General features: G+C 73.0%; 106 protein-coding genes and 3 tRNA genes (1 of these 109 cut by a window edge). 50 read left to right on the top strand and 59 right to left on the bottom strand.

All coding sequences use genetic code 11. From position 1 onward, the window contains the following. On the top strand, nt 1-663 hold the 3' portion of the coding sequence (locus ACIQWA_RS18370) for an alpha/beta hydrolase (protein WP_402483686.1). It extends 549 nt beyond the left edge of the window; only the last 663 of its 1212 coding nucleotides appear in the window; the start codon falls outside the window, past its left edge; it ends in the stop codon at nt 661-663. A gap of 14 nt (nt 664-677) precedes the next feature. Here ACIQWA_RS18370 and ACIQWA_RS18365 read toward each other — a convergent pair whose 3' ends face one another. Further along, the gene (locus ACIQWA_RS18365; protein WP_360228517.1) at nt 678-1661 is read right to left on the bottom strand and encodes a WYL domain-containing protein; all 984 of its coding nucleotides are present in this window, start codon (nt 1659-1661) and stop codon (nt 678-680) included. 116 nt (nt 1662-1777) lie between these two features. On the opposite strand from ACIQWA_RS18365, the gene ACIQWA_RS18360 reads away from it, so the two are divergent. Further along, nucleotides 1778-2356 (top strand): TIGR03086 family metal-binding protein, encoded by a 579-nt coding sequence (locus ACIQWA_RS18360; RefSeq protein ID WP_402483684.1) that lies wholly within the window; start codon nt 1778-1780, stop codon nt 2354-2356. A 132-nt stretch (nt 2357-2488) separates the two neighbouring features. Here the strand turns inward: ACIQWA_RS18360 and ACIQWA_RS18355 are convergent, their stop codons facing one another. Both ACIQWA_RS18355 and ACIQWA_RS18350 read right to left on the bottom strand, forming a co-directional pair. Beyond that, nucleotides 2489-3502, bottom strand: a complete 1014-nt coding sequence (locus ACIQWA_RS18355; protein ID WP_402483682.1) for an aldo/keto reductase — start codon at nt 3500-3502, stop codon at nt 2489-2491. Continuing rightward, nucleotides 3499-4005, bottom strand: a complete 507-nt coding sequence (locus ACIQWA_RS18350; RefSeq protein WP_360228526.1) for a MerR family transcriptional regulator — start codon at nt 4003-4005, stop codon at nt 3499-3501. The genes ACIQWA_RS18355 and ACIQWA_RS18350 overlap by 4 nt, the downstream gene beginning before the upstream one ends. 115 nt (nt 4006-4120) lie before the next feature. On the opposite strand from ACIQWA_RS18350, the gene ACIQWA_RS18345 reads away from it, so the two are divergent. Then, nucleotides 4121-4954, top strand: a complete 834-nt coding sequence (locus ACIQWA_RS18345; protein WP_402483681.1) for a serine hydrolase domain-containing protein — start codon at nt 4121-4123, stop codon at nt 4952-4954. A gap of 2 nt (nt 4955-4956) precedes the next feature. Here ACIQWA_RS18345 and ACIQWA_RS18340 read toward each other — a convergent pair whose 3' ends face one another. Further along, on the bottom strand, nt 4957-5733 hold the full coding sequence (locus tag ACIQWA_RS18340; protein WP_402483679.1) for a pirin family protein: 777 nt from the start codon (nt 5731-5733) through the stop codon (nt 4957-4959). A 253-nt stretch (nt 5734-5986) separates the two neighbouring features. Here ACIQWA_RS18340 and ACIQWA_RS18335 point away from each other — a divergent pair, with 253 nt between their 5' ends. The 5 genes from ACIQWA_RS18335 to fabF all read left to right on the top strand — a co-directional run bounded on the left by ACIQWA_RS18335 (nt 5987) and on the right by fabF (nt 11048). Then, nucleotides 5987-7183 carry a helix-turn-helix domain-containing protein gene (locus ACIQWA_RS18335; RefSeq protein ID WP_360228970.1) on the top strand — a complete coding sequence of 399 codons (1197 nt, stop codon included), beginning with the start codon at nt 5987-5989 and terminating at the stop codon, nt 7181-7183. 91 nt (nt 7184-7274) lie between these two features. After that, nucleotides 7275-8243: an ACP S-malonyltransferase gene (locus ACIQWA_RS18330; RefSeq protein ID WP_360228535.1), complete on the top strand. Its 969-nt coding sequence runs from the start codon at nt 7275-7277 to the stop codon at nt 8241-8243. Then, nucleotides 8240-9277 (top strand): beta-ketoacyl-ACP synthase III, encoded by a 1038-nt coding sequence (locus tag ACIQWA_RS18325; RefSeq protein WP_402483676.1) that lies wholly within the window; start codon nt 8240-8242, stop codon nt 9275-9277. Before ACIQWA_RS18330 ends, ACIQWA_RS18325 begins: the two co-directional genes overlap by 4 nt. Nucleotides 9278-9357: 80 nt before the next feature. After that, nucleotides 9358-9603, top strand: coding sequence for an acyl carrier protein (locus ACIQWA_RS18320; RefSeq protein WP_360228541.1), 246 nt, complete (start codon nt 9358-9360; stop codon nt 9601-9603). A 182-nt stretch (nt 9604-9785) separates the two neighbouring features. Next, the gene (gene fabF, locus ACIQWA_RS18315; RefSeq protein ID WP_402483674.1) at nt 9786-11048 is read left to right on the top strand and encodes a beta-ketoacyl-ACP synthase II; all 1263 of its coding nucleotides are present in this window, start codon (nt 9786-9788) and stop codon (nt 11046-11048) included. A gap of 64 nt (nt 11049-11112) precedes the next feature. Here fabF and ACIQWA_RS18310 read toward each other — a convergent pair whose 3' ends face one another. Further along, nucleotides 11113-11607: a DUF3145 domain-containing protein gene (locus tag ACIQWA_RS18310; protein WP_360228547.1), complete on the bottom strand. Its 495-nt coding sequence runs from the start codon at nt 11605-11607 to the stop codon at nt 11113-11115. 364 nt (nt 11608-11971) lie between these two features. Then, nucleotides 11972-12997 (bottom strand): NADP-dependent oxidoreductase, encoded by a 1026-nt coding sequence (locus ACIQWA_RS18305; RefSeq protein WP_402483672.1) that lies wholly within the window; start codon nt 12995-12997, stop codon nt 11972-11974. A 104-nt stretch (nt 12998-13101) separates the two neighbouring features. Between ACIQWA_RS18305 and ACIQWA_RS18300 the strand changes: the two genes are divergently transcribed. Continuing rightward, on the top strand, nt 13102-13566 hold the full coding sequence (locus ACIQWA_RS18300; protein ID WP_402483670.1) for a MarR family winged helix-turn-helix transcriptional regulator: 465 nt from the start codon (nt 13102-13104) through the stop codon (nt 13564-13566). Between the two features lie 118 nt (nt 13567-13684). Next, nucleotides 13685-15208: an LCP family protein gene (locus ACIQWA_RS18295; RefSeq protein ID WP_402483669.1), complete on the top strand. Its 1524-nt coding sequence runs from the start codon at nt 13685-13687 to the stop codon at nt 15206-15208. Between the two features lie 31 nt (nt 15209-15239). Here ACIQWA_RS18295 and ACIQWA_RS18290 read toward each other — a convergent pair whose 3' ends face one another. The 5 genes from ACIQWA_RS18290 to ACIQWA_RS18270 all read right to left on the bottom strand — a co-directional run bounded on the left by ACIQWA_RS18290 (nt 15240) and on the right by ACIQWA_RS18270 (nt 18451). Continuing rightward, nucleotides 15240-16148 (bottom strand): 1-aminocyclopropane-1-carboxylate deaminase/D-cysteine desulfhydrase, encoded by a 909-nt coding sequence (locus ACIQWA_RS18290; protein ID WP_402483666.1) that lies wholly within the window; start codon nt 16146-16148, stop codon nt 15240-15242. 50 nt (nt 16149-16198) lie between these two features. Beyond that, complete coding sequence (locus tag ACIQWA_RS18285) at nt 16199-16828, bottom strand: GPP34 family phosphoprotein (RefSeq protein ID WP_402483663.1); 630 nt, start codon at nt 16826-16828, stop codon at nt 16199-16201. A 51-nt stretch (nt 16829-16879) separates the two neighbouring features. Next, nucleotides 16880-17107, bottom strand: a complete 228-nt coding sequence (locus tag ACIQWA_RS18280; RefSeq protein WP_402483661.1) for a hypothetical protein — start codon at nt 17105-17107, stop codon at nt 16880-16882. Nucleotides 17108-17117: 10 nt separating this feature from the next. Further along, nucleotides 17118-18065, bottom strand: a complete 948-nt coding sequence (locus tag ACIQWA_RS18275) for an SPFH domain-containing protein (protein ID WP_402483658.1) — start codon at nt 18063-18065, stop codon at nt 17118-17120. A 312-nt stretch (nt 18066-18377) separates the two neighbouring features. Further along, nucleotides 18378-18451 (bottom strand) — tRNA-Ile (locus tag ACIQWA_RS18270). Between the two features lie 190 nt (nt 18452-18641). Here ACIQWA_RS18270 and ACIQWA_RS18265 point away from each other — a divergent pair. Both ACIQWA_RS18265 and ACIQWA_RS18260 read left to right on the top strand, forming a co-directional pair. Then, on the top strand, nt 18642-19490 hold the full coding sequence (locus ACIQWA_RS18265) for a trypsin-like serine peptidase (RefSeq protein ID WP_402483655.1): 849 nt from the start codon (nt 18642-18644) through the stop codon (nt 19488-19490). A 161-nt stretch (nt 19491-19651) separates the two neighbouring features. Next, nucleotides 19652-20401 carry a trypsin-like serine peptidase gene (locus ACIQWA_RS18260; RefSeq protein WP_402483652.1) on the top strand — a complete coding sequence of 250 codons (750 nt, stop codon included), beginning with the start codon at nt 19652-19654 and terminating at the stop codon, nt 20399-20401. A gap of 174 nt (nt 20402-20575) precedes the next feature. Here the strand turns inward: ACIQWA_RS18260 and ACIQWA_RS18255 are convergent. Together ACIQWA_RS18255 and ACIQWA_RS18250 are read right to left on the bottom strand one after the other, a co-directional pair. Next, nucleotides 20576-20648, bottom strand: a tRNA-Asn gene (locus ACIQWA_RS18255). A 61-nt stretch (nt 20649-20709) separates the two neighbouring features. Beyond that, a tRNA-Asn gene (locus ACIQWA_RS18250) sits at nt 20710-20782 on the bottom strand. Between the two features lie 242 nt (nt 20783-21024). Between ACIQWA_RS18250 and ACIQWA_RS18245 the strand changes: the two genes are divergently transcribed. From ACIQWA_RS18245 to ACIQWA_RS18230, 4 genes are all read left to right on the top strand, one after another. Beyond that, the gene (locus tag ACIQWA_RS18245; protein ID WP_360228612.1) at nt 21025-21318 is read left to right on the top strand and encodes a hypothetical protein; all 294 of its coding nucleotides are present in this window, start codon (nt 21025-21027) and stop codon (nt 21316-21318) included. Between the two features lie 131 nt (nt 21319-21449). Then, entirely contained in the window at nt 21450-22895 is a 1446-nt protein-coding gene (locus ACIQWA_RS18240) for an FGGY family carbohydrate kinase (RefSeq protein ID WP_402483648.1), read from the top strand. Nucleotides 22896-23028: 133 nt separating this feature from the next. After that, complete coding sequence (locus ACIQWA_RS18235; RefSeq protein WP_402483645.1) at nt 23029-24432, top strand: glutamate decarboxylase; 1404 nt, start codon at nt 23029-23031, stop codon at nt 24430-24432. A gap of 411 nt (nt 24433-24843) precedes the next feature. After that, the gene (locus ACIQWA_RS18230) at nt 24844-26040 is read left to right on the top strand and encodes a DUF2690 domain-containing protein (protein WP_402483643.1); all 1197 of its coding nucleotides are present in this window, start codon (nt 24844-24846) and stop codon (nt 26038-26040) included. On the opposite strand, the gene ACIQWA_RS18225 is transcribed toward ACIQWA_RS18230, so the two are convergent. From ACIQWA_RS18225 to ACIQWA_RS18205, 5 genes are all read right to left on the bottom strand, one after another. After that, nucleotides 26028-27263 (bottom strand): RNA polymerase sigma factor, encoded by a 1236-nt coding sequence (locus ACIQWA_RS18225; RefSeq protein WP_402483640.1) that lies wholly within the window; start codon nt 27261-27263, stop codon nt 26028-26030. The two genes, ACIQWA_RS18230 and ACIQWA_RS18225, sit on opposite strands and share 13 nt — an antisense overlap. Nucleotides 27264-27408: 145 nt before the next feature. Then, nucleotides 27409-29319 carry a DNA primase gene (gene dnaG / locus ACIQWA_RS18220; protein WP_402483637.1) on the bottom strand — a complete coding sequence of 637 codons (1911 nt, stop codon included), beginning with the start codon at nt 29317-29319 and terminating at the stop codon, nt 27409-27411. A gap of 90 nt (nt 29320-29409) precedes the next feature. Continuing rightward, entirely contained in the window at nt 29410-30720 is a 1311-nt protein-coding gene (locus ACIQWA_RS18215; RefSeq protein WP_402483634.1) for a deoxyguanosinetriphosphate triphosphohydrolase, read from the bottom strand. A gap of 186 nt (nt 30721-30906) precedes the next feature. Continuing rightward, the gene (locus ACIQWA_RS18210; protein ID WP_402483631.1) at nt 30907-31926 is read right to left on the bottom strand and encodes an SGNH/GDSL hydrolase family protein; all 1020 of its coding nucleotides are present in this window, start codon (nt 31924-31926) and stop codon (nt 30907-30909) included. Between the two features lie 173 nt (nt 31927-32099). Continuing rightward, nucleotides 32100-33044: a PAC2 family protein gene (locus ACIQWA_RS18205; RefSeq protein WP_360228636.1), complete on the bottom strand. Its 945-nt coding sequence runs from the start codon at nt 33042-33044 to the stop codon at nt 32100-32102. Nucleotides 33045-33729: 685 nt separating this feature from the next. On the opposite strand from ACIQWA_RS18205, the gene ACIQWA_RS18200 reads away from it, so the two are divergent. Then, nucleotides 33730-34464, top strand: coding sequence for a GNAT family N-acetyltransferase (locus tag ACIQWA_RS18200; protein ID WP_402483627.1), 735 nt, complete (start codon nt 33730-33732; stop codon nt 34462-34464). A gap of 3 nt (nt 34465-34467) precedes the next feature. On the opposite strand, the gene ACIQWA_RS18195 is transcribed toward ACIQWA_RS18200, so the two are convergent. After that, nucleotides 34468-35709 (bottom strand): ADP-ribosylglycohydrolase family protein, encoded by a 1242-nt coding sequence (locus ACIQWA_RS18195; RefSeq protein ID WP_402483625.1) that lies wholly within the window; start codon nt 35707-35709, stop codon nt 34468-34470. 108 nt (nt 35710-35817) lie between these two features. Between ACIQWA_RS18195 and ACIQWA_RS18190 the strand changes: the two genes are divergently transcribed. Next, complete coding sequence (locus tag ACIQWA_RS18190) at nt 35818-36813, top strand: hypothetical protein (RefSeq protein ID WP_402483623.1); 996 nt, start codon at nt 35818-35820, stop codon at nt 36811-36813. Nucleotides 36814-36826: 13 nt separating this feature from the next. On the opposite strand, the gene ACIQWA_RS18185 is transcribed toward ACIQWA_RS18190, so the two are convergent. From ACIQWA_RS18185 to ACIQWA_RS18150, 8 genes are all read right to left on the bottom strand, one after another. Beyond that, nucleotides 36827-37138 (bottom strand): transcriptional regulator, encoded by a 312-nt coding sequence (locus ACIQWA_RS18185; RefSeq protein WP_402483620.1) that lies wholly within the window; start codon nt 37136-37138, stop codon nt 36827-36829. Then, entirely contained in the window at nt 37138-37614 is a 477-nt protein-coding gene (locus tag ACIQWA_RS18180; protein ID WP_402483617.1) for a hypothetical protein, read from the bottom strand. Before ACIQWA_RS18180 ends, ACIQWA_RS18185 begins: the two co-directional genes overlap by 1 nt. Before the next feature lie 81 nt (nt 37615-37695). Then, nucleotides 37696-38208: a ribonuclease gene (locus ACIQWA_RS18175; protein WP_360228654.1), complete on the bottom strand. Its 513-nt coding sequence runs from the start codon at nt 38206-38208 to the stop codon at nt 37696-37698. Nucleotides 38209-38428: 220 nt separating this feature from the next. Next, nucleotides 38429-41137, bottom strand: a complete 2709-nt coding sequence (gene ppdK / locus ACIQWA_RS18170) for a pyruvate, phosphate dikinase (protein WP_360228657.1) — start codon at nt 41135-41137, stop codon at nt 38429-38431. A gap of 564 nt (nt 41138-41701) precedes the next feature. Beyond that, nucleotides 41702-42871 (bottom strand): tRNA dihydrouridine synthase DusB, encoded by a 1170-nt coding sequence (dusB, locus tag ACIQWA_RS18165; protein WP_402483614.1) that lies wholly within the window; start codon nt 42869-42871, stop codon nt 41702-41704. Nucleotides 42872-42940: 69 nt separating this feature from the next. After that, nucleotides 42941-43726, bottom strand: coding sequence for a DUF4097 family beta strand repeat-containing protein (locus ACIQWA_RS18160; RefSeq protein WP_402483612.1), 786 nt, complete (start codon nt 43724-43726; stop codon nt 42941-42943). Beyond that, nucleotides 43723-44367, bottom strand: a complete 645-nt coding sequence (locus tag ACIQWA_RS18155; protein WP_402483609.1) for a response regulator — start codon at nt 44365-44367, stop codon at nt 43723-43725. The genes ACIQWA_RS18160 and ACIQWA_RS18155 overlap by 4 nt, the downstream gene beginning before the upstream one ends. Next, nucleotides 44355-45575 (bottom strand): histidine kinase, encoded by a 1221-nt coding sequence (locus ACIQWA_RS18150; protein WP_402483606.1) that lies wholly within the window; start codon nt 45573-45575, stop codon nt 44355-44357. The genes ACIQWA_RS18155 and ACIQWA_RS18150 overlap by 13 nt, the downstream gene beginning before the upstream one ends. A gap of 135 nt (nt 45576-45710) precedes the next feature. Here ACIQWA_RS18150 and ACIQWA_RS18145 point away from each other — a divergent pair, with 135 nt between their 5' ends. Both ACIQWA_RS18145 and ACIQWA_RS18140 read left to right on the top strand, forming a co-directional pair. Beyond that, entirely contained in the window at nt 45711-46241 is a 531-nt protein-coding gene (locus tag ACIQWA_RS18145) for a hypothetical protein (RefSeq protein WP_402483603.1), read from the top strand. Then, entirely contained in the window at nt 46238-46642 is a 405-nt protein-coding gene (locus ACIQWA_RS18140) for a hypothetical protein (RefSeq protein WP_402483600.1), read from the top strand. Before ACIQWA_RS18145 ends, ACIQWA_RS18140 begins: the two co-directional genes overlap by 4 nt. On the opposite strand, the gene ACIQWA_RS18135 is transcribed toward ACIQWA_RS18140, so the two are convergent. Continuing rightward, nucleotides 46639-47517: a helix-turn-helix transcriptional regulator gene (locus ACIQWA_RS18135; protein WP_402483856.1), complete on the bottom strand. Its 879-nt coding sequence runs from the start codon at nt 47515-47517 to the stop codon at nt 46639-46641. The genes ACIQWA_RS18140 and ACIQWA_RS18135 overlap by 4 nt on opposite strands. Nucleotides 47518-47628: 111 nt before the next feature. On the opposite strand from ACIQWA_RS18135, the gene ACIQWA_RS18130 reads away from it, so the two are divergent. Continuing rightward, nucleotides 47629-49110: an MFS transporter gene (locus ACIQWA_RS18130; protein WP_402483597.1), complete on the top strand. Its 1482-nt coding sequence runs from the start codon at nt 47629-47631 to the stop codon at nt 49108-49110. Between the two features lie 97 nt (nt 49111-49207). Here ACIQWA_RS18130 and ACIQWA_RS18125 read toward each other — a convergent pair whose 3' ends face one another. Next, the gene (locus ACIQWA_RS18125; protein ID WP_402483594.1) at nt 49208-49351 is read right to left on the bottom strand and encodes a hypothetical protein; all 144 of its coding nucleotides are present in this window, start codon (nt 49349-49351) and stop codon (nt 49208-49210) included. Here ACIQWA_RS18125 and ACIQWA_RS18120 point away from each other — a divergent pair. The 3 genes from ACIQWA_RS18120 to ACIQWA_RS18110 all read left to right on the top strand — a co-directional run bounded on the left by ACIQWA_RS18120 (nt 49329) and on the right by ACIQWA_RS18110 (nt 50688). Next, on the top strand, nt 49329-49895 hold the full coding sequence (locus ACIQWA_RS18120) for an MFS transporter (RefSeq protein ID WP_402483591.1): 567 nt from the start codon (nt 49329-49331) through the stop codon (nt 49893-49895). The two genes, ACIQWA_RS18125 and ACIQWA_RS18120, sit on opposite strands and share 23 nt — an antisense overlap. A gap of 68 nt (nt 49896-49963) precedes the next feature. Continuing rightward, nucleotides 49964-50257 (top strand): type II toxin-antitoxin system Phd/YefM family antitoxin, encoded by a 294-nt coding sequence (locus ACIQWA_RS18115; RefSeq protein ID WP_402483588.1) that lies wholly within the window; start codon nt 49964-49966, stop codon nt 50255-50257. Continuing rightward, nucleotides 50254-50688, top strand: a complete 435-nt coding sequence (locus tag ACIQWA_RS18110; protein ID WP_402483586.1) for a type II toxin-antitoxin system VapC family toxin — start codon at nt 50254-50256, stop codon at nt 50686-50688. Before ACIQWA_RS18115 ends, ACIQWA_RS18110 begins: the two co-directional genes overlap by 4 nt. Here the strand turns inward: ACIQWA_RS18110 and ACIQWA_RS18105 are convergent. Continuing rightward, on the bottom strand, nt 50685-51293 hold the full coding sequence (locus ACIQWA_RS18105) for an alpha/beta hydrolase (RefSeq protein WP_402483583.1): 609 nt from the start codon (nt 51291-51293) through the stop codon (nt 50685-50687). The two genes, ACIQWA_RS18110 and ACIQWA_RS18105, sit on opposite strands and share 4 nt — an antisense overlap. A gap of 158 nt (nt 51294-51451) precedes the next feature. On the opposite strand from ACIQWA_RS18105, the gene ACIQWA_RS18100 reads away from it, so the two are divergent. The 5 genes from ACIQWA_RS18100 (at nt 51452) to ACIQWA_RS18080 (ending at nt 55804) form a co-directional block, all read left to right on the top strand. After that, nucleotides 51452-51685, top strand: a complete 234-nt coding sequence (locus ACIQWA_RS18100) for a hypothetical protein (protein ID WP_402483581.1) — start codon at nt 51452-51454, stop codon at nt 51683-51685. Between the two features lie 102 nt (nt 51686-51787). After that, complete coding sequence (locus ACIQWA_RS18095; RefSeq protein ID WP_402483579.1) at nt 51788-52642, top strand: DUF3626 domain-containing protein; 855 nt, start codon at nt 51788-51790, stop codon at nt 52640-52642. A 45-nt stretch (nt 52643-52687) separates the two neighbouring features. Beyond that, the gene (locus ACIQWA_RS18090; RefSeq protein ID WP_402483577.1) at nt 52688-53800 is read left to right on the top strand and encodes a threonine aldolase family protein; all 1113 of its coding nucleotides are present in this window, start codon (nt 52688-52690) and stop codon (nt 53798-53800) included. Between the two features lie 121 nt (nt 53801-53921). After that, entirely contained in the window at nt 53922-54500 is a 579-nt protein-coding gene (locus ACIQWA_RS18085; RefSeq protein ID WP_402483575.1) for an NADAR family protein, read from the top strand. 200 nt (nt 54501-54700) lie between these two features. Further along, nucleotides 54701-55804, top strand: coding sequence for a hypothetical protein (locus ACIQWA_RS18080; RefSeq protein ID WP_402483572.1), 1104 nt, complete (start codon nt 54701-54703; stop codon nt 55802-55804). Between the two features lie 99 nt (nt 55805-55903). On the opposite strand, the gene ACIQWA_RS18075 is transcribed toward ACIQWA_RS18080, so the two are convergent. Beyond that, complete coding sequence (locus ACIQWA_RS18075) at nt 55904-57286, bottom strand: glycine--tRNA ligase (protein WP_402483569.1); 1383 nt, start codon at nt 57284-57286, stop codon at nt 55904-55906. A gap of 182 nt (nt 57287-57468) precedes the next feature. Here ACIQWA_RS18075 and ACIQWA_RS18070 point away from each other — a divergent pair, with 182 nt between their 5' ends. Genes ACIQWA_RS18070 through ACIQWA_RS18055 form a run of 4 tightly spaced genes read left to right on the top strand, consistent with a single transcriptional unit; the run spans nt 57469 to nt 60627 of the window. Further along, a complete protein-coding gene (locus tag ACIQWA_RS18070; protein ID WP_402483854.1) occupies nt 57469-58467 on the top strand; it encodes a metal ABC transporter substrate-binding protein in 999 nt (332 codons plus the stop codon). A gap of 14 nt (nt 58468-58481) precedes the next feature. Next, nucleotides 58482-59246 carry a metal ABC transporter ATP-binding protein gene (locus ACIQWA_RS18065; protein WP_360228717.1) on the top strand — a complete coding sequence of 255 codons (765 nt, stop codon included), beginning with the start codon at nt 58482-58484 and terminating at the stop codon, nt 59244-59246. Next, the gene (locus ACIQWA_RS18060; protein WP_402483566.1) at nt 59243-60181 is read left to right on the top strand and encodes a metal ABC transporter permease; all 939 of its coding nucleotides are present in this window, start codon (nt 59243-59245) and stop codon (nt 60179-60181) included. The genes ACIQWA_RS18065 and ACIQWA_RS18060 overlap by 4 nt, the downstream gene beginning before the upstream one ends. 35 nt (nt 60182-60216) lie before the next feature. Then, the gene (locus tag ACIQWA_RS18055) at nt 60217-60627 is read left to right on the top strand and encodes a Fur family transcriptional regulator (protein ID WP_360228723.1); all 411 of its coding nucleotides are present in this window, start codon (nt 60217-60219) and stop codon (nt 60625-60627) included. Nucleotides 60628-60743: 116 nt separating this feature from the next. On the opposite strand, the gene ACIQWA_RS18050 is transcribed toward ACIQWA_RS18055, so the two are convergent. The 4 genes from ACIQWA_RS18050 to leuA all read right to left on the bottom strand — a co-directional run bounded on the left by ACIQWA_RS18050 (nt 60744) and on the right by leuA (nt 65405). Beyond that, on the bottom strand, nt 60744-61583 hold the full coding sequence (locus ACIQWA_RS18050; protein WP_360228726.1) for an isoprenyl transferase: 840 nt from the start codon (nt 61581-61583) through the stop codon (nt 60744-60746). A gap of 4 nt (nt 61584-61587) precedes the next feature. Beyond that, nucleotides 61588-62334: a DNA repair protein RecO gene (gene recO, locus ACIQWA_RS18045; RefSeq protein ID WP_360228729.1), complete on the bottom strand. Its 747-nt coding sequence runs from the start codon at nt 62332-62334 to the stop codon at nt 61588-61590. 191 nt (nt 62335-62525) lie between these two features. Beyond that, nucleotides 62526-63197, bottom strand: a complete 672-nt coding sequence (locus ACIQWA_RS18040) for a TerB family tellurite resistance protein (protein ID WP_402483563.1) — start codon at nt 63195-63197, stop codon at nt 62526-62528. Nucleotides 63198-63608: 411 nt separating this feature from the next. Beyond that, nucleotides 63609-65405 carry a 2-isopropylmalate synthase gene (gene leuA, locus ACIQWA_RS18035; RefSeq protein ID WP_402483560.1) on the bottom strand — a complete coding sequence of 599 codons (1797 nt, stop codon included), beginning with the start codon at nt 65403-65405 and terminating at the stop codon, nt 63609-63611. 332 nt (nt 65406-65737) lie between these two features. On the opposite strand from leuA, the gene ACIQWA_RS18030 reads away from it, so the two are divergent. Both ACIQWA_RS18030 and ACIQWA_RS18025 read left to right on the top strand, forming a co-directional pair. Further along, nucleotides 65738-66760, top strand: a complete 1023-nt coding sequence (locus ACIQWA_RS18030; protein ID WP_402483558.1) for a M4 family metallopeptidase — start codon at nt 65738-65740, stop codon at nt 66758-66760. 131 nt (nt 66761-66891) lie between these two features. Beyond that, a complete protein-coding gene (locus ACIQWA_RS18025; RefSeq protein WP_360228741.1) occupies nt 66892-67158 on the top strand; it encodes a protealysin inhibitor emfourin in 267 nt (88 codons plus the stop codon). 119 nt (nt 67159-67277) lie between these two features. On the opposite strand, the gene ACIQWA_RS18020 is transcribed toward ACIQWA_RS18025, so the two are convergent. From ACIQWA_RS18020 to hrcA, 15 genes are all read right to left on the bottom strand, one after another. Further along, entirely contained in the window at nt 67278-68258 is a 981-nt protein-coding gene (locus ACIQWA_RS18020; RefSeq protein ID WP_402483554.1) for a GTPase Era, read from the bottom strand. A 60-nt stretch (nt 68259-68318) separates the two neighbouring features. Further along, nucleotides 68319-68477, bottom strand: coding sequence for a hypothetical protein (locus tag ACIQWA_RS18015; RefSeq protein WP_380401729.1), 159 nt, complete (start codon nt 68475-68477; stop codon nt 68319-68321). Between the two features lie 100 nt (nt 68478-68577). After that, nucleotides 68578-68931 carry a cytidine deaminase gene (locus ACIQWA_RS18010; RefSeq protein ID WP_360228748.1) on the bottom strand — a complete coding sequence of 118 codons (354 nt, stop codon included), beginning with the start codon at nt 68929-68931 and terminating at the stop codon, nt 68578-68580. Between the two features lie 56 nt (nt 68932-68987). Then, nucleotides 68988-69539: a DUF4383 domain-containing protein gene (locus ACIQWA_RS18005; protein ID WP_360228751.1), complete on the bottom strand. Its 552-nt coding sequence runs from the start codon at nt 69537-69539 to the stop codon at nt 68988-68990. Nucleotides 69540-69590: 51 nt separating this feature from the next. Beyond that, on the bottom strand, nt 69591-69827 hold the full coding sequence (locus ACIQWA_RS18000) for a hypothetical protein (protein WP_360228754.1): 237 nt from the start codon (nt 69825-69827) through the stop codon (nt 69591-69593). Between the two features lie 33 nt (nt 69828-69860). Then, nucleotides 69861-71183: a hemolysin family protein gene (locus ACIQWA_RS17995; RefSeq protein ID WP_402483550.1), complete on the bottom strand. Its 1323-nt coding sequence runs from the start codon at nt 71181-71183 to the stop codon at nt 69861-69863. A gap of 19 nt (nt 71184-71202) precedes the next feature. Further along, entirely contained in the window at nt 71203-71697 is a 495-nt protein-coding gene (ybeY, locus tag ACIQWA_RS17990; protein WP_030061268.1) for an rRNA maturation RNase YbeY, read from the bottom strand. A 14-nt stretch (nt 71698-71711) separates the two neighbouring features. Beyond that, nucleotides 71712-73817, bottom strand: coding sequence for a PhoH family protein (locus ACIQWA_RS17985; RefSeq protein ID WP_402483852.1), 2106 nt, complete (start codon nt 73815-73817; stop codon nt 71712-71714). A 301-nt stretch (nt 73818-74118) separates the two neighbouring features. Beyond that, a complete protein-coding gene (locus ACIQWA_RS17980; protein WP_402483547.1) occupies nt 74119-75042 on the bottom strand; it encodes a ribonuclease Z in 924 nt (307 codons plus the stop codon). A gap of 6 nt (nt 75043-75048) precedes the next feature. After that, on the bottom strand, nt 75049-75402 hold the full coding sequence (locus ACIQWA_RS17975; RefSeq protein ID WP_360228763.1) for a histidine triad nucleotide-binding protein: 354 nt from the start codon (nt 75400-75402) through the stop codon (nt 75049-75051). A 55-nt stretch (nt 75403-75457) separates the two neighbouring features. Continuing rightward, nucleotides 75458-76225 (bottom strand): RDD family protein, encoded by a 768-nt coding sequence (locus ACIQWA_RS17970; RefSeq protein WP_402483544.1) that lies wholly within the window; start codon nt 76223-76225, stop codon nt 75458-75460. 128 nt (nt 76226-76353) lie between these two features. Further along, nucleotides 76354-79602, bottom strand: a complete 3249-nt coding sequence (locus ACIQWA_RS17965) for a S41 family peptidase (RefSeq protein WP_402483541.1) — start codon at nt 79600-79602, stop codon at nt 76354-76356. A gap of 82 nt (nt 79603-79684) precedes the next feature. Beyond that, the gene (locus ACIQWA_RS17960) at nt 79685-80434 is read right to left on the bottom strand and encodes a 16S rRNA (uracil(1498)-N(3))-methyltransferase (protein ID WP_402483539.1); all 750 of its coding nucleotides are present in this window, start codon (nt 80432-80434) and stop codon (nt 79685-79687) included. Nucleotides 80435-80528: 94 nt separating this feature from the next. After that, nucleotides 80529-81671, bottom strand: a complete 1143-nt coding sequence (gene dnaJ, locus ACIQWA_RS17955; protein ID WP_360228775.1) for a molecular chaperone DnaJ — start codon at nt 81669-81671, stop codon at nt 80529-80531. 78 nt (nt 81672-81749) lie between these two features. Further along, entirely contained in the window at nt 81750-82784 is a 1035-nt protein-coding gene (hrcA, locus tag ACIQWA_RS17950) for a heat-inducible transcriptional repressor HrcA (protein ID WP_360228778.1), read from the bottom strand. Between the two features lie 267 nt (nt 82785-83051). Here hrcA and htpX point away from each other — a divergent pair, with 267 nt between their 5' ends. Genes htpX through ACIQWA_RS17935 form a run of 3 tightly spaced genes read left to right on the top strand, consistent with a single transcriptional unit; the run spans nt 83052 to nt 85459 of the window. Further along, complete coding sequence (gene htpX, locus ACIQWA_RS17945) at nt 83052-83972, top strand: zinc metalloprotease HtpX (RefSeq protein WP_360228781.1); 921 nt, start codon at nt 83052-83054, stop codon at nt 83970-83972. 45 nt (nt 83973-84017) lie between these two features. Further along, entirely contained in the window at nt 84018-84602 is a 585-nt protein-coding gene (locus ACIQWA_RS17940) for a hypothetical protein (protein WP_360228784.1), read from the top strand. A 23-nt stretch (nt 84603-84625) separates the two neighbouring features. After that, nucleotides 84626-85459: a DUF3097 domain-containing protein gene (locus ACIQWA_RS17935; RefSeq protein ID WP_402483536.1), complete on the top strand. Its 834-nt coding sequence runs from the start codon at nt 84626-84628 to the stop codon at nt 85457-85459. Here ACIQWA_RS17935 and ACIQWA_RS17930 read toward each other — a convergent pair. The 3 genes from ACIQWA_RS17930 to ACIQWA_RS17920 are packed head-to-tail and all read right to left on the bottom strand — an operon-like array spanning nt 85450 to nt 89241. Further along, nucleotides 85450-85995 carry a Uma2 family endonuclease gene (locus ACIQWA_RS17930; RefSeq protein WP_402483533.1) on the bottom strand — a complete coding sequence of 182 codons (546 nt, stop codon included), beginning with the start codon at nt 85993-85995 and terminating at the stop codon, nt 85450-85452. The two genes, ACIQWA_RS17935 and ACIQWA_RS17930, sit on opposite strands and share 10 nt — an antisense overlap. Nucleotides 85996-86016: 21 nt before the next feature. After that, the gene (gene hemW / locus ACIQWA_RS17925) at nt 86017-87246 is read right to left on the bottom strand and encodes a radical SAM family heme chaperone HemW (RefSeq protein WP_402483530.1); all 1230 of its coding nucleotides are present in this window, start codon (nt 87244-87246) and stop codon (nt 86017-86019) included. 57 nt (nt 87247-87303) lie between these two features. Then, on the bottom strand, nt 87304-89241 hold the full coding sequence (locus ACIQWA_RS17920; RefSeq protein WP_402483527.1) for an AMP-dependent synthetase/ligase: 1938 nt from the start codon (nt 89239-89241) through the stop codon (nt 87304-87306). 327 nt (nt 89242-89568) lie between these two features. Here ACIQWA_RS17920 and ACIQWA_RS17915 point away from each other — a divergent pair, with 327 nt between their 5' ends. After that, on the top strand, nt 89569-91302 hold the full coding sequence (locus ACIQWA_RS17915) for an ABC transporter ATP-binding protein (RefSeq protein ID WP_360228799.1): 1734 nt from the start codon (nt 89569-89571) through the stop codon (nt 91300-91302). A gap of 146 nt (nt 91303-91448) precedes the next feature. Then, entirely contained in the window at nt 91449-93347 is a 1899-nt protein-coding gene (locus ACIQWA_RS17910; protein ID WP_402483851.1) for an ABC transporter ATP-binding protein, read from the top strand. 166 nt (nt 93348-93513) lie between these two features. Here ACIQWA_RS17910 and lepA read toward each other — a convergent pair whose 3' ends face one another. Beyond that, complete coding sequence (gene lepA / locus ACIQWA_RS17905; RefSeq protein WP_360228802.1) at nt 93514-95382, bottom strand: translation elongation factor 4; 1869 nt, start codon at nt 95380-95382, stop codon at nt 93514-93516. 190 nt (nt 95383-95572) lie between these two features. Here lepA and ACIQWA_RS17900 point away from each other — a divergent pair, with 190 nt between their 5' ends. The 3 genes from ACIQWA_RS17900 (at nt 95573) to ACIQWA_RS17890 (ending at nt 97497) form a co-directional block, all read left to right on the top strand. Then, nucleotides 95573-95878 carry an antibiotic biosynthesis monooxygenase gene (locus ACIQWA_RS17900; protein WP_360228805.1) on the top strand — a complete coding sequence of 102 codons (306 nt, stop codon included), beginning with the start codon at nt 95573-95575 and terminating at the stop codon, nt 95876-95878. 209 nt (nt 95879-96087) lie between these two features. After that, nucleotides 96088-96357, top strand: coding sequence for a 30S ribosomal protein S20 (gene rpsT, locus ACIQWA_RS17895; RefSeq protein WP_063347533.1), 270 nt, complete (start codon nt 96088-96090; stop codon nt 96355-96357). 267 nt (nt 96358-96624) lie between these two features. Beyond that, nucleotides 96625-97497 carry a hypothetical protein gene (locus ACIQWA_RS17890; RefSeq protein ID WP_402483522.1) on the top strand — a complete coding sequence of 291 codons (873 nt, stop codon included), beginning with the start codon at nt 96625-96627 and terminating at the stop codon, nt 97495-97497. 64 nt (nt 97498-97561) lie between these two features. Here ACIQWA_RS17890 and holA read toward each other — a convergent pair whose 3' ends face one another. Next, nucleotides 97562-98560 carry a DNA polymerase III subunit delta gene (gene holA / locus ACIQWA_RS17885; protein WP_360228811.1) on the bottom strand — a complete coding sequence of 333 codons (999 nt, stop codon included), beginning with the start codon at nt 98558-98560 and terminating at the stop codon, nt 97562-97564. Nucleotides 98561-98785: 225 nt separating this feature from the next. Between holA and ACIQWA_RS17880 the strand changes: the two genes are divergently transcribed. Next, on the top strand, nt 98786-99079 hold the full coding sequence (locus ACIQWA_RS17880; RefSeq protein ID WP_402483519.1) for a hypothetical protein: 294 nt from the start codon (nt 98786-98788) through the stop codon (nt 99077-99079). A gap of 59 nt (nt 99080-99138) precedes the next feature. On the opposite strand, the gene ACIQWA_RS17875 is transcribed toward ACIQWA_RS17880, so the two are convergent. After that, nucleotides 99139-100074, bottom strand: a complete 936-nt coding sequence (locus ACIQWA_RS17875) for a LysR family transcriptional regulator (protein ID WP_360228817.1) — start codon at nt 100072-100074, stop codon at nt 99139-99141. Nucleotides 100075-100342: 268 nt separating this feature from the next. On the opposite strand from ACIQWA_RS17875, the gene ACIQWA_RS17870 reads away from it, so the two are divergent. The 3 genes from ACIQWA_RS17870 to ACIQWA_RS17860 all read left to right on the top strand — a co-directional run bounded on the left by ACIQWA_RS17870 (nt 100343) and on the right by ACIQWA_RS17860 (nt 103625). Beyond that, the gene (locus ACIQWA_RS17870) at nt 100343-101551 is read left to right on the top strand and encodes an MFS transporter (protein ID WP_402483849.1); all 1209 of its coding nucleotides are present in this window, start codon (nt 100343-100345) and stop codon (nt 101549-101551) included. A 91-nt stretch (nt 101552-101642) separates the two neighbouring features. Further along, complete coding sequence (locus ACIQWA_RS17865; RefSeq protein WP_402483517.1) at nt 101643-102248, top strand: cysteine hydrolase; 606 nt, start codon at nt 101643-101645, stop codon at nt 102246-102248. Between the two features lie 249 nt (nt 102249-102497). Beyond that, entirely contained in the window at nt 102498-103625 is a 1128-nt protein-coding gene (locus ACIQWA_RS17860; RefSeq protein ID WP_402483514.1) for a DUF4185 domain-containing protein, read from the top strand. A gap of 1089 nt (nt 103626-104714) precedes the next feature. On the opposite strand, the gene ACIQWA_RS17855 is transcribed toward ACIQWA_RS17860, so the two are convergent. The 3 genes from ACIQWA_RS17855 to asnB all read right to left on the bottom strand — a co-directional run bounded on the left by ACIQWA_RS17855 (nt 104715) and on the right by asnB (nt 108337). Further along, the gene (locus ACIQWA_RS17855) at nt 104715-106028 is read right to left on the bottom strand and encodes a UDP-glucose dehydrogenase family protein (RefSeq protein ID WP_402483512.1); all 1314 of its coding nucleotides are present in this window, start codon (nt 106026-106028) and stop codon (nt 104715-104717) included. 73 nt (nt 106029-106101) lie between these two features. Beyond that, nucleotides 106102-106542 (bottom strand): NUDIX domain-containing protein, encoded by a 441-nt coding sequence (locus tag ACIQWA_RS17850; protein ID WP_402483509.1) that lies wholly within the window; start codon nt 106540-106542, stop codon nt 106102-106104. A 28-nt stretch (nt 106543-106570) separates the two neighbouring features. After that, nucleotides 106571-108337 carry an asparagine synthase (glutamine-hydrolyzing) gene (gene asnB / locus ACIQWA_RS17845; protein WP_402483507.1) on the bottom strand — a complete coding sequence of 589 codons (1767 nt, stop codon included), beginning with the start codon at nt 108335-108337 and terminating at the stop codon, nt 106571-106573. Nucleotides 108338-108609: 272 nt separating this feature from the next. Here asnB and ACIQWA_RS17840 point away from each other — a divergent pair, with 272 nt between their 5' ends. The 3 genes from ACIQWA_RS17840 to ACIQWA_RS17830 all read left to right on the top strand — a co-directional run bounded on the left by ACIQWA_RS17840 (nt 108610) and on the right by ACIQWA_RS17830 (nt 111476). After that, on the top strand, nt 108610-110001 hold the full coding sequence (locus tag ACIQWA_RS17840) for a sporulation protein (RefSeq protein ID WP_402483505.1): 1392 nt from the start codon (nt 108610-108612) through the stop codon (nt 109999-110001). A gap of 237 nt (nt 110002-110238) precedes the next feature. After that, entirely contained in the window at nt 110239-111042 is an 804-nt protein-coding gene (locus ACIQWA_RS17835; RefSeq protein ID WP_402483503.1) for a hypothetical protein, read from the top strand. A 143-nt stretch (nt 111043-111185) separates the two neighbouring features. After that, nucleotides 111186-111476 carry a hypothetical protein gene (locus ACIQWA_RS17830; RefSeq protein WP_402483500.1) on the top strand — a complete coding sequence of 97 codons (291 nt, stop codon included), beginning with the start codon at nt 111186-111188 and terminating at the stop codon, nt 111474-111476. Nucleotides 111477-111627 lie beyond the last annotated feature (151 nt).

The raw sequence follows: 111627 nt of genomic DNA, 5'->3' as shown, positions 1-111627 counted from the left end.
GGCTCCGACGCCGACCTCGGCCACTTCGACCAGGCGGCCGAGCCGCTGCGCTCCCCGGCCGGCATGGCCCGCGCCCTGTACGCCGAGGAGCAGCGCCAGGCCCCGGGCACCCGCACCGCCGTGATCGCCTGGACGGGGTACGTCACCCCCTCGGGCCTCGGCCCGGACGCGGCCACCTCCCGGCTCGCCGACGTCGCCGCGCCCCGGCTGGAGCGACTGCTGGCCGGCCTCCGGGAGACCACCCGCCCGGACGCGCCCCCGGCGCTGCTCTGCCACTCGTACGGCTCGGTGGTCTGCGGCACCGCCGCCCCGAGGATCCCGCGGGCGGCCGCCTCGCCGTCCGACACCTCCGGCATCACCGACATGATGGTGTTCGGCAGCCCGGGCATGGGCGTGCAGTCGGCCGACGCGCTGGGCGCCGGCGTCCACGTGTGGGCCACCCGCAACCCCAACGACTGGATCGGCAACGTCCCGTTCCTGGAGGTCGGCAAGCTCGGCCACGGCGCCGACCCGACCGGCAGCGGCTTCGGCGCCGAGCAGATCTCCTCCGCCCGCGCGTCCGGCCACAACGGCTACTTCACGGACGGCACCGACAGCCTGCACAACTTCGCCGCGATCTCGCTCGGCGACTACCGCGACGTCGTCCGGCCCACCAACTCCTAGCCCCTGCAGGGGCGTTACTGCTCCTGGTACAGCCGCAGGGCCTCCGCCGCCGCCCGCGCCAGCTCGCGCCGGGCGGCCGGCGGGCCCAGCACCTCGACCTCGGCGCCGAAGGCCAGCAGCGCGCGGACGGCCGCCGCGGCCGGGAAGGCCATCGCCAGCTCGACCCACTCCTCGGTCGCCCCGCCGCCCGTCTCCGGCGGCACGGCCGTGACCCGGCCGCCGTGGATGCGCAGGAACATGTCCAGCCGCCCGCGCCGCACCCGCACCCGGACCGGCACGTCCTTCGGCAGCCGCTCCACCTGCTCGCGCAGCGCCGCCCACACCTCGCCGAGCGTCACCCCGGCCCGGCGGCGCACCGCCTCCTCGGCGGTCTCGGCGGCGAGCACCCGGTCGGCCCGGAACAGCCGCGGCTCACCGTGCAGATCGGCCACCAGGTACCAGACCGCGGCCTTGTTCACCAGGCCGTACGGGTCGACGGTGTACTCCACCGGCGCGGGCGTGCCGCTGTGCCGGTAGCGCAGCCGCAGCCGCCGGTCGGCGAACACCGCGTACTGCAGCTCGCCCAGGTCCGGCGGACTGCCGGTGCCCGCCTGCGGGTTCTGCATCCAGCGCGCCGGGTCGACCAGGATGCGCTCGCTGACCCGCTCGGCGGCCGGGCGGTGCGGGGCGGGCAGCGCGGCCATCACCTTGCGCAGCGCCGAGCCGAGCGCGCCGTCCAGCCCGAGGTCGCTGTGGGCGCCCTGGGCGGAGAGCACGAACAGGGCCCGCGCCTCGTCTGCGGTCAGCCCGGTGACGTCGGTGCGGTAGCCGGGCAGCAGGTTGATGCCGCCGTGCCGGCCGCGTTCGGTGAACACCGGCACCCCGGCGGCGGAGAGCGACTCGACGTCCCGGTAGATGGTGCGGACGGACACCTCCAGCCGTTCGGCCAGTTCGGTGGCGGGCACCCGGCCCCGGGTCTGGAGCAGCAGCAGGATCGAGAGCAGGCGGTCGGCCTTCATGGCTCCAGAATCCCAAGAATCCTGACGACACTTGTCAGGTTTTACTGGGAGATTGCGTTCCGAGCCCGAGCGATCACCCGAGCAAGGGCCGTACCGTGCAGAGGAGCCGACCGCAGATGAACGCCGTCCAGGACGCCCGCCCGCAGTACCTCGCCGCCCTCGACCAGCTGGCACAGCTGGTCGGCGCCGTCGCCCCCGCCGACCTCGACCGGCCCACCCCCTGCGAGGAGTACACGCTGCGTCAGCTGCTGAACCACGTGGTCGGCGGCGTCCACCGGTTCGCGTACATGGGCGAGGGCGGTCACGCCCAGGACGTCGTGGCCGCCGTCGAGGACCCGTCGGACGACGGCTGGGCGGCCGCGCTGGACCGGGCCCGCACCCGGGTGACCGCCGCCTGGTCCGACGACGCCAAGTTGGGCCGCCCGACCTTCGCGCCCTGGGGCGAGGTGCCCGGGGCGATCGCGGTCGGCGGCTACGTGATGGAGCTGGTCACCCACTCCTGGGACATCGCCACCGCCCTCGACAACGGCTTCGCGCTGGACGACGACCTGGCCCGCACCGCGCTGGCCGTCGCCGAGCTCGTCCTGCCGCCGGAGAGCCGGGTCGCGGGCACCCCGTTCGGCCCCGTGCAGCCGGTCGCCGACGACGCCGACGTGCACGCCCGGCTGGCCGCCTGGATGGGCCGCAAGGCCTGAGGCCCCCCGTTCCGTGACCCCCCGTTCCGTGACCCCCGGGGGCGTGACCCCCGGGGCCCGCGCCCCGGAACGGCCGTACGGGCCCGGAGGTCACCGACCCCCGGGCCCGTACGGCCGCTCTCCCGGTCCGGGCTACTCGCGCCCGACCGAGGTGTTGCTCATGTCCGCGTAGCGCTCGCCCGCCACCCGCCCGGCCAGCGGCTCCAGCAGCGCCAGCTCCTCCGCGCTCAGCCGCAGGGCGACCGCGCCGGTGTTCTCGACGAGCCGGCTGCGCTTGCGGGTCCCGGGGATCGGCACCACGGTCAGCCCGTGCACCTGGGCCCGCTGCTGGACCCAGGCCAGCGCGACCTGGGCGAGCGTCGCGTCGTGGGCCGCGGCGATCTCCCGCAGCGGGGTGAGCAGTTCGCCGTTGGCGACGGCGTTCTCACCGGTGTAGCGCGGGCTGCTGCGGCGGAAGTCGTCCGCCGTGAGGGCCGCGGCGTCCTGGAAGGCGCCGGTCAGGAAGCCCCGCCCGAGCGGCGAGTACGGCACGAAGGCGACGCCCAGCTCGGCTGCGGCCGGCACCGCGGAGCGCTCGACGTCCCGGGCGAACACCGACCACTCGGACTGCACCGCGGCGATCGGGTGGACGGCGTACGCCTCGCGCAGCTCGGCCCCGGTCACCTCGGACAGCCCCAGCTGCCGCACCTTGCCGGCCTTCACCAGCTCGGCCATCGCGCCGACCGACTCGGACAGCGGCACGGCCGGGTCACGGCGGTGCATGTAGTACAGGTCGATGGTCTCCACGCCGAGGCGGCGCAGCGAGCCCTCCACCGCGGTGCGGATGTACTCCGGGTCGTTGCGGATAGCCCGGCGGCTCGGGTCCTCCTCGCTGCGGTCGATGGCGAACTTGGTGGCGATGACCACCCGGTCGCGGTTGGCGCGGACGAAGGGGGCGAGGAACTCCTCGTTGCGGCCGTAACCGTACATGTCCGCGGTGTCGAACAGGGTGACGCCGACCTCCAGCGCGGCGTCCAGGGTGGCGCGCGCCTCGTCGGTGTCGGTCGGGCCGTAGAACTCGCTCATGCCCATGCAGCCGAGGCCCTGGACGCCCACCAGCGGGCCGTCGGTGCCGAGGGGGGCGGTGGGGAGGACGGGGTGAGTCATGCGCTCTGCTCTTCCTCTACTGCTCGGTGGTACTGGCATCGGACGGGGGCGCCGGCACTGTCGGCGATCCTCCCGGCATAGAGATCGATCTTGTGGTCGAGGACGGCCAGGGTGGCCTGGAGGTCGACGATCCGCTGCCGGACCTCCTCGCGCTGGGTCTCCAGCAGCTCCCGGCGCTCGACGTAGGTCTCGTCGCCACGGCGGGTCATGTCGACGTACTTGAGCATGTCCGCCACCGACATCCCGGTCAGCCGCAGCCGGCCCAGGAAGGCCAGCCGGTGCAGGTCGCCGTCGCAGTAGCGGCGCTGGCCGCCGGCCGCGCGGTCGACCGGGTCGAGCAGGCCGATCCGCTCGTACCAGCGGAGCGTGTGGGCGGTCAGCCCGCTGACCGCGGCGACCTCGCTGATGGTGTGCCGAGGGGTCCGGTCCGGCTCGCCGGCCGGGCCGTTGAAGACCTCGGCGCAGCTGCGCAGACCGGCCCGGGCCCGTACGGGTGTGGCCATGATCGATTCCCCCTGTCCTGTGACGACGACGCTACCGAGTTGGAGTGCACTCCAAGCAAGCCACCTACCCGGGTGCCCCCGCCACCCGGCTGGGCCGCACATTAGAGTCGACCGCATGGAGAGCTTGCGGATGATCGACAACTGGCCCGTGCCCCACGCCGCCGCCGCGGTGGTCCGGGGGTCGGACGGCGCGGTGCTGGGCGCCCACGGCCCGCAGCAGCACCTCTTCCCGCTGGCCTCGGTGACCAAGCTGCTGACCTCCTACGCGGCGCTGGTCGCCCTGGAGGAGGGCGTGTTCGAGCTGGACGACCCGGCCGGCCCGCCCGGCTCCACCGTCCGCCACCTGCTCGCCCACACCTCGGGCCTCGGCTTCGACGAGGACCGGCTGTTCGCCGAGCCGGGCAAGCGCCGGCTCTACTCCAACGCCGGTTTCGACGCGCTGGCCGCCACCCTGGCCGAGGCCGCCGGGATCGCCTTCCACCGGTACGTCGCCGAGGCGGTGTTCGAGCCGCTGGGCATGCACGACACCCTGATCAACACCGCGAGCAAGTCCCCGGCCGGCGCCGGCGGCCTGTCCACGGTGGCCGACCTGGCCCGGTTCGCCGCCGAGCTGCAGTCCCCGAAGCTGCTGGACCCGTCCACCGTCCACCGGGCCACCCGCGAGGTCGCCTTCCCCGGCACCAGCGGCGTGCTGCCCGGCTACGGCCACCGCCGCCCGAACGACTGGGGCCTCGGCTTCGAGATCCGCGACGGCAAGAGCCCGCACTGGACCGGCACCGCCAACTCCCCCGAGACCTTCGGCCACTTCGGCCAGTCCGGCACCTTCCTCTGGGTCGACCCGCAGGCCGGCGCGGCCTGCATCGCGCTCACCGACCGGGACTTCGGCCCCTGGGCCGTGGAGGCCTGGCCGCCGCTGTCCGACGCCGTCCTCGGCGAACTGGGGGGCTGACCTCAGCCGTACGAGACCGGCGAGTGCATCTCCCAGAGCAGGAGTTCGGCGCCGGTCTCCCCGGCCGAGGGGTCGGCGAAGGCCTCGCCGGTGATCCGCACGCTGTCGCCGGGCACCATCGACCGCCCGGCGCCCTTGGGCCCGGGCACGGTCCGGTAGCCCAGGGAGCCGGCCGTCAGGTGGGCGTACCGCCAGGGCGCGGCGGGCAGTTCGGGCAGCGGCCGCCAGGGGCCGGCGGTGGCCAGCCAGAGCGCGGCGTCGCGGCGTCGAAGCCGCAGGGCGTCCGTCCCGGCGTCGCGCTCCAGGCCGGAGGCCAGCAGCGTCAACCCGCCGTCCGCCGGCTCCACCTTGCGCAGCCCGTACGCCGGGGCGGCGTCGAACTCGTCCGGCTGCAGCCACATCTGGACGAAGCGCACCGGCCCGGTGGCGCCGCCGACGTTGCGCTCGGTGTGGGTGACCCCGGAGCCGGCGCTGAGGTGCTGCACCATGCCCGGGCGCACCACCCCGTGGTGGCCGTGCGAGTCCCGGTGGGCGAGAGCGCCTTCCAGCACCCAGGTGAGGATCTCGGTGTCCCGGTGCTTGTGCTCCTCGAACCCGGCGCCGGGCGCCAGGAGTTCCTCGTTGCACGCGAGCAGCGCGCCGAAGTGGGTGTTCTTCGGGTCGTAGTGGCCGGAGAAGGAGAACGCGTGTCGGGTCTCGATGCCCTCGGCGGGGGTGGAGCGGTAGCGCTCGGCGGTGCGGCGCTGGTCGGCACGGGGGCGGGCGGCGGCGTCGGTCACGCCCCTCACCGTACTGCTCCGGACGGCGCGCGCCCGGGCGCGGACGCGCCCCGAGCCCCGGGGGTGTGAGCGGCACCACCGTGCCGCTGCGCCGGGGGGTGTGCACGAGCAGTCACTCGCGTGAGGCAGTCTTGTCCTTGTGCCAGCCGCTTCCGCGAACTCCAAGAGCGAACCCAGTCCCGCCGCCGAACCCACCGGCAAGAGCCCGGCTCCCCGGACCTCCCGCGACCGCCCCGGCCGCCCCGCCCCCCGTCTGACCGCCCAGGAGCGCCGGAACGCCGCCGAGCGGGCCGAGCGCCGGGCCGCGACGCTCAAGCGGCTGGAGAAGTCCTCGGGGAAGCTGGCCACCGCCGCGATCTCGCGGATGGACGACCAGCTCGGCTGGTACCGGCGGATGCCACCGGAGCACCGCTCCTGGATCGGCCTGGTCGCCCAGGCCGGCATCGCCGCCTTCACCGAGTGGTACCGCCACCCGGAGGCCGCCCGGGCGATCTCCACCGACGTCTTCGGCACCGCCCCGCGCGAGCTGACCAGGGCGATCACGCTGCGCCAGACCGTGGAGCTGATCCGCACCACGATCGAGGTGATGGAGGAGGCCATCGAGGAGGTGGCCGCCCCCGGCGACGAGGCGGACATGCGCGAGTCCGTGCTGGTCTACGCCCGGGAGATCGCCTTCGCCACCGCCCAGGTGTACGCCCAGGCCGCCGAGGCGCGCGGCGCCTGGGACGCCCGGCTGGAGGCGCTGGTGGTGAACTCCCTGCTGTCCGGCGACGCCGACGAGGGCGTGCTCTCCCGGGCGGCCGCCCTGGGCTGGGGCCAGCCCAGCCAGGTCCGGGTGGTGATGGGCAGCGCCCCGGACGGCGACAGCGAGCTGGTGGTCGAGGCGATCCGCCGGGCCGCCCGGTACGCCAAGCTGAACGTGCTGACCGGGGTGCTGGGCAAGCGCCTGGTGGTCGTGGTCGGCGGCGACAAGGAGCCGGTGCACGCCGCCCGGGCGCTGATCGGCCAGTTCGCGCCGGGCCCGGTGGTGATCGGCCCGACCGTACCGGACCTGCTCTCGGCGACCCGCTCGGCGCACGCCGCCGCGGCCGGCCTGCGCGCCTGCGCCGCCTGGCCGGACGCCCCGCGCCCGGTGCTCGCCGACGACCTGCTGCCCGAACGGGCACTCGCCGGGGACCAGGCCGCCCGCCGCCAGTTGGTGGAGGAGATCTACACACCGCTGGACGAGGCCGGCTCCGCCCTGCTGGAGACGCTGAGCGTCTACCTGGAGCAGGCGTCCTCCCTGGAGGGCGCGGCCCGAATGCTCTTCGTGCACCCCAACACGGTGCGCTACCGGCTACGACGTGTGACCGACGTCACGGGGTACGCCCCCTCCGACGTACGTTCGGCGTTCACCCTGCGGATCGCACTGGCCCTCGGCCGGCTCACCGCCGCCGGGGAGCCCGGCTGAGCCGGGGTGTAGGGACCATACAATCCCGGATGGTTTTCTTCGTTACCGTCGCCTACCCGCCCCCGGGCGCCTGGCGAGAGAGGGTTGAACCGTGCTCGTAATCGTCGCCCCTGGACAGGGTGCCCAGTCCCCCGGTTTCCTCAGCCCCTGGCTCGAGCTGGACGGTGTCGCCGACCGCCTGCGCCGTTGGTCGGAGCCCGCCGGGCTCGACCTGGTGCACGCCGGGACCGAGGCCTCCGCCGAGGAGATCAAGGACACGGCCGTCGCCCAGCCGCTGCTGGTCGCGGCCGGCCTGGTGACCGCCCGCGCGCTGTTCCCGGACGAGGAAGCCGCCCGCAAGCTGACCGGCGCCGTCGCCGGCCACAGCGTCGGTGAGATCACCGCCGCCGCCCTCGCCGGGGTGTTCGGCGCCGCCGAGGCGCTGACCTTCGTCCGCGAGCGCGGCCTGGCCATGGCCGAGGCCGCCACCGTCACCGAGACCGGCATGACCGCCGTGCTCGGCGGCGACCCGGAGGTCGTGGCGGCGAAGCTGGCCGAGCACGGTCTGACCGCGGCCAACAACAACGGCGGCGGCCAGATCGTCGCGGCCGGCACGCTGGTCCAGCTGGAGGCCCTCAAGGCGGACCCGCCGGCCGGCGCCAAGCTGATCGCGCTCAAGGTGGCCGGTGCCTTCCACACCGAGCACATGAACCCCGGCGTCGAGCGGCTCGCCGCGCTGGCCCCGAGCCTGGCCGTGGCCGACCCGCAGGTCACCTACGTGTCCAACAAGGACGGCGGGGTCGTCGACTCCGGCGCCGAGGTGCTGGCCCGCCTGGTGTCGCAGGTCTCCAACCCGGTCCGCTGGGACCTCTGCACGGAGACCCTCGGCCGACTGGGCGCGACCGCCGTGATCGAGCTGTCCCCCGCGGGCACGCTCACCGGGCTGCTCAAGCGCAACCTCAAGGGCGTGGCCACGCTCGCCCTGAAGACCCCCGCCGACCTGGACAAGGCGCGTGCGCTCATCGCGGAGCACAGCGGCCAGGGGCAGCCGGACCAGCAGCACCAGGAGGACCTGGCATGACCAAGCCGCAGATCCGCCCCGCCACCGGCGCGCAGTACTCCCGGATCCACGGGGTCGGCGGCTACCGCCCGGTCCGGGTCATCCCCAACTCCGAGGTCCTGGAGTGGATCGACTCCTCGGACGAGTGGATCCGCACCCGCAGCGGGATCGCCGAGCGCCGCTGGGCGGGCCCGGAGGAGAGCGTCGCCGAGATGTCGGTGCAGGCCGCCGGCAAGGCCATCGCGCAGGCCGGCATCTCCGCCGAGCAGATCGGCGGCGTGATCGTCGCGACCGTCTCGCACCTCAAGCAGACCCCCGCGATCGCCACCGAGATCGCCGAGCGGCTCGGCTGCGGCACCGCCCCGGCCTTCGACATCTCGGCCGCCTGCGCCGGCTTCGGCTACGGCCTGGGCCTGGCCGACGGCATGATCCGCGGCGGCAACGCCGAGTACGTGCTGGTGATCGGTGTCGAGCGGCTCAGCGACCTGACCGACAAGTCGGACCGCTCGACCGCCTTCATCTTCGGCGACGGCGCCGGTGCCGCGATCGTCGGCCCGTCCGACACGCCGGGCATCGGCAAGCTGATCTGGGGCTCGGACGGCTCGCAGTCCGACGTCATCAGCCAGACGCAGGCCTGGGACACCGCCTTCGCCAAGCCCGACGCCATCAACGGCCCGGGCGAGGAGCAGGACCACAAGTGGCCGGCCCTGCGGATGGACGGCCAGCCGGTGTTCCGCTGGGCGGTCTGGGAGATGGCCAAGGTGGCCCAGCAGGCGCTGGACGCCGCCGGGATCACCGCCGACCAGCTCGGTGCCTTCATCCCGCACCAGGCCAACATGCGGATCACCGACGCCATGATCAAGGCGCTCAAGCTGCCCGCGTCGGTGCCGGTCGCCCGCGACATCGCGGAGACCGGCAACACCTCGGCGGCCTCCATCCCGCTGGCGATGGAGCGCATGCTGGAGTCCGGCGAGGCCCACAGCGGCGACCTCGCGCTGATCATCGGGTTCGGGGCGGGTCTCGTCTACGCCGCGGCAGTCGTTACGCTCCCCTAGGCGCGTTTCGCCCCACCCATCCACAAGCCCGTGTTCGGCCGACGGTCGGACGCGTTCAACACCGAAGAGGAGCAGCCAGTATGGCTACGCAGAACGAGGTCCTGGAGGGTCTCGCCGAGATCGTCAACGAGATCGCCGGCATCCCGGCCGAGGACGTTGCGCTCGACAAGTCCTTCACCGACGACCTGGACGTCGACTCGCTGTCCATGGTCGAGGTCGTGGTGGCCGCCGAGGAGCGCTTCGACGTCAAGATCCCGGACGACGAGGTCAAGAACCTGAAGACCGTCGGCGACGCGGTGAACTACATCCTCACCAACGCCGCCTGAGCGATCGACTCGTACGAGTCGCCCAGTCCGTCCCGCGTGACGCACGCCCAGGACGGCTGACCCGTCGGCCCGGCTCCGAGAGCCAGGCCGACCCGCCGGCCGGGACGCCCCACCGGGCGCCCGGCCGGGCCCTTCCTCGGCTCGCCGCCGACCCCGCACGAAACGTGAAAGAAGAGAGACCAGTGACCGCTGAGAACCGAACCGTGGTCGTCACGGGTATCGGCGCCTTCACGCCGCTGGGCGGCGACGCCGCCACCACCTGGGAGAACCTGATCGCCGGGCGCTCCGGAGTGGCGGCGCTGACCGAGGAGTGGGCCCAGGACCTGCCGGTCAAGATCGCCGCGCGCACCGCGGTCGAACCGGGCGAGATCCTGCCCCGCCCGCTGGCCCGGAAGCTGGACCGCTCCGCCCAGTTCGCGCTGATCGCCGCCCGCGAGGCCTGGGCCGACGCCGGCTTCGAGACCCCGGCCACCGACGAGTCCTCCAAGCTCGCCCCCGAGCGCCTGGGCGCCGTGATCGCCTCCGGCATCGGCGGCGTGACCACCCTGCTCGACCAGTACGACGTGCTGCGGGAGAAGGGCGCCCGCAAGGTCTCCCCGCACACCGTCCCGATGCTGATGCCCAACTCCCCGGCGGCCAACGTCGGCCTGGAGGTCGGCGCCCGCGCGGGTGTGCACACCCCCGTCTCCGCCTGCGCCTCCGGCGCCGAGGCGATCGGCTACGCGATCGAGATGATCCGCAGCGGCCGCGCCGACGTCGTGGTGGCCGGCGGCACCGAGGCGGCGATCCACCCGCTGCCGATCGCCGCGTTCGCCAACATGATGGCGATGTCCAAGAACAACGACGAGCCCGAGCGCGCCTCGCGCCCGTACGACAAGGCCCGGGACGGCTTCGTGCTGGGCGAGGGCGCCGGCGTGGTCGTGCTGGAGTCGCTGGAGCACGCCGAGGCCCGCAACGCCCGGATCTACTGCGAGGCCGTCGGCCAGGGCCTGTCCTCGGACGCCCACCACATCGCCCAGCCCGAGCCGACCGGCGCCGGGGTGGCCCGCGCGCTGGCCGACCTGTTCGACCGCAACGACCTGGACAAGGCCGAGATCGTGCACGTCAACGCGCACGCCACCTCGACCCCGCAGGGCGACACCGCCGAGCTCAAGGCGCTCCGCAAGGAGCTGGGCGACGACCTCGACCACATCCTGGTCTCCGCCACCAAGTCGATGACCGGCCACCTGCTGGGCGGCGCCGGCGGCATCGAGACCGTCGCCACCGTGCAGGCGCTGTACCACCGGATCGCCCCGCCGACCATCAACGTCGAGGAGCTGGACGACGAGGTGGACGCGAAGGTCGTGACCGAGGCGACCCCGCTGCCCGAGGGCCGGATCGCCGCGCTGAACAACTCGTTCGGCTTCGGCGGCCACAACGTGGTGCTGGCCTTCCGCACCCGCTGACGCCCATGACGGAGGGGCCGGCGCCGTTACGGCGCCGGCCCCTCCGTCATGTCGTCCCGCGGGCTCAGACCACCTGGTGCAGCCAGCGCACCGGCGCGCCCTCGCCCGCGTAGCGGAACGGCTCGAGCTCGTCGTCCCAGGGCTTGCCCAGCAGCCGGGAGATCTCGGCCTCCAGGTCGGCCCCCTCGCTGCGGGCCCGCAGCAGGACGGCCCGCAGCCGGTCCTCGGGGATCAGGATGTCGCCGTGGATGCCCGTGACGGCGTGGAAGATGCCGAGCGCGGGCGTGCTGCTGTACCGCTCCCCCTCCGCCGTGGCGCAGGGCTCGCTGGTCACCTCGTACCGCATCAGCTGCCAGCCGCGCAGCGCGGAGGCGAGCTTCGAGGCGGTGCCGGGCTCCCCCTGCCAGGAGAGCTCGGCGCGCCAGTGCCCGGGTGCGGCCGGCTGGCGGATCCAGTCCAGGCTCACCCGCACACCGAGCACCCCCGCGACGGCCCACTCGACGTGCGGGCACAGCGCGCGGGGCGCGGAGTGGATGTAGAGAACTCCACGTGTCGTCACCGGGACCTCCAGGCTGTGGACGAGGGTCGCCTTCCCCAGCTGCCTCGTGCCTGCAGTTGATCCACAGTTACCCACGTTAGCCGACATTAAGCTACTAAATTGAGCAAAACGGACAGGCTTTCGCTCAATGCTAGTCGAATCCTCAACGAGGTCTACCCCTCGGCCGGATCTCTCCCCCGAACGGCCCCATCGCCAGGCGGGACCACCGTACCGCGCGGCGCGGGGCGATGGATGACGCACTTTCGGATCCGGCCGGAATGCGGTAGTGCGGCCGGATCCCCTGCGCCGTGCACGCGAACCGCCCCGCACGCCCGGTCGGGGCGGCGGGGCGGGTTCGACTCCGGGTCGAGGACCTGACGGTGGGTCAGCCGTCCAGGCGGACGACCATCTTGCCGGTGTTGACGCCGCGGAGCAGGTCGAGGAAGGCCTCGACGGCGTTCTCGAAGCCGTCCACCACGGTCTCCTCGGAGCGCAGCTCGCCGGAGCGCAGCCAGCCGCTCATCTCGGCCACGAACTGCGGCTGCAGGGCGGCGTGGTCGGCGACCAGCATGCCCTCCAGGCGCAGCCGCTTGCCGATCGCCAGCGCCAGGTTCCGCGGGGCGGCGGGCGGGGTGGTGTCGTTGTACTGGGCGATCGCGCCGCAGAGCACCGCGCGGCCGTGCACGCCGAGGGCGCCGATCGCGGCCTCCAGGTGCTCCCCGCCGACGTTGTCGAAGTAGAGGTCGATGCCCTCCGGGGCGGCCTTCGCGAGCTGCTCGGCGACCGGTCCGTCCTTGTAGTTGAAGGCCGCGTCGAAGCCGTACTCGTCCACCAGCTTGGCGACCTTCTCCGCCGAACCGGCCGAGCCGACCACCAGCGAGGCGCCCTTGAGCCGGGCGATCTGGCCGACCAGCGAGCCGACGGCGCCGGCCGCGCCGGAGACGAAGACCTTGTCGCCCTCCTTGAGGCCGCCGACCGCGAGCAGTCCGGCGTAGGCGGTCAGGCCGGGCATGCCGAGCACGCCGAGGTAGGCGGAGAGCGGGGCGGCGGCCGGGTCGACCTTGACCGCGCGCTTCGCGTCCACGGTGGCGTACTCGCGCCAGCCGAGCCCGTGCAGCACGGCGTCGCCGGGGGCGAAGCCCTCGGCCTCGGAGGCGACCACGTAGCCGACCGCGCCGCCGTCCATCGCCTGGCCGAGCTGGAACGGGGGCACGTAGGACTTGACGTCGTTCATCCGGCCGCGCATGTACGGGTCGACCGAGAGGTGGGTGTTGCGGACCAGGATCTCGCCCGGGCCCGGGGTCCGGACCGGGGCCTCGACCAGGGCGAAGTCGGCGGGCACGGGCCAGCCCTGGGGGCGGGCGGCGAGGTGCCATTCACGGGCGGCGGCGGGGGTGGCCTGCTCTGCCATGGAGGTGCTCCTTGGGGGGTTTCGGCAGGTAAAAGGTTGAGCAACTGAAGTAACGATGGACGTGAAAGGTTCACGTTGTCAACTTTTCAGGTAGACTCTGAGGCATGGACACCCAGCAGACCGAGGTCGCCACGCCGCAGTCCGACGAGATCACCCGCGAGGTCGTCGACCTGATGGCCAACCTGGTCGCCCTGTTCCACCGCGAGTACGAGGAGGCCGCCGCCGCCCGCTCGCTCACCGGCGCCCAGGCCAAGGTGCTCGCGCTGCTGCGGCGCGGGCCGCTGCCGATGCGCCACATCGCCCAGACGCTCAGCTGCGAGCCCTCCAACATCACCGGCATCGTCGACCGGCTGGAGGCCCGCGGCTTCGTCACCCGGCAGGCCAACCAGCAGGACCGCCGGGTCAAGCTGGTCGCCGCCACCGAGACCGGCTCGGCCGCCTCCGAGGAGCTGCGCGAGTCGCTCAACTTCGCCCGCGAGCCGCTCGCCGCACTCGGCCCGCAGGAGCGCACCGTCCTGCGGGACCTGCTCCGGCGGATGCTCACCGGCGCCTCCGGCCCCGGCGCGTGACCAGCATCACAGCCCCGCCGCCCGATTCGCCCGCCCCCAGGGGGTAACCGAACAGCCTTCCGGAACGTCTAACGTTCGAACATCGAACGCGAGAGACCTGAGGACGGGGGGCACGGGGATGAGCAGCAGCACGCGCCGGCGCCGCTACCTGCGGACCGCCATCGGCCTGGCCGCCGTTCTGGTGCTGTCGGTCGTGGGGGCGGGGGCCTGGTTCTACCACCGGCTGGACAACAACATCACCACCTTCGACGCGGGCGGTGTCGCCACCGAGCGCCCGCCGGCCCCCGTGCCGGCCAGCCCCGGCGCCCAGGTGCCGGTCAACATCCTGCTGCTCGGCTCGGACACCCGCGACGACGGGAACAACTCACTGGGCGGCGGCGACGAGGGCGTCGGCAACTCGGACACCGCGATCCTGGTGCACGTCTACGCCGACCACAAGCACGCCGTCGGGGTCTCGATCCCCCGCGACACCCTGGTCACCATCCCGTCCTGCAAGCTGGCGGACGGCACCTGGACCAAGCCCCGCAACGACCAGATGTTCAACTCGGCGTTCAGCCTCGGCGAACTCGCCAAGGGCAACCCGGCCTGCACCCAGAACACCGTGGAGAAGCTCACCGGGCTGCGGGTCGACCACACCATCGTGGTCGACTTCAAGGGCGCCGCCGCGATGACCGACGCCATCGGCGGCGTGGACGCCTGCGTGCCCAACGACGTCAACGAGTACGGCATCCAGCTCAAGAAGGGGATGCAGAAGCTCTCCGGGAAGTCCGCGGTCGACTACCTGCGGGCCCGGCATGGCATCGGCGACAACTCCGACATAGGCCGGATGAAGCGCCAGCAGGCCTTCCTCTCCTCGATGATCAAGAAGGTCCAGTCCCAGGGCTTCTCACTGCCCACGCTGCTGCCGCTGGCCGACGCCGCCACCAAGTCGCTCACCGTGGACGAGGGCCTCGGCACCGCGATGAAGCTGGTGGACTTCGCCCGCTCGATGGAGGACATCAAGCTCTCCGACGTCACCTTCGTCACCGCCCCCTGGCGCTTCGCCGGGGACCGGGTGCGGCTGGTCCAGCCGGACGCCGACGCGCTGTGGAAGCTGCTGCGCGAGGACCGCACCCTGGACGGGCAGAGCACCGGCGGCACCGGTGCGGCCACCGCCGCGGCCTCCGCTTCCGCCGCCGCCTCCGCCTCCGCCTCCGCCTCGCCGAGTGCGGGCTCCGGGACGAACGCGCCGCTCACCGCCGAACAGGCCGCCGCCCCGGTCACCGTGGTCAACGGCGTCGGCACCGCCGGCCTGGCCGGCTCCGGCGCCGAGACCCTCAAGGGGCGCGGCTTCCAGAACGTCACCCTCGGCGCCAACAACCCCGGCAGGCAGCACACCGAGGTCTCCTACGACCCGACGCTCAAGGCCGCCGCCGACCAGGTGGTCGCGCTCTTCCCCGGCGCCGGCGCCGTCGAGGAGCCCGGCTCGGGCGGGATCACCGTCACCCTCGGCGCCGACTACCGGGCGGCCGGCACCCAGCTGAACTCGGTGACCGCGCCCTCGCCCACGGCCACCGCGCCCAGCGGGATCCCGACCGGCATAGCGGAGAACACCCGCGGCGCCGACACCGACCCCTGCGCCGACCTGACCTTCGGGTCGTAGGACCCGCCTTACTCCGGGCCCTGGGCCCCAGCTACTCCGGGTCCGGCAGGCCGGTGACCACGGCTGTCAGGCGGGTGCCGGGGACGAAGGCACCCGCCGCGGCCAGGTCGGCCAGCGCGGCGAGCAGCTTGGCGACGTACCGGCGTTCCACCGGGACGCCGTGGCGGCGTTCGAACTCCGTGGCGAAGGCGGCGAGTTCGGCCGGGACCTTGCCGTAGCCGCCGCCGTGGTGGGCGTGGTCGATCCGCCAGTTGGCGAACTCCCGCCCGAACCCGGCCCGGTGCAGCCGGGCGACCTCCGCCTCCAGGTAGCCCTCGCCGCCGCGCAGCACGGCCACCCCGAGCGCCCTTGCGCCCGGCGGCAGGCCCGCCGCGATCCCGGCCAGGGTGCCGCCGGTGCCCACCGGGCAGCAGACCACGTCACGCCCGTCCAGGTCCGGCAGTTCGGCCGGGATCGCGGCCGCGCCGATCGCGGCCAGGGCGTTGGAGCCGCCCTCCGGGAGCACCAGGCAGCGGCCCCAGCGGCGCTGGAACTCCGTACCGTCACCGGTGCCGGCCCGGCCGGTGGCCTCGCGGTAGGCGGCCCGGGTGAGGAACTCCAGCCGCATCCCGGAGCGTTCGGCGGCCCGCAGCGACCAGTTGCGCGGCCGGTCGGCCAGCTCCTCGCCGCGCACCAGCCCGACGCTCTCCAGGCCGAGCGCGTCGGCGGCGGCCGCGACCGCCCGCAGGTGGGTCGAGTAGGCGCCGCCGAAGGTCAGCAGCCGGGTGTGCCCCTGCTCGACGGCAGCGGCCAGGTTCGGGGCCAGCTTGCGCCACTTGTTGCCGGGGACGGTCGGGTGCAGCAGGTCGTCCCGCTTGAGCCGCAGCCCCACCCCGGCCCGGGTGAACACCCCGTCGGTGCAGTCCACCAGCGGGGTCGGCAGCAGGGCGGGTTCGAGCATCCGGCCAGCTTACGGGCCCGTCCAGGCCGGCCGGCGGCACCCCGGGCGGGTCAGCCCGCCCCGCCGTCCGCGTACTTCGCGTTGACGGCCCGGCGCAGGGCGCGCGGGACCGGGCCGGCCGCCGGGGCCAGCTTGTCGATCCGGGCCCGGAACTCGCGCCGCCTCCGCCAGGTCAGGGCCGGGCTCAGCCGGGCCGCGTCGACCAGGGCGACCAGCGCCGCGTCCGCCGGGTCGACCCGGCTGAGCGGGCCGCTCAGCGCCGACGTGACGCTCGCCGCCAGCGCCTTGCGCACCCGGGGCTCCGTCAGGGTCACCCGGGCGACCGGGAAGAGCCCGAGCACCCGGTGCTCCTCGACCCGGATCCGCCCGGCGGCCGCGAGCCCGTCGCGGACCACCCGCGCCGACCTCCCCGGGCGCCCGATCCAGCTCCACCAGGTGCGCCGCCGCCCCTGGCGGATCTGCTCCAGCAGCGCGGCGGAGAGCGGGTCGAGCCCGCCGGTCGGGCCGTCGACGGGGGCCGGGTGCCGGCCGTCGTCACGGAGCAGCCCGCGGCGGAGGAGCTCGGTGAGCGCCGCCGCCCGCAGGGCCAGGTCCAGGTCGGTGGTGCGGGTGAGCCGCCCGCGCTCGGGGTCGTAGGCGAGCAGGTAGAGCTTCTCGGGCAGATTGACGGGAAGGTCCATCTCGGTCTCCGAAGGATCTGGGACGATCTGCGGAGCGCCCGGCCGCCGCGGTCAGTCCTCGGGCGGACCGCCGTCCTCCGGGCTCTCCTTGGGCGGTCGGCCGCGCCGGGGAAGCCGGGCCGCGCCGCTGGGCATCCGGCCGGCCTCACCGAGGGCGCGGCGGAGCACGAACTCGATCTGGGCGTTGGTGCTGCGCAGTTCGTCCGCGGCCCACCGCGCCAGTGCGTCGTGAACCGAAGGATCCAGTCGCAGCAGGAGCTTCTTCCGTTCCGTCGCCAACGCCGCGCCCTTACTGGTAGAGGGAGCCCGTGTTCACGACGGGCTGGGTGCCCCGGTCGCCGCAGAGCACCACCAGGAGGTTGCTCACCATGGCGGCCTTGCGCTCCTCGTCCAACTCCACCACGTCCCGCTCGGCGAGCCGGTCCAAGGCCTCCTCGACCATACCGACGGCGCCCTCGACGATCAGCCGCCGGGCGGCCACCACGGCCCCGGCCTGCTGCCGCTGGAGCATCACCTGGGCGACCTCGGGCGCGTAGGCGAGCCGGGTGATCCGGGACTCGACGACCCGCACACCGGCCGAGGCGACCCGGGCGGCGATCTCGGCGGACAGCTTGCGGGCGATCTCGTCCGCGCCGTCGCGCAGCGACAACTGCCCGTCGTGGTGGGCGTCGTACGGGTAGCTGGTGGCGATGTGCCGGACGGCCGTCTCGGTCTGGATCGCGACGAAGTCGGTGTAGTCGTCCACCTCGAACACCGCCATCGCGGAGTCCTCGACCTGCCAGACCACCACGGCGGCGATCTCGATCGGGTTGCCGTCCGCGTCGTTGACCTTGGCGGTCTCGGTCTCATGGTTGCGGATCCGCAGCGAGATGTGCCGGCGGCTGGTGAACGGGTTCAGCCAGCTGATCCCCTCGGCGCGGATCGTCCCCCGGTAGGTGCCGAGCAGCTGGACCACCCGGGCCGAGCCGGGCGAGACCACCGTCAGCCCGCAGAGCAGGATCAGTGAGCCGAGCAGCAGCAGCGGCCCCAGGACCACCAGCGGAACGCCCAACCCCTTGTTGCCACCGGCGAGTTGGACCCCGCCGGTGATCAGCCCGGCAAGCCCGGCGAGCCCGGCCAGCAGGGCGCCGCCGAGCACCGGCAGCCCCGGCGCGCCGGTGATCACCCGCTCGGTGACCTTCGGGGCCGGGAGGTCGAGGACGGGGCCGTCCTCGACGGAGACGTGCGGTGCGGTCATGGGACCGACTCCCCCCTTGTGCGATGTGCGCCGCGCGGACGTCCGCTGCAGCTGTCAAAGTGATATCACTTTTTTCGCACAGCACGCCAGGGCCGGGACGGAAGCGGTGCGGAAGAGGGCAGGCGCGGGGTTCGGCGCGAACGTGTCAGGGGGCGCCGGGGCGATGCCCACGGCCGGGTGAATTCCGGCGCGCCACCGACCGGAAGAGGGGGGCCGCGCTCTAGACTCTCCGTCGTCACGGGCGGTGAAGGCGCCAGTTCAGGCGCCCCGCCGACGGACGGTAAATACGACACTCGTCACGCGTCGCAGAGGTGGGGCGGGTGGGACTCGAACCCACGACCAAGGGATTATGAGTCCCCTGCTCTAACCGGCTGAGCTACCGCCCCGGTTCGCCGCGCGCGCCGGTCGTCGGCCACGGCAGCAGCAGACGGCCCCGCGAGGCCGTCCCGGGCAGCATAGCCGGTCGATCACCCGTGGTGCGCGCCGGGGGCGCAGCTGGGTGCGGGAGGGCGCGGGCCGGTCCCGGCGGCGGGCTCCGGGTGGCGGTGGAGGGCCCGGACAGGGCAGCCTGGGCTGATGACGATGCGTGGGACGGGAGCGGCGGCCGGGGTGCTGGTGCTGGCCTTCGCGCTGGCGGGGTGCACCACCGCGGCGCGGCCCGGCACCGTCGCCCCGACGGTCACCTCGGCACCGCCGAGCGCCGCCGCGAACGCCCACGGCTGGAACAAGCAGCGCTTCAAGGGGGCGACCGGCAAGCACACCGGGGTCACCCGTACCGCCAAGCCCACGGTGCTCAACGGCCTGGTCGGCGCGGTGTTCACGCGCAACGCGGACGGCGACCACTTCTGCACCGCCAGCGTGGTCGACAGCGCCGGGCTCAACCTGATCGTCACCGCCGCCCACTGCGTCTGGGACCCGAAGATCGGCCGGCGCAGCGACCTGGTCTTCGTCCCCGGCTACCGCAACGGCGACACCCCGAGCGGGGTCTGGCCGCTGCTGGCGGTCAGCGTGGACGACGGCTGGAAGGACCACGCCGACCCGGACATGGACGTCGCCTTCGCCGTCGTCCAGGCGCAGAACGGGCAGCAGGTGCAGCAGGTGCTCGGCGCCAACAAACTGGGCGTCAACCGCGGCTACCAGCTCCCGGTGCGGGTGACCGGCTACCCGGGCAGCAGCGACGTCCCGATCACCTGCTCCAACACCACCGCCGAACAGAGCGCCACCCAGCTGCGGATCGACTGCCCCGACTACACCGGCGGCACCAGCGGCAGCCCCTGGGTCACCGACTTCGACCCGTCCACCAGGACCGGCACCGTGGTCGGCGTGATCGGCGGCTACCAGGAGGGCGGGAACAGCCCGGACACCTCGTACAGCAGCTACTTCGGCGACCGGGTCCAGGCGCTCTACGACCGGGCCACCGGCTGACCGGGCCGAACCCGCGCCGAACCCGCGCCGAACCCGGGCCGGACCCGGGCCGATTCGAACACCCGGCAGTGGCGCCGCCGGGCACGGACTGGTAGATCTTCCTCTCGAACGGCGGAACGCACGGCCCGGATGCCCGCCCCGAAGAACGAGACGGAGCCCCGATGGCCCCCCGCCCGGTGCCGCCCGCGCGCGCGGCCGGAGCGACCGCGCTGGCCGCCCTGCTGCTGACCGCCGGCACCGCGTGCGGCAGCGGGTCGGACAAGGCGCCGAACGCCGAGGTCGCCCAGCAGAGCGCGGCCCGCGACCGGATCGGCACGCTGTCCGTCCACAGCGCCCAGGGCCCCCGGTCCTGCACGGCGAGCGTGGTGCGCAGCCCCGCGCGCAACCTGCTGGTCACCGCCGCGCACTGCGTGCAGAACCAGCGGGTCGGCCTGCTGGACGGCCTGGTGTTCACCCCCGGCTACCGCAACGGGTACTCCCCGTACGGGAGTTGGCAGGTGCAGTCGATCACCGTCGATCCCCGCTGGGCCTCCGACGACGACCCGGACTACGACGTGGCCTTCGTCACCGTCCGCCCGGCCGACGGCCGACAGATCGAGGACGCGGTCGGCGGCAACCCGCTCGGCACCGGACGGGGCGTCGGACTGGCGGTCTCGGTGACCGGCTACCCGAACGAGAGCGACGAACCGATCACCTGCGCGGTCCGCACCAGCTCGCAGAGCGCCACCCAGGAGCGCTTCGACTGCGGCGGCTACACCGACGGCACCAGCGGCAGCCCGTGGGTGACCGGCGACGGCGCGGTGGTCGGCGTGATCGGCGGCCTCGAGGAGGGCGGGGACACCCCGGGCACCTCGTACAGCGTGGCCTTCGACCAGCGGGTCGCCGACCTGTACCGGAGGGCGACCACCTGACCCCCGCCGTCCCCGGCCCGCCCCGCCCGCGTCCTCGGCGCCGGGGCAGGCCAGGGCGGGCCGGGGACCGGGGCGGCCGGGTGACGTACGCGACACCGGGGCGGACAACACGAAGGCCCCCCGGTCGTCCGAGGGGCCTTCGCTCTGAGCAGTCACCGGGCGAACCCGGCGCAGCTCCCCCAATTGGACTCGAACCAATAACCTGCCGATTAACAGTCGGCTGCTCTGCCAATTGAGCTATGGGGGATCGCTGTGCTGACTTCCTTACCTGCCACGGGAGTCGGGCTCCTAGGAGCACTCGTCCCGAGCTCCCCCAATTGGACTCGAACCAATAACCTGCCGATTAACAGTCGGCTGCTCTGCCAATTGAGCTATGGGGGATCGGCTTCCGCTTCGGCTCCCGTGACCCGGGCTCCTCGGCGCTCGCTGCGGGACATACATTAGCGCACTCGGGGGGGTGGTCCGCCAATCGTTTCCCCGGCCGCCCCGGACCACCGGCCCGGCGTGCCCCGCGCGCGCCGCCGACGGCTCCCGGGGATGCTGGGGGGCGCGGACGGTTCGCCGTCCCGGGCAACGGGTAGGGCAATGCGGCAGAAGGCCGCCAGGAGAGGGTGGGTCCGATCATGTGGAAGCTGTCGTTGGCCGCGGGTTTCGCGGCCGGCTACGTCCTCGGCTCGCGGGCCGGGCGCCGGCGCTACGAACAGATCACCGAGGTCACCCGACGGATCGCGCGGAACCCCACCGTGCAGGGGGCCGCCGACCGGGCGCGCCAGCAGGCCGGCGCGGTGGCCGGGAAGGCGGCCGGTGCCGTCGCGGACCGGGTCGGGGACAAGCTGCCGAACGCCGTCACCGACCGGGTGCCGTACTTCACCCGCGCCCGGTCGGAGGACGACGGCTGGGGCACCGTCCGCCCGTGACCGGGCGGTAGCCCGCGCTCCCGACGGGGCGGTGATCCCACGGCAAAGGCGATCCCAACGCCCGGTCCCGAACCGGCAACGGCTCACCCGGCCCGGACGCGTACCGGGCCGGGCTGAGGCATGATCTCGACATGGCCATCGTCGCGGGGATAGACAGCTCGACCAGCCGCACCCGGATCGTCGCGTGCGACGCCGACACCGGCACCGTCCTGCGCTCCGGCAAGGCGCCCCACCCCGTCCCCGAGGACCAGGACCTGCGCCCCGGCGAGGCCGACCCGCAGGTCTGGCTGCACTCCCTCGGCGACGCCGCGGCCGGCGGCCTGCTGGAGGGCGTCCGGGCGATCGGCGTCAGCGCCCAGCAGCACGGCATGATCGGCCTGGACGCGGGCGGGGTGCAGGTGCGGCCCGCGATCCTGTGGAACGACCCGCGCTCCAGCGGCGCCGCCGCCAAGCTGCTGGACGCCCTCGGCGGCCCGGCCGCGTGGACCGCCGCGATCGGCGCCGTGCCCGGCCCCACGTACACCATCGCCAAGCTGCGCTGGCTGGCCGAGTTCGAACCGGCCAACGCCCGCCGGGTCGCCGAGGTGCTGCTGCCGCACGACTGGCTGGTCTGGCAGCTGCTCGGCCACCCCAAGCGCCGCACCACCGACCGCGGCGACGCCTCCGGCACCGGCTACTGGTCCCCGATCACCGGCGAGTACCGGCAGGACCTGGTCGAGCTGGCGCTCGGCCACGAACTCCGGCTGCCCGACGTGCTCGGCCCCGCCGAACCCGCCGGGCACACCCCCGAGGGCCTGCTGATCTCGGCCGGCACCGGCGACAACATGGCCGCCGCCCTCGGCCTGGGCCTCGGCCCGGGCGACGCGGTGGTCTCGCTCGGCAGCGCCGGGACGATCTTCGCGGTGCACGAGGAGGCCGTGGTGGACGCCACCGGCCTGGTCTCCTCCTTCGCCGACGCGAGCGGCCGCCACCTGCCGATGGTCGCCACCCTCAACGCCGCCCAGGTGCTGCGCTCCACCGCCGCCATGCTCGGCCGGGACCTGGAGGGGCTGAGCGACCTCGCCCTGCACTCCTCCCCCGGCGCCTACGGGCTGGTGCTGCTGCCCTACCTGGACGGCGAGCGCACCCCCGCGCTGCCGCACGCCGCCGGCACCCTGACCGGCCTGCGGGCCGAGGCGATGACTCCCCAGCACCTGGCCCGGGCCGCCGTCGAGGGCATGCTGTGCAACACCGCCGACGCCCTGGACGTGCTGCGCGCCCAAGGTGTCGGGATCAAGCGGGTGTTCCTGCTCGGCGCGGCCGGTCGGCTGCCCGCCGTCCGGCACATCGCCCCGATGCTGTTCGGCGTCCCGGTCGTGGTGCCCCCGCCGGGCGCGCACGCCGCCCGCGGCGCCGCCCGGCAGGCCGCCTGGGCGCTGGCCGGCACCCCCGAGCCGCCGGAGTGGGCGCTGCCGGACGCCGAGACGGTCGAGCCCGAGGGCGAACAGGACCTGGCGATCGGGTCGGCGGTGCGCCGGCAGTACCGCGCCGCCCGGGACCAGATCCACCCGGAGGCCGCCGCCGGCCCGTCCGCCTGAACGCTGCCGCCGGGGGTGATCCCGATCGGCCGGAGTCCGCAGTGCCGGAGTCCGCAGTGAAGATGCGTCACCCGGCGCCCGGTGGGAGCGTGGATCGGGACACGGCCACCGAGGCGAAGGGCGACAGGCACCCATGGCCCTGCACAAGGGGACCGGCGACGACCGCCGGCTGAGCGTCAGTCCGTTCCTCGGCATCACCGACCCGCTGGGCGCGATGGAACTCGCCCCGCCGGTGCACCGGCTCGGCGAGGGGGCGGTCGCGGCCGACACCGCGTACCAGCTGGTCCACGACGAGCTGATGCTGGACGGCAGCGCCAAGCTCAACCTGGCGACCTTCGTCACCACCTCGATGGAGGTGCAGGCCACCCGGCTGATGACCGAGTGCCTGGACAAGAACATGATCGACAAGGACGAGTACCCGCAGACCGCCGAACTGGAGCGGCGCTGCGTGGCCATCCTCGCCGACCTCTGGCACGCCCCCGACCCGGACGCCGCGGTCGGCTGCTCCACCACCGGCTCCAGCGAGGCCTGCATGCTGGCCGGCATGGCGCTCAAGCGCCGCTGGATGCGCCGCAACCCCGAGCGCTACGCGGCCGGGGCCCGGCCCAACCTCGTGATGGGCGTCAACGTCCAGGTGTGCTGGGAGAAGTTCTGCAACTTCTGGGAGATCGAGGCCCGCACCGCGCCGATGGAGGGCGAGCGCTTCCACCTCGGCCCCGAGCAGGCCGTCGCGCTGTGCGACGAGAACACCATCGGCGTGGTCGGCGTCCTCGGCTCGACCTTCGACGGCTCGTACGAGCCGATCGCGGAGATCTGCGCGGCCTTGGACGAGCTCCAGGAGCGCACCGGCCTGGACGTCCCGGTGCACGTGGACGGCGCCTCCGGCGGCATGGTGGCGCCCTTCCTCGACCCGGAGCTGGTCTGGGACTTCCGGCTCCCCCGGGTGCAGTCGATCAACACCTCCGGCCACAAGTACGGCCTGGTCTACCCCGGCGTCGGCTGGGCACTGTGGCGGGACCAGGAGGCCCTGCCCGAGGAGCTGGTCTTCCGGGTCAACTACCTGGGCGGCGAGATGCCGACCTTCGCGCTCAACTTCTCCCGGCCCGGCGCGCAGGTCGTGGCGCAGTACTACGTCTTCCTGCGGCTCGGCCGGGCCGGCTTCCGGGCGGTCCAGGGCGCCTGCCGGGAGGTCGCCGGCTACCTGGCCGGGGAGATCGGCAAGCTCGACTGCTTCCGGCTGCTGACCCGCGGCGACCAGGTCCCGGTGTTCGCCTTCACCACCACCGAGGACGTCCCCTTCGACGTCTTCGACGTCTCACGGCGGCTGCGCGAGCGCGGCTGGCAGGTCCCCGCGTACACCTTCCCGGCGAACCGGCAGGACCTGTCGGTGCTCCGGGTGGTCTGTCGCAACGGCTTCTCCCGGGACCTCGCCGACCTGCTGCTGGCCGACCTCAACCGGCTGCTGCCGGAGCTGCGCCGCCAGCCCGTCCCGCTGCGGAAGCTGGGCGTGCCGGTCCGCGAGGGCTTCCACCACTGAAGGCCGGGTTCGGCGCCCCGGGAAACGCCGCGGTGGGAGGGCGCAGGGAAAGCGCCCTCCCACCGGGTGGTCCCGGTCGGTCGGGGCAGCCTCCCCCCGTGAGGCTGCCACGACCGGTGGGGGATCCGGGACTCCGTATCGGGCCGACCACGGCCGACCGGCCGGGGCCCGAACGAAACGGCCGGGCGGTCGAACGCACCGGCAGGGAGAACTCTGCACGACGAACACATGACTGTTCGAGGGTTCCCGGGGGTTGTGAGACACTTCCGTCCGTCTCAACGCCATGACCTGGAGTTTGGGACACCGGGCCGCTGAGGTTGGAGAACGAGGAGACGCCGAACGGCCGGACCGGGCGCGCACCTCCCGCCCCGTCCCACCGTCGTCACGTCCCGCGACTCATGGAGGACCGCGTTGGCTTCCGCCTGGAAGGACCTGCCCGAGGAGCTGTCCGAGCCCGCTCGCCTACTGGCCGAGGAGCTCCGGAAGCTCAAGGACACCGCCGGACTGTCACTGTCCGAGCTCGCCACCCGGACCCACTACAGCCGGGCCTCCTGGGAGCGCTGGCTGAACGGCAAGCGGGTGGTCACCGAGCAGGCGCTGGAGGCGCTGATCGGGGCGGTCGACTGCGACGCGGTGGTGCTGCGCCGGCTCCGGCAGCGGGCGGCCGAACCCGTGGCCCAGGAGACGGTGGCCCAGGAGACAGCGACCTCGGGGCCCGCGGACCGGGGCGGGGAGCCTACGGACCGGAGTGCGGAGCCGACGCCGACCGCCGGGCCCACCGACGACCCAACCGACGACCCGGCCGCCGGACCGGCCGAGGAAGCCGCCGACGGGCCCACCGACGGGCCCACCGCCGAACCCGCCGTCGCCTGGTGGCGCCGTCCGGCGGCCCTGGTCGCCGGTGCGGCCGTACTGGCGCTGCTGCTGGTGCTGGCCGGGCTGCACCTCAGCCGGCGCGACGACCAGGCCTCGGCCGCCGACGGGCCGGCCCCGAGCAGCTCGGCCACCGGCAGGCCCGCCCCGACCACCGCGGGCGCCCCCGACTGCCGGGCCCTCGGCTGCGCCCACAAGGACCCCAAGACCACCGGCTGCGGCAAGGACGCCCGCACCCTGCAGACCACGGTCATCGGCAAGGTCGTCGTCTACCTCCGCTACAGCCAGACCTGCCAGGCCGCCTGGGCGGCGATCACCGAGGGCGAACCCAAGGACTACGCGGTGATCACCGACAGCACCGGGGACAGCGAGACCGCGATGATCCACTGGGGCTACGACAACTACTCGCAGATGCTGAACGCGGCCAACCCCTCGGTCGGCTTCCAGGTCTGCGGCTTCCAGCCCGCCGGGCACGACTGCACCGGGACCGTCACCGACCTGGCCACGGTGGTGGCCTCCACCCCGATCCCGATCGGCCCCGCCTCGCCGCCTCCGGGCGCCAAATCCGCGGCGGCCACGCCGAGCGACTCGGCCTCCGCTTCGGCTTCGGCACCGGCTCCGGCATCGGCATCGGCATCGGCCCCGGCCGAACCGGCGCAGGGCGCGACCCAGGCGCCTCCGGCCGAGCAGCTCTCGCCGAGCCCGTCCGCCGCCCCGCCCGGTCAGTCGAGGTAGCCGCGCAGTTGCTCGGCATAGGCGTGGTCGCGGAGCTTGACCAGCGTCTTGGACTCGATCTGCCGGATCCGCTCCCGCGTCACGCCGAACACCGCGCCGATCTCCTCCAGCGTGCGCGGGCGGCCGTCGTCCAGGCCGTAGCGGAGCTGGACGACCTGGCGCTCCCGTTCGCCCAGGGTCGCCAGCACGGCGTCCAGGTGCTGGCGCAGCAGCAGGAAGGTCGCCGACTCGGCGGGTGAGGCGGCGTCGGCGTCCTCGATCAGGTCGCCGAGCGCGACGTCGTCCTCCTCCCCGACCGGGGTGTGCAGCGAGATCGGCTCCCGGGCCAGCCGGAGCAGCTCGCGGACCCGCGCCTCGGTGAGCTCCAGGGCGGTGCCGATGTCGGCCGGGCTCGGCTCCACTCCGCGCTCCTGCAGCAGCGCGCGCTGCACCCGGACCACCCGGTTGATCAGCTCCACCACGTGCACCGGCACCCGGATCGTCCGGGCCTGGTCGGCCAGCGCCCGGCTCATCGCCTGCCGGATCCACCAGGTCGCGTACGTCGAGAACTTGTAGCCGCGGGCGTAGTCGAACTTCTCCACCGCCCGGATCAGGCCCAGATTGCCCTCCTGGACCAGGTCCAGCAGGGTCAGCCCGCGGCCGACGTAGCGTTTGGCGACGGACACCACCAGGCGCAGGTTGGCCTCGATCAGGCGGCGCTTGGCGATCCGGCCGAGGACCACCAGGGAGTCCAGCTCGCCGGCCAGCGGGTCGGGCGGCGGCGGGTCCCCGTTCAGCCGCTCCTCGGCGAACAGTCCGGCCTCGATCCGACGGGCCAGTTCGACCTCCTCGGCTGCGGTGAGGAGCCGGATCCGGCCGATCTCGCGCAGGTACTGGCGCAGCAGGTCGCCGACCGGGCCGCCGCCCTCGGAGCGCTCGGTGGGGCCCTCGTCGTCGAGGTCCGGCTCGGCGTCGGCGTCGGCGTCGGCCTCGGCCTCGGCCTCGGCGTCGGCCTCCGGCTCCGGGCTGTCGGGGTGGCCCTCCGGCAGCTCCTGGGCGGGGACCCGCTGGTCCGGGGGCGCGGCCCCGGCCCGGCCGTGGTCCGTCTCGAGCTCCCCGGTCGGCGGCCCGGTGGGATCGGCGCGTCCGGTCGGCTCGGCCCGCCCGGTGGGATCGGCCCGTCCGGTCGGCTCGGCTCGTCTGGTGGCGGTGGTCGCTGCGGCAAGGCCTGGGTCCACGGGCATCCCTCGGGGCGGGCGCGACTCTGGCGGACCCGCGCTGTACGGAGGTGGGACGCCCTCCAGTGTGGGGTACGCCACGCTCCGTGGCCGAGACTCGTGCGCCGACTTTCTGCACGGGACTTCCCGCGCGCCTCCGCAGCAGGAACCGCTACAGCGCCGCGGCGCCCCGGCTCTTGAGCTGGTCGCCGTACTGCTGGAGCTGCCACAGCTCGGTCTGCACTGCGTGCAGCTGCTCGGCGTCCGCCCGGTGGCCCAGCCGCTGGAGGTAGCCGCGGACCTCGGCGATCCGCCGCTCGACCGCCAGCAGGCGCAGCTTGACCAGGAACTCCCCCGCGTAGACCGCGTCCGCCTTGCGCAGCGAGCGCACCGGTTCGACGGTCAGCTCGGTCACCAGCGAGCGCACCTGGTCGTCCGGGGAGGCCTCGCGCACCGCGCCGGTGAAGTCGGGCGCGGCCGCCCCGTACGCGGTGCCGCCGGCCTTGGCGATGGCCTGCCGGACGGCGGTGTACGGCGGGGTCGGGAACTCGTCGTCGCCGTACTGGTCGAAGGCCGGGCTGACCAGGTCCGGGTGCTGGAGCGCCAGCTTGAGCAGCTCCCGCTCGACGAACTGGGCCGGGTCCCGCGGGTTGAGCCGGAACGCGGGCGGGCGCGGCGCCGCGACCGGCTGCTCGCTGCGCCGCTGCTGGCCGTTGGCGCGCGGGTTCTGCTGCTTCTCCCGCTCCCAGCGGGCCAGTTGGGAGATCCGGCGGACCACGAACTGCTCGTCGCCCGGGTTCACCCCGAGCATGCCGGCCAGCCGGATCGCGTAGCCGTGCCGGATCGACGGGTCCTTGATCTTCGCGACGATCAGGGCCGCCTCCTCCATCGCGGCGGCCTGCCCCTCGGGGGTCTCGACCCGGTGCTTGGCGACCGCCGTGTTCAGCGCGAACTCGAACAGCGGGACGGGGTGGTCGATCAGCTGCCGGACCGCCTCGTCGCCCTGGGCCAGTCGCAGCTCGCAGGGGTCCATGCCGCCCGGGGTGACCGCGATGGAGGTCTTGGCGGCGAACTTCTGGTCGTCCTCGAAGGCGCGCAGCGCGGCCTTCTGGCCGGCCGCGTCGCCGTCGAAGGTGAAGACCGTCTCGCCGCGGTACTGGGAGGTGTCCATCAGCAGCCGGCGGATGATCTTGATGTGGTCCTCGGCGAACGCCGTGCCGCAGGTCGCCACCGCCGAGGTGACCCCGGCCAGGTGGCAGGCCATCACGTCGGTGTAGCCCTCGACCACCACCGCGCGGCCCGACTTGGCGATCTCCTTCTTCGCCAGGTCGATGCCGTACAGCACGTGGGACTTCTTGTAGATCGGCGTCTCGGGGGTGTTCAGGTACTTGGGACCGTTGTCGTCCTCGCGCAGCCGGCGGGCGCCGAACCCGACCACCTCGCCCGCGATGTCCCGGATCGGCCACACCAGCCGGCCCCGGAAGCGGTCGATCAGACCGCCGCGCTGCCCCTGCGAGGCCAGGCCGCCCTGGAGGATCTCCTTGTCGCTGAACCCCTTGCCGCGCAGATAGCGGACCAGGTGCTCCCACCCGGCCGGGGCGTAGCCCACCCCGAAGGTCTTCGCGGCCTCCTCGTCGAAGCCGCGCTCGGCCAGGAAGCGACGGCCGATCTCCGCCTCCGCCGAGGCCAGCTGCTCCTGGTACCAGGCGGCGGCCACCTTGTGCGCCTCGACCAGCCGGGTGCGCTCGCCCTGCTGGTGGCGGGGGCTGTAGCCGCCCTCCTCGTAGCGCAGCGTGATGCCGGCCTGGGCGGCCATCCGCTCGACGGCCTCGGCGAAGGTGAAGTGCTCGATCTTCATCAGGAAGGCGATGGTGTCGCCGTTCTCCTGGCAGCCGAAGCAGTGGAAGACGCCCTTGGCGGGGTTCACGTAGAAGGAGGCGGACTTCTCGTCGTGGAAGGGGCAGACGCCCTTGTACTCGCCACCGCCACCGTTGGTCAGCTGTACGTAGTCGCCCACCACGGCGTCGATCGGCAGTGCGCTGCGCACCGCCTGTACGTCTTCGTCCCTGATCCGCCCGGCCACCCCGGAAGTCTACTGGGGCGGCCGGGGTTTCGAACCGGGGTTACGGCCCGGGTTCCGGCCGGGCCGCGCCGGGTGCGCGTGCGGTGGGCGTCAGGTCCAGGAGGCGCCGACCAGCCTGCCGTGCAGGGCCAGGGCCGAGGCGTCCGTGAGGGTGGCGATCTGGTCGATCACGGTGCGCAGGGCGGCGCCGTCGTCCTCCGCCTCGTGGTACATCGCGGTGAAGACCGGGTCCAGCCCCTCGGGGGCGCGCTGGTTCAGTACGTACGCCAGCTCGGCGATCACGATCCGTTGGCGGGCCCGCAGCTGGGCCTGCTCGTCGCGCATCATCACGTAGAGGACGGCGACGGCCTTGAGCACCGCGACCTCCAGCCGGACCTCCCGCGGCACCACCAGCTCGGCGGCGTAGCGGGTCAGCCGGCCGGGGCCGTACTTGGCGCGGGTGGCCTGCTCGGCGGCCAGGCAGAAGCGGCCGATCAGCTGGCTGGTGAGGTCCTTGAGCCCGGCCCGGGCGCGGGCGGTGCCGTCGTAGCCCTGCGGCCAGAAGTCCTGGGCCAGCAGCCGGTCCAGGGCGGCGGAGAGCTCCTCCGGCTCGGCGTCCGGGGCGTAGCGCTCGGCGACCTTGAACAGGTCGGCGCGCTCGCCGGGGGCGCGCAGCGCGGCCGGGTCGATGTGGCCGGCCTGGAGGCCGTCCTCGACGTCGTGGGTGGAGTAGGCGACGTCGTCGGACCAGTCCATGACGGTGGCCTCGAAGCACTTGCGCCCGGCCGGGGAGCCGGCCCGCAGCCAGCGGAAGACCGGCAGGTCGTCGGCGTAGACGCCGTACTTGGGCGAGGCCGGGTCGGTCGGGTGGGCGCCCTTGGTCCACGGGTACTTGGTGGCCGCGTCCAGGGCGGCCCGGCTCAGGTTGAGGCCCACGCTGCGGCCGGGCCAGGGGGCGAGCCGGGAGGCCGGCTGGTCCTCCGGCGGCGCGAAGCGCTTGGGTTCGAGCCGGGTCAGGATGCGCAGCGACTGGGCGTTGCCCTCGAAGCCGCCGCAGGCCTCGGCGGCCTGGTCGAGGGCCTCCTCGCCGGTGTGGCCGAAGGGCGGGTGGCCGATGTCGTGGGCCAGGCAGCCGGTCTCCACCAGGTCCGGGTCGCAGCCGAGGGCCGCGCCCAGTTCCCGGCCGACCTGGGCGCATTCGAGCGAGTGGGTGAGCCGGGTGCGCGGGAAGTCGCGGCGCATCGGGGCGACCACCTGGGTGGTGCCAGCCAGCCGGCGCAGTGCGGCCGAGTGCAGCACCCGGGCGCGGTCGCGCTGGAAGGCGGTGCGGCCGGGTCGCTTGTCCGGTTCGGGGACCCAGCGGGCCTCGGCGGCGTGGTCGTACGGGAGCGGGGCGGCGAGGCGGTGCGTGGTGTCATCCATATGCCACTCACGGTACGCCGCGCCCCCGACACGCGGGGTGTGCCGCGCGCGAAGGGGTGCGGACCGGCGCGTGAACCGGGGGAGGCGCGCCGGTGTCCGCCCCGGCGGATCGGCCGGGCCCGAACGGTCCGGTCACGGGGCCCGACCGCGGCGCCCGGCGCGGGCGGACTCACCCCCCGGCGGCACTCAGCCCCGGACGGCCCTGAGCAGCGCGGCGGCCACCCCCTCCTCCCCCTTGGCGTTGGGGTGGACCGGGGTGAGGCCGTGGGCCGGGAACGGCGGCTCGATCCAGCGGGCGTCCTCCCCCGCGCACATGTCATGCCCGACCGAGGGCCCGGCGGTGTCCACGAACACCGCCCCGGCGGCCTCCGCACGCTGCTTGAGCATGCCGTTGAGCTGCTGCTCCTTCTCGGTGAGGAAGCCGAGGTCGGCCGCCGCGACGGTGGTGCCCAGGGTCGCCCGGCAGCCCGCCGGGTCGGCCGGGAGCAGGGTCGGGTAGCCGACCACGTACACCCGGGCCCGCGGGGAGCGGCGCCCGATCTCCCGGAGGATCTCGCCGAGCTTCTCGCCCGCCGCGTCGACCCGGGCCCGCACCTCGTCGGTGCCGCCGGAGGCGTAGTGCTCCCGGCAGGGTGCGGCCGCGCGGTCCTCGCCGACCAGGTCCTTGACCGCGTCCGCCAGGGTGGCCTTGGCGCACTCGGTCACGACCTCCATGAAACCGGCGTCGTTGCCGCCGATGCCCACGGTGACCAGCCGGGTGTCCGGGGTCAGCGCGTCCAGCTGGGCCGGGTTGGGACCGTCGGCGGTCCGCTGCGGGCTCCTGAGGTCCCCGGTGCGGGCGCCGCTGCAGCTGACGTCCCGGAACTGCCCGGGCACCACCCCGAGCGCCTTCGCCAGCAGGGAGGGGTAGTTGGCCCCGGAGCGGGCGCAGCCGGCCGGGTCGCCGGTCTGCGGGGCGATCCGGGGCCCGGCGGTGTACGAGTCGCCGAGTGCCACGTACGGGGCGATGGGCGGCGGGGTGGGGGTCGGGGTCGGTGTCGGGGTCTGGGTCGCCCCGGCCGGGGCGCGGCCGGGCAGGGCGCCCGCGAAGCCCCGGTCGGAACCGTCCGCGCCGTCCGACCCGCCGCTGCACCCGGCCAGGGCGGCCAGCAGCAGGGCGGCCGAGAGGGCCGTCGCGACGGTCGTCGGGCGGGTGGTCCTGGGCATGGCGTCCCCCCTGGGGGTGCGGGTCACGGGCGGTTCCGTATGCGGCGGCCGGTCCCCCCGGGCACCGCACCGCTCAACGTACGGGCGGCGCCGATGACTCCCGCCACGGCGGCCCCGCCGCGCCGGCCCCGCCGCGCCGGACCCGCTGCGCCGTCGGCGTTACGCCGTTCCCGCTACTCCGCGCCGCGTTCGTGCTCGGCGAGGAACTGCTCGAAGCGCCGCCCCAGCTCGTCCGCGGACGGCAGGTCGACCGGCTCGGCCAGCAGGCTCTCCCGGCCCTCGGCGCCCGCGACCGCGTCGTACTGGCCCTCCATGCCTCGGATGGCGGAGCGCAACTCGCCGTCGCCCTGGGCCAGCTGCTCCTCGATGTCGGCGTACACCTCGCCCGTCCGCTCGCGCAGCCGGGTGCCGGGCAGCACCAGACCGGTGGCGGACTGCACCGCCTCCAGGATCAGCACGGCGGCCGCCGGGTAGGCCGAACGGGCCACGTAGTGCGGGACGTGCACGGCGAAGCCCAGCACGTCGTGCCCGGCCTCGGCCAGGCGGTACTCCAGCAGGGCCTGGGCGCTGCCCGGGACCTGCGCCTGCTCGAACCACTGCGGGTACCCCGGCGCGAGGTCGAGCCGGTTGCCGTGCGGCGTCAGGCCGACCGGGCGGGTGTGCGGCACGCCCATCGGGATGCCGTGGAAGTCCAGGCTGAGCCGGACCTCGAAGCGCTCGACCAGCTCGCGGACGGCGCGCGCGAAGCGCTCCCACTCGACGTCCGGCTCGGGGCCGGTGAGCAGCAGGAACGGGGCGCCGGCGGCGTCGCGGACCAGCTGGAGCAGGATCTCCGGCGGGTCGTAGGAGGACCAGTGGTCGTGGTCGAAGACCATCGCGGGGCGGCGGGCCCGGTAGTCCACGAGGCGGTCGTGGTCGAAGCGGGCGACCACCTGGGGGGAGCCCGTCTCCAGCAGGTGGGCCACCACCTGGGCGCCCGCCTCGCCGGCGTCCATGAACCCCTCGAAGTGCTGGAGCAGCACCAGGCCGGCGCCGGTGTCGCGCAGCTCCGCGTTGGCCTCGGCCACGGCGGCCACGCCCCGCTCATCCAGCTCGTACAGCGCCTGGAAGTCTCGCACCGCGCACCCTTCCCCGTTCTCTGCTCGTCCTGCTCCGACCGGCTCTCGTCCTTTCCAGCGTGCCGGGGCGCGCGGGAATTCCCGTTCCGGCCGACCGCTCTCGCGGACGGCCCGCCCCGCGACCCGCCCGGCAACACGCTCGGGGCCGTCGCCGAGCGCTCCGGACCATGATCGCATCCGGGGGGAAAGCCCCTGTTCACGGGTGTTCAACAGCCCCGTCCGGGGCGCGCGGTGGCGGCCCGCGCCGACATTCGGGTGCCGCGAAGTGACGCACCGCGTTCTGGCGGGTATCGTCCTCTCGCTGCCTCGCATCGTCGCGTCGTCGTCACGTCGTCCGTAACGCCGTCGATCACGACCCGGATCGCTGCTCGGGCAGACACCCACGACGCATCTTGCCTTCACCTGGCCGCCTGCTTCCCTTCGCGCACTCGTTCCCTCTTCGGCCATTTCGCGGACGCACACTGTCCCCTCGCTCTTCCCGCCGGACCGGTCCGAGGATCCGTGTCCGTTCCGGCACCCTCGCCGCCCGTTCCGGGCCGCCGCTCCGCCCCATCCCACCGGAATCCTCCGGCGCACACGGGTACCCGGAGCCGGAAACCGGGCCGGGGCGACCCCCCGTCCACCGCAGTCAGTGCCGCACCCCGGCGCCGGTTGCGCCCTACGACCGATGAAGGACCAAGGTTCCGTGCCAGCACCTGTCTTCCTCACCGGCCGCACCGTTCGGTTGGAGCCCCTCGCCGCCCACCACGCCGAGGCCATCGCCGCGGCCGGCGCCGAGGACCGTACGACCTACGCCTTCACCCCCGTCCCGCACGGCCTGGAAGCGGCCCGCGACTACATCGCGCGCGCCCTCGCCGACCAGGCCGCGGGCCGGTCGCTGCCGTTCGCGACGGTGAACGTCGCCGACGGCCGGGTGGTCGGCTCCACCCGGTTCCTGGAACTCGACTACTGGCAGGGGCCCATGGTGTGGCCGCCGGTGCCCGGCGTGCCGTTCGGCGATCCGGCCACGGCCGTCCCGGACGCCGCCGAGATCGGCAACACCTGGCTCTCCCCGCGCGCCCAGGGCACCGGCATCAACACCGAGGCCAAGCTGCTCATGCTCCGGTACGCCTTCGAGACCTGGGGCGTGCAGCGGATCTCGCTGCGCGCGGACGCCCGCAACCTGCGCTCCCGGGCCGCCATCGAGCGGCTCGGCGCGACCTCCGAGGGCGTCCGCCGGGCGCACTCGCGCGGGCTGGACGGGGTGGTGCGCTCGACCGCGTTCTACTCGATCCTGGACACCGAGTGGCCGGCCGTGCGGGACATCATCGAGCTGCGGATCGCCGCCGCCACCTCGCCGAGCGCCCCGGATCCGGCGATCAACCAGGAGTGTCTTAGACAGGGCGGCAGCGGCACCGGGCAGCTGATGATCACGGCCTGAGGGCTACAGCCCGGCCACCGTGCGAAGGAGGCCTTCAGGGACCTCGGGCTCGCCCGTGTAGTGCTTGGGGTACGCCTCGACCAGCGCGGACACGGGCCGCCAGCCGCCGCCCTTGACCGGGGCGACTCGCACGCGCCAGATCTCGTGGCCGGTCCAGCTGCGGTGCAGGTGCAGGACGCCCTCGGCGGTGTAGAACTCCCACCGTCCGTCGATGTCCCCGGGAATCCGCCCGGACCTGACCGCTTGCCACTGCTCCTCGGTCCAGACGAGGTCCGGCACCGGGCAAGGGCGGGGCAGCCGCAGCGGTTTCAGGTACGAGTCGTCCGCGGGAGCCGCCCGGACGCTGCCCGGCTCGGGGAACGCCCAGCCGGGCAGCGGTTCGCGGGCGGCCATCCAGCTCGCGGGGATGCCGCGGCTGCCGGTGCGCGCGGCCACCACTCCCCCGGTGATCGCGGCCACGGTGTCCATGTCGCCGCCGGCCGCGATCGCCTCCCGGACGGCCGACCGGTAGTCGGTGAGGTTCCGGGCCGCGCACCACAGGGCGTACGGGACAGTGTCGACGGCGGAGGTCCGGCTGCCGTTGCCGAGCGCCCGGGCGACTGCCCGCAGGTCCGGCACGTCCACCGATCGGACCGCTTCGGCGAGGGCGTCGCGCAGGGCGCCGTGCGGAGTGAGTTCGACCACCGCCTCCAGGAAGCCCTTCGGCGTCATCGGCTCGGTGCGCGCCCGCACCGCGTACGCGGCCGCCACCGCGACCGCGACCGTCCCGTCCACCGCCTGCGGGTGGGTGTGGGTGATCACGGCGGTGTCCGCGGCGGGCCCGACCACGGCCGTCGGGTCATCCGCGTGAGCCGCCCCCAGCGGGGCGACCCGCATCGCGGCGCCGTTGCCGTACGAGCCCCGGCCATCGAAGAGTTCGGCGGCCAGGGCCCTGGCGTCGCCGCCCTCGCGGATCAGCCGGAGCAGCCGGTTGGCGGCCGGGCCGTAGCCGCGGTCGAAGTCGTGGCGGCGGGCGAAGGCGTGGGTGAGGTCGAAGGTGTCGATCGCCCCGCGTTCGCGCTGGGCGGCGTACACCGAGCAGGCCATCTCGGTGTCGTCGGTCCACGGCCAGGGGCCGGGCGGTTCGGTACGGGAGGCGAAGTGGGCCCGGGCGGTTTCCGGGACGAAGTACTGGGCGCCGAGGGCGTCACCGACGGAGAGGCCGTTGAGCGCGTCGAGCGCGGGGCCGTTGGGTTCGGTCATCATGTGCCCCCAGCACAACGGATCGGCCTCCGATTCGTCAACATCGTTACGGGAAAGCCCCTGACGAGGGATGTTTCGCATACCTCCGATCCGGGTGGGCACCACCGGGGTATGACCCGCGCGCATCCGCTCGACGCCGTCGCCCTGCTCGGCGCCGACCAGCAGCACATCGCCACCCGGGCGCAGCTGCGCCGGCTCGGCGTGCCCTCCGGCACGATCGCCCACCGGCTGCGGCCGGGCGGGCCCTGGCAGCAGGTGCTGCCACGTGTGATCTGTCTGCAGAACGGGAGGTTGACGGCCCATCAGCGACTTCGGGCGGCCCTGGCGTACGCGAGCCCGAAGGGGCGGCAGCCGCAGCCCGGCGAGGTGCTGCTGACCGGGTTCGCGGTGCTGGCGGACGCCGGGCTGCCGAGCGCCGGGCACCCGGCCGACCTGACCGAGGTCGATGTCCTGATCCCCGGCCAACGCCGGGTCAGGGAAAAGGAGTTCGTCCGGATCCACCGCTCGTCCGGGGTGCTGCCGGGCGGCTTCGAGCGGGACGACGGGCTGTGGAGCGTCCCGGTCGCGCGGGCGCTGGCGGACCTGGCGCCGAGGGAGACCGGGCAGCGCCGGTTCCGGGCGCTGTGTGCCGAGGCGGTGCAGCGGCGGCACTGCGAACTCGGCGAGTTGCTGGACCAGTTGCTCACCAGGCCGGGGGCGCTGGCGCTGCCGCAGGTGGCCCGGGTGGTGGAGGACCTCACCGCCGGGGTGCGGTCGGTGGTGGAGGGCGAGGCCCGCGAACTGCTCGCCCACGCGGGCCTGCCGGAACCGCTGTGGAATCCGGTGCTGTTCCTGGACGGCCGTTTCCTGGCCGTGCCGGACGCCTACTGGCCGCACGCCTGCGTGGCGCTGGAGATCGACTCCCGGGCCTACCACCTGCGCCCGGCCGACCACGAACGCGGACTGGCCCGCGCCAACCGGCTGGCCGGCGCCGGACTGCCGGTGGTGCGCGCCACCCCGGTCCAGCTCCGCCGTGACCCATCGCCGGTGCTGCACGAGCTGACCGCCCTGGTCACCACCGGCCCGCACGGCCCGCACGGCCGGATCAGCTGGCGGCGGGCCCGGTGAACTCGGCCTCGTATCAGGCGTGTTGGGCGCCGGCCGCCTCGGCGGCGGCGACCAGCCGCTGGAGTTCGGCGAGGTGGGCGGCGAGGGCGGCGCGGCCGGCCGAGGTGGCGGCGAGCCAGGTGCGCGGGCGCTTGCCGACGTAGCCCTTCTTCACCGTGAGGTAGCCGGCCTCCTCCAGAGCGGTGGCGGCCTTGCTGAGGACGGAGTCGGAGACCTCGCAGTGGTCCCGGACGGCGCCGAACTCGGCCTCGCGGCAGGCGCCGAGGAAGGCGAGCACGGTCAGCCGGGTGGCGTGCTGGAGCAGCGGGTCGAGGGCGGCGGGCATCAGCCGGTCTCCTGGGAGCGCCTGACCCGGCGGTTGAGCCGGTCGGTGCCCACCCAGAAGGTCAGGCCCGCCGCGAGCCCGGCGGCCCCGCCGATCCAGCGCGGGCCGCCGCCGGCCTGCCAGGCGAGCAGCATCCCGGCCGCCGATGCGGCGCAGACCGCGAGGACCGCGAGGGCGACCGGGCCGCCGATGCCGTCCGGCACGCCCCGGCGGACGATGCCGTCGCTGCGCACGGCGACCCGGGCGAGGCCACCGGTCAGGGCGGCGAAGCCGCCCACGAACGCGCCGATCAGGGCGAACTGCCGGGCTTCGACGGCCTGGCCGATCCCCAGGCCGTAGGCGGCGAACGCGAAGGCGAAGGCCGGCCCGTACCAGCGCGGCACCACGCCCGGCCGCCGGGCGGCCGCGTCGGCACGGTCGGCCAGGCGCAGCGCTTCGGCGGCGGACAGCGGCGGGGTGGGAACGGAGTCACTCATGCTTCCCCCTCGGAAAGTGACGGTGGTTCCACTGTGCCACCATCTTTCCGAGTTGGAAAGTACTTTCCACGAACTCGTCGCTCAGCAGCGCGGGTCGATCTCCTGGAAGGTCGCGTAGTGGTCGGCGGACCAGTACTGCTCGCCGGCGCCGCCGGTGACGACCCGCCGGGTGCCGCGGTCGTTGGAGCCCGGGGTGACCACGGTGAACTCGTGGTAGTAGCCGTTGCCCTTCTTCGGCAGCCGGCTCTCGCGGTTCTCGAAGACGATGCCGTCCCGGTTGTACGGGTAGGGGCCGCCCTTGGCGATCAGGCCGAGGGTGTCCTGGGCCTGGCTGGGGAGCTTGGTGCGGCAGACGTCCGCCAGCGCCGGGTCGGCGGGCACCCAGGTGCCGGCCGCGGAGGGGGTGCCGCCGGCCGGCGGGGACGGCTTGGGCGCCGAAGGCTTGGGCGCCGAGGCACCCGCGGTGGTGGTGGCGCTCGCGGCGGCCTTGGGGTGGCTGCTGCCGCCCTTGCCGGCGAGCAGGTAGCCGACTCCGGCGAGCACGGCCAGGATCAGGACGGCCACGACGACGAGCGGGCTCTTGCTTCTGGTCATGCGGTCCAGCTTGGCAGGCGGCGGCGTCCGGGCGGCCGTGTCACACACATGACGGGCGCCACACGAACGTACGGCCGGGCGGGAACGGACGCCGTTGTCCGTTCCCGCCCGGCCGTGTCACGTACGCCGGTTCTCCTGCGCCGAGCTCCGGTGTACGCCCTCCCGACGGGAGGGTGAGCGGTCAGTCGTACCCGCGCGTGAGTAGGGGATGCCTACCCTCTCAGCGCGAGTCGCTGCCCGCCGACTCGATGGCGGCGCGGCCTGCCTCCAGGCGCGCCACCGGGATCCGGAAGGGGGAGCAGGAGACGTAGTCCAGCCCCACCTCGTGGAAGAAGTGCACCGACTCCGGGTCGCCGCCGTGCTCGCCGCAGACGCCGAGCTTGAGGTCGGGGCGGGTGGCCCGGCCGGCCTCGACGGCGTGCTTGACCAGCGAGCCGACGCCGTCCCGGTCGATGGTCTCGAACGGGGAGACCCCGAAGATGCCCTTCTCCAGGTAGGCGGTGAAGAAGGAGGCCTCCACGTCGTCCCGGGAGAAGCCCCAGACCGTCTGGGTCAGGTCGTTGGTGCCGAAGGAGAAGAACTCGGCGGCCTCGGCGATCTGACCGGCGGTCACCGCGGCGCGCGGCAGCTCGATCATGGTGCCGAGCTTGATGTCCAGCTGGACGCCGGTGGACTGGACGACCTCGGCGAGCACCCGCTCGCACTCGTCGCGGACCAGCTCCAGCTCCTGGACGGTGCCGACCAGCGGGATCATCACCTCGGGGCGCGGGTCCCCGCCGGCCAGCTTGCGCTCGGCGGCGGCCTCGGCGATGGCCCGGACCTGCATGCCGAACAGGCCGGGGATGACCAGGCCGAGGCGGACGCCGCGCAGGCCGAGCATCGGGTTCTGCTCGTGCAGCTTGTGCACCGCCTGGAGCAGGCGCAGGTCGTTCTCGTTCGGGTCCTTGCGGGCCTCGGCGAGGGCGACGCGCACCGACAGCTCGGTGATGTCCGGCAGGAACTCGTGCAGCGGCGGGTCGAGCAGGCGCACGGTGACGGGCAGCCCGTCCATCGCCTGGAAGAGCTCCAGGAAGTCGCCCTTCTGCAGCGGCAGCAGGGTGGAGAGGGCGAGCTCGCGGTCCTTGTCGTTGTCCGCGAGGATCAGGTGCTCGACCTCCTTGCGGCGCTCCTCACCGAGGAACATGTGCTCGGTGCGGCACAGGCCGATGCCCTGGGCGCCGTAGCGGCGGGCGCGCCCGCCGTCCTCGGCGTTGTCGGCGTTGGCCCGGACGGCGAGCCGGCGGCGGCCGTCGGCGTGCGACATCAGCCGGTGGACGGCCTGGACCAGTCCGCCCTGGACGTCGGCGCCGGCGTGCAGGGTGCCCTCGAAGTACTCGACCACGGGGGACGGCAGGACGGGCACCTCGCCGAGGTAGACCTTGCCGCTGGCGCCGTCGATCGAGACCACGTCGCCCTCGTGCACCACCAGGCCGTCGGCGGTGGTGAACTTGCGCGACTTGGTGTCGACCTCCAGCTCCTCGGCGCCGCAGACACAGGTCTTGCCCATGCCGCGGGCGACGACGGCGGCGTGCGAGGTCTTGCCGCCGCGCGAGGTGAGGATGCCCTCGGCGGCGATCATGCCGTCCAGGTCGTCCGGGTTGGTCTCCCGGCGGACCAGGATGACCTTCTCGCCGGAGCGGGACCACTTGACGGCGGTGTAGGAGTCGAAGACGACCTTGCCGATCGCGGCGCCGGGCGAGGCGGCCAGGCCCCAGCCGATCTGCTTGGACTCGGCGGTCGGGGCGAAGCGCGGGAACATCAGCTGGGCCAGCTGGCCGCCGGTGACCCGCATCAGGGCCTCGTCCAGGTCGATCAGGCCCTGGTCGACCAGCTGGACGGCGATCCGGAAGGCGGCCGCGGCGGTGCGCTTGCCGACCCGGGTCTGGAGCATCCAGAGCTTGCCGCGCTCGATGGTGAACTCGATGTCGCAGAGGTCGCGGTAGTGGTTCTCGAGCTTCTGCATGATCGCCATCAGCTCGTCGTACGACTTCTTGTCGAGCTTCTCCAGCTCGGACAGCTGCAGCGTGTTACGGATGCCGGCGACGACGTCCTCGCCCTGGGCGTTGGACAGGTAGTCGCCGTAGACGCCCTGGGCGCCGGTGGAGGGGTCGCGGGTGAAGGCGACGCCGGTGCCGGAGTCCTCGCCGAGGTTGCCGAAGACCATGGTGCAGACGTTGACCGCGGTGCCCAGGTCGTTCGGGATGCGCTCCTGGCGGCGGTACAGCCGGGCGCGGTCGCCGTTCCAGGAGTGGAAGACGGCGTGGACGGCGAGGTCCATCTGCTCGCGCGGGTCCTGCGGGAAGGGCCGGCCGGTCTCGCGCTCGACGATGCCCTTGAACACCTCGACCAGTTCCCGGAGGTCGGAAGCGTCCAGGTCCAGGTCGTTGACGGTGCCCTTGGCGTGCTTGGCCTCGTCCAGGGCCTCCTCGAACAGCTCGCCCTCGACGCCCAGCACGGTCTTGCCGAACATCTGGACCAGGCGGCGGTAGGAGTCCCAGGCGAAGCGCTCGTTGCCGGACTGGGCGGCCAGGCCGACCACCGAGGCGTCGGAGAGGCCGATGTTCAGGACGGTGTCCATCATGCCGGGCATGGAGAACTTGGCACCGGAGCGGACGGAGACCAGCAGCGGGTTGTCGGCCTGGCCGAGCTTCTTGCCCATCTCCTGCTCGAGGGCGTCCAGGTGGGCGCTGATCTCCTCGTGCAGCGAGGACGGCTCGCTACCGGTCTCCAGGAAGACCTTGCAGGCCTCGGTGGTGATGGTGAACCCCGGAGGGACGGGGAGCCCCAGGTTGGTCATCTCGGCCAGGTTCGCGCCCTTGCCGCCAAGAAGATCCTTGAGGTCCTTGTTTCCTTCGGTGAAGGAGTAAACAAACTTCTGCTGGGACGGCACGGGTCGGTCTCCTCGTACGCGGTTGCCCTGACGCCGGAGAACATACCCATTTCGAAGGCACTTCTCTGCCCTCAATAGGCCACACGAGGCCGGTACCGAGCGGTAACCCGCTAGATCGAATGCACATAAAGGCGTTCACCTCTGTTGGTGAAATCGTCCCCCTGACGCGAGCCAGCGTTCAAGTCTTGAAGGCGAGGAAACAGGAAGATCGCCCGATTCGGACGCTGGGTAGCGACCGCGGGTCGGTCGCGTTGCCCCGGCTTGATTTCCTGCACCCGGATCGGCCGATCGGCGTCGAACCGGCTTCGGGAAGCGATTCACGCTCGACCTGTCCATTCCGTCCACTGACCGACCGTCAGTCGCTCCGGCGTGTGGCAAGCGTCACCAGCCCGTCTCGCGGCTCGAGCGTAGGGCGCCTGCGTCAATCGTCGCACTGCGTCCAGGAATGTGCTCGTTCCGTGACCTCGGAACGCCGAAAAGGAGCCCTCCTGTCCAGAGTGGACAAGAGGGCTGGGACCAGGTGGCCAGCGGCCCCGAGGGGCCTGATTCGACGGATCGGCTAGATCATCCGCCGGAGGTGTCCGATTCGGCGTCCTCGCCCGGCCGGGCGCAGTCGTACGGATCGTCCAACCAGCCCTCCGGCAGGACCACCCGGCCGTTGCCGCTGGTGCGCCCGCGCGGGCCGTCCGCGCCGATCGGCCAGGTCTGGGTCTGCTCCACCTCGGCGAGGGTCCCCGCCAGTTCGGCCAGCGAGGAGGAGTTCGCCAGCCTCACCCGCAGCTCGGAACCGACCGAGAAGCCCTTGGTGTACCAGGCGACGTGCTTTCGGAAGTCGATCACGCCGCGCGCCTCGTCCCCCAGCCACTCGCCGAGCAGCTGGGCGTGGCGCACCATCGCCCGGGCCACGTAGCCGAAGTCGGGGCGGGCGTGGTCGACGTCGCCCTCGAAGATCGAGACCAGGTCCTTGAACAGCCACGGACGGCCCAGGCAGCCGCGGCCCACCACCACGCCGTCGCAGCCGGTCTCCCGCATCATCCGCAGCGCGTCGTCGGCCGACCAGATGTCCCCGTTGCCCAGCACCGGCACGTGCGCCGGGACGGACTCGCGCAGCCGGGCGATCGCCGACCAGTCGGCCGTACCGCCGTAGTGCTGGGCGGCGGTGCGCCCGTGCAGGGCGATCGCGGCCACGCCCTCCTCGGCACCGATCCGGCCGGCGTCCAGGAAGGTCAGGTGGTCGTCGTCGATGCCCTTGCGCATCTTCATGGTCACCGGCAGGTCCCCGGCGTTGGCGACGGCCTCGCGCAGGATCTCGCGCAGCAGGTTGCGCTTGTACGGCAGCGCCGAGCCGCCGCCCTTGCGGGTCACCTTGGGGACGGGGCAGCCGAAGTTGAGGTCGATGTGGTCGGCCAGGCCCTCGTCCGAGATCATCCGGGCCGCCTTGCCGACGGTCACCGGGTCCACCCCGTACAGCTGGATCGAGCGCGGCTTCTCGCTCGGGTCGAACTTGATCAGCTGCATGGTCTTGGCGTTGCGCTCGACCAGCGCCCGAGTGGTGATCATCTCCGACACGTACAGGCCCTTGCCACCGCTCTGCTCGCGGCACAGGGTGCGGAACGGGGCGTTGGTGATGCCGGCCATCGGGGCCAGCACGACGGGCGGCCACACCCGGATCGGGCCGATGTCCAGCGGCGCGAACTCGGTCTCGGTCGCGGTGGGTGCGGGCGTGGCTGTCATGCGCGGCTGACCTCGGGTAGCGGGGGACGGGACTCTCCATTGTCCCCCACCCGGGTGAGCCGGCCCCACCTACTCCGGATCGGCGCGGTAGCCGATGTCCAGGGAGCCCGAGCCGACGTCGGCCTCCAGGCTCCTGCTGCTGGCGGCGTCGCCCAGGGCCGGGTCGATGTTGATGCTGCCCGACCCCGTCCCGCCGTTGATCCGGTAGCGGTTGCCCCGCGGCACCCGCACGGTCACCGAGCCGGAGGTGGCGCGCACCTTCACGTCCTGCGGCGCCGACCGGAACGTCAGGTCCACCGACCCGGAGGTGCTGGACACCTCCGCCTGCGCCGAGGAGAGGTCCGTGCCCTGGGTCATCCCGGAGGTGGTGCGGGCGCGGACCGGGCCGGACAGCCCGTGCAGGAGGATCGCGCCGGAGGTCCCGTCCAGCCGGACCGCGCCGCTGAGGTCCGACACCTCGACCGACCCCGAGGTCACCGTGCCGGCGACCTCCGTCCCCGCGGGCACCTCCAGCTCGATCGAGGCGCCGCAGTTGTAGAAGGGCAGGGAACGCCGGCACTCCACACCGACGGTCATCGTGTCGCCGACCACGTCGGCGCGCACCCGGGGCTCGGAGACCGTCCAGTCGAGGTTCTTGCGCAGCACGACCCGGCCCTCCACGCCCGGCCTGATCCGCACGGAGGCGCTGCTCGTGGCCAGCCGCAGCTTGTGGACCTCCTCGGCCACGAACACCTGCTGCTCGGTCCGCGACTGCCGGGCCACCAGGGCCATGGTCTGCGCCCCTCCCATGACCAGCACGAACACCAGGGCGATCACCCCGGTGATCCGCCACGCCCTGGTGGACCGCGCGCTCACGTGATCTCCAGGAAGCGCAGCACCGCCATCACCCGGCGGTGGCTGTCGTCGGCCGGCGGGAGGTCCAGCTTGGTGAAGATCGAGTTGATGTGCTTGGCCACCGCGCTGTCGCTGACCACCAGGGCGGCCGCGATCGCCGCGTTGGAACGGCCCTCCGCCATCAGCGAGAGCACGTCCCGCTCGCGCGGGGTCAGCTTCTCCAGCGGATCCCGGTGCCGGCGCACCAGCAGCTGGGCCACCACCTCCGGGTCCAGCGCGGTGCCGCCCTCGGCCACCCGCTGCAGCGCCTCCACGAAGTCGTCCACATTGGCCACCCGCTGCTTCAACAGGTAACCGACACCGCTGGTGTTGGTCGCCAGCAGGTCTGCGGCGTAGCGCTCCTCCACGAACTGGGAGAGCAGCAGGACGGCGGTGTCCGGCCACTGCTGGCGGATCACCATCGCTGCCTTCACCCCCTCGTCGTGGAAGCCCGGGGGCATCCGGACGTCCGCGACCACCACCCCCGGGCGGTGCTCCTCGACGGCGGCCAGCAGCTCGACGGCGTCCCCGACGGCCGCCGCGACCTCGAAGCCCACCGCCTCCAGGACCTTGACCAGGCCGACCCTCAGCAGGACCGAGTCCTCGGCGATCACAGCACGCACGGCAACTCCACGGTGATGGTGGTGGGGCCCCCGAGGGGGCTGAGAACGGACAGCGTCCCGTCGACCGAGGCGGCGCGCTGGCGCAGACCGGTGAGCCCGGTGCCGCGCGAGGCGTCCGCGCCGCCCACGCCGTCGTCGCTGACGACCAGGCGCAGCACGCCCCCGGCCGTCCGCACCGAGACGTCGACCTGCTCGGCCCGGGCGTGCTTGGCCACGTTGGTGAGCGCCTCGGAGACGGTGAAGTAGGCGACCGCCTCGACGGTGGGGGCGATCCGCTCGGACAGCTCGACGTCCAGCCGCACCGGCAGCGGGGCCCGGGCGGCGATGCCGGACAGCGCGGCGTCCAGCCCGCGGTCCTCCAGGACGGCCGGGTGCAGCCCGCGGACCAGGTCGCGCAGCTCGTCGATGGCCGCCTGCGCCTCCTCGTGCGCCGCGACGATCACCTGCATGGCGTCGGGCGGGCAGTCCCTGAGGGTGCGCCGGGCCAGGCCCAGGTTCATCGCGAGGGAGGTGAGGCGCTGCTGGGCGCCGTCGTGCAGGTCCCGCTCGATCCGGCGGCGCTCGGCGTCCACCGCGTCCACCAGGCCGGCCCGGGACTCGGCGATCTCCTCGACCCGGCGCTCCAGCTTCTCCGCCCGGTTGGGCCCGAGCAGGAACTGCGCCGCGCGGACCTCCAGCCGGGCTGTCAGCGTCGTCAGCCAGGGCGCCGCCACCAGCAGCAGCACGCCGAACACGGTGAGCGCCACGTCCAGACCGGCCAGCTCGCCGCGCAGCCCCGCCTCGGGCGGCAGCAGCCAGACCCAGGCGTACAGGGTGGTCAGCACCAGGGCGATGCCCCAGACGTACCCGGCGGCCAGCGCACAGAGTGCCAGCACCGGGCCGATCAGCAGGTGGTAGCCGAACTGACGCCAGGCCAGGGCGAGCCGCAGCCGGCCCAGCCGCAGGGCCGCGGGCGCGCCGGGCGGCGGCACCTCCACGCCGCGGAGGGCGCGCAGCCGACCGCGCTGGAGGGCGGTGAGCCAGCGGGAGCAGACCAGCACGACCGCGAGGACCGGGAAGAGCAGGCTGGGCTCGGTCACCGCCAGCCAGACCGGCGCGGCCACGGGTATTCCGGCGGCGATGAAGCGGGCGTCCCGCCAGGCCCCGGCGGACCACGGTGGTCGCCCGAGGCTCCTGACGAGCGCTCGGCGCAACGTGGTGGAAGGCATGCCGGACAGCGTAGGGCCCGGTGATCAACGACCGCCATGAAGGGGGGTACCGGCCGGGGGTGTAGCTGGATACACCCCCGATTCGGGGTGGAGCACCACCGACAGGACCCCCCTCGCGGCGGAAGGCTTGGGGACATGACGAGCACCGCATCGCACTCCGCCACCCCGCCGCACGGGCGGCCCGTCCCCGGGAACCACGGGGGTGTTCCCGGGGGCGCGCTCCGCCCGGCGCCGGGGCCGGATGGGACGCTGCCCGCCGGGGCCGGGCCCTGGTCGGTCCGCAGCGTCCGGTCCGGCCGCGGCCGGGCCGCGTTGGAGCTGTACCAGCACGGCGAGTTGGCCGACGTCCTGGTCGCCGCCCGGCTCGCTCCGCAGCTGGTCCGCGGCGCGCGGCGCAGCCCGTCCGCCGGTCGGGGCTCGCACGTGCTCGCCTGGGGGCGGCTGCCCGCCGACGGCCTGGCGCCCTCGGTGGTGTTCACCGGCGGGCGGCGGCTGTTCGGCACCGCCCGGGCGGCGGCGGCCGAAGTGGTCACGGTGGCCGGGCAGTTCTGGCTCGCCCTGGCCGAGGGGCCGTTCGACGCGGTGCTCGTCGGGCACCCGGCCGGCGGGCCGGCCGAGCGGCTCGTGCTGGAGCGGGTCCGTCGCGCGGCCGGGGGTGCGGCATGAGCACCGCCGTCGTCCCGGGCGCTCCGGCGTACGTGCTGCCGGAGCGGTTCCAGCGGCTGCCGCGGCTGGCCGCCTTCGGGCTGCTGCCCTGGCTGATGGTCCTGGCCGTCAACCACGAGACCCCGTGGGTGGTGCTGGACCTCGCGGAGTTCGCCGCGCTGCTCTCGTTGGACGCGCTGCTGCGCCGGCGCAGCCCGGCCGCGCTCTGGGCGGGCGCGGTGGTGGCGCTGCTGCTGGCCGGGGACGCCCTGGCCGACATCGCCTGCGCCGGGCCGGGGCACGCGGTGCTCGCCGCGCTGGTGATGGCCTGCTGCGTCGAACTGCCGTTGGCGGTGCTGTGCCTGCTGCTCGGGCGCGAGGCGATACCCGGGGCGGTGCGCGGTGTGGTGATACGCGGCTAGGCCCGCGTCGGCAGCCGGTCCATCAGGAGGCGGGTCTCCTCGTCCAGCGGGGTGTAGCTGATCAGCCGCGTCCCGAGCCGGGGGCCGAGCCAGAAGTTGGTGTACTCGCAGCGCAGCAGGCCCACGCCCGGCACCTGGAAACGCTTGATCCCGTTGCCCGGCCGCATCACCTCGTGCCGCTGCCACTCCTCCTCGAAGTCCGGCGAGGCCTTGCGCAGCCGGGCCAGCAGCGCCTTCCAGGCGGGCTCGGCCGAGTGGTCGGCCATCGCGGCGCGGAACCGGGCCACCATGCCGAGGCGCTCCGTCCGGTAGTCGACCAGCACGTCGCGGAAACGGGAGGGGGTGAACGCCAGCCACATCAGGTTCCGCTCCTCCGGGGGCAGTTCCCCGAGGTCGCCGACGATGGCGGTGTACGGCGCGTTGTGCGCCAGGATGTCGTAGCGGGAGTTGACCGCGGCGGCCGGGTACGGCGCCAGCTGGTCCAGCACCAGCCGCACGCTCGGCGTCACCGAGGGGCACTCCCGCACCGGCGCCGGATCGTCCGCACCGGCCAGGGTGAACAGGTGCGCCCGCTCGCTCGGGTCCAGCAGCAGCGCCCGGGCCACCGCGTCCAGCACCTGGACGGACACCTGGATGTCCCGCCCCTGCTCCAACCACGTGTACCAGGTCACCCCCACCGCGGCCAGCTGCGCCACCTCCTCCCGGCGCAGCCCCGGGGTGCGGCGGCGGCCGGTCAACGGCAGGCCCACCTGCTCGGGCGCGATCCGCTCGCGGCGGCTGCGCAGGAACGCCGCCAGGTCGTGCCGGCGGGCTTCGTCGGGTGTGGCGCGGTGCGGCACGGCGGTGCCGGGACGGGCTTGCGCGGCCGGGGTCATCAGGCTCATGCTCCCCAGCATGCGGCACGCCGCAGCCTGTTGCCAGGTACTTCTTATACCTGGATAACCACACTCTGGTACCAGGCTGGGGAGCGGCGGATCGTATGACCCGTGACTCAACGACTCGCCGTCGCCCCGGCCTCGCCCCGCACCGCCACCCCGAGCACCGCCGCCCCGAGCACCGCCGCCCCGCAGACCACCGCCCCGCACACCTCCACCCTCGGCACCGCCGGGCTGGTCACCGTCCTGCTCGGGGCCTTCCTGCCGATGCTCGACTTCTTCATCGTGAACGTCGCCCTGCCCACCATCGACAAGGACCTGGCCGCCGGACCAGCGGTGCTGGAACTCGTCGCCGCCGGCTACGGCATCGCCTTCGCCGTCCTGCTCGTCCTCGGCGGGCGGCTCGGCGACACCTTCGGCCGCCGCCGGCTCTTCGTCGCCGGGGCCGCCGCCTTCGCCGTCACCTCGCTGGCCTGCGGCCTCGCCCCCGACGCGTGGTCCCTGGTCGCCGCCCGGGCCGCCCAGGGCGCCTCGGCCGCGCTGCTGATCCCGCAGGTGCTCGGCACCATCACCGCCGCCACCGACGGCGCCCGGCGCGGCCGCGCGCTCAGCGTCTACGGCGCGGTCGGCGGCATCTCCGTGGTGATCGGCCAGGTGCTCGGCGGGATGCTGGTCGCCGCCGACCTGTTCGGCACCGGCTGGCGCTCGGTCTTCCTGCTGAACGTCCCGTTCGCGCTGCTCGCCGTCGTCCTCGCCGTCCGGTACGTGCCGGAGAGCCGGGCCACCCGGGCCGCAGCCGTCGACGTGCCCGGCACGGTGCTGCTCACCGCCTCCCTGCTCTCCCTGCTCGTCCCGCTGATGGAGGGCCGCGCGGCCGGCTGGCCGCTCTGGTCCTGGGTGCTGCTCGCCCTGTTCCCGGTGTTCGCCACCGCCTTCGCCCTGGTCGAGCGCCGCGCCGAGCGCCGCGGCGACACCCCGCTGGTGCCGCCCAGCCTGCTGCGGATCCCCGAGATGCGGCGCGGCCTCGGCATCGCGCTGCCCTACTTCGCCGGCTTCGGCGGCTTCATGTTCGTCATCGCCGTCGCCCTCCAGCAGGGCCTGCGGCTCGGCGTGGTCGCCGCCGGCTGGGCGCTCGTCCCGATGGCCGTCGGCTACTTCACCGCCTCGCTCTCCGGCCCGCGGCTGATCGGCCGCTGGGGCAGCCGGGTGCTCAGCGCCGGCGCCGTCGTCCAGGCCCTCGGCCTCACCACCATCGCGCTGACCGTCCTCGCCGACGCGGACCACTTCTCCCCGCTGCGGATGGCCCCCGGCGTCGCCCTCGCGGGCATCGGCCAGGGCCTGATCGGCACTCCGCTGTTCCGGGTCGTCCTCGCCAAGGTGCCCGCCGCCCGGGCCGGCGTCGGCAGCGGCGTCCTCGCCACCGGCCAGCAGTCCAGCCTCGCCCTCGGCGTGGCCACCCTCGGCACCCTCTACCTGTCCCTCTCCCCCAGCCTCGGCATGGGCCGCGCGCTCGCCCTGTGCCTCGGCGTCCAGCTGCTGGGCTCGTTCACCGTGCTGTACCTGACCACCCGCCTGCCCCGCTCCGTCGGCTGAGCCCCGCGGGCCCACGGGCCCGGGCGACGACGAACGGCCCCGCGACCGGTTCCCGCCGGTCTCGGGGCCGTCGCGCTGCCCGCAACCGCCCGTACGGTCAGGCGAGTTCCCTGACCACGGACAGGTACTCCAGGATGGCGTCGCGGTTGCGGGTCAGGCAGTGGATGCGGCGGGTCATCCGCTCGGTCTCGGACTCCAGGGTGTCGAGGATCTCCGGGGTGGCGTCCGTCCTGGCCGTCACCGCGACCTTCGTACTCGCCCACAACATCCTCTACACCTACGTCGCGGCACTGCTCGAACCGCTGCACCTCGGTGGGCGGACCGACACCGTGCTGCTCGTCCTCGGCCTGGCCTCGCTGGTGAGCATCGCCGTCACCGGAGCGCTGATCGACCGGCACCTGCGCACCCTGACCCTCACCGCCTGCCTCCTCGTCGGCGCCGCGACCCTGACCCTCGCCGGAGCCCTGCTCGGCTCGTCGTCGCCCTGGCCCGTCCACGCCGCCGCCGCGGTCTGGGGCCTCGGCTTCGGCGGCGTCGGCACCCTGCTGCAGACCGCCGTCGCCGACGCCGCCGACACGGCCGCCGACCTCGCCCAGTCCCTGCTGGTCACCTGCTGGAACCTCGGCATCGCCGCCGCCGCGTCCGCCGGCGGCCTCCTCCTCGACCACGCCGGGCCGCAGTCCCTCCCCTGGTCGGCCCTCGCCCTGCTGGCCCTCGCCCTGGCCGTGACCACGGCGGCCCGCCGCCACGGCTTCCCGGGCCGGGAGCTCCCGGGGCGGGGGTGACGCTCGTCCGGGTGAACCCGACGCACGCTGCTCGCAATCGCCGCACGATCCGCCCTACCGTGAGTCGCATGACAGCCAGAGTCCCCATCCGGCAGCTCCAGCAACATGCCAGCGAACTGATCGACCGGGTCGCGGCCGGGGAGCGCATCGAGATCACCCGCAACGGGCGGCTGATCGCCGTACTCGCACCGCCTGACCCGGAGCAGCGGGTCCTGGAGGATCTCGTACGCGACGGCACCATCGACCCGGAGAACGCCGCCACCGCCCGTGGACTGGCCGACTGGGTCCCGCCCACGGTCGACATCCAGCTCCCGTCCGCGACCGAGGCCCTCCACAGGATGCGCGAGGAAGAAGACCGTTGATCTACCTCGACTCCTGCGCGATCCTCAAGCTCCTCCTCCCGGAGACGGAGTCCTCCGCACTGCGAACGTTCCTCTCGTCACACGGCTCCGAGGGCCATGCGACCAGTGCGCTGGCCCAGGTCGAGGTCCCGCGCGCGCTCATCAGGATCGGTGCGCCGCAGCAGTTGCACGATGCTGCGGCGGACCTGCTCGACCGAATGCTCCGCATCCGGCTCTCCGATCCGATCCTCCGAGCCGCCGGCAGCTTCCCCACCCGGCACTCGGGGACGCTCGACGCCATTCACCTCGCCAGCGCCGAACACCTGGAGCAGGCGCTCACCGCTTTTGTGACGTACGACAAACGCCTCGCCGAAGCAGCCGAGGAACGTGACCTGCCGATCACCGCGCCGGGCTCGACGTCGGACGTCGAGCCCGGCGGCGCTCCTGCCTAGGCGCAGGTTCCACGGCCGGGGGCCAGTGCGCCGATGAAGGTGTCCAGGCGGGCGACGGCTGTGCGGAGCAGGTCGACGGATCCGGTCGGGTCGTCCGGGAGTTCGAGGCCGTGGTCGGCGGCGGGGAGTTCCAGGACCTGGTGGCCGGTGGCGTCGGCGACGCTCCGGTCCCACAGCTTGTCGGCGCCGCCGCCGATCAGAAGGGTCGGTGCGGTGGCCCGGTGGAGGGCGCGGGCCACGTGGTCGAGGGTGAGCACCGGGGTGAGCCAGGCGGCCGGGAGGGCGCGGTCCGCGGCGAGGCCGGCGGCCAGCGAGCCCAGCGACTTGCCGACCAGCAGGCGGCAGGCGCCGCCCTCGGCGTCGACGGCCGCGCCGACCTGCCGCTCGACCCAGGCGATCCGCTGCTCCGTCGTGAACTCGACGAATCCGTCCGGGATCCGCCACCACAGCTCCTGGACCGTCCAGCCGTGCCGGATCAGGACCGAGGAGGCGAAGTGCAGCAGTGGACGGGCGGGCGTGTAGCCGACGCCGGGGACGACCAGCGCGACCCGGTCCGAGTCGCCGTCGATACGGGTGGGGAGGCTCAGCGCGGAGGAAGCGGACATGCCCGCAGGCTACTTCCGGCCCGCCCCGCCGGCCGAAAGGGAACCTCCTGCACCATCATTTGCCGTGCACCCCAAGCTACTTCAGCTATGGCGGAGCGACACCCCGGTCCGCGATACTTGGTTCGCACAGTGATCGAGTCCGAAGGAAGGGGGAGCTCATGAGCTTCGTTCTCGCGTTCCTGGCCGCGCTGGCGGCCGTCGTCGTCGGCACCACCCTGTACCTGGCCCGTCGTGATCGGGCCCACCGGCGGTGGGCGGACGGCACGGAGGGCCTGCTGATCGAACAGCGGCGGACCTCCCAGGCCGCCCGGATCCGCAGCACCCACTCCACCTGGGCCACCCACCACGGCAACGGCCTGTTCCCCGACGACCTGCAGACGCACTACGTCTGACGCAGCGGCGCCGCGTTCCCGGCGCCGGGGGCGGACGCAGCGGAGCCGGGGCGGACGAAACCCGGGTGCGCCCCTCGACCCGGCCGCGCGACACTACCGCGCATGAGCTCCGACGCCGCCCCGACCCCGCAGGTCCGGGCCCTCGACCACGTGGCCTCGCTCTCCGCCGGCCCGCCGGTCGACCCGGCCCTGCGGGTGACCCTCAACTTCCACCCGGACCGGGTCTCCCGCGGCCGGGCCGTCCTCGACGCCCTGGCCGAGGACGGCGTCTACCTCTCCCAGTTCGCCACCGGCACCAGCAACGGCGGCCTGACCGCCCACCCCGGCGGGGACCGCTGGCGCTGGGAGAGCCGGATCTTCGCCGGCGCCTACGACGCCGCGGCTCCTGGCGAACGCCCCGTCTACGGAGCCCTCGACCACCGCCGCAGTCCGGTCGGCGCCGCACCCCGCTTCGGCTCCGCGCACCTGCGGCTCACCGCCCCCGCCCTGGAGCGCACCACCTTCTGCTACCCGGACAGCTTCCTGGAGCCCACGGACTTCGGCACCGCGGCCCGCATGGGGCTCGTCGAACTGGCCCTGGCCGATGACCAGGACGCCCTCGACGACTACATCGAGGCACAGGTCCACGGCCCGGTCCGGCCGGCCGAGGACGTCGAGGCCCTGGTGCTGGACCCGTGCTACCGGAACACCCCGGTCGAGGACGCCGCCCGCCGCCTCCCCTGCCCGCTGGAGTGGCACCCCGGCTTCCGGCTCACCGTCGAGGAGCTCCGCCGCCACCCCGACTACCGCGGCCAGGAGTTCGTCGCCCTCGGCGCCCGGATCGCCGAGGACGGCGCCCTCGACCCCCGGATCATCGGCGCTGCCGCCGCGAGCGGTCGCCACGACCCCCAGGCCCTCAAGAAGGTGTGGCACTACCTCGCCCGCTTCGGCGCCCCCGGGTTCGGCGCCCCCGGGTAGCGAAAAGCGGTTGGCCCGGCTTCCTGCCGGACGGAGAATCGCCGGATGACCGATGACCAGATCGACTGGGCCCGCCTGCGCGCCGCCCGCCGGGCCTGTACCCGCTTCCTCTCCGGCAACCGCCCGCTCACCATGCGCGAGCGGCTCACCGCGCTCGCCGAAGCGGTCGAGCCGGACGCCCACCCCGACATCTACGGGAACGGCGGGCCGGTCGGGGAGCTGGAGGAGCGCACCGCCGCGCTCCTCGGCACGGAGGACGCGGTGTTCTTCCCCAGCGGGACGATGGCCCAGCAGGTCGCCCTGCGCCACCACGCCGAGAGGACCGGCAACCCGGCCGTCGCGCTCCACCCGCAGAGCCACCTCGAACGGCACGAGCGCCACGCCCACGTCCAGCTGACCGGCCTGCGCAGCCTCTGGCCCACCACCGAGCCGCGGCAGCCGACCGCCGACGAACTGCGGGGCCTCGGCGAGCCGTTCGGCACCCTGGTGGTGGAACTCCCGCTCCGCGACCCGGGCTTCGTCCTGCCCACCTGGGACGAGCTCACCGAGCTGGTCGCCGCCGCCCGCGCGGCCGGTGCCCGGGTGCACTTCGACGGGGCCCGCCTCTGGAACACCACGACGCACTTCGGCCGGCCGCTGGACGAGATCGCCGCCCTGGCCGACAGCGTCTACGTCTCCTACTACAAGGACCTCGGCGGTATCAGCGGGGCCGCCCTCGCCGGGGACAAGGCCTTCACCGCGTACGCCCGCACCTGGCGCCACCGTTACGGCGGGCAGCTCTACCAGCAGTGGCCGGCCGCCCTCGCCGCGCTCACCGGCCTGGCCACCGAACTCCCCCGGATCCCCGGCCACACCCGCCACGCGGCGACCCTCATCCCCGCCCTGGCCGCCCTTCCCGGTGCGCGGATCTTCCCGGAGGTCCCGCCCACCCACGACTTCCAGCTCTGGCTCCCCCACCCGGCGCGCGCCCTGAACGCCGCCACCCTCGCCCTCGCCGAGCAGGAGAGGACCTGGTTCCTGGACTGGACCGACGCCGCCCCCGGCCTCGCCATGGCCGAGGTCCGCCTGGCGGGCTCGGCCCGGGACTGGACGGCGGAGGAGGTCACCGAACTCGGGCTGCGCTTCCTGGAACTGGTCGCCGCCGCCAAACGGGACTGACCCGCCGGCCCCCGGGCTCGGGCTCGGGCTCGGGCTCGGGCTCGGGCTCGGGCAGCCGGACGGAGCCCGCGGCCGTCAAACGGATGGCGGGCTCCCCGCCCTTCGTGTCAGAATGACGATTATGAGCAAGCAGCAGGTCGGGGACTTCGCCGACGTCCGCAGCCGCGAGGAGCTGGCGGGCCTGATGGCCACCGGGGCACGGCCGAAGTGGGTGATGTTCTGGGGGCACACCGCCCGCAAGGGCGGCGGGACGCGGCAGGAGTGCCTGAGCCAGTGGTGGCCCGGGCAGTTCACCGTCGACGGGGTGACGTACGCCTCCGCCGAGCACTGGATGATGGCCGGCAAGGCCCGGATGTTCGGCGACCGGGCGATCGAGCAGCGGGTGCTGGAGGCCCGGACGCCCGCCGAGGCGAAGAAGCTGGGCCGGCTGGTGCAGGACTTCGACGACCAGACCTGGACGGCGGGCCGGTTCGACCTGGTGGTCGAGGGGAACGTCGCGAAGTTCGGTCAGGACGAGGCCCTGCGGGAGTACCTGCTGGGCACGGGCGACCGCGTCCTGGTCGAGGCCAGCCCGGTGGACCGGATCTGGGGCATCGGCCTCGGCGCGGACGACATCCGGGCCGAACGCCCGCTGGAGTGGCGGGGGCTGAACCTGCTCGGGTTCGCGCTGATGGAGGCGCGGGCCCGACTGGCCGGTTGAGACCGGTCGCGCCCCTGCCGGACGGGGCGGCCCCTGCCGCGGAGCGCGACCGGCGCACTTCTCGCAACGGCCGCCCTCTGCGCGCTCCTTGACACCACTCGGGCACGACTGGTCGCGCTCTCGTAACTCCATCGCCACATTCCGACGCCAGGATGTCCCGCAGTCAGGGCACAGATGGACAGGTTGGGGCGATCATGCGCATGCGGTCGACGGAAGAATCCGCAGGCCGGCAACCGGAGGGCGAGCAACGGGCCGCCGAACTCCGGTCGGAACTGGACGAGTTGCTCCGCGCGAGCCGGTACGCGGGCCAACGCGAACGCCGGTTGAGCGAGGCGATACGGGCAACCCCGGGCCGCCGGCGCCCGGACGGCGACCTGCTGCGGCAGCTCGCCCAGGCCCGCACCCTGCGGGAGGGCCTGGGCGCGCGCTGCCTGCAACTGAGCGATCAGTTACAGGAGTTGGAGCTCCACCTCAGACAGGCGCCGATCCCAGCGCCAACACCGTCCCCGGCCCCGGCACCACCCCCGGCACCGGCACCGCCGCCACCCCCCGCTCCACCCGTCCGCCCCGACCTCGGCGCCCTCACCGAGCGGATCACCGGACTCCACCGCAGCGGGGCCCTCCCCGAGGCCGAGGACCTGCTGGACCGGGCCGCCGCCCACCTCGCCCCCGCCGAGGCCGCCCTGCTGGCCGGGATGCTCTCCCGGCGCGGGCCGACCGGCGCCTCGCTCCAACTGGCCCGGACGGCCGCCCGGAGCGCCCCGGAGCACGCCGTCGTGGTGCTGGCGGAGCTGCGCGAACTGGGCCTGGCCGAGGAGGCCGCCGAGCTGTTCCACGCCCTCCAGGCCTACCCGGCCGCCGCGGTCCCGGCGCTGCTCGCCGCGCTGGAGCGGGCCGGGCAGCACGCCGACAGCGCCACACTGCTCTGGGAGTGGGGCTCGGCGCCGACCCCGGAGCTGACCTCGCTGGCCGCCGGCCTCCAGCAGCACGGCCGCCCCGCCGACGTCCGCACGCTGCTGCGCCAGGCGGCCGGCCGCCCGACCGCGGACCTGGTCGGACTCGCGACCGGCCTGCCGCCCGCGCTCGCCACCCTCCTGCTGCAGGAGCTGGCGGCCCTCCGCCCGCCGGTCGAACTGGCCCGCCTGGCCGCCGCGCTGGAGAACCACCGGGACCTCTACGGGCAGCTGCTGGCGGCACTGCTCGCCGACGACACCCGCCACCGCACCACCCTGGCCGCCCTCCGTACGGCCGGCCTGCCGACCGCCCCGCCGGCCGCCCCGCGCTCCCGCTGGGGCCGGCGCTGACCCACCGGCCGTCCGAAAAGCGGGGAGCCCCCGCCCGCCTCCACGAGGGAGGACGGCCGGGGGCTCCCCGAAGTACCGGACTCGGCAGGAGTACCGGACTCAGCAGCCGATCAGCCGCGCCGCCAGGTAGCCCTTCACCTGGTCCAGCGACACGCGCTCCTGCGACATGGTGTCGCGGTCGCGAACGGTCACCGCGTTGTCCTCGAGGGTGTCGAAGTCGACCGTGACGCAGAACGGCGTACCGATCTCGTCCTGGCGGCGGTAGCGCTTGCCGATCGCGCCCGCGTCGTCGAACTCGACGTTCCACGCGGTGCGCAGGTCGGCGGCCAGGCCGCGGGCCTTCGGGGAGAGCTCGGCGTTGCGCGACAGCGGCAGCACGGCGACCTTGACCGGGGCCAGGCGCGGGTCGAGCCGCATGCCGACGCGCTTCTCCATGACGCCCTTGGCGTTCGGCGCCTCGTCCTCGAAGTAGGCGTCGATCAGGAAGGCCAGCATGGCGCGGTTGAGGCCGGCCGCCGGCTCGATGACGTACGGGAAGTACCGCTCGCCGCTCTCCTGGTCGAAGTACTTGAGGTCCTGGCCGGAGGCCTCGCTGTGCACCCGCAGGTCGTAGTCCGTGCGGTTGGCGACGCCCTCCAGCTCGGAGAACTCGGAGCCGCCGAAGTTGAAGCGGTACTCGATGTCCACGGTGCGCTTGGCGTAGTGGGAGAGCTTCTCCTTCGGGTGCTCGAAGAAGCGCATGTTCTCGGTGCGCAGACCGAGGTCGACGTACCAGTCCCAGCGCTGCTGGAGCCAGTACTCGTGCCACTGCTCGTCCTCGCCCGGCTTGACGAAGAACTCCATCTCCATCTGCTCGAACTCACGGGTCCGGAAGATGAAGTTGCCGGGGGTGATCTCGTTGCGGAAGCTCTTGCCGGTCTGGGCGATGCCGAACGGCGGCTTCTTGCGCGAAGTGGTCTGGACGGCCTTGAAGTTGGTGAAGATGCCCTGGGCGGTCTCGGGGCGCAGGAAGGCCAGGCCGCTCGCCTCCTCGGTGACACCGAGGTGGGTCTTGAGCATGCCCGAGAAGTCCTTGGGCTCGGTGAACTGGCCCTTGGTGCCGCAGTCGGGGCAGTTGACGTCCTTGAGGCCGTTCGGCGGCGGGAAGCCGTGCTTGGCCTCGTACTTCTCCTCCAGGTGGTCGGCCCGGTGGCGCTTGTGGCAGGAGAGGCACTCGGTCAGCGGGTCGTTGAAGGTGGCGACGTGGCCGGAGGCCTCCCAGACCTCGCGGGCCAGGATCACCGACGAGTCGAGTCCGACGACGTCCTCGCGGGCCTGAACCATCGTGCGCCACCACTGGCGCTTGATGTTCTCCTTGAGCTCGACGCCCAGCGGCCCGTAGTCCCAGGCGGCACGCGTGCCGCCGTAGATCTCGCTGCAGGGGTAGACGAAGCCTCGGCGCTTGCTCAGGCTGACGATCGTGTCGATCTTGTCGGCGGCCACAGTGCTCTCTTCAGTACGTACGGCACGGTCAGGGCACGGCTGGTTGCTCGTACCCGAATACCCAAGGTTACCGGCCAGACGGGTACGGGGTTCAAATCGATATGGTCCGACTCCTCCCAGCCAGGGCCACCTGCCGTTCACCCGTCCGAGTGATTTGACAATCATTTCCACTGCAGATGAGAATGATTGTCATGATGATCGGACTGCTCAGCCGCCGTACCCGCAGGACCGCCGCCCTGGCCGTCGCCGCCCTCGCCGCCTCCATGGCCCTCACGGCCTGCGGTGGCAGCAGCAGCGCCCAGAGCGCGGACGGCAAGCTGAACGTCGTCGCCTCCTTCTACCCGATGGAGTTCCTGGCCCAGCAGATCGGCAAGGAGCACGTCTCGGTCACCGATCTCACCGCGCCCGGCGTCGAGCCGCACGACCTGGAGCTCACCGCCAAGCAGGTCGCCGGCGTCCAGAAGGCCGACGCGATCCTCTACCTCAAGGGCCTCCAGCCCACCGTCGACCAGGCCGTCGACCAGTCGACCAGCAAGCACAAGATCGACGCCACCGCGGCCAGCCCGCTGGTCGACCACCACCTCGACGAGGGCGCCGCCGAGGGCGACGGCCACAAGCACGAGGGCCCGGCCGGTGACCCGCACATCTGGCTCGACCCGAGCCGCTACGCCGCGATCGCCAAGAGCGTCGGCGACGAGTTCGCCAAGGCCGACCCCGCGCACGCCGCCGACTACCGGAAGAACACCGACGACCTGGTCACCCGGCTCACCGCCCTGGACCAGGAGTTCCGGACCGGGCTGCAGGACGTCAAGACCAAGACCTTCGTCACCAGTCACGCCGCCTTCGGCTACCTCGCCGACCACTACGGCCTCACCCAGGTCGCCATCAACGGCGTCGACCCGGAGTCCGAGCCCACCCCGGCCCGCCTCGCCGAGGTGCAGAAGGCCGCCAAGGACAACGGCGTCACCACGATCTTCTTCGAGACCCTGGTCAGCCCCAAGCTCGCCGACACCGTCGCCAAGGACCTCGGCCTCAGGACCGCCGTGCTGGACCCGCTGGAGGGCGTCAAGGACCCGTCCAAGGACGACTACCTGACCGTCATGAAGCAGAACCTGGCCAACCTCCGGGCCGCCCTCGGCGCCCCCGCCGCGGCCACCCCGGCCCCCACCCCCGCGAGCTGACGGGACGCCCCACCATGACCCACCCGATACCCCCGGCCGTCCGCCTCCGCGACGCCGTCGCCTCGCGCGGCGGCCGGCCGGTGCTGCGCGGCGTCGACCTCACCGTCCGACCCGGCGAGGTCGTCGCCCTGCTCGGCGCCAACGGCTCCGGCAAGTCGACCACCGTCAAGGCCGTGATCGGCTCCGTGCCGCTGGAGCAGGGCACCCTGGAGCTGTTCGGCACCCCGTACGGCTCCTTCCGCGCCTGGCACCGGATCGGGTACGTCCCGCAGCGCACCACCGCCGCCTCCGGCGTCCCCGCCACCGTGCGCGAGGTGGTCTCCACCGGGCGGCTCGCACAGCACCGGCTGCTGCCGTTCCGCCGCCGGGACCGCGCCGCGGTGGACGGCGCGCTGGCCGCCGTCGGCATGCTGGACCGGGCCGGGGACGGCGTCGCCGACCTCTCCGGCGGCCAGCAGCAGCGGGTGCTGATCGCCCGCGCCCTGGTCGGCACCCCCGACCTGCTGATCATGGACGAGCCGATGGCCGGCGTGGACGCCGCCAGCCAGCAGGTGCTCGCCGACACCCTGCGCGCCGAGGTCGGCCGCGGTGCCTCCGTCCTCCTCGTCCTGCACGAACTCGGGCCGCTGGAGCCGCTGATCGACCGCGCCGTGGTGCTGCGGGACGGCTGCGTCGCGCACGACGGCCCGCCGGTGCCCAACACCGGCCTGCACGCGCTGCCCGGCCACGACCACGTCCACCCGCACGCCGACCTCACCCCGCCGAGGCTGCTCGCATGACCGAGATGCTCTCCTACGACTTCATGCAGCGCGCCCTGCTCGCCGCCGTGCTGGTCGGGATCACCGCCCCCGCCGTCGGGATCTACCTGGTGCAGCGCCGCCAGGCCCTGATGGGCGACGGCATGGGCCACGTCGCGATGACCGGCGTCGGCCTCGGCTTCATCTTCCAGACCAGCCCGGTCTGGATGGCCGTGCTGGTCTGCGTGCTCGGCGCCGTCACCATGGAGCTGGTCCGCTCGCGCGGCAACCAGCGCGGCGACATCGCCCTGGCGATGCTCTTCTACGGCGGCATGGCCTGCGGCAAGCTGCTCGTCTCGATGTCCGCCCAGGCCGGGGCCGGCTCGCTGGAGAGCTACCTGTGGGGCTCGATCCTCACCGTCGCCCCCGCCGACCTGGCCACCATCGCGGTGCTCGGGGCGGTGGTCATCGCGGTCACCGTCGGCCTGCGCCGCCAGCTCTTCGCGATCTGCCAGGACGAGGACTTCGCCCGGGTCACCGGCGTGCCGGTGCGCACCCTCAACCTGCTGCTCGCGGTGATGGCCGCGGTCACCGTCACGGTCGCCATGCGGGTGGTCGGACTGCTGCTGGTCAGCGCGCTGATGGTGGTCCCGGTGGTCGCCGCCCAGCAGCTGACCCGCTCCTTCGCCGCCACCCAGGCCGCCTCGATCGCGCTCGGCGTGGTGGTCGCGCTGGCCGGCGTCACCGGCTCCTACCAGCTGAACGTGCCCTCCGGACCGGCCATCGTGCTGCTCGCCATCGCGGTGTTCGCGGTGTTCAGCGCGATCGCCGCCCCGCTCGCCCGCCGCCGCCACCGGCGCCGCGGCGACGCCGGGCAGGGGCCCCAGGTCTGCGACGTCCGGCTCCCCGGCCAGGACCCGGGAAAGAGTTCCTCCGACGCGACCACTCCGGAGCGGCGGGCCGGGCTGGCACAATGAGGTGCGTGACGCCCACGACCCCAGGAGGACCCACGGTGACCACCGCAGGCCCGTCGCCGCGCGCCCGCTCGACCCGGCAGCGAGCCGCCGTCTCGGCGGCCCTGGACGAGATCGCGGACTTCCGCAGCGCCCAGGAGCTCCACGACCTGCTCAAGCACCGCGGAGACTCCGTCGGTCTGACCACGGTCTACCGCACCCTCCAGTCGCTCGCCGACGCCGGTGAGGTGGACGTGCTGCGCACCGCCGACGGCGAGGCCGTCTACCGCCGGTGCAGCAGCGGGCACCACCACCACCTGGTCTGTCGGCACTGCGGCGCCACCGTCGAGGTCGAGGGCCCCGCGGTCGAGCGCTGGGCCAACTCGGTCGCCGCCGAGCACGGGTTCAGCGACATCGCGCACACCCTGGAGATCTTCGGCACCTGCGCGGACTGCGCCAAGAAGGGCTGAACGACCGTCCGTACGGGGGCAGCCCGCGCGGACGACGGCCGAAGGGCCCGCAGGAACGGTTCGTTCCGCGGGCCCTTCGGCACGTGCGCACCGGTCGGTATCAGCGCCGGTCGGCATCAGCGCTGGGCGGGCAGCTCCAGCGGCGAGGGCAGCTCGTTCGGGATCGCCCCGCCGAAGCGGCGGTCGCGCATCGCGAACTGCTCGCAGGCGCGCCACAGGTCGCGGCGGTCGAAGTCCGGCCAGAGCACGTCCTGGAACACGAACTCGGCGTACGCGGACTGCCAGAGCAGGAAGTTGGAGGTGCGCTGCTCGCCGCTGGGGCGCAGGAAGAGGTCCACGTCCGGCATGTCCGGGTGGTACATGTACTTGGCGAGGGTCTTCTCGTTGACCTTCTTCGGGTCCAGCCGGCCGGCCGCCACGTCCAGCGCGATCGCCTGCGCGGCGTCGGCGAGTTCGGCCCGGCCGCCGTAGTTGACGCACATGTAGAGCGTCACGGCGTCGTTGCCCTTGGTCTGCTCCTCGGCGACCTGGAGCTCCTGGACGACGCTCTTCCACAGCTTGGGCATCCGGCCGGCCCAGCGGATCCGCACGCCCATCGCGTCCATCTCGTCGCGGCGGCGGCGGATGACGTCCCGGTTGAAGTTCATCAGGAACTTCACCTCGTCGGGCGAGCGCTTCCAGTTCTCGGTGGAGAACGCGTACAGCGAGATGTTCTTGACGCCGAGCTCGATCGCGCCCTTGAGCACGTCCAGCACGACGGACTCGCCGATCTTGTGGCCCTCGGTGCGGGGCAGCCCGCGCTCCTTGGCCCAGCGGCCGTTGCCGTCCATCACGATGGCGACGTGGTCCGGGACCAGCTCGCCGGGGAGCTTCGGGGGCCTGGCGCCGCTGGGGTGCGGGGTCGGGGGTTCGTAGACCCGCTGCTTGCCACCGCCGAAGAGCCGTCGCGCTGCCATGTGCTCACTTCTCCACGTATCTCATCGAGCGGATGCCCCGCTCCAGGTGCCACTGCAGATAGGCCGCGACCAGGCCGCTGCCCTCCCGCCAGTACCGTGGCTCGCAGGCGTCGGCCGTCCGCCAGTCCCCTGACAGCAGCGCCCCGAGCAGTACCAGTGTCTCAGGGGAGGGTACGGCACATCCGGGCACTCGGCAGTCCGCGCAGAGCACCCCCCCTGCGGGGAGGGAGAAGAAACGGTTCGGCCCGTCCAGGCCGCACTTGGCGCAGTCCGTGAAACTCGCGCCGTACCCGTTCACCGCGAGCGAGCGCAGCAGGAAGGCGTCCAGCACCAGGTGCGACTCGTGCGTCCCGGCCGCCAGCGTGCGCAGCCCGCCCACCAGCAGCAGGTACTGCTGGACGGCCGGCTCGCCCTCGTTCTCGGCGAAGCGCTCGGCCGTCTCCAGCATCGCCGTGCCGGCGGTGTAGCGGCCGTAGTCGGTGACGATCGATCCGCCGTACGGGGCGATGGTCTCCACCTGGGTGCACAGCGGCAGCCCGCGCCCGATCAGCTCGCTCCCCCGGCTGAAGAACTGCACGTCCACGTGCGAGAACGGCTCCAGCCGGGCGCCGAACTTGGACTTGGTCTTGCGCACCCCGCGCGCCACCGCCCGCACCTTGCCGTGGTGGCGGGTCAGCAGGGTGATGATCCGATCGGCCTCGCCGAGCTTCTGCGCCCGCAACACGACGCCGTCGTCCCGGAAAAGGCTCATGCCCCCCATTGTCCCCCAGGGCACGGACAGCCGTGGACAGCCGTGTTGCCCGCACCGGGGACCGTGGGGGAGGACCACTGCGGTGCGGGTCACGGCGGGCCCGGAGGGGGGCACCTCCCGGCCGAAGGCCGGGGGCGAGCGGGCCCGTTTGTGGGGGATACGGAAGGTCCGGCGGGACGGGGGCCGAGGCCCTACAGGTTCTCGTACGGTGCCCGGGTCGCCGCCTCCAGCAGCGCCGGCACCTGGCTCTGCGGCAGGTCCAGGCAGCTGCCGACGGCGGCCAGCGCCTCGCGCTCCTGCGGCAGGTAGCGCCCGTCCGCCAGGGCGATCGCGGCGCCCAGCAGCAGCAGCCGCTCCCGGCCCTGCTGGGCCAGGTGCGGGGCGAGCGGTTCGAGCACCGCGTGCAGTTCCACGGCCAGGCCCCCGGACATCCCGTGGGCGTCGTGGAGTTCGCCGCCGAGCCCGGAGAGCGCGGCGAGCGCGGCCAGCACCTGGGCCTCGCCGCAGTCCTCGAACCCGGCCTCGCGCACCGCCGTGCAGGCCGCCTCGCGGGCTGCCCGGTGGGCGGTGCCGCCGGCCGCGAGCAGGGCCAGCGCGATGGTGTACTGGGCGTCCCGCAGCATCGCGCCGAGGCGCACGCTGGTGGGCTGCTCCAGGGACTCGACGCCGTAGCGCCCGTGGCAGCTGGTGCACTGCACGCTGCCGATCACCGGCCCGAGCGGCACGACCGGCGTCCCCAGCAGGCGCAGCCAGCGCCGGCCGTGCTGCCGGCGGTAGTTACGGTCCCCGCCGCAGCCCGGGCAGAAGAAATCACCGAGAACATCGGTCCGCCACCTCGGGCGGACACCCCACAACCTGGTCACGGCGCCACTCCCCAGACATGGCAGGCGGCCTGCACAACTATGGACAGGTCACGCGACCGGACACCGAGGCCGTCCCACCGACCCGGCTTGCCGGTGGATCGATGTTGCCACGGTTACCGGCACGTGTCAGTACCTCGAACGGCTTCCGATCCGAAAAAATGTGGCGCAGGCCACAGCCCGCCGGAACGCCCGGCGGACACGGCGAAGGGCCGCCCCGCGGGACGGCCCTTCGCGTACCACCCCAGGGCGTGTCTGACAATTCCCGCCGGGCGCGCGACGCCGGGGCACGCACCTCGCCGCGTTGTCGTCAGTCGCCGATGCTCCGCATGGGCTCCCTCCTCCGCCTTGCGATGCACGCACCCCAACGCCGCACGCTGATCCGACGCGAATTGTCAGACACACCCCAGGGAGTTAACCCCGCTGCGAGCGGTTGACGGCACTGATCATCGCCTTGAGCGAGGCCAGCACGGTGTTGCCGTCGATGCCCACACCCCACAGCACCTTGCCGTCCACCGCGCACTCCACGTACGCGGCCGCCTGGGCGTCGCCGCCCTCGCTCAGCGCGTGCTCGGCGTAGTCCAGCACCCGTACGTCCACGCCGATCCGGGCCAGCGCGTCCGCGAAGGCCGAGACCGGGCCGTTGCCGGTGCCGGACAGGGTCACCGGCACACCGTCCACCACGGCCTCGGCGGTCAGCGCGTCCCGGCCGTCCTCGGTGGTCAGGGTGCGCGAACCCGCCAGCGACAGCCGGCCCCACGGGTTGCCGGTGGTCGGCAGGTACTCGTCCTCGAAGACCCGCCAGATCTCCGCCGGGCTGACCTCGCCGCCCTCGGCGTCGGTCTTGGCCTGGATGATCCGGGAGAACTCGATCTGCATCCGGCGCGGCAGGTCCAGCTTGTGGTCGTTCTTGAGGACGTACGCCACCCCGCCCTTGCCGGACTGGCTGTTGACCCGGATGACCGCCTCGTAGGTGCGGCCGACGTCCTTCGGGTCGATCGGCAGGTACGGCACGCCCCAGGTGTGCTCCGCCACCGGCACCCCGGCCGCCTTCGCGTCCGCCTCCAGGGCGTCGAAGCCCTTCTTGATGGCGTCCTGGTGCGAGCCGGAGAAGGAGGTGTACACCAGGTCCCCGGCGTACGGGTGGCGCGGGTGCACCTCCATCTGGTTGCAGTACTCGGCGGTGCGGCGCACCTCGTCGATGTCGGAGAAGTCGATCTGCGGGTCGATGCCCTGCGAGAACAGGTTCATCCCCAGCGTCACCAGGTCGACGTTGCCGGTCCGCTCGCCCTGCCCGAACAGGCAGCCCTCGATCCGGTCCGCGCCCGCCATGTAGGCCAGCTCGGCCGAGGCCACGGCGGTGCCGCGGTCGTTGTGGGGGTGCACCGACAGGCAGACGAACTCGCGGCGCGACAGGTTGCGCGACATCCACTCGAACTGGTCGGCCTGGACGTTCGGGGTGGCCCGCTCGACGGTGGCCGGCAGGTTCAGGATGATCTCGCGGCCCTCGCCGGGCTGCCAGACGTCCATCACCGCCTCGCAGACCTCCAGCGCGAAGTCCAGCTCGGTGTCCACGAAGATCTCCGGCGAGTACTGGTAGCCGAAGACGGTGTCGTCGCCCAGCAGCTTCTCCGCGTACTCCATCACCAGCCGGGTCCCGTCCACCGCGATCGCCTTGGTGGCCGCCTCGTCGTTGCGGAACACCACCCGGCGGAACAGCGGCGCGGTCGCGTTGTACAGGTGGACGGTCGCCCGCGGGGCGCCGACCAGCGACTCGACGGTCTTCTCGATCAGCTCCTCGCGGGCCTGGGTCAGCACCGAGATGGTGACGTCCTCCGGGATCGCCCCCTCCTCGATCAGCGACCGCACGAAGGCGTGGTCGGTGGCGCCGGAGGACGGGAAGCCGACCTCGATCTCCTTGTAGCCCATGGCCACCAGCAGGTCGAACATCTTCCGCTTGCGGGCCGGGGACATCGGGTCGATCAGCGCCTGGTTGCCGTCCCGCAGGTCGGTGGAGAGCCAGCGCGGCGCCTTGGTGATCACCTGGTCCGGCCAGGTGCGGTCCGGCAGGTCGACGGTGCCGAACGGCAGGTAGCGCCCGTAGCGCATGCCCGAGGGCCGCTGGCGCACGGAGGCGGCGGTGATCGGGGTCGGCCGGTCGACGAAGGCGCGAGCGGCGGGGACGGACGCGGCGGAGGTCTGCTCGGTCATGGAGGGGACTCTCGGCTTCCTGTGGATGCGTGATGCGGGCGGTCGGGAGGGATCGACACCGACTGGCCGGCCGCTGCTGCGCCCCGCGACACGCCCTCGCGTCGCCGTTTCCGCGCACAGCTCGTTCCCCGCGGCGAGGGAGCCGGCCCGGTGGACTACAGGCCCTCGACGCGGCAGCTAAGAAGAAGCAGCCCGTTGCGCATGATGTGGCCAGCGTAACCCAGGCCCGCGCGCCCCCGAAGTGATCCGGGCTACCGTTCCACCCCTTGAGACGTGGACCGGTGCTGCCGCAGGTGGTGACATTCGGTCATCGAGGCCTCACCCTGGGCCGCATGACTGCAGGAGTCCCGCGCTGCGCGATCGTCCCGCCCTACGTCCTGGACCGCCTCGCCGAGGCCGGTCACCAGCCCGCCGTCCACTCCCTCGCCCTGGACGCCGCGCACCGCGCGGCCCGCCTCGCCGCTCCCCCGCCGACCGCCGGCGCCCCCGGCCTCAGCCGGCTGATCCACGACGCCGGGCACGGCCAGCGGCTGCCCGGGCGCACCGTCCGCACCGAGGGCCAGGCCCCGGTCGCCGACAGCTCCGTCAACCACGCCTACGACGGCCTGGGCGCCACCTTCGCGCTCTACTCCGAGGTCTTCGGCCGCGACTCGATCGACGGCCGGGGCCTGCGGATGGACGCCAGCGTCCACTACGGCCGCAACTACGACAACGCCTTCTGGAACGGCCGGCAGATGGTCTTCGGCGACGGCGACGGCCAGATCTTCGGCGACTTCACCGCCTGCATCGACGTCATCGGCCACGAACTCACCCACGGCGTCACCCAGTTCACCGCCGGACTGGACTACCAGGACCAGCCCGGCGCGCTCAACGAGTCGGTCTCCGACGTCTTCGGCTCGCTGGTCAAGCAGTACGCCCTGCACCAGGACGCCGCCTCCGCCGACTGGTTGATCGGCGCCGGGCTGCTCGCCCCCGGCATCCAGGGCGTGGCGCTGCGCTCGATGAAGGCCCCCGGCACCGCCTACGACGACCCCCAGCTCGGCAAGGACCCGCAGCCCGCCCACATGCGGGACTACGTGAACACCGCCGAGGACAACGGCGGGGTGCACATCAACTCCGGCATCCCCAACCACGCGTTCTACCTGCTGGCCACCGCCCTCGGCGGATCGTCCTGGGAGCAGGCCGGGCGGATCTGGTACGACGCCCTGACCGGCGGCACGCTGACCGCCACCGCCGACTTCACCGCCTTCGCCCGGGCCACCGTGGCCGCCGCCAAGGCCCGTTACCCCGACAAGCCCCCGATCGCCGACACCGTGACGGCCTCCTGGGCCCAGGTCGGCGTCAGCCCGGGGTGACCGCGGACGACCGGTTCACCGCCGGTCCGGACCGGTTCGGGACCGGTCCGGGACCGGTCCGGGACCGGTTTCGAGGTCACGGTCGGGGAAAAGAGCCGCAAAAGCCTTCCCTGCGTAGCACCATGGACACCATGCGCATCCAGGTCACCCGGACCGGCGGGCTCGCCGGAATCCTCCGTCACGCGGAGCTCGACACCGTCGACCGCACGGACGCCCCGCACGTCCACGCGCTCGCCCGCGAGGCCGTCGCGGGCGGGCTGCGCGCGCCCTCGTACGGGGTGCCGGACGGCTTCCACTACGAGATCACCGTCGACGGGCGGACGGTGTACTGCGCCGACCCCAAACTCACCGACTCGCAGCGGGAGCTGGTCTCGCTGGTGCTCCGCGAGGGGGCGTAGGCCCCGCGCACGGGCCCCGGTGCGGCACGGGCCCGGTGCGGCACGGGCCCGCCCGACGCGCACGTACGGCGTCCGGACGGGCCCGGGGCGGCTCGCCGCCCTTCGCCGTACTCCCCCGGTCAGAAGCCCAGCTTGCGCAGCTGCTTGGGGTCGCGCTGCCAGTCCTTGGCCACCTTGACGTGCAGGTCCAGGTAGACCGGCGTGCCGAGCAGCGCCTCGATGTGCTTGCGGGCGGTGGTGCCGACGTGCTTGAGCCGCGCGCCCTTGGCGCCGATCACGATCGCCTTCTGGCTCTGCCGCTCGATGTAGACGTTGGCGTGGATGTCGAGCAGCGGGCGGTCCGCCGGGCGGCCCTCGCGCGGCAGCATCTCCTCGACCACGACGGCCAGCGAGTGCGGCAGTTCGTCCCGCACGCCCTCCAGGGCGGCCTCGCGGATCAGCTCGGCGACCATGATCTGCTCGGGCTCGTCGGTGAGGTCGCCCTCCGGGTAGAGCTGGTCGCCCTCGGGCAGCAGCTTGGTGAGGAGGTCGGCGACCAGTTCGATCTGGCCGGCCCCTCGCCCACCACCACCCTTGTTCGAGGGACTGCGTCCCGCTGCCTGATCGCCGACCGCGGAGACCGGGATGATCTCGGCCCACTCGAAGCCCAGCTCGATGCCGAGCTGGTGGATGGCGATCAGCTGCTCGGCCAGGCGCTTGGAGTCGACCAGGTCGGTCTTGGTGACGATGGCGACCTTGGGGGTCTTCTTGATCCCGGCGATCTCCTTGGCGATGAACTTGTCGCCGGGGCCGATCTTCTGGTCGGCGGGCAGGCAGAAGCCGATCACGTCGACCTCGGCCCAGGTGGTGCGGACCAGGTCGTTGAGGCGCTCGCCGAGCAGCGTGCGGGGCTTGTGCAGGCCGGGGGTGTCGACCAGCACGAGCTGGGCGTCCGGGCGGTGCACGATGCCGCGCACGGTGTGCCGGGTGGTCTGCGGGCGGTCGGAGGTGATCGCGACCTTCGTCCCCACCAGGGCGTTGGTCAGGGTCGACTTGCCCGCGTTGGGACGGCCGACGAAGCACGCGAACCCGGAGCGGTACGAGGAGGAAGGGGCATTCATGGGCCCCATTCTCCCTGATCAACGGAGCCCCGCCGTCCGGGGCCGGTCCGTCGGGGACGGTCAGCCCTTGCCGCCGCCCCGTCCGACCAGCGAGAACACCACCAACAGGAGCAGGAAGGCGAGTGAGCCCCAGAGCCAGTAGACCGTGCCGGTCTCCTGCCACTTGCCCATGCCCATCACGAACAGCACCAGCCCGGCGACGAACGCCAACGCCCCCATGCCCCAGCCCCTCACCGAGTCCACCCCTCCGGTGAGATTATCTGCTGAATACCGGGGGTGCGGCCCGTCGCACCTGCCCCGACGGGCCGCCGGAGGCCGCTCAGCGGGCCTCGGCCGCCACCCGCAGCGTCCCGTCCGGCCCGGCCAGCAGCACCGGCGTACCGGCCCCGCCCAGGTCCCGCACGGCCGCCAGGTCGGCCTCGGCGGGCTGCTCGGCCTCGCTCACCACGGCGGCGGCCTCCAGCGACTTCGCACCGCTGGCCACCGCCATCGCCACCGCCGTCTGCAGCGCGCTCAGCCGCAGCGACTCCAGCGCGACCGTGCCGGCCACGTAGGTGCGGCCGGTCTCGTCACGCACCGCGGCCCCCTCGGCCACGCCGTTGCGGGCGCGGGCCGAGCGGGCCAGGGTGATGATCTTCTTGTCCTCGGGGTCGAGTTCGACGATGTCACTCATGCCGCCGAGCATAGGCGGCCGCTCCCCCGCCCGGGCGGGCGAGTCACCGTCACACCTCAGTGGCCGACCGGGTGGGTGCGGCCGGGGTTGGGGTTGAGCACCTTGACGAAGGTCTTCGCGGCGCCGGACGGCAGCGGCTCCTCGTGCGAGGCCCGCTCGCGCCAGAACGGGTTGTCGTGCGGCAGGTGGCTGCTCACCCGGCCGTACATCCCGAATGTGGTCACGACGACCCCGAAGACGAACGCGAACAGCACGTTCGACATCCGGAAGTTGAGGATGTTCGCGTCCGGCCGGCCGAGCACCGTCAGCCCGTAGAAGCCGGACAGGACGAACAGCACGCCGACCACCATGTTGAGGTTGGACGCGAAGTTCCCGCCGATCACCGCTCCGGCCAGCAGGACCGCCCCCGCCACGATGGACAGGATGCTCAGCGCCCCGTTGGTCGACAGCCCGGCGATCCGGTCACCGTGGGTGGCCAGGAAGCCGGGATGGTCGGTCAGCCCCAGGATCCCGAACACGATCAGGAAGATCCCCCCGAGCCCCGCCCCGACCCGCCACACCAGGGCGAGCCGTCGATCGACGGTCGGCAGTTCGTCTTGCAGCTTCATGGCGACCTCCAGAGCTCGGCCCAGGCCGACAAGCACGGCCGAAGGGCACGGCTAGCTGTAGGGATGGCTCCCCTGCATGTGCGGCGTCTCGTGCATGTAGAGCGAGCCGCACTGCTGGCAGCAGCGCAGCCCGGTGCCCCACTCCTGCTCGGGCCGGGTCTCGGCGTCGGCGGGCATGGTCCGGCCGCAGAGCGCGGTCGACGGGTCCTCGTCCCGCACCACGTGCCAGGACTTGACTCCGCCGGCCGCCCCCTGCGGGCCGTACTCCGCGCGAAGTTTGTGCGTCATGCCCTCCATGGTCGCGCGGCGACCGCCCACCCGCTACTCGCCCGCGGCCCGCACCGTCTCCGACCCGCGCACCGGCGAGGCCACCATCGAACCGATCCGGTTGCGGCGCCCGGCCGAGGACTCGGCGGTCAGCAGGATGCCGGTCAGGCCGTCCGCGGCCGGCTCGGGCAGCGGGATCTCGCAGGCCGAGCCGGGGATCGGCACCCGGCCCAGGTGCTTGGCCAGCAGGCCGCCGACGGTCTCGACGTCCTCGTCCTCCAGCTCGATCCCGAACAGCTCGCCCAGGTCCTCCACCAGCAGCCGGGCGGTGATCCGGTACGAGCCGTCGCCGAGGTCCTCGACCGGCGCGATCTCCCGGTCGTACTCGTCGGTGATCTCGCCGACGATCTCCTCCAGGACGTCCTCGATGGTGACCAGGCCCGCCGTGCCGCCGTACTCGTCGATCACGATCGCGACGTGCGAGCGGCGCTGCTGCATCTCCCGCAGCAGGTCGCCGGCCGGCTTGGAGTCCGGGACGAACACGGCCGGGCGCATCACCGCGCCGACCTCCTCGGCCTCCGCCTCCCGGTTGATGTGGGTGCGGCGCACCAGGTCCTTGAGGTAGACGATGCCGACCACGTCGTCCTCGTTGTCGCCGACCACCGGGATCCGCGAGAAGCCCGAGCGCAGCGCCAGGGTGAGCGCCTGCCGGACGGTCTTGTGCCGCTCGATCATCACCAGGTCGGTGCGCGGCACCATCACCTCGCGCACGATGGTGTCGCCCAGTTCGAAGACCGAGTGCACCATCCGGCGCTCCTCGTCCTCGATCAGGTCGTCCTTCTCGGCGAGGTCGACCAGCGCCCGCAGCTCGGCCTCGGAGGCGAACGGCCCCTCCCGGTACCCCTTGCCCGGGGTCAGCGCGTTGCCCAGCAGGATCAGCAGCCGCGGGATGGGACCGAGCACCGCGGCCAGCGGCAGCAGCACGAAGGAGGCCGCGGTCGCGGTGGAGATCGGGTGCTGGCGCCCGATCGTGCGCGGCGAGACGCCCACCGCGACGAAGGACACCAGCACCATCACGCCGAAGGCCAGCAGCACGGCCTGCCAGGTCGGGTGGATGTTGCGCACGCACACCGCGGTGACCAGCACCGCGGCCGCCATCTCGCTGGCCACCCGGATCAGGGTGGCCAGGTTGAGGTAGCGGAACGGGTCGGAGGCGACGGCCAGCAGCCGCGCGGAGCCGCGCCGGCCGTTGCGCACGGCCTCCTCGGCCCGGAACCGGGAGACCCGGGAGACGCCCGCCTCGGCGCACGCGGCCAGCCAGCCCAGCACGACCAGGGCCACGGCACCGAGGATGAAGCTCGTACTCTCACCACTCACGGGAGTTCGGGCCCCGCGCTCAGTGGGTGGTGGGAGCCGGGGAGATGCCGCCGAGGCCCCGGCCCGCCCGCCAGTCGTCCAGGATCCGCTTCTGGAGGGCGAACATCTCTTCCTCCTCCTCCGGCTCCTCGTGGTCGTAGCCGAGGACGTGCAGCACGCCGTGGACGGTGAGCAGTTGGAGCTCCTCGTCCATCGAGTGCTTGGAGGGGGCCGCCTTGCCCTGCTGCTCGGCGACCTCGGGGCAGAGCACGATGTCGCCGAGCAGGCCCTGCGGCAGCTCCTCGCCCTCCTTGCCGGGACGCAGCTCGTCCATCGGGAACGACATCACGTCGGTCGGTCCGGGCAGGTCCATCCACTGGATGTGCAGCTCCTCCATCGCCGCACCGTCCACCAGGATCACGGACAGTTCGGACTGCGGGTGGATCCGCATCTTGTCCAGGGCGAAGCGGGCGACGTCGAGGATGGCTTCCTCGTCGGCGTCCCAACCGGACTCGTTGGCGATGTCGATCGACATGACGGGCTGTGTGCTCAGCTTTCGGTGCGATGGGACTGTCGGGGTGCGCGCGCCGCGGCGGTCTTGCCGGGGCGCCGCTGGGCGGGCTTGCGGGCGGCCGGGGAGTTCTCCTCGGCCTCCTGCAGCGCGTCCCAGCGCTCGTAGGCGTCCACGATCCGGCCGACCAGCTTGTGGCGGACCACGTCGGTGCTGGTGAGGACGGAGAAGTGGATGTCCGGGACGTCGGCCAGGATCTCCTGGACGACCTTGAGCCCGCTGCGGGTGCCGCCCGGGAGGTCGATCTGGCTGGTGTCGCCGGTGACCACCACCCGGGAGTTGAACCCGAGGCGGGTGAGGAACATCTTCATCTGCTCGGGCGAGGTGTTCTGGGCCTCGTCCAGGATGATGAAGGCGTCGTTCAGGGTGTTGTGTGTCAGTAGGTGGCCCTCGGTCACGTAGAGCGAATCGGCCGCCGCGACCTGGATGCAGACGGCTTCCTCGCGCCCGGCGGGCTCGATGAGGTCGATGTGCCGCATCGGCCGACCTCCGCCGCCGGCGGTGAGGTACTTCTCCGCCTTGCGCCGGAGCCTGAAGGGTTCGACCCCTTCGGGAAGGCGGATGTCGACGACGTGGGCATCGCGGCGGTGGTGGACGTCGCGGCCCCGCGCACGGCCCGGCTTCCGGCCTTCCGCCAGCCTGCGCCGGGTGTAGGCCACCCCGCCGAGGGACCGGACCAGTTCGATCACGTCGTCGCGCAACAGGATCGAGGTGGTCGTGTACTGGACCCGACAGGTTCGACCGGCCTGTGTCACTGGCCCACCATCCGCGTCCAGCAGTCCCTGGAGGACGGCCAAGCGGATCGCCGGGGAGTTGCGGAGGTAGACCTCGGGTACGAACTTCGACGACGACCTGCCGCCCAGGAGGTCCAGCTCCCGAAGGACCTCGGTGACCGGGTTAGCGAGGGTCATCAGGTCGCCCGGCGCCTTCACCCGGCTCAGCGTGTAGTCGACTCCGCCCTTCGACCGGACCTCGATCCCTGGCAGTGCCGCCTCCAGGGCGGAGGCGAGCTCGGGGTCCTCAGTGGCGAACGAGGGCGTCGTGGAGCCGGTGAGGCAGCCGTCACCGAGCAGCAGACCCAAGGCGTACGGGTCCATGGGTACGTCCTGCTCCGGAAAGCGGACCGGCCCGCTGAGCAGCGGCAACTCGTACCGCCGTGCGTGGGCGGCCCGGAGGTTCCCGATCATCTCCCGGGTTTCGAGAACCCTCCAGGGCTTGTTCCGGCGGCGGTCCGCCGCTGTCCGGACCGTCCACAGGTGCTCTCCGCAGCAGAGCGTCGATGCCCCGTCCTGAGCCGTGACACGGTAGATGTCCTTCTCGCCCTGCGGGTACACACCCAGCACGGGCGTCGGCTCGCCGTTCGACCCGGTGACGAGGTCGCCGACCTGGAGGTCGCCGATCGGACGCCAGCCGTCCGGCGTGAGCACCTTGGTGAAGACCGGTTGCGCGCGGCCGCGCATGTATGCGAGCGGGGCGACCTCGATGGTGCCGGCCGCCATCAGGCGCGGGATGGAGTCCGGGTCCATCATGTCGTGCAGCGCGTCGTACAGCGGGCGCAGGTAGGGGTCGATCTTCTCGTAGAGGGTGCCGGGCAGGAAGCCCAGCCGCTCGCCCGCCTCGACCGCCGGGCGGGTCAGGATGATCCGGTTGACCTCCTTGGCCTGGAGGGCCTGGACGGCCTTGGCCATCGCCAGGTAGGTCTTGCCGGTGCCGGCCGGGCCGAGGCCGAAGACGATCGTGTGCTTGTCGATCGCGTCGACGTAGCGCTGCTGGTTGAGCGTCTTGGGGCGGATCGTGCGGCCGCGGTTGGACAGGATGTTCGCCGTGAACACCTGGGACGGCGCCGGGCTGTCCGGGTCCTCCTCGCGGAGCATGGCGATGGAGCGCTCCACGGAGTCCTCCGTCAGGGGCTGGCCGGTGCGCAGCACCAGCATCATCTCGTTGAACAGCTTCTGCACGAGGGCGACCTCGGCGCGCTCCCCGGTGGCGGTCACCTCGTTGCCGCGGACGTGGATGTCGGCGGCGGGGAACCCCTGCTCGATCACGCGCAGCAGCGAGTCCGCCGTGCCGAGCAGGGTGACCATCGGATGCTTCTCGGGGATGACGATCCGGGCGCTCACCCGGCCGTCGTCGGTCGGTTCGGGGCGCGACTGTCCGTCGGTACGGGTCTGCGATGTGTCACTCATGGGTCGGCGCTGGGCCTGCCTCATCCCATCCGTGGTCTCGTGTGCCGCTCGGTCTCTCCGGGGCACCAGGGTACGCCGCGAGCGTGATCGCCGCGGCGGGCGGCGGGGCCGCACCCGACGATGCTGCGGCAGATCGCGGGGCGGCGCGAGCCCTTTTCGCGGGGAGCCCGCGCAGCGTCCACCGCCGGCGCCGCGCCGTTCACGGGTGACGGCGGGCGGGGACGGGCACGCGGGCGAGGTCCTCGGCGAGCACCAGCTCCCCGTCGAAGTGCTTGCGGGCGTCGGCCAGGTGCTGGCCCAGGTCCGGGTAGCGCTGGGAGAAGTGGGTCAGCACCAGGGTGCGTACCCCGGCCTCGGCGGCGACCTTGGCGGCCTGGCCGGCGGTGAGGTGGCCGTGGTCCTCGGCGAGGTGGGCGTCGGCGTCGGTGAAGGTCGCCTCGACCACCAACAGGTCGGCCCCCTCGGCCAGTCGGTGCACCCCCTCGCAGAGCCGGGTGTCCATCACGAAGGCGAAGCGCTGGCCCCGCCGGTGCTCGCTGACCTCGTCCAGGGTGACGGTGCGGCCGTCCACCTCGACCGCGCCCTCGTGCTGGAGCCGGCCCACGGCCGGGCCGCGCACGCCGGCCGCGGCGAGCCGCTCGGGCACCAGCCGGCGGCCGTCCGGCTCGGACAGCCGGTAGCCGAAGGACTCCACCGGGTGGTCCAGCCGGACGGCGTCCAGCGCGAAGCGGGCGCCGGGCGCGGGCAGCGGGCCGGGTTCGTCGATCGGCCGCGGCCGCAGCACGGCGGTCTCGTGGTACGCGGTGGCGTGCCGCAGCCGCTCGAAGTAGACCTCCCCGGAGGCCGGGAAGTAGACGTCCACCGGGTGCGGGACCCGGTCAAGGTTGATCCGCTGGATCACCCCGGCGAGGCCCAGGCAGTGGTCGCCGTGGAAGTGGGTCACCGCGATCCGGGTGATCTGGGTGGCCGAGACCCCGGCGTGCAGCATCTGGCGCTGGGTGCCCTCGCCGGGGTCGAACAGCAGGCCCTCGCCGTCCCAGCGGAGCAGGTAGCCGTTGTGGTTGCGGTGCCGGGTGGGCACCTGGCTGGCGGTGCCGAGGACGACGAGTTCGCGCTGGGACACCTGGGATCAGACCATGCTCTCGTTCATCGGCATCCCGCCGAGCACGTGCACGTGGGCGTGGAACACGGTCTGCCCGGCGCCCGCACCGGTGTTGAAGATCAGCCGGTAGTCCTCGACGCCCTCGTCCCGCGCCACCGCGCCCGCCTCGGCCAGCAGTTCGCCGGCGATCTCGGGCTCGGCGGCGCCCAGCGCCGCGGCGTTGGGGTAGTGGACGTGCGGGATCACCAGGACGTGCACGGGGGCCTTGGGGGCGATGTCGCGGAAGGCGAGGACGCGCTCGGTCTTGCGCAGCACGGTCGCCGGGATCTCGCCCGACACGATCTTGCAGAACACACAGTCGGACTGCGGCTCGCCGGCCATCGGAATCTCCTCGGTTCGGTCGTCGATCACGTTGCACGGGCCGTACGGGCGCAGCCTAGCCGAGCCGCCCGACCGCCTGCCGGTACTCCCTCAGGTGCTTCCAGCGCACCGAGCGCATGCCGACCACGTCCCCCTCCTCGAGGTCGAAGTCCTCGGACAGGAAGGCCACCGCCAGGAAGACGAAGCCGAGCAGCCAACGCCTGGTCAGCCGCCAGGTGTTGGGGCGCATCACCCGCTTGCGGCGCACCACCCGCATCGCCAGGATCCCCTTGCCCACGCTGAAACCGGTCAGCCGGGCGAGCACCACCTGGTTGAGGAACGAGGCGAGCAGGCCGACGCCCAGGAAGGCCGCCCAGAACTGCACCACCGTGCCGCTCGCGTGCTGGACGGCGTGGCCGGCCGCGGCCGCGACCGGCTTGGTGCGGCCCGCGGCCTCGTCGGAGGCGACGGCGGCGGAGAAACCGAGGCTCAGTGCGAGGGCGAAGTCCAGCACGATCGCCAGAAAGCGCCGGAAGCCGCCCGCCTCCGGGGGGCACGGCGGCAGCGCGGGCGGCGGCTGCTGGTGGTTCTGCTGCTGCGGGTAGGGCTGCTGCTGCGCCTGCGGGTACGGGGCCTGCCCGTACGGCGGTTGGGCCTGCGGGTACGGCTGGGGCTGCCCGTAGGGCTGGGGCTGCTGCGGGTACGGCTGCGGGGGCTGCGGGTACGGACCCTGGCCGTACGGGTTCGGCCCCGGGCCGCTCTGCGGGTACTGCTGCTGCGGGTACGGCTGGTTCTGCGGGTACTGCTGCTGCGGGTACTGCGGCGGCGGATAGCCCTGCGCCATGGTGTGCTCCCCCGTGAGCCGTCGACCAGATCATGATCGTGATCAAGAACAGCCCCGCATCCTACCCACGCCCCGGCGCGGGAGCCCGGCCGCGCCGGACCCCCGCGCCCCGAAGGGCCCCGCGCCGGCTACACCCAGGGCAGCGGCGGCGCCGTGCGGGCCGGGGTGGCGGCCAGGGTGTCGAGGGCGATCCGCACCGCCTCGGCCAGCTGCGGGTCCTCGCCGGCCGCCCAGTGGTGCGGGGCGAACGGCACCTCGACGTCCGGGTCGACGCCGTGGTTCTCCAGGCCCCAGCCGTAGTTCTCCATCCACATCGCGTACTTGGGCTGGGTGACCAGGGTGCCGTCGACCAGCTGGTACCGGCTGTCGATGCCGATCACCCCGCCCCAGGTCCGGGTGCCGACCACCGGGCCGATGCCGAGCGCCTGGATGGCGGCGTTGACGATGTCGCCGTCGGAGCCGGACAGTTCGTTGGCGATCGCGACCACCGGCCCGCGCGGGGCGTCCATCGGGTAGGGCACCCGGCCCTCGGTGTCCCGGATCGCGTACCAGCCGACGATCCGCCGGGCCAGCTTCTCTATCACCAGCTGCGAGGTGTGGCCGCCGCGGTTCTCCCGGACGTCCACGATCAGGCCCTCCTTGGCCATCTCGGTGGAGAGGTCGCGGTGCAGCTGCGCCCAGCCGGCCGTCTGCATGTCGGGGATGTGCAGGTAGCCGAGCCGGCCGCCGGACAGCTCCCGCGCCTTCGCCCGCCGGCCGGCCACCCAGTCGTGGTAGCGCAGCGCCTCCTCGTCGGCGAGCGGGACGACCACGGGGTGGCGCCGGTCGGTGCCGTCCTTGCCGGCCACGGTCAGCTCGACCGGCTGCCCGGCGGTGCCCGCCAGCAGCGGGGCCGGGCCGGTGACCGGGTCGACCGGGCGGCCGTTGACGGCGAGCACGGCGTCGCCCGGGCGGACCGCAGCGCCGGGCGCGGCCAGCGGCGAGCGGGCCCGGGGGTCGGAGGACTCGCCGGGCAGGATCCGGCCGATCCGCCACTGCTCGCCGTCCCGGACCAGGTCGGCGCCGAGCAGGCCCTGGCGCCGGGCGGGCTCGGTGTAGCGGCCGTACGGGACGACGTAGGCGTGCGAGGTGCCGAGTTCGCCGTTCACCTCCCAGAGCAGGTCGACCAGTTCGTCGTGCGAGCCGACCCGCTCGACCAGCGGCCGGTAGCGCTCCAGGATCCCGGCCCAGTCGACGCCGCCGAGGTCGGGGCGCCAGAAGTTGTCCCGCATCAGCCGGCCGTTCTCGGCGTACATCTGCCGCCACTCGGCGGCCGGGTCGACGGTCACCCGCAGCCGGGTGAGGTCGACGGCGGTCTCGTCGTCCTCGCCGCCGGCCTTGCGGTCGGCCGGGACGATCCGCAGCTCGCCCCCGTCCAGCACGGCCAGCCGGGTGCCGTCCCCGCTGACCGAGAACCCGTCGACGCCGTGCACCAGTTGCTCGACCCGGCGCTTCCTGAGGTCGAAGCGCTCCAGCACCGGGCGGGGCCGGTCGTCGTCCAACGAGGCCGCCTCGTCGCCGAGTTCGCCGAGCAGCGGCGCCCTGGTCCACAGCACCCCGTCCTTGGCGGCGCGCAGCGCGTGGAAGCGGCCGCCCTCGACCGGGAAGGGGACGATCCGGTCGGCGATGCCGTCCAGGTCCACCCGGACGGCCGGCGCCGCCCCGCCCGCGGCCTCCTCGCCGTCCGCCGTGCGGGCCCCGGGCTCGTCCTCCTCCCCGCCGGGCGCCCGCCCGGACCGCTGCGGGCCGAACGGGGACGGCGTCTCGGCGGCGAGCGTCACCAGGTAGGGGCGGCAGCCGTTCGGGAAGGACAGGCCGAAGGCGTGGGCGTCGTAGACCGGGTCGAAGCTGCGCACCGACAGGAAGGCCAGGTAGCGGCCGTCCGCGGTGAAGGCGGGCGAGGTGTCCAGGAATCGCTGCGAGGTGACCTCCCCGACGGTGCGGGTGGCCAGGTCGGCCAGCACGATCTGGCGCAGCGAGTAGGGGCCCATCCGGTGCACCGGGCGCGACCAGGCCAGCCAGGCCGAGTCCGGGCTGAACACCAGTCCGCTGACCTCGCCGTCGGTGCTGCGCTCCAGCTCGTGCACGGCGCCGTCGGCCAGGCCGACCACCAGCACCCGGCCGTCGTGCACGCCGACCGCGGCCCGCCTGCCGTCCGGGGAGACCACCAGCGAGTTGACCCGGCCCAGTCGTCCGGCGGCCAGCCGGCGCCGCTCGGGGTCGTGCACGGCGGGGGCGTACTCCAGGGCGTCCTCGCCCTCGGCGTCGGACACCCAGAGCACGCCCTGGGCGCCGTCCTCGCCCGGCACCACCCGGGCCAGCCGGGCGCGCACGCCCGGGGTCTCGTCCAGCACCCGGGCCGGGCCCTCGCGGTGGGTCAGCCAGTGCACGCTGCCGCGCACCACCACGGCGCCGGCCCGGCCGGTGCGGTCCGGGGCGACGGACTCCAGCCAGTGCGCGGCGTGCACCGGGTGGGGGCGGCGGCGGGCCCGCGAGCCGGCCGGACGGACGTCCAGCCGGCGCGGGGTGGCGGTCTCCAGGTCGTCCAGCAGCCACAGGTCGCCGGCCCGGTGGAAGACCACCCGGGTGCCGTCGGTGGTGGCGTTGCGGGCGTAGAAGCCGTCCGGGTCGGTGCTGTGGCGGCGCAGGTCGGAGCCGTCCGGGCGGCTGGACCACAGCTCGCCGACGCCCTCGTGGTCGGACAGGAAGGCGATCCGGCCGTCGCCGTCCCCGGCCACCCAGAGCGGGGAGTCGAGCTGCCCGGCCAGCTCCTGGTGGATCCGGACGAACCGGTCCTGCCCGATCCACAACTTGCCGGCCCGGCCGCCCCGGTAGCGCTTCCACCAGGCCGGCTCGCGGTTGTTGACGGTCACCAGCAGCACCCGGTCGCCGGCCGGCTCGAAGGCGAGCCCGCCGACCGGCCCGTACGGCAGCCGCACCGCCTCGCCGCCGTCCAGCGGCACGGCGTGCGCCCAGCAGCGGCGCACGCCGGACTCGCCCGCGCCGGTGGTGGCGATCGGGCGTCCGTCGGCGGTCCAACCCTGCACCCGGGTCTCGGCGTTGCCCCAGTACGTCAGCCGCCGCGACGGTCCGCCGTCCACCGGCACCACGTGCACCTCGGGGGCGCCGTCCCGGGTGGAGGTGAAGGCGATGTGCCGCCCGTCCGGGGAGAACCTGGGGTGCTGCACCGGCAGGTGATCGGCCGTCAGGCGCCAGGCCCGGCCGCCGTCCAGCGGGGCGAGCCACAGGTCGTCCTCGGCGACGAAGGCGACCAGGTCACCGTGCAGATGGGGGTGGCGCAGATAGGCGCCCGCGGAGGTGCTCAGGGAGTCCGTCACGCCGCCAGCGTAGGCAGCTTCGGGTACGAGCCGCTCCGTTTTCCGCAGACTCCCGGCGGGCGCACGGGAGTTGCCGGCGGGGTCAGGCCCAGCGGCCGGTGCGCCCCAGCAGCAGCGCCCCCGCCGCCACCCCGGCGGTCGAGGTGCGCAGCACCGAGGGGCCCAGCCGGTACGGCTTGGCGCCGGCCTCGGCGAAGGCGGCCAGCTCCTCCGGGGAGACCCCGCCCTCCGGGCCGACCACCAGCACGATGTCCCCGTCGGCCGGCAGCGCGGCCTGCGCCAGCGGCTCGGCGCCCTCCTCGTGCAGCACCGCGGCGAGCGCGGCCCCGGCCAGCAGCGGTGCCAGCTGCCGGGTGGTCATCGGCTCGCGCACCTCGGGGAAGCGCAGCCGGCGGGACTGCTTGCCCGCCTCCCGGGCGGTGGCCCGCCACTTGGCGAGCGCCTTGGCGCCGCGCTCGCCCTTCCACTGGGTGATGCAGCGCGAGGCGGCCCAGGGCACCACCACGTCCACGCCGACCTCGGTCATGGTCTCCACGGCCAGCTCGCCGCGGTCGCCCTTGGGCAGCGCCTGGACGACCACGATCCGCGGCGCCGGCTCCGGCTCCCGCCGCACGGCGGCCACCGTGACCTCGATCGCGTCCTTGCCGAGCACCGCGGCGACGATGCCGTCCACGCCCAGCCCCAGCCCGTCCGCCAGGGTGACCGCCTCGCCGGCCGCCAGCCGCTTCACCGCCGCCGCGTGCCGCCCCTCGGGCCCGTCGAGCCGCAGTACGGCCCCGGGCGCGGCGGCGGCGATCCGCTCGGTCTCGACGACGAAGACGGGCGCGGTCATGGCGGGGAACCTTTCCTGGGGTGGCCTGCGGCCGGGGAGGGGAAACACCGCAGGGGTGCCGGGGGTCCTCCCCCCGGCACCCCTGCACGGACGACTACCGGCCGTTGAAGGCGTCCTTCAGGCGCGAGAACAGGCCCTGCTGGCCCGGCGCGAACTGGCCGGACGGCCGCTCCTCGCCGCGCAGCAGCGAGAGCCGGCGCAGCAGCTCCTCCTGCTCGGCGTCGAGCTTGGTGGGCGTCTGCACCTCGACGTGCACTATCAGGTCGCCCCGGCCGCCGCCGCGCAGGTGGGTGATGCCCCGGCCGTGCAGCGGGATCGACTGGCCGGACTGGGTGCCGGGCCGGATGTCGACCTCCTCCAGCCCGTCCAGGGTCTGCAGCGGCACCTGGGTGCCGAGCGCGGCCGCCGTCATTGGGATGGTGACGGTGCAGTGCAGGTCGTCCCCGCGCCGCTGGAAGACCGCGTGGGTGGTCTCGGCGATCTCGACGTACAGGTCGCCGGACGGGCCGCCGCCGGGGCCGACCTCGCCCTCGCCGGCCAGCTGGATCCGGGTGCCGTTGTCCACACCGGCCGGGATCTTCACGGTCAGGGTGCGGCGGGCCCGCACCCGGCCGTCGCCGGCGCACTCGGGGCAGGGGGTCGGCACCACGGTGCCGAAGCCCTGGCACTGCGGGCACGGGCGGGAGGTCATGACCTGGCCCAGGAACGAGCGGGTGACCTGGGACACCTCGCCCTTGCCGCGACACATGTCGCAGGTCTGGGCCGAGGTGCCGGGGGCCGCGCCCTCGCCGTTGCAGGTGGTGCAGGTGACGGCGGTGTCGACCTGGAGTTCCTTGGTGGTGCCGAAGGCGGCCTCCTCCAGGGTGATCTCCAGCCGGATCATGGCGTCCTGGCCGCGGCGGGTGCGCGAGCGCGGGCCGCGCTGGCCGGCCGCGGCGCCGAAGAAGGCGTCCATGATGTCGGAGAAGCCGAAGCCCGCCGCGCCGGCGCCGAAGCCGCCCGCGCCACCGCCGCCGCCCGGCGACAGCGGGTCGCCGCCCAGGTCGTAGACCTGGCGCTTCTGCGGGTCGGAGAGCACCTCGTAGGCGGCGTTGATCTCCTTGAACCGCTCCTGCGTCTTCGGGTCCGGGTTGACGTCCGGGTGCAGTTCGCGTGCCAGGCGCCGGAACGCCTTCTTGATCTCGTCCTGCCCCGCATCCCGTCGGACGCCGAGTACCGCGTAGTAGTCCGTGGCCACCAAATGCTCCGCTTGTTCCGCCTGTAGTAGTGCTGCGACTGGACGCCGGCCGTTGCGAATCCAACGGCCGGCGGTGTGCTACGACTCGGCCAGGATCTGGCCCACGTACCGTGCCACCGCCCGCACCGCCCCCATTGTGCCCGGGTAGTCCATCCGGGTCGGACCGATCACACCCAGTTTGGCCACACTCTCGTCGCCCGAACCGTAGCCGACCGAAACGACCGAGGTGGAATTCAGCCCTTCGTAGGCGTTCTCCCGCCCGATCCGGACCGTCATCGCGGCGTCCGTGGTCTCACCCAGGAGGCGGAGCAGGACGACCTGCTCCTCCAGGGCCTCCAGCACCGGCTGGATGGTGAGCGGGAAGTCGTGCCCGAAGCGGGTCAGGTTGGCGGTGCCGGCCAGCATGATCCGTTCCTCGTTCTGCTCGGCGAGCGCCTCGAACAGCGTCGCCAGGACCGTGCTGACGGTCGGCCGGTCGGCCGCCTCGAAGGCCGCCGGGAGCTCCTCCAGGAGCCCAGGGACGTCCGGCAGCCGCTGCCCGGCCGCCCGGGTGTTGATCCGCGAGCGCAGGTCCGCCAGGACCGTCTCGCCGACCGTGCCCGGGCAGTCGACCATCCGCTGTTCGACCCGGCCGGTGTTGGTGATCAGCACCAGCATCACCTTGGCCGGGGCCAGCGCCACCAGCTCGATGTGCCGGACGGTGGAGCGGGTCAGCGAGGGGTACTGCACCACGGCGACCTGGCGGGTCAACTGGGCGAGCAGCCGCACCGTACGGGTGACCACGTCGTCCAGGTCGACGGCGCCGTCCAGGAAGTGCCGGATCGCCCGGCGCTCCGGGGAGCTCATCGGCTTGATCTCGGCGAGCTTGTCGACGAACAGCCGGTAGCCCTTGTCGGTGGGGATCCGCCCGGCGCTGGTGTGCGGCTGGTGGATGTACCCCTCCTCCTCCAGCGCCGCCATGTCGTTGCGCACGGTGGCCGGGGACACCCCGAGGTTGTGCCGCTCCACCAGGGCCTTGGAACCGACCGGCTCCTCGGTGCCCACGTAGTCCTGGACGATCGCGCGCAGCACGGCGAGCTTGCGGTCGTCCAGCTGGCGGACCTCTCCGGCCATGGGGCACGCACCTCCGTCTTCGCACGTTGTCCGTCTGTGATGCTGCGAGCCGCTCCGGGGAGGGCCCCGACCCTGGCACTCTGCATGCACGAGTGCCAAAACCGTACCTGCCAGTGTACGGCCCGGGTCGTACCGCAGGAACGGCCCGGCCGGGGTGATCCTGCCCGCAGTTCCGGACGGCCACCGCGACACTCCGCGTGCACGGGTGGTGCCCCGGGGCCGTCCGGGTGGCAGCATCGAAAGCGACGGCGAACGGAGGAGCAAGCGATGTCGAGCTCGGGCCAGCACACCCGTTTCGCGCCCGACCGCGGCCTGACCAGCCGCATGGTCGGGACGATGTTCGTGATCGGGCTGCTGTACGTCGGTTTCACGGGCCTGCTGATCGCGCTGCTGCGCGGGGCCTGGCCGCTGATCGTGCTGATCTCCGGCGGGCTGTTCGTGGCCCAGTTCTGGTTCAGCGACAAGATCACCGAGCGGGCCATGGGCGCCCACCAGGTGACCGAGGAGCAGTACCCCCAGCTGCACGGCACCATCGACCGGCTCTGCGCCCTGGCCGACATGCCCAAGCCCCGCGTGGCGGTCGCCGACAACGACATGCCGAACGCCTTCGCCACCGGCCGCAACCCGCAGAACGCCGTGGTGTGCGTCACCACCGGACTGCTGCGCCGACTGGAACCCGAGGAGCTGGAGGGCGTCCTGGCGCACGAGCTGTCGCACGTCGCCCACCGGGACGTCGCGGTGATGACCATCGCCGGCTTCCTCGGCGTGCTCGCCGGGGCGATGACCCGGGTCGCGATGTACGGCGGGTTCATGGGCGGCAACCGCAACAGCAACGACCAGAACGCGGCCATCGCGGCGCTGGTCATCCCGCTGGTGTCGATCGTGGTCTACGCGATCAGCTTCCTGCTCACCCGGCTGCTGTCCCGCTACCGCGAACTGGCCGCCGACCGGGCCGCCGCCCAGCTCACCGGCCGGCCCAGCGCCCTCGCCTCGGCGCTCACCAAGGTCACCGGGCAGATCGCCGCCATCCCCACCGAGGACCTGCGCAAGGCCCAGCCCTACAACGCCTTCTACTTCGCCCCCGCGCTGAGCGCCAGGGAGACCGCCTCCCAGCTGCTCTCCACCCACCCGACGCTGGAGAAGCGGCTGGCCCAGCTGGCGAAGATCTCCGAGCAGCTCGGCCGCTGACCCCCTACCGACCTGCCCCGCCCCGACCCGCCCGAGAGGACCGCCGTGGGATTCCTGGACGCCCTGTTCGGCCGCACCAAGCCCGTCAAGCCCGACCTCGACCAGCTGTTCGGCCTGCCGTCCGCCGCGCTCACCCTGGAGGCCGGGGCCGGGTTCCTCCCCACCGGGCTCGGTTCGGTCTGCTTCGCGGCCGTCGAGGGCGCCGCCTTCGTCCAGGTGGAGCAGCAGGTCCGGGCCCTGCTGGACGCGGACACCGAACGCGGCGGCGTCCCGGTGGAGGCCTCCAAGGACGGCTACGGCTACTCCTGGCTGCTCACCCGGCACACCCCCGAGGAACTCCCGGAGCTGGTCAACGACCTGCACGCGGTCAACAGCGAGCTGGAGGCGAACGGCTTCGGCCCGCAGCTGCTCTGCTCCCTGGTCGTCTTCCGCAACGCCGAGGGCCAGTCGCTGGCCCTGGTCTACCTCTACAAGCGCGGCACCTTCTACCCCTTCGCCCCGATGCCCGGCGGCGGCGAGCGGCGCAACAGCCCGCTGGAGCTCCAGGTGAACGCGATGCTGGGGAACGACCTGCGGCTGGAGAAGGACCTCAGCCGCTGGTTCCCGGTCTGGGGCGCGCCGGGCCTCTGACACCCCGTCCGTAAAATCGCCCCATGCGCAGCCACCAGTACGGACCGGACCTCACCCCGCCGTGGAAGAAGCAGCAGCCCGCACCCGAGGTGCCGGCCGAGCGGGACCTGGTGGTCGAGGAGGCGGCCACCGGCTACTGCGGGGCGGTGGTGCGCTGCGAGCGGACCGCGGAGGGGTTCACCGTCACCCTGGAGGACCGCTTCGGCAAGCAGCGGGTCTTCCCGCTGGTGCCGCGCGGCTTCCTGCTGGAGGGCAGGGTGGTCACCCTGGTGCGCCCGGCCGCGCCCGCCGCGCCGCGCACCCCGGCCCGCACCGCCTCCGGCTCCCTCGCCGTGCCCGGCGCCCGGGCCCGGGTCGCCCGGGAGTCCCGGATCTACGTCGAGGGCCGGCACGACGCCGAACTGGTCGAGCGGGTCTGGGGCGACGACCTGCGCATCGAGGGCGTCGTCGTCGAGTACCTCCAGGGCATCGACGACCTCCCGGCGATCGTCGCCGACTTCGCCCCCGGCCCCGGCCGCCGCCTCGGCGTCCTGGTCGACCACCTGCTCCCGGGGACGAAGGAGCACCGGATCGCCGCCCAGGTCACCGGCGAGTCGGTGCTGGTCGTCGGCCACCCCTACATCGACATCTGGCAGGCCGTGAAGCCCTCCAGCGTCGGCATCCCCGGCTGGCCCGCCGTCCCCCGCGGCGAGGACTGGAAGGAGGGCACCTGCCGCCGCCTCGGCTGGCCGGTGGACACCCCGGCCGCCTGGAAGCACATCCTGTCGAAGGTCAATTCCTACAAGGACCTGGAGCCGGAACTCCTGGCCAAGGTCGAGGAGTTGATCGACTTCACCGCCCTGCCGGGTCAGGAGTAGGCCTGGAACTCCGAGGTGTCGAGCGTGACGTCCAGCAGATCCACCGGAATGGGCTCGCCGAACTTGACGGTCCGCATCACCGTGTAGTCCGGCAGTCCGGAGACACTCGCCCGGGTCGGCTCGGTCAGCAGCACACAGACGGCCTTGAGCGGGTCAACGATCAGATACGCGGGAATCCCACCCTGGGCATAGAGCTCCCGCTTGGTTCGGTGGTCACGGAGCGCGCTGGGCTTCGTGACCACTTCGACCACCAGAGTGACCGCGGCTGCGGGCAACTCCTCAACGGGCCCGCGCTCGAACACAACCAGGTCCGGTTGCGGCTCACCGACGTCACCCGGGAAGGAGAGGCTCTGCTTCGTCAAGCCATGCCATTTCCCGTAGGGGATCTGGTCGAGCAGGGACGCGACGATGAGGTTGGTCGCCAGGTCGGAGCTCGGAGACAGCAGGATCTCCCCGAAGATGATCTCGACACGAACACCTTCCGGGATTTCGAGCCGCTCAAGGACCCTCTGCACCCGCGTACTTGAAGTAGTCACGCGAACACGATAGGTCCCCGGTCAGTCCACCAGGTCACGCACGACGGCGTCCGCCAGGAGCCGCCCCTGGAGGGTCAGGGCGGCGCGGCCCTGCTCGTAGGCCGTCTCGGCGAGGAGGCCGTCGGCAAGGGCCTTGGCGGCGGCCCGGCGGCCCGCCTCGGCCAGCAGGTCCAGGGGGATGCCGTCGGCCAGGCGCAGTTCCAGCAGGATGCGCTCGACCCGGCGGTCCTCCTCCGACAGCACCTCGCGGCCCAGGGCCGGGGTGCGGCCCTCGGCAAGGGCCTGGGCGTAGGCGGCGGGGTGCTTGGCGTTCCACCAGCGGACGCCGCCGACGTGGCTGTGGGCGCCGGGGCCGGCCCCCCACCAGTCGGCGCCGGTCCAGTAGAGCTCGTTGTGCCGGCAGCGCCCCTCGGGGGTGGTGGCCCAGTTGGAGACCTCGTACCAGGAGTAGCCGGCCGCGCTGAGCGCCTGCTCGGCGATGAGGTAGCGGTCGGCGTGCACGTCGTCGTCGATCATCGGCAGTTCGCCGCGCTTGACCCGGGCGGCCAGCTTGGTGCCGTCCTCGACGATCAGGGAGTACGCGGAGACGTGGTCGGGCCCGGCGCCGATCGCGGCGTCCAGGGAGGCCCGCCAGTCGTCGTCGGACTCGCCGGGGGTGCCGTAGATCAGGTCGAGGTTGACGTGGTCGAAGCCGGCCGCGCGGGCCTCGGCCACGCAGGCCTCGGGGCGGCCGGGGGTGTGGTGGCGGTCGAGCAGCCGCAGGACGTGCGGGCGGGCGCTCTGCATGCCGAAGGAGATCCGGTTGTAGCCGCCCTCGCGCAGTTCGGCGAGGTACGCCGGGTCGACGGACTCGGGGTTGGCCTCGGTGGTGACCTCGGCGCCCGGGGCGAGCCCGAACTCCTCGCGCAGCGCGGCCAGCATCCTCACCAGGTCGCGGGCGGGCAGCAGGGTCGGGGTGCCGCCGCCGAGGAAGACGGTCTGCACCGGCAGGTCGACGTCCCCGAGGATGCGACGGGCCAGCCGGATCTCGGCGACCACGTTGTCCGCGTAGGTCTCCTGCGAGGCGACGGCCCCGGAGGAGCGCAGCTCGGTGGCGGTGTAGGTGTTGAAGTCGCAGTAGCCGCAGCGGCTGGCGCAGTACGGGACGTGCAGGTAGAAGCCGAACGGCCGGTCGCCCAGCCCGGTGAGGGCGTGCGCGGGCAGGGAACCGTCGGACGGCACCGGTTCGCCGTCGGGGAGTGCGGAGGGCATGACCCCATTGTCCCGTACGACTCACCCGAACTCGTGAGCCGTACGGGAGGGGGTGGCTCAGGCCTCGTTGGCACCCGCGTACATGGCGGCCACCGCGTCGGCGTAGGTCCGCTCGACCACCGGGCGCTTGATCTTGAGGCTCGGGGTGAGCTCGCCGTGCTCGATGTCGAGGTCGCGCGGCAGCAGGTGGAACTTCTTGATCGTCTGCCAGCGCTGGAGGTCGGCGTTGACCCGCTTGACGAAGCCCTCGATCAGCTGGTGCACGGCCGGGTCGGCGGTCAGCTCCGCGTAGCTCCTGCCGGCCAGGCCGCGCTCGGCGGCCCACGGCATCAGCACCGCCTCGTCCAGGCCGATCAGCGCGGTGCAGTAGTTGCGGCCGTTGCCGATCACCAGGATGTTGCTGACGAACGGGCAGACCGCCTTGAACTTGCCCTCGACCTCGCTGGGCGCCACGTACTTGCCGCCGGAGGTCTTGAACAGGTCCTTCTTGCGGTCGGTGATCCGCAGGAAGCCGTCGGGGCTGAGCTCGCCGATGTCCTCGGTGTGGAACCAGCCGTCCGGCTCCAGCACCTCGGCGGTCTTCTCCGGCAGGTTGTGGTAGCCGCGCATCACGCCGGGGCCGCGCAGCAGGATCTCGCCGTCCTCGGCGATCCGCACCTCGGTGCCGGGCAGCGGGCGGCCGACCGTGCCGATCCGGACGTCCTCCTTGCGGTTGACGCAGGAGCCGGCGCTGGTCTCGCTCAGCCCGTAGCCCTCCAGGATCGGCACCCCGGCGCCGAGGAAGAAGTAGCCGATCTCGGGGGCCAGGGCGGCGCTGCCGGAGACCGCGCCGCGCAGCCGGCCGCCGAAGGCGGCCCGGATCTTCGCGTACACCAGCTTGTCGGCCAGCGCGTGCTGCAGCCGCAGGCCCAACGGGGCGCTCTCGACGCCGGTGGCGACCCGGCTCTCCTGGACCGCCCGGGCGTACTCGCGGGCGACCTTGGCGGCCCACAGGAAGATCTTGTACTTGGCGCCGCCCTCGGCCCGGGCCCGCCCGGCGATGCCGTTGTAGACCTTCTCGAAGATGCGGGGCGCCGAGGCCATGGTGGTCGGCCGGATGACCGGCAGGTTGTGGATGATCCGGTCGACCCGGCCGTCCACGGCCATCACGTGGCCGGTGGCGATCTGGCCGGAGATCAGCGTCTTGCCGAAGACGTGCGACAGCGGCAGCCACATGAACTGCACGTCGTCGGGGCCGAGCAGGCCGCTGGCCTCCTGGGCCCGGCCCTCGTAGGCCCAGCAGTCGTGCACCAGGCGCACGCCCTTGGGGCGGCCGGTGGTGCCGGAGGTGTAGATGAGGGTGGCCAGCTGCTCCTTGTCGAGCCCGGCCACGGCCTTCTCGACCGCGTCCGGGTGCTGCTCCAGGTACTCGGCGCCGCGCCGTTCCAGCTCGGCCAGGGTGATCAGGTCCAGCCCGGCCTTCGGGAGCGCCTGCGGCCCCGACTCCCCGGCGGGGGCGTCGAAGAGGATCACGGTGCGCAGCTCGGGCAGCTCGTCGATGTGCTCGACGGCCTTGGCCAGCTGGTCGGCGTTCTCGGCGAACAGGGCCCGGGAGCCGGAGTTGGAGAGGATGAAGGCCGTCTCGTCGGCGTTGGTGCTCGGGTAGACGGTGGTAATGGCGGCGCCCGCGCACATGGCGCCCAGGTCGGCGAGGATCCACTCGACCCGGGTGGAGGAGGCCAGCGCGACCCGGTCCTCCGACTGGATGCCGAGCGCCATCAGGCCGGCGGCCACCGCCTTGACCCGGACCGCGGTCTGCGCCCAGGTGAGCGAGCGCCACTGCTCGGCGCCCGGCGCGCCGTCCGCGGCGTGCTCGTCGACCGAGGCCGGATAGCGGTAGGCCTCGGCGTTCGGGGTCAGGGCGACCCGCTCCAGGAACAGGTGGGCGACGGAGGCGGGACGCCCGGCGACGATGTCGGCACTGCCGGAGTCGATCAGGGACTGCGCGGAACTCAACGAGGACCTCCGGGGGCGGGTGGCCGTCTGAGGGATTGTCGCGGCGTCCGTGGGGGCGGCCGCCGGGCCCCGGTTAACGTGGTCGGTACCGGTCAGTAACAAGGGCGTAGTCAGCAGCCTAGGGGGAAACCGGTCATTCCGTAAGGGGGCGGCCCCAGCTGGCACGCCCCCGACGCGCCGGTGCCGGTCCCACCGGGGGCGCGAACCGGGCCCCGAAGGCAAAGGCCCGGCAAACCTCCGCCGGACGGCCCCCGAATCGTCTGTACGACGCTACAGAACGACGAGAATTGGGGTGCGAACCCGACCGGCGACGACAAGAGTGTGCCAGTGCTGATCAGACTGCTCCGGGCGTACCTGCGCCCATACTCCCGACCGATCACCCTGCTGGTGGCCCTCCAGCTGGTGTCCACCCTCGCGGCGCTCTACCTGCCCACACTCAACGCCGACATCATCGACAAGGGCGTGGTCAAGGGCGACACCGGCTACATCCTGCGCCTGGGCGCCGTGATGATCGGCGTCACCCTGCTCCAGGCGCTCTGCTCCATCGGCGCCGTCTACTACGGCGCCCGCACCGCGATGGCCTTCGGCCGCGACCTGCGGGCCGCCGTCTTCGACCGGGTGCAGAGCTTCTCCGCCCGCGAGGTCGGCCAGTTCGGCGCCCCGTCGCTGATCACCCGCACCACCAACGACGTCCAGCAGGTCCAGATGCTGGCCCTGATGAGCTTCACCCTGATGGTCGCCGCACCGATCATGTGCGTCGGCGGCATCATCATGGCGCTCAACCAGGACGTCCCGCTGTCCGGCCTGCTGCTCGCCGTCATCCCCGCGCTCGGCGTCGTCGTCGTCCTGCTGGTGCGCGCCCTGCGGCCGAAGTTCCGCAGCATGCAGGTGAAGATCGACACCGTGAACCGGGTGCTGCGCGAGCAGATCACCGGCATCCGGGTCATCCGCGCCTTCGTCAAGGACGGCCACGAGCAGCAGCGCTTCGCCGACGCCAACGAGGACCTCACCCAGGTCGCCCGGCAGGTCGGCCGGCTGATGTCCGTGATGTTCCCCGCCGTGATGCTGGTCGTCAACGTCTCCAGCGTCGCGGTGCTCTGGTTCGGCGCCCACCGCATCGACAGCGGCGGCATGGAGATCGGCGGGCTCACCGCCTTCCTCTCTTACCTGATGCAGATCCTGATGAGCGTCATGATGGCCACCTTCATGTTCATGATGGTGCCGCGCGCCGAGGTCTGCGCCGAACGCGTCCAGGAGGTCCTCTCCACCGCCTCCAGCGTCGTCCCGCCCGCCGCCCCGGTCACCGAGCTGCTGCGCCGCGGCCACCTGGAGCTGCGCGACGTCGCCTTCCGCTACCCCGGCGCCGAGGCCCCGGTGCTGCGCGGCATCGACCTCACCGCCCGCCCCGGCGAGACCACCGCCATCATCGGCTCCACCGGCGCCGGCAAGTCCACCCTGCTCGGCCTCGTCCCCCGGCTCTTCGACGCCACCTCCGGACAGGTCCTGCTCGACGGCACCGACGTGCGCGAACTCTCCGCCGACACCATCGCCGACAGCGTCGGCATCGTCCCGCAGAAGCCCTACCTCTTCTCCGGCACCGTCGCCAGCAACCTCCGCTACGGCCGTCCCGACGCCACCGACGAGGAACTCTGGCACGCCCTGGAGATCGCCCAGGCCAAGGACTTCGTCGAGAAGCTGCCCGAAGGCCTGGACGCCCCCATCGCCCAGGGCGGCAGCAACGTCTCCGGCGGCCAGCGCCAGCGCCTGGCCATCGCCCGGGCACTCGTCCGGCGGCCCGACGTCTACCTCTTCGACGACTCCTTCTCCGCGCTCGACTACGCCACCGACGCCAGGCTGCGCAAGGCCCTCGCCCGCGAGACCTCGAACGCCACCGTCCTGATCGTCGCCCAGCGCGTCTCCACCATCCGCGACGCCGACCGGATCATCGTCCTCGACGAGGGCGCCGTCGTCGGCAGCGGCACCCACCACGAACTGATGGCCGACAACCCGACGTACCGGGAGATCGTGCTCTCCCAGCTCACCGAGCAGGAGGCGGCGTGACCAGCCCAGGAAAGCCCGCCGGAAAGCCGGCCGGGCAGCCGGCCGGGACCCCCGCCGGACCGGGCGCCGGACAGCCCGACGACCGGCTCCCCAGCGACTCCCAGGCCGCCGCCGCCCGCCGCGGACCGGCCGGACCGGGCCGCTTCATGGGCGGCCAGGGCACCGAGAAGTCCATGGACTTCAAGGGCTCCGGCAAACGCGTGCTCGGCCTGCTGCGCCCCGAACGCACCATCCTGATCGGCGTCCTGCTGCTCGGCGTGCTCGGCATCGGCTGCGCCGTCACCGGCCCGAAGATCCTCGGCGACGCCACCGACCTGATCTTCGCCGGCGTCATCGGCGCCCGCTTCCCGGCCGGCACCTCCAAGGCCGAGGTCATCGCCGGACTGCGCGCCCACGGCGACGGCGGCATCGCCGACCTGCTCTCCGCCGTGGACTTCACCCCCGGCCAGGGCATGGACTTCGGCGCCATCGGTTCCGTCCTGCTCTGGGTGCTCGGCATCTACGTCGCCTCCGCCCTCTTCGGCATCGTCCAGGGCCGGCTGGCCACCCGGGCGATCCAGTCCGCCAGCTACCGGCTGCGCCAGGACGTCGAGGCCAAGCTCGCCCGGCTGCCGCTCAGCTACTTCGACAAGCAGCCGCGCGGCGAGGTGCTCAGCCGGGTCACCAACGACATCGACAACATCGGCCAGTCGATGCAGCAGACCATGGGACAGATCGTCAACTCGCTGCTCACCGTGGTCGGTGTGCTCGCGATGATGTTCTGGATCTCCCCCGTCCTCGCCGCGATCGCCCTGGTCTCCGTACCGCTCTCGGTGGTCGTCGCCGCGAAGGTCGGCAAGCGGGCCCAGCCGCAGTTCGTCCAGCAGTGGAAGTCCACCGGCCAACTCAACGCCCACATCGAGGAGATGTACACCGGCCACAACCTGGTCAAGGCGTTCGGCCGGCACCGCGAGTCCGCCGAGACCTTCCGCGAGCACAACGAGGCGCTGTTCCACGCCAGCTTCCGCGCCCAGTTCATCTCCGGGATCATCCAGCCCGCGATGATGCTGATCGGCAACCTGCAGTACGTGCTGGTCGCCGTGGTCGGCGGCCTGCGGGTGGCCAGCGGCGCGCTGTCCATCGGCGACGTCCAGGCCTTCATCCAGTACTCCCGGCAGTTCAGCCAGCCGCTCACCCAGGTCGCCAGCATGGCCAACCTGGTGCAGTCCGGGGTCGCCTCCGCCGAGCGCGTCTTCGAACTGCTCGACGCCCCCGAGCAGAGCCCCGAACCGGCCATGCCCGAGAAGCCCGACACCGTCCACGGCCGGGTCGCCTTCCAGGACGTGTCCTTCCGCTACGACCCCGACAAGCCGCTCATCGACGACCTCTCGCTCAAGGTCGAACCCGGCCAGACCGTCGCCATCGTCGGCCCCACCGGCGCCGGCAAGACCACCCTGGTCAACCTGCTGATGCGGTTCTACGAGGTCAGCTCCGGACGCATCACCCTCGACGGCGTCGACATCGCCGCGATGTCCCGCGAGGACCTGCGCTCCGGCATCGGCATGGTCCTCCAGGACACCTGGCTGTTCGGCGGCACCATCGCCGACAACATCGCCTACGGCGCCGGCTCCGCCACCCGCGAACAGGTCGTCGAGGCCGCCAGGGCCGCCCACGTCGACCGCTTCGTCCGCACCCTCCCGGACGGCTACGACACCGTCATCGACGACGAGGGCACCGGCGTCAGCGCGGGCGAGAAGCAGCTGATCACCATCGCCCGGGCCTTCCTCGCCCAGCCGTCCATCCTGGTCCTCGACGAGGCCACCAGCTCCGTCGACACCCGCACCGAGGTGCTCATCCAGCGGGCCATGGCCCGGCTGCGCACCGGCCGCACCAGCTTCGTCATCGCCCACCGGCTCTCCACCATCCGGGACGCCGACGTGATCCTGGTGATGGAGAACGGCTCCATCGTCGAGCAGGGCTCGCACGACGAGCTGATCGCCGCCGACGGCGCCTACGCCCGGCTCTACCAGGCCCAGTTCGCGGAGGCCGTGGCCGAGGTGGACTGACCCGTCGCCACCCGCGGAGCCGGGACGGAACCCTCCGTCCCGGCTCCGCGCACGTCGGCGCCCACCCCGCCCCGTGGGCTCGAGCAGCCGACGGCGAGGGCCTCTTGGAAACGCCGGAGGGCCCGGGCTGCTGCCCGGGCCCTCCTGGTACCGCTTCCCGCTACGCCTACTTCTTGTCCTTCGGCGTCTCGGCGTCGGTGGACAGCGCGGCGATGAAGGCCTCCTGCGGGACCTCCACGCTGCCGACCATCTTCATCCGCTTCTTGCCTTCCTTCTGCTTCTCCAGCAGCTTCCGCTTGCGGGAGATGTCACCGCCGTAGCACTTGGCGAGGACGTCCTTGCGGATCGCGCGGACCGTCTCGCGGGCGATCACCCGGGAGCCGATGGCGGCCTGGATCGGCACCTCGAACTGCTGGCGGGGGATGAGCTTCTGCAGCTTGCCGGCCATCATCACGCCGTAGCCGTAGGCCTTGTCCTTGTGCACGATCGCGGAGAACGCGTCCACCGCGTCGCCGTGCAGCAGGATGTCGACCTTCACCAGCTGGGCGGCCTGCTCGCCGATGGGCTCGTAGTCGAGCGAGGCGTAGCCGCGGGTCTTGGACTTCAACTGGTCGAAGAAGTCGAAGACGATCTCCGCGAGCGGCAGGGTGTAGCGCAGCTCGACCCGGTCCTCGGAGAGGTAGTCCATGCCCTGGAGGCTGCCGCGGCGGGACTGGCAGAGCTCCATGATCGCGCCGACGAACTCGTTCGGCGCCAGGATGGTGCCGCGCACGACCGGCTCGAAGACCTCGGAGATCTTGCCGGTCGGGAACTCGCTCGGGTTGGTGACGGTGTGCTCGCTGCCGTCCTCCATCACCACCCGGTAGACCACGTTCGGGGCGGTGGAGATCAGGTCGAGGTTGAACTCGCGCTCCAGGCGCTCCCGGATGATCTCCAGGTGCAGCAGGCCGAGGAAGCCGCAGCGGTAGCCGAAGCCGAGCGCGACCGAGGTCTCCGGCTCGTACACCAGGGCGGCGTCGTTGAGGCGCAGCTTGTCCAGCGCGTCGCGCAGCAGCGGGTAGTCCGAGCCGTCCAGCGGGTACAGGCCGGAGAACACCATCGGGCGCGGGTCCTTGTAGCCGCCGAGCGGCTCGGTGGCGCCCTTGTGCATCGAGGTGATCGTGTCACCGACCTTGGACTGCCGGACGTCCTTCACACCGGTGATGATGTAGCCCACCTCGCCGACGCCGAGGCCGTCGGCGACCTTCGGCTCGGGCGAGATGACGCCGATCTCCAGCAGCTCGTGGGTGGCGCCGGTGGACATCATCTGGATGCGCTCGCGCTTGGTGAGCTGACCGTCCACGACACGGACGTAGGTGACCACGCCGCGGTAGGAGTCGTACACCGAGTCGAAGATCATCGCGCGGGCCGGGGCGTCCTTGACGCCGACCGGGGCCGGGATGGTGTTGACGATGTGGTCCAGCAGGTCCTCGACGCCGAGACCGGTCTTGGCGCTGACCTGGAGCACGTCGGAGGGGTCGCAGCCGATGATGTGGGCGATCTCGGCGGCGTACTTCTCCGGCTGGGCGGCCGGCAGGTCGATCTTGTTGAGGACCGGGACGATCGTGAGGTCGTTCTCCAGCGCCAGGTACAGGTTGGCGAGGGTCTGCGCCTCGATGCCCTGGGCCGCGTCGACCACCAGGATGGTGCCCTCGCAGGCCGCGAGGGAGCGGGACACCTCGTACGTGAAGTCCACGTGGCCGGGGGTGTCGATCATGTTGAGGATGTGGGTCGTCCCGGCGTCCGGCCCGGTCTTCGGGGCCCACGGGAGGCGGACCGCCTGCGACTTGATGGTGATGCCGCGCTCGCGCTCGATGTCCATGCGGTCGAGGTACTGGGCGCGCATCTGCCGGGGGTCGACGACGCCGGTGATCTGCAGCATCCGGTCTGCGAGCGTCGACTTGCCGTGGTCGATGTGGGCGATGATGCAGAAGTTGCGGATCAGCGCCGGGTCGGTACGGCTGGGCTCTGGCACATTGCTGGGGGTCGCGGGCACCTTGGTCCGATTCTCCGTTGGTCCGGGGCCGGGGGTGTCCGGATCATCGCTGACCGGCTATCCCGGGGACCGGACGGTCTCGTCCGATCGAAATAGTTCCTCCCATCCTCCCACGACTACGGGCCGGGACGCCGTTCGGGCACCTCGCAGCCTTCCGCCGCACGCTCGTGAGGCGGCAGGATGGCCGTTCATGATCCTGGAAAGCGCCCTGCTCGACGTCCTGCCCGGCCGGGAGGACGAGTTCCTCGCCGCCTTCGCCGAGGCCCGCCCGCTGATCGCCGTCCAACGCGGCTTCCGCTCCCTGGAGCTGCGCCGCTGCCTGGACGAGGGGCGCGGCTCGCGCTTCCTGCTGCAGGTGGAGTGGGAGACCCTCGCCGACCACACCGAGGGCTTCCGCGGCTCGGCCGAGTACGCGCGGTGGCGGGAACTGCTGCACCACTTCTACCGGCCGTTCCCGGAGGTCGAGCACTACGGGGAGCCGGTGCTGAGCGCCTGACCCGCCCGCGGGCCCGCTGGCCCGCTGCCCCGGAGCAGCTGTGGGCCGGCCGCCGGTTTGGGGCGGGCGGCGGGCCCCTGGTAGCGTGGTCAGCTGCACCTGGCCTCGGCATGCCCTCTCAGCTGGTCCGACGGCCGCGGGGTGCAACCCTCCCCCAGCCTCCGGCCGGGGGGACCCCCAGTAACCATTCACAAGACTGAGGCTCCTTCGTGGCGAACATCAAGTCCCAGATCAAGCGCAACAAGACCAACGAGAAGGCGCGCCTGCGCAACAAGGCCGTCAAGTCCTCGCTGAAGACCGCTCTGCGCAAGGCCCGCGAGGCCGCTGCCGCCGGTGAGACCGAGAAGGCCACCGTGCTGGCCCGTGCCGCCTCCAAGGCGCTCGACAAGGCCGTGAGCAAGGGCGTCATCCACGCCAACCAGGCCGCCAACAAGAAGTCGGCCATCACCAAGCGCGTCAACACCGCCGCCCAGGCCTGACGCCCCCGGGGGCTCCGGCCCCCACCGCCTCAGGGCGACCCGGCCCTCTACCCGGAACCCCGAGGCGTGCGAGACTCGCACCGCACGCGGCCTGCGTTCGCCACGCGGGTGCGGTGCACACGAGCTGTACGGCAGGCGCCGCAGTCAGCCTCTCCCCGAGGCCGACTGCGGCGCCTGTCGCGTTCCGCGTCCCGGCCACTAGGGTCGGTCAGGCGCGACCGGGGTGCGGGGAGCACCCACGGCGCCAGTCCCGAGGGGGGAACTTCCATGACGACGCCACCGCCGCCACCGCCGTCGCCGGGCCAGGGTGCCGGCCCGAACGGGCCCGGCTACGGCTTTCCGCAGCAGGCGGCCGCGGCGCCCGTACTGGGCGCGGGTGCGCCTGGTGGGCCAGGTGGGCCCGGTGGGCCAGGTGGGCCAGGTGGGCCGGGGGCCGGCGCCTTCGGGCCGCCGCCCGGGCTGCCGACCGCGCCCGGGCTGCCCGCCGCGCCGCCCAAGAGCGGCGGGCTGCGCCGCAACGCCGTCTGGGCCTTCGTCGGCGCGGTCCTCGCCTCGGCCGGCTGGGCCGCCGCCGTGGCGGTCGTCCCGGACCTGGTCAGCAACGACTCCTCACCGCGCAGCCTCGGCAACTACCACCTCTCCGACGACTTCTGCGCCACCGCGAAGCCCTCCCGGCTGCTGGAGAGCTACACCGTCACCACGGACAGCAGTTCGCCGTCCCACCACACCGACCGGACCGCCGCCCTGGACAGCATGAACTGCTCCATGTCGCTCAAGCGGACCGGCGGCGGCAGCGACAGCGAGTACGCCAGCGTGTACATCCGCGCCGACCTGCACAAGGCCGTCAACCCGGCGCCCGAGCAGGCGTCCGGCAAGGAGCTCTACCGGGCCCGGGGCTACCAGATCACCGACATCCAGGGGATCGGCGAGGACGCGTACTTCATCTACAAGGACGACGGCGGCACGGGCTCGTACCACAGCCTGTTCGCCGAGGTGCAGATCCGCGACGGCGGGATGACCTACTACATCAGCTACAACGCCAGTTACACCCAGGGGAAGTCCAACCCGCCGTCCATGACCGAACTCCGCAACGACCTGCAGACCGACGCCGACAACGCCGTACGGGCCATGCGCAAGTAGCGGTCCGCCGCCTCCGCCGTCTCGCCGCCCCCGTAGGCTCGCCGCAGCCTCGCCGCCGCCGTGGTCAGTACGCGGGGCGGGAGCCGGCCCGGGCGGCCTTGGCGACGGCCACCACCGCCCGTTCCAGGGCGAAGGCCGGGTCGGCCGAGCCGCCCTTGACGGCCGCGTCGGCCTGGGCGATCGCGGTGAGCGCCGTGGCCACCGCATCGCCCGTCCACCCGCGCATCTGCTGGCGGACCCGGTCCACCTTCCACGGCGGCATGCCCAACTCGCGGGCCAGATCGGCCGGACGCATGTTCCGCCCGGTCGTCGCCAGCCGACCGATGCTGCGCACGCCGGAGGCCAGCGCGTAGGTGATGCCGGTCGGCGGCTGGCCGACGGCCAGCGCCCAGCGCAGCCGCTCCAGCGCCTCGGCCGCCCGGCCGGTGACCGCCAGGTCGGCCACCTCGAACCCGGTCGCCTCGGCCCGTCCGCTGTAGTAGCGGGCCACCACCGTCTCGTCGATCGTGCCCTCGACGTCCGAGGTCAACTGGCTGCACGCGGCGGCGAGCTCGCGCAGGTCGCTGCCGAGCGCGTCCAGCAGCGCCTGGCAGGCCTCCTGGGTCGCGGAGCGGCCCAGCGTACGGAACTCGCCCTTGACGAAGGCCAGCCGCTCGCCCGCCTTGGCCAGCTTGGCGCAGGCCACCTCGCGCCCGCCCGCCTTGCGCCCGGCGTCCAGCAGGCCCTTGCCCTTGGCCCCGCCCGCGTGCACCAGGACCATGATCACTTCCTCGGCCGGGGCCTCGATGTACGCCTTGACCTCCTTCACCGACTCGGCGGAGAGGTCCTGCGCGGCCCGGACCACGATCACCTTGCGCTCGGCGAACAGCGAGGGCGTGGTCAGCTCGGCCAGACTGCCCGGCTGCAGCCCACCGGGCGGGAGGTCCCGCACGTCGGTGTCCGGGTCCGCCGCCCTGGCCGCGGCCACCACCTGGGCGACCGCACGGTCCAGCAGCAGCTCCTCCTGACCGACCGCGAGGGTCAGCGGGGCGAGCAGGTCGTCGGGTGCACTCTTCCTGGCCATCGCCTACCAGCATCCCACGCGCGGCGGACACTCCCGCCCGTACGACCAGGGCCCGTACGGCCGGCGGGTGGGGCCGGGGGCCGGGCCAGGGGTCCGGGGGTCCGGGGGGGCCGGGCCAGGGGTCCGGGGGTCCCGGGGGTCCGGGGGTCGGGGGGGCCGGGGCCAGGGCTCGGCGAAGGCCGACCGCCCTGCGGGGGTACGCGGTCCGACCTGGAGAATGGTCCGGTGACCGAGAACCACGCCCCCGACCTGCCGGACGTCGACGACCCGTTCGTCCGCCAGCTGCTCGTCCTGCCCGACCGCGACACCGCCGACGAGGCCGCCGAGGAACTCTCCGCCGCCCACCCCGACCTCGGCGAGCTGGAGATCGTCCGCGACGCGCTGGCCGGCGAGGACGACGCCGAGGACGCCCAGTGGCTCGTCGTCCTCGACCCCCCGTCCGACGGCTGGACCCCCGCCCTCCTGCACGCCCTCGACACCCTCGCGGCCTCCTACGAGGGCTGGCGCGAGGAGGCCTGACCGGGCCGTCGCCCGTCCCCGACGCCTGGCCCCGACGCCCCCGGCGTTCCCCGAGGTGGTCAGTTCGGCAGCACCCAGTCCGGCCGCCAGGTCCCGGGGGCGTCGCGGGCGGGCGACGTCGCGGCGAGGTGGGCCCGGAGGGTGGCCAACGCCGGGTTGGGGTTGTCCCGGTGCCACAGCAGCGAGTGCGGGTAGACCGGCGTCGGGTCGGTCACCGGGATGCGGCGCAGACCGTGGCCGGCCGGCCAGACCAGCCGGGTGCGCTCGCTCATGAAGGTGGCCAGGGCCGGGGTGTCGGCGACGGTGTCCAGCAGCGCGTCGGAGCCGAAGTTGGGGCCGGTCGCCTCGATGGTGAGGCCGAACTCGGCGACCAGGTCGTCGTAGTAGGCGGCCCACTCGGTGCCGGGGGCGATGCCGGGCATCCAGATCCGGTGGCCGACCAGCTGGGCGACGGTCACCGAGCGGGCGCCCGCCAGCGCGTGCGCCGGACCGGTGAGCAACTGCAACGGCTCGTCGAGCACCCGGACGGACTCGATGTCCTCCGGGAAGGGCCGTCCGGGCGCGGCGACGGCGCGGAAGGACGCGTCGATCGCCCCCGAGCGGATCGCGGCGACGGCCGCCGCCACGTCGAACAGCATCACCACGTCCAACTCGATCCCGGGGTGCGCCCGGTGGAAGTCGCGCATCAGACCCGACCCGGCGCCGCGCGAGGCGATGATGTCGACCCGCAGCGGCCGACGGCCCGTCCGCACCGAGGCGACGGCCCGCTCGGCGGCGCGCAGCAGTTCGCGCGCGTGGGGCAGGAACGCCTGTCCGTCAATGGTGAGTTCGGCGCCGCGCGGGGTGCGGGTGAACAGGCGCACCCCGAGGTCGCGCTCCAGGGCGGCGATGCGCTTGGAGACGGCCTGCTGGGTGACCGCCAGGTCGACGGCGGCCTTCTGGAACTGGCCGGCCTCGGCGGCGGCGGCGAAGGTGCGTACGGCTTCGAGGTCCACGTCGGCCCACCTTAGAGAACAACGGACGGTTGTACCCGGCGGGTGGGTCGGTTGTTTGACCTGCGATTGTGCCGCTCGGTTAGCTCTCCCCGGTCAACGTCGGTTTGTTCGAACGGAATGTCGAGGGAGTGCGCCGGACATGGTGGGCACGGGGGACGCGGCAGGTGCGGCAGGTGCGGCGGGTGCGGCAGACACGGCAGGCGCAACGGGCACGGCAGGTGCGGCGGGCAGGTTCGGCAGGAGACGGCTCGGGCCGCGGTTCGGCTGGCTGTGGGCGGCCTACGCGGTCAGCGCGTACGGGTCCGGACTGGGGTTCGGCGCCCTGCCGCTGCTGGCCGTACTGGTGCTGCACGCCGGGCCCGCCCAGGTGTCCGCACTGTCCGCCGTGGGCCCTGCCGTGGGGGCGCTGATCGCGCTGCCGCTCGCGCCCTGGGTGGAGTTCCGGCGCAAACGCCCGGTGATGATCACCATGGACCTGGTCCGGTTCGCGGCCATGGCGACGATCCCGGCCGCCTACGCCCTCGGACTCCTCGGCTTCGCCCAACTGCTGGCGGTCTCGGCCGTCGTCGCCGCGGCCAAGATCGCGTTCAACGCGGCCGCCGGCGCCCACCTCAAGGCCCTGGTCCGGCCCGAGGACCTCCTGGTGGCCAACTCCCGCCTCGAATCCACGAACTGGAGCTCCATCGCGATCGGACCGCCCCTGGGCGGAGCCGCCATCGGCCTGTTCGGGCCGGTCACCACCGTGATCGCCGACGGGCTCAGCTACCTGCTCTCCGCCCTCGGCATCGGCGCCATCCGCCGCCGGGAGGAGGCCCCGCAGCCCGCCGGACAGAACCCGGGGCGGGCCGGCTCGGTCCTCGACGGCTGGCGGCACATCCTCGGCGACCCCGACCTGCGAGCGCTCTACCTCAACAACCTGCTCGTCTCCGGGCTGATCATGGCCACCGAACCGCTGCTGGCCGTCCTCATGCTGCGCCAACTCCACTTCCCGCCCTGGCAGTACGGCCTCGCCTTCGCCGCCCCCTGCCTCGGCGGACTCATCGGCTCCCGGCTCGCCCAGCGCGTCGTGACCCGCTACGGCCGCCGCCGGGTCTTCCGGACCGTCGGCACCCTGCGCTCCGTCTGGCTGATCGGCCTGGTCCTCGTCCGCCCCGGCATCGTCGGCCTGGTCACCGTGATGGCCGTCGAACTCGCCATCATCATCAACATGAGCCTCTACACCCCGGTGCTCGCCACCCACCGGCTCGAACGCACGCCCAAGCACCTCCTCGCCCGCACCCTGTCCGCCTGGTCCATCGGCCAGCAGGCCGCCATCGCCGTCTGCACCGCGCTCGGCGGCCTGCTCGCCGATGCCACCGGCCCACGCGCTGCCCTCGCCGTCGCGGGCCTGCTCATCCTGGCCACCCCGCTGCTGCTCCCGCGAGGCGACCAGCAGCCCTCGCCGCAGGAGCCGGAACCGTCCCCCAGCCGCTCCTGAAAGCCGCCGGAGACCGTAGCCACCGTCCGACCGTAGCCACCGTCCGACCGTAGCCCTGTCCGACCGCAGCTCCCGCCTGGAGTCCACCCCCATGAGCACCGCCCTTCTCGTCCTGGACTGCCAACCCGCGGTCCTGGCCGCCCTGCCCGACACCGGGGCCCGCGAGGCCCTGCTCGCCCGCCTGGAACGGGCCGTCGCCGACGTCCGGGCGGCGGGCGGCACCATCGCCTCGGTGCGCCTCGGCTTCACCGAGGCCGACTGGGCGGCCGTCCCGGCCGCCAACGCGACCTTCGCCGCGCTGGCGCGGCACCGCGCCCTGCACCACCAGGACCGGGCCACCGCCGTCCACGAGCGCCTGACCCCCCGCGACGGCGACCTCGTGGTACGCAAGACCCGCCACGGCGCCCTGTCCACCACCGACCTCGACCGGCAGTTGCGCGGGCGCGGCATCACCACCCTGGTCGTCGCGGGCCTCAGCACCGGCGGCGCGGTCCTGTCCACCGTCCTCGACGCGGCCGACCGCGACTACCGCCTGCACGTCCTCTCCGACGGCGTCGCCGACCCGGACCCCGACCTCCACGACACCCTGCTCCGTCGGGTCCTCCCCTCCCGCGCCCACCTCGTCGACACCGCCGGACTGCCCGCCCTGCTCCGGGCCGGCCGAACCGGTACGTCGGTGGCGGCGGCCCCGCGCTAGGGACCCGCCGCGCTCGCGGCACTCGCCGCGCTGGAGGAGTTCGTCCGTGAACCTCCGCTGGGTCGACCAGCGCCCGGACTGCCGCGAATCACCGGCCTCCGCAGGCCCTACCCAATTCGGGTGAAGGTCCGTCCACCCACCGACCGGACAGCAACGGGTCGCCATAGCCTCGATGGCGACCCGTCGCCGCTCGGGTGCGCGATCCGGGCGAAGGTGCGGGATCCGTCGATCCGGAAGGCCACCGACACCATGACACGCTCAGCGGGCGGAAACGACGAGACGACCGGCGGGCCCTCCCGCCGCCAACTGCTCAGGATCGGCATCGGCGTCGCCGTGGGGGCCGGGGCCATCGGCTCCGGTGCTCCCGCCGCGCTCGCCAACGGCCCGTACGACCCGGCCAGTCCGACGATCGCGACCAAGCTCAAGAACCTCAGCGGCCCGGCCGAGACCGGGGCGCTCGGCGCAGCGTGGACCGACCTCGGCATCCCGGTCCGATGCCCGGACGGCACCATGCTCTTCGTCTGCGGCGACACCTTCGACGGCGACCAGGTCTTCGCCGGGCAGTGGAACGCGCCCGTCGGACTGCGCTCCAGCAGCGCGGACCTGGACAACCTGCGCATCGACGGCATCGTCCGGGGCGCCCACGGCATCAGCCTCGTCGACGAGCCGCACACCCCGGTCGGCGACACCGCGCACACGACCGCGATCCCCTCCGACGCCTTCGTCGTCGACGGCGTGATGTACATGCACCTCATGCGCGGGGTCATCTACGACACCCACCACACCGACTTCTGGCGCTCCACCGACAACGGGCAGACCTGGGAGTACCTGTGCCAGTGGCCCGGCGACCTGCACGGCGGGCAGTTCCAGCAGAAGACGTACGCGGTGGCCGACGACGGCTACTGCTACGTGCTGTCCACGGTCTTCAACCGTGAGGTGGAGTCGGGGATGCTGCTGCACCGGGTGCGGAAGGAGAGCCTCGGCAACCCGGACGCCTACGAGCCCTGGGGCTACACCGACGGCAACTGGCAGTGGAATGCCCCCGCCCCGACGACGGTCTTCGGCACCCGCAAGTGGGGCGAGCTGTGCTTCCGCGCCATGGACGGCAAGTACGTCCTCACCTGGCTGAACACGGACCCGCTGTCGATCAGGGCGATGGTCTTCGCGCTCCCGACCTCGGACCTGACCCGGACGCTGGAACAGGCCATGATCCTCCCCTGCGCCCCGGGGCAGGAGACCGCCAACTTCGTGGCCAGCCCGTACGGCGGCTTCGTCATCCCCGGCTCGACGTTCGGCAACTTCCACATCGTCGTCAGCCAGTGGTACGACCTGACGAACTACCGGATCATGCAGTACCGGATCAACATGCTGTCCTGATCCCCCGCGCGGGCGGCCTTGCCGCATTCCCCAACTTCCCTCACCCACCGGCGCATTGCCCCGGCGGCGCGCTCCGGGCCTGCCCGGAGCGCGCCGCAATCCCTTTCCCCGGGGCCCCCGCCCCCGCCCCCCTCCCTCCACCTCCCCCACCCCTACCCCCTGCCCACCCCACCTCGTGGAGGGAAGAAGGAGAGCGGGGTCACGGGGGCGGGGCGCGGGGCCCACGGGTGGAGTGCGTCCTATGGCTGCCTTGGTGCGGGTCGGAATAGGCGTGGAGTTCGCCCTGCAGGTATGGCGTCTGGCTGGCAGGATCGAGGTCCTGCGGAGTGCTGAGAGGACGCTAGCCAGCGGAAATCCCCGGCGCCTGCGCATGTTGAAGTCCGCGCAGATCCCACTGTGGGTCCTGGCAGCTGTCCGTGGTCTTCCGGAGGACAGCCTTCGGTCGATGACGCCCGAGAGACTGTTGAGGTCGCCTCCGGAAGCAGCGACCGGTGGGGCAGCATCGACAGGGAGAGCGGCGAACTGGTGGCCGAGGCCCATGCCGCACTGGTGCTGCTGAAAGTGCTAATGCTCCTGGGCGTGGAGCCTTCGAACTGGACCGCAATTCTTGATCGTCTCGCCGCTCTGATCGAGGCTGCCGAGCGCGTGCGCGCTTCCCGGGCCGAGAGCGTTGACGTCCCGCCTCTGCCGTGCCATCCGCCAGGTGGGCTTCTTTTGTCGGAGCCGGTGGTTCCCCGAGCACCTGGTCCTGCGGTCCCTCGTCGTGTCATTGACAAGGGCCAGGATCGGCATCAGGCATGCGGGGGGCGTGGAGGGCACCTGACTGCGTGACCGACCCGGTCCGTCCTGATCACCAAGGGACTGACTGTGGATTGGAACCTCATCCTCTCCGAAATCTCCACCTGCGCGGGCGTCGGGTCGCTCGTCCTCCGGGGGCTGGAGGCGACGAAGAGTAAGCACGTTAGCGATCACACCGAGGACGGCCCCTCAGCGGCGTCTCAGGAGCCTTCGGACGCCGCCGAAGCGGAGGGAGACCTCGGCGCGGACCAAGCCGAATGACATCAGACGCATGCCGGCGGGCTTGGGCGGTCAGGGGCGGCCGAGGGCGCGGAAGGTCCAGCCGGCCGCTCGCCAGCGCTTCGCGTTGAGGGTGCCGCGGGCGTCGATGACCTTGGGGACGGCGATGTGCCGGGCGAGGTCTTCCGGGTCGGTGTCGGAGTACTGGGGCCAGTCGGTCAGGTGCAGCAGCAGGCCGGCGCCAGTGACGGCCTGGGTGGGGTCGTCGGCGTAGTCGAGGTGGGGGTAGGCCCTGCGGGCGTTCTCCATCGCGGCGGGGTCGTGGACGGTGACCTCGACCCCGGCCTTCTGGAGGGCCGTGGCGACGGCGAGGGCCGGGGAGTCGCGGATGTCGTCGGTGTGGGCCTTGAAGGCGGCGCCCCAGACGGCAATGCGCTTGCCGACCAGGGTGCCGCCGAGCGCTTCGCGGGCGAGGTCGACGGTGTGCTCGCGCCGACGCTGGTTGATCGCGGCGACCTGGCGGAGCAGGCCGGTGTCGGCGCCGAGCTCTTCGGCGCGGTGGGTGAATCCGGCCAGGTCCTTGGGCAGGCAGCCGCCGCCGAAGCCGAGGCCGGGCCGCATGCCCTTGGCGCCGATTCGGTGGTCGTAGCCGAGGGCGAGGGCGATCTGCTGGACGTCGGCGCCGCTCTTCTCGCAGAGCTCGGCCATCGCGTTGATGAAGGAGATCTTGGTGGCGAGGAAGGCGTTCGCGGCGCCCTTGATCAGCTCGGCGGTCGGGATGTCGGTGACGATCAGCGGGGAGCCGGTGGCCAGGATGTCGGCATAGACCTTGCGGAAGACGGCCTCGCTGCTGGTGTCGCCGTCCTCGATGCCGAGCACGATCCGGTCCGGCTCCAGGGTGTCCAGGACGGCGAACGACTCGCGCAGGAACTCCGGGGACCAGGCCAGGCGGGCGCTCGCCCCGGCCGGGATGTGTTCGTCCAGGGTCTGCCGCAGCTTCGCGACGGTGCCGACCGGGACGGTGGACTTGCCGATGATCAGCGCGCCGTCGCCGAGCCGGGGGGCCAGCTGGCGGACGGCAGTGTGCAGGTGGGTGAGGTCGTAGGCGCCGCTGCCGTCCTGCTGCGGGGTGCCGACGCCCAGGAAGTGGACATCGGCGAAGGCGGCGGCCTCCGCGTAGGAGGCGGTGAACCGCAGGTTGCCCGCGGCGGTGTGCTTGGCGAGCAGGTCGTCCAGGCCGCGTTCGACGAACGGGGCCTGGCCCTTGTTCAGCGCGTCGACCTTGTCGAGGTCGGTGTCCATGCCGAGGACCTGGTGGCCGAGTTCGGCCATCGCGGCGGCGTGGGTCGCGCCGAGGTAGCCGCAGCCGATCACGGTGAGCTTCACGAACGTGTCCTTCCAAGGGGGGCGGGGTGCCGCCCGGCCAGGCGTCCCGACCCCCCCCACGAGGACGGGGGCGTCAGGTGCCCGGCTGGGCGGCGAGGTAGCGGTGGATGCCGTCGCGGATGAACGGCGGGATGGTCAGAACGGGCAGGTGCTCGGGGATGAAGAACTGGAGCTTGACGCCCTCGGCCAGCGGCAGCGCGGTCTCGTCGCCGTCCCAGAAAGCGGCGAAGAAGGTGATCGTCTGCCCCGAACCGTGGGCGTCCGGGGTCTCGAACAGTTCCGTCAGGCCGCCGTCGACGGCGAGGCCGGCTTCCTCGTCGAGCTCGCGGACGATCGCTTCGGCCGGGCTCTCGCCGGGGTCGCAGCCGCCTCCCAGGAGACTCCAGTGACCGGGCCAGGCGATGCCGTCGAGGTCGTCGCGCAGGTGCAGTAGGAGCTCGCCGCGGCGGTTGGTGATGAGCGCGACCGCTCCGCGTGGCTCGGCGGCGGACGGGTTCGAGGGGAGGGTGTCCATGCGCTCACCGTAGTGAGCCAGCGGTCCGTCATGCCGCAGCGGCGAGCGTGTGGTCGGAGAACCAGGCGGCGGCCATCAGGGCCTGCATGCGGGTGCGGTCGAACCGGCCGCCGGGCTTGAGGCCGCCGGCCAGCAGCGGCTGCAGCCCGCGCGGGGCCTGGTCGAGCGCCGAGCTGATCTGGGCGGTCGCCCAGGGCTCCAGCGGGCCGGACAGCCAGCTGGGGACCGGGGAGGCGAAGCCGAGCTTGTCCCGGCTGCCCCAGACCTCCCGGGGCAGGCCGAGGGCCTTCGCGGCGTCCCGCAGGATGCGCTTCCCGGCCGCCGGGCCGGCGATCTTGTGCTCGACGGGGAGCCGGTAGGCAAACTCGACCAGGTCCCGGGCCAGGTAGGGCGAGCGCCGCTCCAGCGCGAAGGCGGAGGCCAGCTTGTCCGAGGTCATCACCAGCGGGCGCCAGGCCGTGGCCAGGTCCGCCAGCGTCAGCCCCCGGGCCAGGTCCCCGTCCGCCCGGCGGAGGGCGTCGGCGACCAGCTCCCGCAGCCGGCCGTCCGGGTCGCTTCCGCGCAGGATCAGCTTCACGATCGCCTCGGCGGGCCCCAGCGGTTCCCCGGTGGAGCCCAGGAGCTTGGAGGCCAGCGGCCGGTAGGACTCCAGCCCGGCGCCCAGCACCGCCTCCGGGCCGAACAGGACGAGCGCGTGGCGGACGTAGCCCATCAGGAACTCGTCCGGCCCGAGTCCGCCGACGACGACGCGGATGCCGCGCTCGGCGACCGCCCGGTAGGCCATGTGCTCGGAGAACGTGGACGCGTTGCCCATCGGGTAGTCCAGCGCGTGCATGATCTGGGGCAGCGAGCGGGTGAAGTCCTGGATGGTCGGCTCGATGACCAGCAGCTCGGCGCCGATGTCGCGGGCGACGACGGCCGCGATCTGCGACTCGTCCAGGCGGTCCTGGCCGGGGTAGCGGACCGTGACACAGACCTGCGGGCGCATCAGGTAGGCCAGCACCGAGGAGTCCAGCCCGCCGGACAGCAGCAGCGCGAAGTCGCAGGCCGGGGCCCGCATCGGGATCCGGTCGGCCAGCAGGGTCGAGAACCGGGCGAGCGCGGTCTTGTAGCCGCCCTGCCAGGGCTCCAGGCCCTCCAGCTGCCACCAGGTCCGCTGGACCAGCGAGCCGGTGGCGACGTCGAAGGCCAGCAGCCCGGCCGGCGGCAGGAGCTGGATGCCCTGGAACGGGGTGTCGGCGCCGGTCGGCGTCTCGATGCTCAGCATCTCGGGGCGGACGACCAGCGGGGCGGTGCCGTAGCCGGTCAGGGTGGTGACCTCGGAGGCGAACGCCAGGCGCCCGCCGTCCAGGCGCCAGTAGAGCGGCTTCTCACCGAGCCGGTCCCGGGCCAGGAACAACCGGCCCTCGCGCGGGTCGTAGACGGCCAGCGCGAACATGCCGTCCAGGGCAGCCAGGCAGCCGGGGCCGAGCTTCGCCCAGGCCCGCAGCACCAGGTGGGCGTCGCTCTCGCCGGGATCCAGGGGGATGCCCCAGGCGGCGGCGACCTGCCGGTAGTTGTAGATCTCGCCGTTGAAGGTGAGGACAACGCCGCTGGCCCGGTCCAGGTAGGGGCCGGGCTGGGCGGCGGTGTCGACGATCAGCAGGGTGTTCATGGACAGCACCGCCCGGCCATCGGCCGAGGTGAGGTGCCCTGTTCCGTCCGGGCCGCGGTGCCTCTGGGCCATGCCCATCGCCGCGACGGTGGTCTCGTGCCGGGCGGCGTCCGCGCCGGCCAGTCCTGCGATTCCGCACATCTGGTTGTCACCCCCGAGCGTGAATCGGTGAAGGCCCCCGCCGGAAGGTCTGTGGTCCGGTCCGGCGGAGGCCCGGGGCATCAGACAACCGCGTCCGCCCGGGCCGGGGCAGGGCTCGCAGGGGGGCTCACAACTCGCGAAAGCGGTTCACCGCGAGCGGCGAAGGCAATACCCTCGGTGATCCGGCGTCAGATGCCGGGTGTACGACTTCTCGTGCCCAGTCGCGTACGACTTCCGCGCCGAGCCGCGCGGGACCGATTGAGGGGGACGCTGTGGCGTCGACCACCCGCCGGGCTAAGCCGCCGAATGACGCGCTGGCCCGGATGATCGAAAAGTGTGACGGGGCCAGCCACAAATCGCTGGCCCTGCGCGTGAACCAGCTCGCCCACGAAGCCGGGCTGACCACGACATATACGCATACCTCGGTCGCGAACTGGTGCCGCCGGGGCATGGTGCCGGACTGGCCAGTGCCCAAGCTGCTGGCCCAGGCGATCGGCGAACGGCTCGGCCGGCCAGTGCAGTTGGCGGAGATCGGTATGGCGGATGCCGAGACGCCGGACGCCGAGGTGGGGTTGGATTTCCCGCGAGACCCCGCCGACGCCGTGCGCGTCGCCACTTCGTTCTGGAGCACTGTGAACCGCCGCGACTTCCTGACCGGGACGGGCTTCGCCGTCTCCGCGTTCGCCACCCCGGTCACCCGCTGGCTGGTCACCCCGGAAGACGACGACGACGCCCAGCGGGGCCGCGGCCGGGTCGGCGCCGCCGACATCGCCGAACTGCGGGAGGCCGCCGACGACGCCCGGCGGTGGGATTCGAAGTATGGCGGCGGGAACTGGAAGGCCAACTCGGTGACGGCCTGCTTGCAGGAACGGGCGGTGCCGCTGCTGAACGGCTCGTTCAGCGACGGTGTGGGCCGCGAGCTGTTCTCGGTGACCGCCGAGCTGTCCCGCCTGGCTGGCTGGACCGCCTTCGACGTCGGCCAGCACGACGCCGCCCAAAGGCACTTCATCCAGGCCCTCCGCCTCGCGCGAGCCGGCCGCGATGTCGAACTCGGCTGTTATGTGCTCACCACCATGGCGATGCAGACCCTGCTGCGGGGCTTCGCCAGCGAGGCCATCGACATGACCCAGGGCGCCTTCCAGCGGGCCAAGGGCCATGCCGCCCCCCGGGTGCTGGCCTTCACCAAGCTGATCGAAGCCCGGGCCCATGCCCGCGACAACAACGCCAAGGCCGCCTCCGCCGCCCTTGCCGCCTCCGAGAGCCTGCTCGACCAGGCCCGCGACGGTGCCGGGGAACCCGCGTGGATCGACTTCTATCACCACGCCCGGCTCTCGGCGGACGCCGCCGAGGTCTTCCGCGACCTGAAGAACCCCAAGGCTGCCCTGGCCTGGAACGCGCAGGCCTCCGCCATGCCGACCGGCGTGTTCACCCGCTCCGTCGGCATGCGGCTGGCGATCGTGGGGACCGCCCACCTCCAGAACAAGGACCTCGACCAGGGGCTGGAGCTCGGCAACCAGGCCGTCGACATCCTCGCCCGCGTCCAATCGAGCCGAGCCAAGGACTACGTCCGCGAGTTCAACGCCACCCTCACCCCCTGGCGCCGGGAGACCGCCGTCCGCGACTTCCTGCACCGCACTCGAACGGAGCTGGGGATCGCGGCCTGACCGCAACCGACATCGGGCTGCCCGGAGCTGAGCCATCAGCGTCGCCGCCGTGATTTGCCCGGAGGCCACACACGGTGAAACGAGCCCCGAGCCAGCCACGTATCACCAGAGCGGGTGACGTCGATCCGCCGTTCGGCGCGTCGTGGAGAGCGACGCCGATCGTCATCGCGGGGGGCACTACCGTTCCAAAGGGCGTACACACACGAACCATCCGTGCGACATCACGAGCAGACGGCCATGGCGGCCTTCGAGATTCCCCCCGAGCAGCCGGACTACACCGCGTTCCGCAAAGCCTGCAAACGACACCACATCAACCCCGACAAGATCGACTCCATCCCGGTGATCGACCCGTCCAAGAGCCCGTACCGCGAAGAGCTGGAGAAGCTCGGCGCGTCGCTGCCGTCCTGGTCCATCGTGCGACCGACCAAGCAGTGGTACACGCTCAGCGCCCGCCACCGTGTCAGCAGGGACGTCGTCTACAACGACGGCGCAGCCAACGACACCTACCAGATGAGCTGGCTCGACAGCACCACCATCACCAACAGCATCTCCGTCTCCGCCTCCGTCGATGTCACGATCCAGAAGATCGTCAAGGTCGGCATGAGCGTGACGTACAGCCACAGCTGGGCCGAGACACAGGCCCACGGAGAAGCCTTCACCATCACCGTCCCGCCGGGCCACTTCGGCTGGATCGAGCGCGCCACCCTCATCAGCAACATCGAGGGCGACTTCATCATGGCTAACACCCTTGAGGGACCCGAGGACGGCACGACCTTCGGAGACCCGAGCAAGGCCTTCCGCTGGAGCAGCTCGTATTCGGGACCGGCGATGGTGGCCGACGCCACCGGCCTCCTCGTCGGAGTCACCCGCAAGGGCAGCCCCGAAGAAATCGAGAAGTACAAGCAGGACCACCCGACGAAGACCGCCGGGAACCTGACCGTGTTCACCGAAGAGGGCTTCTACCTGCCCCTCCTCCTCGACGGCGGTGAGCCGAACGAGGTCATCCTGGAACCTCCCCCGCGCGCGCTTGACGGCCCATAGGAGGATCGGTCCGATTCTGCAGAGATGTCGACCCCGGTCATGGGCCCGAGTTTCGACGTCTCGGATCGGCCGATCCTCCCGCACGTGGGGTCGGCCAGCAGGTTGCGGGCCTGGCGGACGGTGGCGATCATGCCGCCGAATCGGTGGTGTTCCTGAGCGGCGGCGTTGATCAGGCGCCGGGCCGCTGGACCGGAGACTCCGGCGCCCTCCTGCATGGCCTCGTGCACCTCGCTGAGGTGCTCGGCGACCGTGCAGGCAGTCTCGAAGTCCAGCAGATCGTGGATCCCGCCGCGGCTTCGCGCCCCGTAGCCCTGGCTGATCAGTGTGCGCATGTGACCGTACTGGACCGCCAGGGCCACCAGCCCGCCCGGACGGCGGGCGATGTGCCAGGCCAGCGTTCGCCGGAGCAGTACCGGATCAACATGCTGTCCTGATCCCCCGCGCGGGCGGCCTTGCCGCATTCCCCAACTTCCCGCACCCATCGGCGCATTGCCCCGGCGGGGGGGGGGGGGGGGGGGGGGGGGGGGGGGGGGGGCCGGCGCGGGGCCCCCGGCGGCCCCCCCCCCCCCCCCCCCGCGCGCCGCC

Origin of the sequence: Kitasatospora sp. NPDC098652 (genome assembly GCF_044760155.1) — a bacterium.
GTDB lineage: Bacteria > Actinomycetota > Actinomycetes > Streptomycetales > Streptomycetaceae > Kitasatospora.
The sequence above is the reverse complement of the archived record's forward strand: the minus strand, read 5'-3'. Positions and strand labels throughout refer to the sequence as shown.

What these genes read in the sequence shown, in the direction of transcription:
- ACIQWA_RS18345 (WP_402483681.1), top strand. Translation starts at nt 4,121, where the DNA reads ATGGAGAGCTTGCGGATGATCGACAACTGGCCCGTGCCCCACGCCGCC.
- ACIQWA_RS18070 (WP_402483854.1), top strand. Translation starts at nt 57,469, where the DNA reads ATGATTGTCATGATGATCGGACTGCTCAGCCGCCGTACCCGCAGGACC.
- ACIQWA_RS18100 (WP_402483581.1), top strand. Translation starts at nt 51,452, where the DNA reads ATGAGCTTCGTTCTCGCGTTCCTGGCCGCGCTGGCGGCCGTCGTCGTC.
- ACIQWA_RS17910 (WP_402483851.1), top strand. Translation starts at nt 91,449, where the DNA reads ATGGGCGGCCAGGGCACCGAGAAGTCCATGGACTTCAAGGGCTCCGGC.
- ACIQWA_RS18135 (WP_402483856.1), bottom strand. Translation starts at nt 47,517, where the DNA reads ATGACCCCGGCCGCGCAAGCCCGTCCCGGCACCGCCGTGCCGCACCGC.
- ACIQWA_RS18150 (WP_402483606.1), bottom strand. Translation starts at nt 45,575, where the DNA reads ATGCCTTCCACCACGTTGCGCCGAGCGCTCGTCAGGAGCCTCGGGCGA.
- ACIQWA_RS17975 (WP_360228763.1), bottom strand. Translation starts at nt 75,402, where the DNA reads ATGGCCGGCGAGCCGCAGTCCGACTGTGTGTTCTGCAAGATCGTGTCG.
- ACIQWA_RS18085 (WP_402483575.1), top strand. Translation starts at nt 53,922, where the DNA reads ATGAGCAAGCAGCAGGTCGGGGACTTCGCCGACGTCCGCAGCCGCGAG.
- ACIQWA_RS18025 (WP_360228741.1), top strand. Translation starts at nt 66,892, where the DNA reads ATGCGCATCCAGGTCACCCGGACCGGCGGGCTCGCCGGAATCCTCCGT.
- ACIQWA_RS18105 (WP_402483583.1), bottom strand. Translation starts at nt 51,293, where the DNA reads ATGTCCGCTTCCTCCGCGCTGAGCCTCCCCACCCGTATCGACGGCGAC.
- ACIQWA_RS18065 (WP_360228717.1), top strand. Translation starts at nt 58,482, where the DNA reads ATGACCCACCCGATACCCCCGGCCGTCCGCCTCCGCGACGCCGTCGCC.
- ACIQWA_RS17850 (WP_402483509.1), bottom strand. Translation starts at nt 106,542, where the DNA reads ATGGACACCCTCCCCTCGAACCCGTCCGCCGCCGAGCCACGCGGAGCG.
- dusB (WP_402483614.1), bottom strand. Translation starts at nt 42,871, where the DNA reads ATGACAGCCACGCCCGCACCCACCGCGACCGAGACCGAGTTCGCGCCG.
- ACIQWA_RS18080 (WP_402483572.1), top strand. Translation starts at nt 54,701, where the DNA reads ATGCGGTCGACGGAAGAATCCGCAGGCCGGCAACCGGAGGGCGAGCAA.
- ACIQWA_RS18195 (WP_402483625.1), bottom strand. Translation starts at nt 35,709, where the DNA reads ATGATGACCGAACCCAACGGCCCCGCGCTCGACGCGCTCAACGGCCTC.
- ACIQWA_RS17835 (WP_402483503.1), top strand. Translation starts at nt 110,239, where the DNA reads ATGGCGGCCTTCGAGATTCCCCCCGAGCAGCCGGACTACACCGCGTTC.
- ACIQWA_RS18020 (WP_402483554.1), bottom strand. Translation starts at nt 68,258, where the DNA reads ATGAATGCCCCTTCCTCCTCGTACCGCTCCGGGTTCGCGTGCTTCGTC.
- ACIQWA_RS18005 (WP_360228751.1), bottom strand. Translation starts at nt 69,539, where the DNA reads ATGAAGCTGCAAGACGAACTGCCGACCGTCGATCGACGGCTCGCCCTG.
- ACIQWA_RS17935 (WP_402483536.1), top strand. Translation starts at nt 84,626, where the DNA reads ATGCGCAGCCACCAGTACGGACCGGACCTCACCCCGCCGTGGAAGAAG.
- ACIQWA_RS17985 (WP_402483852.1), bottom strand. Translation starts at nt 73,817, where the DNA reads ATGGTCACCCTGCTCGGCACGGCGGACTCGCTGCTGCGCGTGATCGAG.
- ACIQWA_RS18015 (WP_380401729.1), bottom strand. Translation starts at nt 68,477, where the DNA reads ATGGGGGCGTTGGCGTTCGTCGCCGGGCTGGTGCTGTTCGTGATGGGC.
- ACIQWA_RS18000 (WP_360228754.1), bottom strand. Translation starts at nt 69,827, where the DNA reads ATGACGCACAAACTTCGCGCGGAGTACGGCCCGCAGGGGGCGGCCGGC.
- ACIQWA_RS18090 (WP_402483577.1), top strand. Translation starts at nt 52,688, where the DNA reads ATGACCGATGACCAGATCGACTGGGCCCGCCTGCGCGCCGCCCGCCGG.
- ACIQWA_RS18350 (WP_360228526.1), bottom strand. Translation starts at nt 4,005, where the DNA reads ATGGCCACACCCGTACGGGCCCGGGCCGGTCTGCGCAGCTGCGCCGAG.
- ybeY (WP_030061268.1), bottom strand. Translation starts at nt 71,697, where the DNA reads ATGTCGATCGACATCGCCAACGAGTCCGGTTGGGACGCCGACGAGGAA.
- ACIQWA_RS18140 (WP_402483600.1), top strand. Translation starts at nt 46,238, where the DNA reads ATGAGCACCGCCGTCGTCCCGGGCGCTCCGGCGTACGTGCTGCCGGAG.
- ACIQWA_RS18235 (WP_402483645.1), top strand. Translation starts at nt 23,029, where the DNA reads ATGGCCCTGCACAAGGGGACCGGCGACGACCGCCGGCTGAGCGTCAGT.
- ACIQWA_RS18265 (WP_402483655.1), top strand. Translation starts at nt 18,642, where the DNA reads ATGACGATGCGTGGGACGGGAGCGGCGGCCGGGGTGCTGGTGCTGGCC.
- ACIQWA_RS18215 (WP_402483634.1), bottom strand. Translation starts at nt 30,720, where the DNA reads ATGGATGACACCACGCACCGCCTCGCCGCCCCGCTCCCGTACGACCAC.
- ACIQWA_RS18145 (WP_402483603.1), top strand. Translation starts at nt 45,711, where the DNA reads ATGACGAGCACCGCATCGCACTCCGCCACCCCGCCGCACGGGCGGCCC.
- htpX (WP_360228781.1), top strand. Translation starts at nt 83,052, where the DNA reads ATGTCGAGCTCGGGCCAGCACACCCGTTTCGCGCCCGACCGCGGCCTG.
- ACIQWA_RS18210 (WP_402483631.1), bottom strand. Translation starts at nt 31,926, where the DNA reads ATGCCCAGGACCACCCGCCCGACGACCGTCGCGACGGCCCTCTCGGCC.
- ACIQWA_RS18095 (WP_402483579.1), top strand. Translation starts at nt 51,788, where the DNA reads ATGAGCTCCGACGCCGCCCCGACCCCGCAGGTCCGGGCCCTCGACCAC.
- ACIQWA_RS18240 (WP_402483648.1), top strand. Translation starts at nt 21,450, where the DNA reads ATGGCCATCGTCGCGGGGATAGACAGCTCGACCAGCCGCACCCGGATC.
- ACIQWA_RS17960 (WP_402483539.1), bottom strand. Translation starts at nt 80,434, where the DNA reads ATGACCGCGCCCGTCTTCGTCGTCGAGACCGAGCGGATCGCCGCCGCC.
- ACIQWA_RS18275 (WP_402483658.1), bottom strand. Translation starts at nt 18,065, where the DNA reads ATGACCGCACCGCACGTCTCCGTCGAGGACGGCCCCGTCCTCGACCTC.
- ACIQWA_RS17970 (WP_402483544.1), bottom strand. Translation starts at nt 76,225, where the DNA reads ATGGCGCAGGGCTATCCGCCGCCGCAGTACCCGCAGCAGCAGTACCCG.
- ACIQWA_RS18325 (WP_402483676.1), top strand. Translation starts at nt 8,240, where the DNA reads ATGACCAAGCCGCAGATCCGCCCCGCCACCGGCGCGCAGTACTCCCGG.
- ACIQWA_RS18320 (WP_360228541.1), top strand. Translation starts at nt 9,358, where the DNA reads ATGGCTACGCAGAACGAGGTCCTGGAGGGTCTCGCCGAGATCGTCAAC.
- ACIQWA_RS18355 (WP_402483682.1), bottom strand. Translation starts at nt 3,502, where the DNA reads ATGACTCACCCCGTCCTCCCCACCGCCCCCCTCGGCACCGACGGCCCG.
- ACIQWA_RS18010 (WP_360228748.1), bottom strand. Translation starts at nt 68,931, where the DNA reads ATGAGTGACATCGTCGAACTCGACCCCGAGGACAAGAAGATCATCACC.
- ACIQWA_RS18295 (WP_402483669.1), top strand. Translation starts at nt 13,685, where the DNA reads ATGAGCAGCAGCACGCGCCGGCGCCGCTACCTGCGGACCGCCATCGGC.
- ACIQWA_RS17890 (WP_402483522.1), top strand. Translation starts at nt 96,625, where the DNA reads ATGACGACGCCACCGCCGCCACCGCCGTCGCCGGGCCAGGGTGCCGGC.
- ACIQWA_RS18260 (WP_402483652.1), top strand. Translation starts at nt 19,652, where the DNA reads ATGGCCCCCCGCCCGGTGCCGCCCGCGCGCGCGGCCGGAGCGACCGCG.
- ACIQWA_RS17900 (WP_360228805.1), top strand. Translation starts at nt 95,573, where the DNA reads ATGATCCTGGAAAGCGCCCTGCTCGACGTCCTGCCCGGCCGGGAGGAC.
- ACIQWA_RS18185 (WP_402483620.1), bottom strand. Translation starts at nt 37,138, where the DNA reads ATGCCCGCCGCCCTCGACCCGCTGCTCCAGCACGCCACCCGGCTGACC.
- ACIQWA_RS18245 (WP_360228612.1), top strand. Translation starts at nt 21,025, where the DNA reads ATGTGGAAGCTGTCGTTGGCCGCGGGTTTCGCGGCCGGCTACGTCCTC.
- ACIQWA_RS18030 (WP_402483558.1), top strand. Translation starts at nt 65,738, where the DNA reads ATGACTGCAGGAGTCCCGCGCTGCGCGATCGTCCCGCCCTACGTCCTG.
- ACIQWA_RS18175 (WP_360228654.1), bottom strand. Translation starts at nt 38,208, where the DNA reads ATGACCAGAAGCAAGAGCCCGCTCGTCGTCGTGGCCGTCCTGATCCTG.
- recO (WP_360228729.1), bottom strand. Translation starts at nt 62,334, where the DNA reads ATGAGCCTTTTCCGGGACGACGGCGTCGTGTTGCGGGCGCAGAAGCTC.
- ACIQWA_RS18285 (WP_402483663.1), bottom strand. Translation starts at nt 16,828, where the DNA reads ATGGACCTTCCCGTCAATCTGCCCGAGAAGCTCTACCTGCTCGCCTAC.
- ACIQWA_RS18190 (WP_402483623.1), top strand. Translation starts at nt 35,818, where the DNA reads ATGACCCGCGCGCATCCGCTCGACGCCGTCGCCCTGCTCGGCGCCGAC.
- asnB (WP_402483507.1), bottom strand. Translation starts at nt 108,337, where the DNA reads ATGTGCGGAATCGCAGGACTGGCCGGCGCGGACGCCGCCCGGCACGAG.
- leuA (WP_402483560.1), bottom strand. Translation starts at nt 65,405, where the DNA reads ATGACCGAGCAGACCTCCGCCGCGTCCGTCCCCGCCGCTCGCGCCTTC.
- ACIQWA_RS18300 (WP_402483670.1), top strand. Translation starts at nt 13,102, where the DNA reads ATGGACACCCAGCAGACCGAGGTCGCCACGCCGCAGTCCGACGAGATC.
- ACIQWA_RS18225 (WP_402483640.1), bottom strand. Translation starts at nt 27,263, where the DNA reads ATGCCCGTGGACCCAGGCCTTGCCGCAGCGACCACCGCCACCAGACGA.
- ACIQWA_RS17865 (WP_402483517.1), top strand. Translation starts at nt 101,643, where the DNA reads ATGAGCACCGCCCTTCTCGTCCTGGACTGCCAACCCGCGGTCCTGGCC.
- ACIQWA_RS18060 (WP_402483566.1), top strand. Translation starts at nt 59,243, where the DNA reads ATGACCGAGATGCTCTCCTACGACTTCATGCAGCGCGCCCTGCTCGCC.
- ACIQWA_RS18360 (WP_402483684.1), top strand. Translation starts at nt 1,778, where the DNA reads ATGAACGCCGTCCAGGACGCCCGCCCGCAGTACCTCGCCGCCCTCGAC.
- hrcA (WP_360228778.1), bottom strand. Translation starts at nt 82,784, where the DNA reads ATGGCCGGAGAGGTCCGCCAGCTGGACGACCGCAAGCTCGCCGTGCTG.
- ACIQWA_RS18180 (WP_402483617.1), bottom strand. Translation starts at nt 37,614, where the DNA reads ATGAGTGACTCCGTTCCCACCCCGCCGCTGTCCGCCGCCGAAGCGCTG.
- ACIQWA_RS18290 (WP_402483666.1), bottom strand. Translation starts at nt 16,148, where the DNA reads ATGCTCGAACCCGCCCTGCTGCCGACCCCGCTGGTGGACTGCACCGAC.
- ACIQWA_RS18305 (WP_402483672.1), bottom strand. Translation starts at nt 12,997, where the DNA reads ATGGCAGAGCAGGCCACCCCCGCCGCCGCCCGTGAATGGCACCTCGCC.
- ACIQWA_RS17860 (WP_402483514.1), top strand. Translation starts at nt 102,498, where the DNA reads ATGACACGCTCAGCGGGCGGAAACGACGAGACGACCGGCGGGCCCTCC.
- ACIQWA_RS18365 (WP_360228517.1), bottom strand. Translation starts at nt 1,661, where the DNA reads ATGAAGGCCGACCGCCTGCTCTCGATCCTGCTGCTGCTCCAGACCCGG.
- holA (WP_360228811.1), bottom strand. Translation starts at nt 98,560, where the DNA reads ATGGCCAGGAAGAGTGCACCCGACGACCTGCTCGCCCCGCTGACCCTC.
- ACIQWA_RS18115 (WP_402483588.1), top strand. Translation starts at nt 49,964, where the DNA reads ATGACAGCCAGAGTCCCCATCCGGCAGCTCCAGCAACATGCCAGCGAA.
- ACIQWA_RS18050 (WP_360228726.1), bottom strand. Translation starts at nt 61,583, where the DNA reads ATGGCAGCGCGACGGCTCTTCGGCGGTGGCAAGCAGCGGGTCTACGAA.
- hemW (WP_402483530.1), bottom strand. Translation starts at nt 87,246, where the DNA reads ATGCCCTCCGCACTCCCCGACGGCGAACCGGTGCCGTCCGACGGTTCC.